83 protein-coding genes and 15 pseudogenes are annotated in these 94,239 nt (G+C 70.7%); 57 read left to right on the top strand and 41 right to left on the bottom strand.

What is annotated here, in order from left to right; all coding sequences use genetic code 11:
• Positions 1-262 precede the first annotated feature (262 nt).
• Both ACZ49J_RS28375 and ACZ49J_RS28370 read right to left on the bottom strand, forming a co-directional pair.
• Positions 263-769: a DinB family protein gene (locus tag ACZ49J_RS28375; protein ID WP_467452529.1), complete on the bottom strand. Its 507-nt coding sequence runs from the start codon at positions 767-769 to the stop codon at positions 263-265.
• A 38-nt stretch (positions 770-807) separates the two neighbouring features.
• Positions 808-1,437: an SAM-dependent methyltransferase gene (locus ACZ49J_RS28370; RefSeq protein WP_467452527.1), complete on the bottom strand. Its 630-nt coding sequence runs from the start codon at positions 1,435-1,437 to the stop codon at positions 808-810.
• Positions 1,438-1,534: 97 nt separating this feature from the next.
• Between ACZ49J_RS28370 and ACZ49J_RS28365 the strand changes: the two are divergent.
• Positions 1,535-2,126, top strand: a pseudogene (locus ACZ49J_RS28365) (helix-turn-helix domain-containing protein).
• A 287-nt stretch (positions 2,127-2,413) separates the two neighbouring features.
• Here ACZ49J_RS28365 and ACZ49J_RS28360 read toward each other — a convergent pair.
• Together ACZ49J_RS28360 and ACZ49J_RS28355 are read right to left on the bottom strand one after the other, a co-directional pair.
• Positions 2,414-3,105: pseudogene (locus tag ACZ49J_RS28360) on the bottom strand (metal-dependent transcriptional regulator).
• 8 nt (positions 3,106-3,113) lie between these two features.
• Positions 3,114-3,653 carry a YbhB/YbcL family Raf kinase inhibitor-like protein gene (locus ACZ49J_RS28355; protein ID WP_467452526.1) on the bottom strand — a complete coding sequence of 180 codons (540 nt, stop codon included), beginning with the start codon at positions 3,651-3,653 and terminating at the stop codon, positions 3,114-3,116.
• Between the two features lie 162 nt (positions 3,654-3,815).
• On the opposite strand from ACZ49J_RS28355, the gene ACZ49J_RS28350 reads away from it, so the two are divergent.
• From ACZ49J_RS28350 to ACZ49J_RS28340, 3 genes and pseudogenes are all read left to right on the top strand, one after another.
• Positions 3,816-4,520, top strand: coding sequence for a GntR family transcriptional regulator (locus tag ACZ49J_RS28350; protein WP_467452525.1), 705 nt, complete (start codon positions 3,816-3,818; stop codon positions 4,518-4,520).
• Positions 4,521-4,868: 348 nt separating this feature from the next.
• Positions 4,869-6,002, top strand: coding sequence for an IS630 family transposase (locus tag ACZ49J_RS28345; RefSeq protein WP_467452524.1), 1,134 nt, complete (start codon positions 4,869-4,871; stop codon positions 6,000-6,002).
• A gap of 57 nt (positions 6,003-6,059) precedes the next feature.
• A pseudogene (locus tag ACZ49J_RS28340) lies at positions 6,060-6,425 on the top strand (IS701 family transposase); the annotation flags it as partial.
• Here the strand turns inward: ACZ49J_RS28340 and ACZ49J_RS28335 are convergent.
• From ACZ49J_RS28335 to ACZ49J_RS28325, 3 genes and pseudogenes are all read right to left on the bottom strand, one after another.
• Positions 6,418-6,714 (bottom strand): GlsB/YeaQ/YmgE family stress response membrane protein, encoded by a 297-nt coding sequence (locus ACZ49J_RS28335; RefSeq protein ID WP_467452523.1) that lies wholly within the window; start codon positions 6,712-6,714, stop codon positions 6,418-6,420. The pseudogene ACZ49J_RS28340 and the gene ACZ49J_RS28335 sit on opposite strands and share 8 nt — an antisense overlap.
• A gap of 338 nt (positions 6,715-7,052) precedes the next feature.
• Positions 7,053-7,772: pseudogene (locus tag ACZ49J_RS28330) on the bottom strand (cation:proton antiporter domain-containing protein); the annotation flags it as partial.
• Positions 7,773-8,053: 281 nt separating this feature from the next.
• A complete protein-coding gene (locus ACZ49J_RS28325) occupies positions 8,054-8,719 on the bottom strand; it encodes a TetR/AcrR family transcriptional regulator (protein ID WP_467452522.1) in 666 nt (221 codons plus the stop codon).
• 172 nt (positions 8,720-8,891) lie between these two features.
• Between ACZ49J_RS28325 and ACZ49J_RS28320 the strand changes: the two genes are divergently transcribed.
• The 5 genes from ACZ49J_RS28320 to ACZ49J_RS28300 all read left to right on the top strand — a co-directional run bounded on the left by ACZ49J_RS28320 (position 8,892) and on the right by ACZ49J_RS28300 (position 12,401).
• Positions 8,892-9,923 (top strand): medium chain dehydrogenase/reductase family protein, encoded by a 1,032-nt coding sequence (locus ACZ49J_RS28320; protein WP_467452521.1) that lies wholly within the window; start codon positions 8,892-8,894, stop codon positions 9,921-9,923.
• A gap of 149 nt (positions 9,924-10,072) precedes the next feature.
• Positions 10,073-11,335, top strand: coding sequence for an alpha/beta fold hydrolase (locus tag ACZ49J_RS28315; RefSeq protein ID WP_467452520.1), 1,263 nt, complete (start codon positions 10,073-10,075; stop codon positions 11,333-11,335).
• A 107-nt stretch (positions 11,336-11,442) separates the two neighbouring features.
• Positions 11,443-11,535 (top strand): alpha/beta hydrolase, encoded by a 93-nt coding sequence (locus tag ACZ49J_RS28310; RefSeq protein WP_467452518.1) that lies wholly within the window; start codon positions 11,443-11,445, stop codon positions 11,533-11,535.
• Between the two features lie 42 nt (positions 11,536-11,577).
• On the top strand, positions 11,578-12,150 hold the full coding sequence (locus ACZ49J_RS28305) for an ester cyclase (protein ID WP_467452517.1): 573 nt from the start codon (positions 11,578-11,580) through the stop codon (positions 12,148-12,150).
• A 62-nt stretch (positions 12,151-12,212) separates the two neighbouring features.
• Positions 12,213-12,401, top strand: coding sequence for a hypothetical protein (locus tag ACZ49J_RS28300; protein WP_467452516.1), 189 nt, complete (start codon positions 12,213-12,215; stop codon positions 12,399-12,401).
• A gap of 169 nt (positions 12,402-12,570) precedes the next feature.
• On the opposite strand, the gene ACZ49J_RS28295 is transcribed toward ACZ49J_RS28300, so the two are convergent.
• Positions 12,571-13,635, bottom strand: coding sequence for a cobalamin-independent methionine synthase II family protein (locus ACZ49J_RS28295; protein WP_467452542.1), 1,065 nt, complete (start codon positions 13,633-13,635; stop codon positions 12,571-12,573).
• A gap of 11 nt (positions 13,636-13,646) precedes the next feature.
• Positions 13,647-14,033 carry a hypothetical protein gene (locus ACZ49J_RS28290; protein WP_467452515.1) on the bottom strand — a complete coding sequence of 129 codons (387 nt, stop codon included), beginning with the start codon at positions 14,031-14,033 and terminating at the stop codon, positions 13,647-13,649.
• 377 nt (positions 14,034-14,410) lie between these two features.
• Between ACZ49J_RS28290 and ACZ49J_RS28285 the strand changes: the two genes are divergently transcribed.
• Positions 14,411-14,932, top strand: coding sequence for an EF-hand domain-containing protein (locus tag ACZ49J_RS28285; protein ID WP_467452514.1), 522 nt, complete (start codon positions 14,411-14,413; stop codon positions 14,930-14,932).
• Positions 14,933-15,321: 389 nt separating this feature from the next.
• On the opposite strand, the gene ACZ49J_RS28280 is transcribed toward ACZ49J_RS28285, so the two are convergent.
• On the bottom strand, positions 15,322-15,672 hold the full coding sequence (locus ACZ49J_RS28280; protein ID WP_467452513.1) for a winged helix-turn-helix transcriptional regulator: 351 nt from the start codon (positions 15,670-15,672) through the stop codon (positions 15,322-15,324).
• Positions 15,673-15,736: 64 nt separating this feature from the next.
• On the opposite strand from ACZ49J_RS28280, the gene ACZ49J_RS28275 reads away from it, so the two are divergent.
• From ACZ49J_RS28275 to ACZ49J_RS28260, 4 genes are all read left to right on the top strand, one after another.
• A complete protein-coding gene (locus ACZ49J_RS28275; RefSeq protein WP_467452512.1) occupies positions 15,737-16,135 on the top strand; it encodes an LLM class flavin-dependent oxidoreductase in 399 nt (132 codons plus the stop codon).
• The gene (locus tag ACZ49J_RS28270; protein WP_467452541.1) at positions 16,132-16,641 is read left to right on the top strand and encodes an LLM class flavin-dependent oxidoreductase; all 510 of its coding nucleotides are present in this window, start codon (positions 16,132-16,134) and stop codon (positions 16,639-16,641) included. The genes ACZ49J_RS28275 and ACZ49J_RS28270 overlap by 4 nt, the downstream gene beginning before the upstream one ends.
• Positions 16,638-17,948 (top strand): FAD-binding oxidoreductase, encoded by a 1,311-nt coding sequence (locus ACZ49J_RS28265; RefSeq protein WP_467452511.1) that lies wholly within the window; start codon positions 16,638-16,640, stop codon positions 17,946-17,948. Before ACZ49J_RS28270 ends, ACZ49J_RS28265 begins: the two co-directional genes overlap by 4 nt.
• A gap of 92 nt (positions 17,949-18,040) precedes the next feature.
• Positions 18,041-18,691: an FMN-dependent NADH-azoreductase gene (locus tag ACZ49J_RS28260; RefSeq protein ID WP_467452510.1), complete on the top strand. Its 651-nt coding sequence runs from the start codon at positions 18,041-18,043 to the stop codon at positions 18,689-18,691.
• A gap of 419 nt (positions 18,692-19,110) precedes the next feature.
• Here the strand turns inward: ACZ49J_RS28260 and ACZ49J_RS28255 are convergent, their stop codons facing one another.
• The 3 genes from ACZ49J_RS28255 to ACZ49J_RS28245 form a co-directional block, all read right to left on the bottom strand.
• A complete protein-coding gene (locus ACZ49J_RS28255; RefSeq protein ID WP_467452509.1) occupies positions 19,111-20,313 on the bottom strand; it encodes an IS110 family RNA-guided transposase in 1,203 nt (400 codons plus the stop codon).
• Positions 20,314-20,732: 419 nt separating this feature from the next.
• Positions 20,733-21,482 carry an SDR family oxidoreductase gene (locus ACZ49J_RS28250; protein ID WP_467452508.1) on the bottom strand — a complete coding sequence of 250 codons (750 nt, stop codon included), beginning with the start codon at positions 21,480-21,482 and terminating at the stop codon, positions 20,733-20,735.
• 157 nt (positions 21,483-21,639) lie between these two features.
• Complete coding sequence (locus ACZ49J_RS28245; protein ID WP_467452507.1) at positions 21,640-22,536, bottom strand: AraC family transcriptional regulator; 897 nt, start codon at positions 22,534-22,536, stop codon at positions 21,640-21,642.
• A 144-nt stretch (positions 22,537-22,680) separates the two neighbouring features.
• Here ACZ49J_RS28245 and ACZ49J_RS28240 point away from each other — a divergent pair, with 144 nt between their 5' ends.
• Complete coding sequence (locus tag ACZ49J_RS28240; RefSeq protein WP_467452506.1) at positions 22,681-22,998, top strand: putative quinol monooxygenase; 318 nt, start codon at positions 22,681-22,683, stop codon at positions 22,996-22,998.
• Positions 22,999-23,095: 97 nt separating this feature from the next.
• Positions 23,096-24,064 carry an alpha/beta hydrolase gene (locus ACZ49J_RS28235; protein WP_467452505.1) on the top strand — a complete coding sequence of 323 codons (969 nt, stop codon included), beginning with the start codon at positions 23,096-23,098 and terminating at the stop codon, positions 24,062-24,064.
• Positions 24,065-24,709: 645 nt separating this feature from the next.
• Here the strand turns inward: ACZ49J_RS28235 and ACZ49J_RS28230 are convergent.
• Entirely contained in the window at positions 24,710-26,329 is a 1,620-nt protein-coding gene (locus tag ACZ49J_RS28230) for a hypothetical protein (protein WP_467452503.1), read from the bottom strand.
• A gap of 603 nt (positions 26,330-26,932) precedes the next feature.
• Between ACZ49J_RS28230 and ACZ49J_RS28225 the strand changes: the two genes are divergently transcribed.
• The 4 genes and pseudogenes from ACZ49J_RS28225 to ACZ49J_RS28210 all read left to right on the top strand — a co-directional run bounded on the left by ACZ49J_RS28225 (position 26,933) and on the right by ACZ49J_RS28210 (position 28,909).
• Complete coding sequence (locus ACZ49J_RS28225) at positions 26,933-27,229, top strand: hypothetical protein (RefSeq protein WP_467452502.1); 297 nt, start codon at positions 26,933-26,935, stop codon at positions 27,227-27,229.
• Complete coding sequence (locus ACZ49J_RS28220) at positions 27,226-27,894, top strand: hypothetical protein (RefSeq protein ID WP_467452501.1); 669 nt, start codon at positions 27,226-27,228, stop codon at positions 27,892-27,894. The genes ACZ49J_RS28225 and ACZ49J_RS28220 overlap by 4 nt, the downstream gene beginning before the upstream one ends.
• A 244-nt stretch (positions 27,895-28,138) precedes the next feature.
• Positions 28,139-28,501: pseudogene (locus tag ACZ49J_RS28215) on the top strand (WhiB family transcriptional regulator); the annotation flags it as partial.
• A gap of 162 nt (positions 28,502-28,663) precedes the next feature.
• Entirely contained in the window at positions 28,664-28,909 is a 246-nt protein-coding gene (locus ACZ49J_RS28210; RefSeq protein ID WP_467452500.1) for a hypothetical protein, read from the top strand.
• Between the two features lie 369 nt (positions 28,910-29,278).
• On the opposite strand, the gene ACZ49J_RS28205 is transcribed toward ACZ49J_RS28210, so the two are convergent.
• Positions 29,279-29,608 carry a hypothetical protein gene (locus ACZ49J_RS28205; RefSeq protein ID WP_467452498.1) on the bottom strand — a complete coding sequence of 110 codons (330 nt, stop codon included), beginning with the start codon at positions 29,606-29,608 and terminating at the stop codon, positions 29,279-29,281.
• A 179-nt stretch (positions 29,609-29,787) separates the two neighbouring features.
• Positions 29,788-30,132, bottom strand: coding sequence for a hypothetical protein (locus tag ACZ49J_RS28200; RefSeq protein ID WP_467452497.1), 345 nt, complete (start codon positions 30,130-30,132; stop codon positions 29,788-29,790).
• 326 nt (positions 30,133-30,458) lie between these two features.
• Here ACZ49J_RS28200 and ACZ49J_RS28195 point away from each other — a divergent pair.
• Positions 30,459-30,728, top strand: a pseudogene (locus tag ACZ49J_RS28195) (transposase); the annotation flags it as partial.
• A 318-nt stretch (positions 30,729-31,046) separates the two neighbouring features.
• Here ACZ49J_RS28195 and ACZ49J_RS28190 read toward each other — a convergent pair.
• On the bottom strand, positions 31,047-32,336 hold the full coding sequence (locus tag ACZ49J_RS28190) for a vanadium-dependent haloperoxidase (RefSeq protein WP_467452496.1): 1,290 nt from the start codon (positions 32,334-32,336) through the stop codon (positions 31,047-31,049).
• Positions 32,337-33,058: 722 nt separating this feature from the next.
• Positions 33,059-33,373: pseudogene (locus ACZ49J_RS28185) on the bottom strand (IS5/IS1182 family transposase); the annotation flags it as partial.
• 3 nt (positions 33,374-33,376) lie between these two features.
• Here ACZ49J_RS28185 and ACZ49J_RS28180 point away from each other — a divergent pair.
• Entirely contained in the window at positions 33,377-33,535 is a 159-nt protein-coding gene (locus tag ACZ49J_RS28180) for a LapA family protein (protein WP_467452495.1), read from the top strand.
• A 6-nt stretch (positions 33,536-33,541) separates the two neighbouring features.
• Here the strand turns inward: ACZ49J_RS28180 and ACZ49J_RS28175 are convergent, their stop codons facing one another.
• A complete protein-coding gene (locus ACZ49J_RS28175; RefSeq protein WP_467452493.1) occupies positions 33,542-34,552 on the bottom strand; it encodes an aldo/keto reductase in 1,011 nt (336 codons plus the stop codon).
• A gap of 356 nt (positions 34,553-34,908) precedes the next feature.
• Between ACZ49J_RS28175 and ACZ49J_RS28170 the strand changes: the two are divergent.
• From ACZ49J_RS28170 to ACZ49J_RS28145, 6 genes and pseudogenes are all read left to right on the top strand, one after another.
• Positions 34,909-35,744, top strand: a pseudogene (locus ACZ49J_RS28170) (IS5 family transposase).
• A gap of 88 nt (positions 35,745-35,832) precedes the next feature.
• A complete protein-coding gene (locus tag ACZ49J_RS28165) occupies positions 35,833-36,849 on the top strand; it encodes a hypothetical protein (RefSeq protein ID WP_467452492.1) in 1,017 nt (338 codons plus the stop codon).
• 427 nt (positions 36,850-37,276) lie between these two features.
• The gene (locus ACZ49J_RS28160; RefSeq protein WP_467452490.1) at positions 37,277-37,585 is read left to right on the top strand and encodes a transposase; all 309 of its coding nucleotides are present in this window, start codon (positions 37,277-37,279) and stop codon (positions 37,583-37,585) included.
• Positions 37,582-38,454 carry an IS3 family transposase gene (locus ACZ49J_RS28155; RefSeq protein WP_467452489.1) on the top strand — a complete coding sequence of 291 codons (873 nt, stop codon included), beginning with the start codon at positions 37,582-37,584 and terminating at the stop codon, positions 38,452-38,454. The genes ACZ49J_RS28160 and ACZ49J_RS28155 overlap by 4 nt, the downstream gene beginning before the upstream one ends.
• Positions 38,455-38,840: 386 nt before the next feature.
• The gene (locus ACZ49J_RS28150; RefSeq protein WP_467452488.1) at positions 38,841-39,182 is read left to right on the top strand and encodes a hypothetical protein; all 342 of its coding nucleotides are present in this window, start codon (positions 38,841-38,843) and stop codon (positions 39,180-39,182) included.
• Between the two features lie 514 nt (positions 39,183-39,696).
• Positions 39,697-40,521, top strand: a complete 825-nt coding sequence (locus tag ACZ49J_RS28145; RefSeq protein ID WP_467452487.1) for an SDR family oxidoreductase — start codon at positions 39,697-39,699, stop codon at positions 40,519-40,521.
• A 48-nt stretch (positions 40,522-40,569) separates the two neighbouring features.
• Here the strand turns inward: ACZ49J_RS28145 and ACZ49J_RS28140 are convergent, their stop codons facing one another.
• Positions 40,570-41,838 carry an MFS transporter gene (locus ACZ49J_RS28140; RefSeq protein ID WP_467452486.1) on the bottom strand — a complete coding sequence of 423 codons (1,269 nt, stop codon included), beginning with the start codon at positions 41,836-41,838 and terminating at the stop codon, positions 40,570-40,572.
• A 226-nt stretch (positions 41,839-42,064) separates the two neighbouring features.
• Between ACZ49J_RS28140 and ACZ49J_RS28135 the strand changes: the two genes are divergently transcribed.
• Entirely contained in the window at positions 42,065-45,253 is a 3,189-nt protein-coding gene (locus ACZ49J_RS28135; RefSeq protein WP_467452485.1) for a non-ribosomal peptide synthetase, read from the top strand.
• Between the two features lie 46 nt (positions 45,254-45,299).
• On the opposite strand, the gene ACZ49J_RS28130 is transcribed toward ACZ49J_RS28135, so the two are convergent.
• Entirely contained in the window at positions 45,300-46,151 is an 852-nt protein-coding gene (locus ACZ49J_RS28130) for an alpha/beta fold hydrolase (protein ID WP_467452484.1), read from the bottom strand.
• Positions 46,152-46,307: 156 nt separating this feature from the next.
• Positions 46,308-49,505, bottom strand: a complete 3,198-nt coding sequence (locus ACZ49J_RS28125) for an amino acid adenylation domain-containing protein (RefSeq protein WP_467452483.1) — start codon at positions 49,503-49,505, stop codon at positions 46,308-46,310.
• Positions 49,506-49,865: 360 nt separating this feature from the next.
• Between ACZ49J_RS28125 and ACZ49J_RS28120 the strand changes: the two genes are divergently transcribed.
• The 13 genes from ACZ49J_RS28120 to ACZ49J_RS28060 all read left to right on the top strand — a co-directional run bounded on the left by ACZ49J_RS28120 (position 49,866) and on the right by ACZ49J_RS28060 (position 67,951).
• Positions 49,866-51,656, top strand: a complete 1,791-nt coding sequence (locus ACZ49J_RS28120; protein WP_467452482.1) for a condensation domain-containing protein — start codon at positions 49,866-49,868, stop codon at positions 51,654-51,656.
• Positions 51,653-52,513, top strand: a complete 861-nt coding sequence (locus ACZ49J_RS28115; protein WP_467452481.1) for a thioesterase II family protein — start codon at positions 51,653-51,655, stop codon at positions 52,511-52,513. The genes ACZ49J_RS28120 and ACZ49J_RS28115 overlap by 4 nt, the downstream gene beginning before the upstream one ends.
• Positions 52,510-53,535 carry a TauD/TfdA family dioxygenase gene (locus ACZ49J_RS28110; protein WP_467452480.1) on the top strand — a complete coding sequence of 342 codons (1,026 nt, stop codon included), beginning with the start codon at positions 52,510-52,512 and terminating at the stop codon, positions 53,533-53,535. The genes ACZ49J_RS28115 and ACZ49J_RS28110 overlap by 4 nt, the downstream gene beginning before the upstream one ends.
• A gap of 50 nt (positions 53,536-53,585) precedes the next feature.
• On the top strand, positions 53,586-55,223 hold the full coding sequence (locus ACZ49J_RS28105) for a PhpK family radical SAM P-methyltransferase (protein WP_467452479.1): 1,638 nt from the start codon (positions 53,586-53,588) through the stop codon (positions 55,221-55,223).
• A complete protein-coding gene (locus tag ACZ49J_RS28100) occupies positions 55,220-57,007 on the top strand; it encodes a non-ribosomal peptide synthetase (protein WP_467452478.1) in 1,788 nt (595 codons plus the stop codon). The genes ACZ49J_RS28105 and ACZ49J_RS28100 overlap by 4 nt, the downstream gene beginning before the upstream one ends.
• Complete coding sequence (locus ACZ49J_RS28095; RefSeq protein ID WP_467452477.1) at positions 57,000-60,191, top strand: amino acid adenylation domain-containing protein; 3,192 nt, start codon at positions 57,000-57,002, stop codon at positions 60,189-60,191. The genes ACZ49J_RS28100 and ACZ49J_RS28095 overlap by 8 nt, the downstream gene beginning before the upstream one ends.
• A gap of 26 nt (positions 60,192-60,217) precedes the next feature.
• Complete coding sequence (locus tag ACZ49J_RS28090; protein ID WP_467452476.1) at positions 60,218-60,934, top strand: thioesterase II family protein; 717 nt, start codon at positions 60,218-60,220, stop codon at positions 60,932-60,934.
• A complete protein-coding gene (locus tag ACZ49J_RS28085; protein WP_467452474.1) occupies positions 60,931-63,633 on the top strand; it encodes an amino acid adenylation domain-containing protein in 2,703 nt (900 codons plus the stop codon). The genes ACZ49J_RS28090 and ACZ49J_RS28085 overlap by 4 nt, the downstream gene beginning before the upstream one ends.
• A gap of 50 nt (positions 63,634-63,683) precedes the next feature.
• On the top strand, positions 63,684-63,893 hold the full coding sequence (locus tag ACZ49J_RS28080) for an MbtH family protein (RefSeq protein ID WP_467452473.1): 210 nt from the start codon (positions 63,684-63,686) through the stop codon (positions 63,891-63,893).
• A gap of 14 nt (positions 63,894-63,907) precedes the next feature.
• A complete protein-coding gene (locus ACZ49J_RS28075; RefSeq protein WP_467452472.1) occupies positions 63,908-64,666 on the top strand; it encodes an FkbM family methyltransferase in 759 nt (252 codons plus the stop codon).
• A 3-nt stretch (positions 64,667-64,669) separates the two neighbouring features.
• Positions 64,670-65,902: a cytochrome P450 gene (locus tag ACZ49J_RS28070; protein WP_467452471.1), complete on the top strand. Its 1,233-nt coding sequence runs from the start codon at positions 64,670-64,672 to the stop codon at positions 65,900-65,902.
• 220 nt (positions 65,903-66,122) lie between these two features.
• Positions 66,123-66,824, top strand: coding sequence for a hypothetical protein (locus ACZ49J_RS28065; RefSeq protein ID WP_467452470.1), 702 nt, complete (start codon positions 66,123-66,125; stop codon positions 66,822-66,824).
• Positions 66,821-67,951 (top strand): tyrosine-type recombinase/integrase, encoded by a 1,131-nt coding sequence (locus ACZ49J_RS28060; protein WP_467452469.1) that lies wholly within the window; start codon positions 66,821-66,823, stop codon positions 67,949-67,951. The genes ACZ49J_RS28065 and ACZ49J_RS28060 overlap by 4 nt, the downstream gene beginning before the upstream one ends.
• A gap of 57 nt (positions 67,952-68,008) precedes the next feature.
• Here ACZ49J_RS28060 and ACZ49J_RS28055 read toward each other — a convergent pair whose 3' ends face one another.
• A complete protein-coding gene (locus tag ACZ49J_RS28055; RefSeq protein ID WP_467452468.1) occupies positions 68,009-68,521 on the bottom strand; it encodes a GNAT family N-acetyltransferase in 513 nt (170 codons plus the stop codon).
• 389 nt (positions 68,522-68,910) lie between these two features.
• On the opposite strand from ACZ49J_RS28055, the gene ACZ49J_RS28050 reads away from it, so the two are divergent.
• The 5 genes and pseudogenes from ACZ49J_RS28050 to ACZ49J_RS28030 all read left to right on the top strand — a co-directional run bounded on the left by ACZ49J_RS28050 (position 68,911) and on the right by ACZ49J_RS28030 (position 73,398).
• Positions 68,911-69,357, top strand: coding sequence for a Mu transposase domain-containing protein (locus tag ACZ49J_RS28050; RefSeq protein ID WP_467452466.1), 447 nt, complete (start codon positions 68,911-68,913; stop codon positions 69,355-69,357).
• A 200-nt stretch (positions 69,358-69,557) separates the two neighbouring features.
• The gene (locus ACZ49J_RS28045) at positions 69,558-70,238 is read left to right on the top strand and encodes a class I SAM-dependent methyltransferase (protein ID WP_467452465.1); all 681 of its coding nucleotides are present in this window, start codon (positions 69,558-69,560) and stop codon (positions 70,236-70,238) included.
• A gap of 173 nt (positions 70,239-70,411) precedes the next feature.
• Positions 70,412-71,189 (top strand): annotated as a pseudogene (locus ACZ49J_RS28040) (transposase).
• A gap of 236 nt (positions 71,190-71,425) precedes the next feature.
• Positions 71,426-72,253 carry a class I SAM-dependent methyltransferase gene (locus ACZ49J_RS28035; RefSeq protein ID WP_467452464.1) on the top strand — a complete coding sequence of 276 codons (828 nt, stop codon included), beginning with the start codon at positions 71,426-71,428 and terminating at the stop codon, positions 72,251-72,253.
• Between the two features lie 452 nt (positions 72,254-72,705).
• On the top strand, positions 72,706-73,398 hold the full coding sequence (locus tag ACZ49J_RS28030; RefSeq protein ID WP_467452462.1) for a hypothetical protein: 693 nt from the start codon (positions 72,706-72,708) through the stop codon (positions 73,396-73,398).
• A gap of 349 nt (positions 73,399-73,747) precedes the next feature.
• On the opposite strand, the gene ACZ49J_RS28025 is transcribed toward ACZ49J_RS28030, so the two are convergent.
• The 3 genes from ACZ49J_RS28025 to ACZ49J_RS28015 all read right to left on the bottom strand — a co-directional run bounded on the left by ACZ49J_RS28025 (position 73,748) and on the right by ACZ49J_RS28015 (position 75,201).
• Complete coding sequence (locus ACZ49J_RS28025; RefSeq protein ID WP_467452540.1) at positions 73,748-74,182, bottom strand: DUF2267 domain-containing protein; 435 nt, start codon at positions 74,180-74,182, stop codon at positions 73,748-73,750.
• A 77-nt stretch (positions 74,183-74,259) separates the two neighbouring features.
• Positions 74,260-74,643 (bottom strand): DUF2267 domain-containing protein, encoded by a 384-nt coding sequence (locus ACZ49J_RS28020; protein ID WP_467452539.1) that lies wholly within the window; start codon positions 74,641-74,643, stop codon positions 74,260-74,262.
• Positions 74,644-74,760: 117 nt separating this feature from the next.
• Positions 74,761-75,201 carry an Hsp20/alpha crystallin family protein gene (locus tag ACZ49J_RS28015; protein ID WP_467452461.1) on the bottom strand — a complete coding sequence of 147 codons (441 nt, stop codon included), beginning with the start codon at positions 75,199-75,201 and terminating at the stop codon, positions 74,761-74,763.
• A 134-nt stretch (positions 75,202-75,335) separates the two neighbouring features.
• Between ACZ49J_RS28015 and ACZ49J_RS28010 the strand changes: the two genes are divergently transcribed.
• Entirely contained in the window at positions 75,336-76,031 is a 696-nt protein-coding gene (locus tag ACZ49J_RS28010) for a type III effector protein (RefSeq protein ID WP_467452460.1), read from the top strand.
• Between the two features lie 239 nt (positions 76,032-76,270).
• Here the strand turns inward: ACZ49J_RS28010 and ACZ49J_RS28005 are convergent.
• The 4 genes and pseudogenes from ACZ49J_RS28005 to ACZ49J_RS27990 all read right to left on the bottom strand — a co-directional run.
• A pseudogene (locus ACZ49J_RS28005) lies at positions 76,271-76,435 on the bottom strand (IS5/IS1182 family transposase); the annotation flags it as partial.
• 88 nt (positions 76,436-76,523) lie between these two features.
• Positions 76,524-78,338, bottom strand: coding sequence for a polyprenyl diphosphate synthase (gene uppS / locus ACZ49J_RS28000; protein WP_467452459.1), 1,815 nt, complete (start codon positions 78,336-78,338; stop codon positions 76,524-76,526).
• Positions 78,339-78,398: 60 nt separating this feature from the next.
• Complete coding sequence (locus ACZ49J_RS27995) at positions 78,399-79,238, bottom strand: ABC transporter permease (RefSeq protein ID WP_467452458.1); 840 nt, start codon at positions 79,236-79,238, stop codon at positions 78,399-78,401.
• Positions 79,235-79,837, bottom strand: a complete 603-nt coding sequence (locus ACZ49J_RS27990) for an ABC transporter ATP-binding protein (RefSeq protein ID WP_467452457.1) — start codon at positions 79,835-79,837, stop codon at positions 79,235-79,237. The genes ACZ49J_RS27995 and ACZ49J_RS27990 overlap by 4 nt, the downstream gene beginning before the upstream one ends.
• Positions 79,838-80,994: 1,157 nt before the next feature.
• Here ACZ49J_RS27990 and ACZ49J_RS27985 point away from each other — a divergent pair.
• Entirely contained in the window at positions 80,995-81,939 is a 945-nt protein-coding gene (locus ACZ49J_RS27985; RefSeq protein ID WP_467452456.1) for a hypothetical protein, read from the top strand.
• Positions 81,940-82,097: 158 nt separating this feature from the next.
• Here ACZ49J_RS27985 and ACZ49J_RS27980 read toward each other — a convergent pair whose 3' ends face one another.
• Entirely contained in the window at positions 82,098-83,033 is a 936-nt protein-coding gene (locus ACZ49J_RS27980) for a LysR family transcriptional regulator (RefSeq protein ID WP_467452454.1), read from the bottom strand.
• 261 nt (positions 83,034-83,294) lie between these two features.
• On the opposite strand from ACZ49J_RS27980, the gene ACZ49J_RS27975 reads away from it, so the two are divergent.
• The gene (locus ACZ49J_RS27975; protein ID WP_468350596.1) at positions 83,295-83,864 is read left to right on the top strand and encodes an AMIN-like domain-containing (lipo)protein; all 570 of its coding nucleotides are present in this window, start codon (positions 83,295-83,297) and stop codon (positions 83,862-83,864) included.
• A 171-nt stretch (positions 83,865-84,035) separates the two neighbouring features.
• Here the strand turns inward: ACZ49J_RS27975 and ACZ49J_RS27970 are convergent, their stop codons facing one another.
• From ACZ49J_RS27970 to ACZ49J_RS27960, 3 genes are all read right to left on the bottom strand, one after another.
• Positions 84,036-84,308 carry a hypothetical protein gene (locus ACZ49J_RS27970; RefSeq protein ID WP_467452452.1) on the bottom strand — a complete coding sequence of 91 codons (273 nt, stop codon included), beginning with the start codon at positions 84,306-84,308 and terminating at the stop codon, positions 84,036-84,038.
• Between the two features lie 110 nt (positions 84,309-84,418).
• Positions 84,419-84,760: a lyase family protein gene (locus ACZ49J_RS27965; protein ID WP_468350593.1), complete on the bottom strand. Its 342-nt coding sequence runs from the start codon at positions 84,758-84,760 to the stop codon at positions 84,419-84,421.
• Positions 84,724-85,029, bottom strand: coding sequence for a hypothetical protein (locus ACZ49J_RS27960; protein ID WP_467452450.1), 306 nt, complete (start codon positions 85,027-85,029; stop codon positions 84,724-84,726). Before ACZ49J_RS27960 ends, ACZ49J_RS27965 begins: the two co-directional genes overlap by 37 nt.
• A 133-nt stretch (positions 85,030-85,162) precedes the next feature.
• Between ACZ49J_RS27960 and ACZ49J_RS27955 the strand changes: the two genes are divergently transcribed.
• Genes ACZ49J_RS27955 through ACZ49J_RS27945 form a run of 3 tightly spaced genes read left to right on the top strand, consistent with a single transcriptional unit; the run spans position 85,163 to position 87,972 of the window.
• The gene (locus ACZ49J_RS27955; RefSeq protein ID WP_467452449.1) at positions 85,163-86,506 is read left to right on the top strand and encodes a dicarboxylate/amino acid:cation symporter; all 1,344 of its coding nucleotides are present in this window, start codon (positions 85,163-85,165) and stop codon (positions 86,504-86,506) included.
• Complete coding sequence (gene cuyB / locus ACZ49J_RS27950; RefSeq protein ID WP_467452447.1) at positions 86,503-87,237, top strand: cysteate racemase; 735 nt, start codon at positions 86,503-86,505, stop codon at positions 87,235-87,237. Before ACZ49J_RS27955 ends, cuyB begins: the two co-directional genes overlap by 4 nt.
• Before the next feature lie 48 nt (positions 87,238-87,285).
• Positions 87,286-87,972 (top strand): GntR family transcriptional regulator, encoded by a 687-nt coding sequence (locus tag ACZ49J_RS27945; protein WP_467452446.1) that lies wholly within the window; start codon positions 87,286-87,288, stop codon positions 87,970-87,972.
• Positions 87,973-87,988: 16 nt separating this feature from the next.
• On the opposite strand, the gene ACZ49J_RS27940 is transcribed toward ACZ49J_RS27945, so the two are convergent.
• From ACZ49J_RS27940 to ACZ49J_RS27910, 7 genes and pseudogenes are all read right to left on the bottom strand, one after another.
• Positions 87,989-88,231 (bottom strand): SMP-30/gluconolactonase/LRE family protein, encoded by a 243-nt coding sequence (locus ACZ49J_RS27940; protein ID WP_467452444.1) that lies wholly within the window; start codon positions 88,229-88,231, stop codon positions 87,989-87,991.
• 4 nt (positions 88,232-88,235) lie between these two features.
• Entirely contained in the window at positions 88,236-88,358 is a 123-nt protein-coding gene (locus tag ACZ49J_RS27935; RefSeq protein ID WP_467452538.1) for a hypothetical protein, read from the bottom strand.
• Between the two features lie 73 nt (positions 88,359-88,431).
• Positions 88,432-88,683 (bottom strand): SMP-30/gluconolactonase/LRE family protein, encoded by a 252-nt coding sequence (locus ACZ49J_RS27930; RefSeq protein ID WP_468350648.1) that lies wholly within the window; start codon positions 88,681-88,683, stop codon positions 88,432-88,434.
• Between the two features lie 205 nt (positions 88,684-88,888).
• On the bottom strand, positions 88,889-89,809 hold the full coding sequence (locus ACZ49J_RS27925) for a sugar kinase (protein WP_467452537.1): 921 nt from the start codon (positions 89,807-89,809) through the stop codon (positions 88,889-88,891).
• A gap of 50 nt (positions 89,810-89,859) precedes the next feature.
• Entirely contained in the window at positions 89,860-90,480 is a 621-nt protein-coding gene (locus ACZ49J_RS27920; RefSeq protein WP_467452442.1) for a bifunctional 4-hydroxy-2-oxoglutarate aldolase/2-dehydro-3-deoxy-phosphogluconate aldolase, read from the bottom strand.
• 49 nt (positions 90,481-90,529) lie between these two features.
• Positions 90,530-91,672 (bottom strand): annotated as a pseudogene (gene dgoD / locus ACZ49J_RS27915) (galactonate dehydratase).
• A pseudogene (locus ACZ49J_RS27910) lies at positions 91,653-92,135 on the bottom strand (FadR/GntR family transcriptional regulator); the annotation flags it as partial. The pseudogenes ACZ49J_RS27910 and dgoD, both read right to left, overlap by 20 nt.
• 111 nt (positions 92,136-92,246) lie before the next feature.
• Between ACZ49J_RS27910 and ACZ49J_RS27905 the strand changes: the two are divergent.
• The 4 genes and pseudogenes from ACZ49J_RS27905 to ACZ49J_RS27890 form a co-directional block, all read left to right on the top strand.
• Positions 92,247-92,516: pseudogene (locus ACZ49J_RS27905) on the top strand (beta-galactosidase); the annotation flags it as partial.
• A 67-nt stretch (positions 92,517-92,583) separates the two neighbouring features.
• Positions 92,584-93,218, top strand: a pseudogene (locus tag ACZ49J_RS27900) (beta-galactosidase); the annotation flags it as partial.
• Between the two features lie 74 nt (positions 93,219-93,292).
• Positions 93,293-93,802: a beta-galactosidase trimerization domain-containing protein gene (locus ACZ49J_RS27895; RefSeq protein WP_467452441.1), complete on the top strand. Its 510-nt coding sequence runs from the start codon at positions 93,293-93,295 to the stop codon at positions 93,800-93,802.
• 125 nt (positions 93,803-93,927) lie between these two features.
• Positions 93,928-94,239: pseudogene (locus ACZ49J_RS27890) on the top strand (hypothetical protein); the annotation flags it as partial.

Here is a 94,239-nt window from a genome sequence, read left to right as displayed (position 1 = left end):
GACTCACCCTCTACCAGATCCTCGACACCCTCCAAGACCTGCTGAACTGCTGGACCGGCACCTGCACCACCTGCCACCAACCCCTACCCAGCAGACCCACACCAAGATCAAGACAGACCTAACGGAGTCCTACTAGTGCCATGTCAGGCAACGTGTGCCCTGTCGACTGCGGCTCCTGATGTGGCGCGAGCACCTGGACCAGCGGTGCTTGCGGGTGGCTTCTGGGTCATCCGTCGAGGAACTCGATTCGATTGTGGCGGAGTCAGCGCCCGGTCGCACCGTCGATCAGTTCGCGGACAATGTCAGCGTGACCGGCGTGGCGGCCGGATTCCTCGATCATGTGGGTGAGTGCCCAGCGGATGCTGGGAGCGGGGCGGTTCGGCCGCGGCTGCGGCCAGGGGACCGGTGCGCCGAGGTCGGTGCACCCGTCGAGAACCTCGTTCGCCCGCTCCACCGCCTTCCGGTAGCGGTCGACGACGTCGGCCACGCAGTCCGTCGGTGCGGCCTGGAACGTCGCCTGCCAGTCGGTGACGTTGTCCCCGAGGAACGTCGCGCGCTCTACGAACGTCAGGTGGTTGAGCAGGCCGAGCAGGTTCGTGCCCGACGGCACTCCGGCGGTTCGGACCTGTGGTTCGGGGGCGCCCTCGACCTTCGCGGCGATCGAGGTCCGTAGGTAGTCGAGGAAACCGCGCAGGGTTTCGATCTCGCTGCTTCCCGTCCGGGGCGGCGGGGTGTCGCGGCGGCGGTTGCGGCGGGAGGCGGTGGGCACAGTTGTCTCCTTCACGGGGGAGCGGCTCTGGTGCCGGGTCAGGCGGCGGTGCGGCGGACGAGCAGGACGTGGTCGGTGACCTCGGCGGTGCGCCCGCCCGGTCCGGTCGCGATCCGGCGGGGTGCGTCAGCCCGTTCGACCGTCCAGGTCGCCGGGTTCAGGTCGATGTCCGCGGCGACCTCATGCGGGGTCGGGTACCGGACGTCGGGATCCTGGTTCCACGACCACGGCGCGGTCGAGCCGTGGTCGACGACCAGCAGCCGCCCGCCCGAGCGCAGCGCGTGCGCGGCCGCGCGCAGGACGGCTGCCCTGTCCAGGTCGAAGGGGGTGTGCAGGTAGTGGGCGCAGACCACGTCGAACGTGCCCCGCGGGAAGGTCCCGCGCAGGTCGTGCCGCTCGGCGACGAGCCGGTCGCCTAGGCCGTGTGAGCGGGCGAGGCCGGCTAGCCGCTCGACCGTCACGGCTGAGATGTCGACGGCGGTGACGTGCCACCCCCGGCGGGCGAGCCACAGTGCGTCGCCGCCGTCGCCGCATCCGAGGTCCAACGCGTCGCCGGGCGGCAGGCCCGCGAGCGTCTCGGTGAGTCGTACGTTCGGCCGCGGGTCGGTGACTGCCGGTCGGGCCGCGTAGACGCCGTCCCAGAACGTGCTCATATCGGTGGTGCTCATCGAGGCTCCTTAACTCGGGTTCACTCGGGACACGCTCAGTCTTGCCAGGCCCGTCACGATCTGGCACGGATTCTTGCGGTTCTGGCAAGATGGGCTCGTGGACGGCGAAACGGAAGACGTGCTCGACGCGGTGGGGCGGCGCCTGCGTGCGCTGCGCCGCGACCGGGGGATCACCCTTGCTGATCTCGCGGCGACGACCGGGGTGTCGCAAAGCACGCTGTCCCGGCTGGAGAGGGCAGCGCCGGGCGACCCTGGAGTTGCTGCTGCCGCTGGCCCGTACCTACGACGTTCCGTTGGACGACCTCGTCGGTGCCCCGCGCACGGGCGACCCCCGGATCCACCTGAAGCCGATCCGGCGGTTCGGGATGATCTTCGTTCCGTTGTCCCGGCGACCGGGCGGCACGCACGCGTTCAAGATGATCATTCCCGCTCGGCCGGAATCTCTCGAACCGACCCCGCAGACCCACGAAGGCTTCGAATCGTTGTACGTACTCAACGGTCGCCTGCGGCTGGTGCTCGGCGAGCGTGACCTGACTTTGTCGGCCGGTGAGGCAGCCGAGTTCGACACGTCCTTGCCGCACTGGCTGGGCAGCGCGGACGGCGGCGTGGTCGAGCTGCTCATCCTGTTCGGCCTACAAGGGGCCCGCGCGCACGTGCGCGCGGGCCCCTCCGGCCGTTCAACCGCTTGAGCGTCGTCACCCGGCAGCCCGCCGGCGACCACCAGCCCGGCCAGTCCGCCTCACGGGGACTAATACCGCATCAGAGAACCTTTGGCCCTTTGCCCCGTGGTGTCGGCGTACAACCGAATGTGCCCAGGCAGGTACGGCTCAACGTGACCAGTGCTCCCGCTGTGGGTGCGGGGGCCACGTGCCGGGCTCTCACCGCACAGACGAGGATGGCCCTCGGCCACGGTCGTGGTCGAGGGCCGTCCTCGTGCCCACACGGGCCACGGCAACGGGTCGGTGGCCGGTTGGGCTCAGCGCTTGGCCACCAGGACGTGCGCGGCGGTCTGGGTGGTGAGTTCGGCGGCCTGGCCGCCGCTGCCGACTATCACGCCGCCGGGTGAGGCCGTCACGCTCACGACCGCGCCGGGTTGCACTCCGGCGTGCCGCAGGGTGTGCATCAGTTCGGGGTCGGTCTGGATCGGCTCGCCGATGCGCCGCACGACCGCGCGTGCGCCGTTGGGCCCCGGCTCCAGGGAGTGAGGCTGACCACGCTCTCGTCGGGGAACGGATCCACGGTGGGCTTCTCCCCGAGCTCCTCCAGGCCCGGGATGGGGTTGCCGTAGGGCGACTGTGTCGGGTGCCGCAGCAGCTTGAGGATGCGGCGTTCGACGGCCTCGCTCATCACGTGCTCCCAGCGGCAGGCCTCGGCGTGGACCTGCTCCCACTCCAGCCCGATCACGTCGATGAGCAGGCATTCGGCGAGCCGGTGCTTGCGCATTACGCGGACGGCGATCTGCCGGCCCTCCTTGGTCAGCTCCAGGTGCCGGTCGTCGGCGACGTGCAGCAGGCCGTCGCGCTCCATGCGGGCGGCGGTCTGGCTGACGGTGGGGCCGCTGTGGTTCAGGCGCTCGGCGATGCGGGCGCGCAGGGGGGCCACGCCTTCCTCCTCGAGCTCCAGGATGGTGCGGAGATACATCTCGGTGGTGTCGATGAGTCGGGACATGCGGTGTGTCAGGCGGGGGTTTCTGCGGTGGCAGTCAGGACCGCGCGGCCGAGGATGTGACCGGCCATGGTGAAGCCCAGGACGGCCGGGGTGGCGTCGGCCGGGACGCCGATGGATTCGACGTCGAGGGCGTGCACCACGACGAAGTAGCGGTGCGGGCCGTGGCCGGGCGGCGGGGCGGCGCCGATGAAGCGGGCCGCGCGGGCGTCGTTGGGCAGCTGGAATGCGCCCTCGGGCAGGCCCGAGCCGGTGTCGTCGCCGGCGCCCTCGGGCAGCTCGGTGACGGTGGCGGGAATGTCGGCGACCGCCCAGTGCCAGAACCCGGACCCGGTGGGGGCGTCGGGGTCGTAGACGGTGACGGCGTAGCTCTTGGTGCTCTCCGGGGCGCCGCTCCAGGACAGCTGCGGGGAGAGGTCCTTCCCGCCGGGGACGCCGGAGATGCCGGAGAACTGCTCGGGCGACCAGGCGGCGCCGTCGGTGACGGTGGTGCTGGCAACGGTGAAGGAGGCCGCCTCGGGGAGGCGGGCGAAGGGGTCGTTGGCGCTCAACGCGTCGTTCCTTTCTGGACGGGCTGTGGCGTGTGGCGGCGATGCGTCCGACGGGGGGCACGCGGCGTCGCGTAGTGGCACCGCCATCGGCTTTCATCGGGCCATCCGGATCGACCATAACACCAATAATCGATTATTCGCTCCATCGTCTATGATGACGGCATGACTCAGACGGCCCACACCTCGACCTCGCCGGGGAAGCAGATGCTCTCCGAGCAGGTCTACGCACACCTGCGGGACGCGATCATGCGCGGCGACTACGCCCCCGGTGACGCCCTCAAGCCGCAGGATCTCGCCAAGGAACAGGGCGTGAGCCTGGCCGTCGTGCGCGAGGCGCTGGTGCGGGTGGTCGGCGAGGGCCTCGCCGACCGGCTGCCCAACCGGGGCTTTGCCGTCCCGGCCCTCTCTGACCGCCGCTGGCAGGAGATCGCCGAAGCCCGCCGGACCATCGAACCGGTCGTGCTGCGCATGTCCATCGAGCGCGGCGACGTCGACTGGGAGGCCCGCCTACGAGCCGCACACCACCGTCTGGCCCGCACCCCGGCGTACGTGCCGGAGGAGGGGGCCTATTACAGCAGCGCATGGTCCGAAGCCCACCGGGTCTTCCACCGCGCCCTGCTGGAGGGTTGTGGCAACCCCGTGCTGCTGGAGACCTTCGACCGGATGTGGACCGCGAGCGAGCTTGCCCGCCGCTGGGCGGCGCTCCGCATCGCCGAACGGGTAGGCATTGACGAGCACCGCCGGCTGGAGGAGGCCGCGCTGGCCCGCGACGCCGACACCGCGGCCGAGGTCCTAGCCCAGCACCTCACCCAGACTCCGGCCGCACTCACCGGCCGTACCCACCACGAACCCCCGACGGACGCCTGACGTGCCCTACCAACCCGGCGGGACGGGCCGCAGTCTCCGATGAGCGCCACCACAACTGCCTCCAGCCGACCGCCGGGTGATGCTCAGGCCGCCGCCTGGGCGGCGGGCGCTCTACCGGCGGATCAAGGCGGTGGAACGCCTGGACCACGCGGACTCTGCGTGTGTGGAGGTCGAAGGGCCGTCGTCCAGGCCGTCGAGTCCTGCGCGGTGACGACACGACACCGCCGCTAATGGTGGGCACGTTCGCGCGTACCCGGCTGGGCACTTTCATGCGAACGCCGACACGTGGTGACGTGACGCGCCGTTCGGATGCTGATCTGGACGGCGCGGTGTCGCCAGGCTGTCCGGGTGGCAGAACGAGTTCGCGTCCGTGAGATCGATGACGACGAGGGGCAGCGCCTCTTGCGGATCGTCCGCCGCGGCACGGGGGCGGTGGTGACCTGGCGGCGGGCCCAGATGGTGCTGCTGTCCGCGCAGGGCATGGCCGCGGCGAAGATCGCCGAGGTGACCTTCACCAGCCCGGACCGGGTCCGGGACGTGATCCACAACTTCAACACCGACGGCTTCGACTCTCTCTACGCCAAGTACAAGGGCGGCCGGCCGAAGACCTTCACCCTGCCCGAGCGCCGCGAGATCAAGAAGCTCGCCAAGTCCAAACCGGCCGAGCACGGCCTGCCGTTCTCGACCTGGAGCCTGACCAAACTGGCGGACTTCCTGGTCGCAGAGGGGGTGGTCGACGACATCAGCCACGAGGGCCTGCGCATCCTGCTCCGCGAGGAAGGCGTCTCCTTTCAGCGCATAAAGACCTGGAAGAGCTCCCGCGACCCGGACTACGCCGCGAAGAAGGCCCGCGTCGAGCACTTGTACGCCATCGCCGACGGCGAGGTCATACCCGAGGACGGTGAGCCCGAGGTGGTGTTCTGCCTGGACGAGTTCGGCCCGCTGAACCTCCAGCCACACCCGGGCCGGCAGTGGGCCGAACGCGGCGGCAAGGTCAAGGATCCCGAGCGCGAGCCCAGACCCAGGCGGCGGGCGACCTACACCCGCTCCCACGGGGTCCGGCACCTGTTCGCCGCCTACGACCTGGCCAAGGACAAGCCGCACGGCCACATCAAGAAGACCAAGAACCGGTCGAAGTTCCTGGAGTTCTGCCGCTACCTGCGCACCCTCTACCCGCCGACCGTCCGCCTGGCGATCGTCTGCGACAACTACTCCCCCCACCTGACCACCAAGCGGTGCCGCCGGGTGGCGGACTGGGCCGAGGCCAACAACGTCGAGATCGCCTACACCCCTACCAACTCCTCGTGGCTGAACCGCATCGAGGCCCAGTTCACCGCCCTGCGCTACTTCACCCTCGACGGCACCGACCATCCCAGCCACAAAGAACAGGGCAGCATGATCCGCCGCTACATCATCTGGCGAAACCGCCACGCCAACGACGAACGCCTACGTGCCGTGGTCAACAGGGCGAACGTTGCCTGACGCGGCACTAAACGGTGCTTGCCGTGACTGCTGGCCAGTTCAGTCGCTGGTGTGGTTATGGGTGGGAACCTTGCTGATGTCAGGTTGTGGGCCGGTGAACTGGACGCGCTGCATGAGCGGTTCGTGCACCGATGCAACCAGCAGGAGCCGCGCCAGCCGGCGCTGGATTGCATGCGCGGCCTGGTTGCGCCGCTGGAGCGGAAGAACGGCTGGACGCTGGCGGAAGAAGCCGGGCACGAGGGTCCCGATCGCATCCACCGGTTGCTGAACCGGATCGAGTGGGACGCCGACGAGGTCCTGGACGACCTACGTGACTACGTCGTGGAACACCTCGGCGACAGAGGCCCCCGCCTGAAGACGGGGGCGCCCGCGCACATCACTTCGTCTGGTTGTGCACGCCGGCTAGGCGGACCTGTCACGCGTGGGCATGCCCGCGCCGGTGTCCGTGCCCGCGCCCTCGGCCGGTGAACAGCCGGTACAGCGCCAGGAGGATGACGGACCCGACGATGGCCGCGACCCAAGTGGACAGGTCAAAGAAGCCGTCGATCGAGTCAACTCCGAAGATCACCTTGCCGAGGAAGCCCCCGAGCAGGCCTCCGGCGATACCGATGAGCATGGTGACGATGATTCCGCCCGGGTCCTTGCCCGGCATGAGCGCCTTGGCGATAGCTCCTGCGAGCAGACCGATGACTATCCACGCGATGATGCCCATGGCAGTGTTTCTCCTTGTGTCCGATTCGCCGGACGTGTTCCCAACGAACACATCACCAAACAGCGGTTGGCACTGGAGACCTCGGACGCACGACCCTGATACGGCGTCGGAGAACATGCACTGTGGTGGTACGGGTTGAAGACCATCCAGCAATCGATGCAAATTCGCTGACGGGCAGTTCCACCAGCAGAGGCAGCAAGTGCGGGATACCTTCCCGTGTTCGCCCCCAATGTCCTGGACTGCCTGCAGAACCTGTTTTCGGTCTACCGCACCCTCAGCACCGCCACCTCGGCGAGGTGAGTTGCTGCGTTGATCGAGAAGGCCCATGGCGTGGGTGCTCATCGCCGACCGCGGGTGCCGCCCGCTCCGTCCGTTTGCTCTTGCCGCGCGGGCTGGGCGGTCCGCAACCGGTCGAGCCGGGCCACCACCGGCCCCGCCGTGACACCGTGCAGCACCACCGAGGCCAGTACGGTGAACGTCATCACCGCCCACAACTCGCGTTCCGGCACCGGGAAGTTCTGCTGCTCCAGTGCGTAGGCGAGGTAGTACAGAGAACCGATACCCCGGATGCCATAGGCCGCGACCACCCAGCGCTCCCGGCCCCGCGGGCGGCCACCGAGCAACCCGGCCCACCCGGACAGCGGTCGGATCACCACCAGCAGTACCAGCGCGGTGGCGGCGCCCTGCCAGGTCAGCGAGGCGAGGCCCTCCAGTGCGACGTAGGCGCCCAGCAGAAACAGCAACGCGGCGGTGAACAGGCGCTCGATCTGCTCCACGAAGTCGTGCAGGACGTTGTGGAAGCCATGGGCGCCCTCGGCCGCCCGGATCGCGCACGCGGTGATGAACACGGCGAGGAAGCCGTAGCCCCCCGCCAGCTCGGTCACCCCGTACGACAGGAAGGTGGCGCCCAGCGCGACGAAGCCCTCCCGGTGTTCGGACAGCCGCAGCACCGGCGAGCGGGTCCGGAAGAACAACCAGCCCAGCAGTCGGCCGACCAGCAACCCGCCCACCACACCGACCGCGCACTTGACCGCGACGTCCTCCACCACCCACGCGCCGGCCAGCGTGGTTGTACACACCAAGGGCGTAACTGTCGAACAACTCGGCGAATGCGGCTGGTTCACCCGCCCGTAGCCGGGCACGCATGTCAGTGCTCACCTCTGGGACCTGTCGGATCCTCTGCCCCACTTCCCATGACGTGCGTCACGTCCAAGACACGGTCCGTGCCGCACGTGATGCCCGGGCCCGGACCACGACCGGCGCATCGCACGCGCGAGACTCGGCAGCAAGGAGGCAGCCGCTCCCGCATCGCCGCAGTCTTTGCGCCTGGAGGGAGCGCCTACTGGGTCAGGTGGCGTAGTTCGTTGTCGTAGAGCTCGGCCGCATCGAGTCCCATGCCGGTGAAGTGGCCTGCCAGTTCCAGGGAGAGGATGCCGTGCAGGCGGGTCCAGAAGAGCAGGGCGCGGCGCAGGGCGGCCGGGGGTGCGGGGTGGTCTGCCGCCCATTGCCGATGCTGGGCGAGGTGGGCTTCCAGGCGGGTGTCGGGGTGACCGTCGTCCACCACGACGACGGCCTGGCCGATCGGCTCGGCGGCGTCCAGTAGGGCTTGCATGATCCCGGATGCGATCGCGGTGATGTCGTCGGGTGCGTGGTAGCCGGGGACCGGCGTGCCGTAGATGAGGAAGTAGCGCTGGGGGTCGTCCAGTGCCCATGCGCGCAGCGCGCGTCCCAGTCCCGCCAGGTCCGCGCCCGAGGCGGCAGCGGTGCGGAGGGTGTCGGCCAGGCTGCGGTAGGCGTCCTTGATCAGTTCGGTGATCAGCACGTCTCGGCTGGCGAAGTACCGGTAGAGCGCGGGGCCGCTCATGCCCATCTGCTTGGCGATGGCGTTCAGGGAGAGCCCCGGTGCCCCGGCGGCGGCGATCTGTTCCCAGGCGCGTTCCTTGATCTCGGCCCGTAGCTGGGCGCGGTAGCGGTCGCGTGGTGTCTCCTTGCCCGCGACGGTCATGTACTCATCCCTTCTCGCGTGTGATCACCGGTCCTGAGGATCCGGGCGGCTCGGCACCCGCCTGAGTTAGACCCTATTACGAACGCTCTTGACTGTCACCCTAGCGAGAAGTTATAACCTATAACGAAAGCGCCAGCCACTAACTGTGCTGGTCGGGTCGATGGAGGTCGTCATGAACGCTGCAGAGATGGTCGAGGTTGTGCTGCCGGGCAAGGTCGAGCCGGAGGGACTGCAGATGCGCCGGGGGGACGTCCCGACCGCCGGTCCGGGCCAGGTCGTCGTCCGAATGGAGGCGACCGGTGTGTCCTTCGCCGAGCAGCAGATGCGCCGCGGCCGCTACTACGACCAGCCGCCCTTCCCATTCGTCCCCGGTTACGACCTCGTCGGCACCGTCATGGCGACGGGCGCCGGCGTCGCTCCCGGCCTTGTGGGCACCCGGGTGGCCGCGCTGCTCAAGGTCGGCGGCTGGGCCAGCCACGTGGTCGTCGACGCCGGCGACGTGGTGCCGGTCCCGGACGGGGTCGGCGCGGCGGAGGCGGAGACCGTGGTGGTCAACGGGATCACGGCGTGGCAGATGCTGCACCGCAAGGCCCGCGTCCGCGCCGGGCAGCACGTCCTGGTGCACGGCGCCAACGGGGGAGTCGGCTCGGTCCTGGTCCAACTCGCCCAGGCCGCGGGAGCGAAGGTGATCGGCACCGCTTCAGCGCGCCACCACGCGGCCCTGCGGCAACGGGGGGTGATCCCGATCGACTACCGCAACGAGAACATCCCGGCCCGCGTCGGCGAGCTGGCGCCGGGCGGAGTGGACGCGGTCTTCGACCACGTCGGTGGCCGCAGCGTCGTCGACTCCTGGAGCCTTCTCGCGCCCGGCGGCACGCTCGTCTCCTACGGCAGCGCCTCCACCCGGGACGATGAGGGCTCCAAGCAGTGGCCCGTGCTCAAGCTGCTCGGCCGCATCTGGGTGTGGAACACGCTGCCCAACCGCCGCCGCGCCTACTTCTTCAATGTCTGGGCCGGCCGGGCCCTCAGCCCCGGCCGCTTTCGGACCCGGCTGCACGCCGACCTCACCGAGGTGTTCGCTGCGCTGAAGCGCGGTGAGATCACTGCCCAGATCGCCGCCGAGCTGCCACTCACCAGGGCCGCCGAGGCAATGCGGCTGGCCGAGTCCGGCACCGTCGCCGGAAAGGTCGTGTTGCACGCCTGACGCCGCACCCAGATCCCGCGCCCACACGTGCCCCGGTGGCCGGCACCGTTCCCTCGCCGCCTCACCGTCCCCGCATCCCCTCCGCGCCGCGTTACGGCGCGAACGCCCTCGGGAGAACCTTGCCATGCCCAGTCCCAGATTCCGCACGTATGTCCGGCGCACCCTCACCGCCGCGCTCGTCACCACGGCCACTCTCGCCACCCCCCGCGGTCGCCGCTCCCGCCCAGCCCGAGCAGAACGCCGCCGCGACCCGCATCAGATGGACCGCCTGCCCCGACGCGGAGTTCGAGGGAATGCAGTGCGGCACGTTGCGGGTCCCGGTCGACTACGCCCACCCGCGCGCCGGCAGCCTCACCCTCGCCCTGGTCCGTCGCCCCGCCGACGACCAGGCGCACCGCCAGGGCACGCTGCTGCTCAACGACGGAGCGGGCGGGTCGTCGGTCGAGCAGCTGCGACTGGCGATGCGCATCGGCTTCCCGTCGTTCGCCGGCGCCATGAGCCGTAACTTCGACCTGGTCGCCGTCGACCCGCGCGGAGTGGGCCACAGCACGCCGGTCCGCTGCACCACGCCCCTCAAGCCAGCCGGCGTCACCCACTTCCCGCAAAATAAGGCGGAGTTCGACACGCTTGTGGCTCACAACCGTGCCTTCGCCGCCGACTGTCTGCGCGAGAACGGCCCTCTGGTCGCCCACACGGACCTGACCAGCACCGCGCGGGACTTCGAAGCCGTGCGCACCGTGCTCGGCGAGAAGCAGCTGAACTGGTACGGCATCCACTACAGCACCCTGCTCGGGCGCACCTACGCCCACCTCTACCCCGGCCGACTGCGCACCATGGTCCTGGACACGGCGCTGGACGACACCACCACACCCACCGAGCGGATCCGCCGGGAAGCAGCCACAGCGGAAGAGGCGTTCCACCGCTTCACCGCCTGGTGCGCCGCGTCCACGGACTGCGCCCTGCACGGCAAGGACACAGCGGCCGAGTACGACGCCCTCGTCGCCCGCGCCGACCGCACCCCGATCCCCACCGCCGACGGCAGCCGGGCACTGACCGGAGAAGACATCCGCGCCGCCACCCAGGACTACCTGACGCTCTCCGGCGTCACCTGGCCCGCCCTCGCCCAGGCCGTGGTCAAGGCCCAGGCCGGCGACGCGAGCGACTTCACCTACGAGCCCGACGACACCCTCGACCCCGTGCAGGTACAGGTCCCCGCCTGCCTGGACACCGAGCGCCCGGTAACCACGTTCGATCAGCTCACCCGGTTGCGCAACGACCTGGCCCGGATCTCCCCGCACCTCGGCGGCGCCGTGCGCTCGTGGACCGCACTCACCGGCTGCCTAGGCTGGCCCATCCCTGCCCACCCCGTCGCGGCCGGGTCTCCCGTGTCCACGGGGCGCCTCCCGCGCTGATCGTGCAGTCCACCCACCAGGCGCTCGCCCCGCACAGCGCAGGCTTCGCCATGGCGGCCCAACTGCCCGGCAGTGTCGTCCTTAGCCGCGAAGGCGACGACTAGAGCATGTTCCTGCTCTCCCAGTGCGTGCGCGACGCCACCAACCGCTACCTGACCACTGGCGCCCTGCCTGCACCCGGCACCACCTGCACCGACTGACACCCGTCCCTTTTCCACCGGACTGATATGCGAGGAACCATCATGACCACCACCGCACGCAACCGGATGCGTCTGCTCATCCCTGCGGCCCTGGCCGCCCTGGCCGAAAGCGCTACGACGGCCGCCGCATACCCCTCCTCCGCCACCACAGCCACAGCCGAACACGCGATCACGTCGCAGAGCCACCAGGCGCCCGCCAAGAGCCCCCAGGCGGTGCTCGACGCCTGGCTCCGCCTCTGGAACGGCGACTTCACCCAGGCATCCGGCATCATCTCGCCGGACTTCACGGTCCACGCCGCCCTCCTCGACGGAGGGGACGGCAGCAGCATCCGCGGCACGGACGGTCTGGTGGCCTGGATCGCCCAGACCCGCGCTGCTTTCCCCGACCTGCGCTTCTCCCTGCAGACCGACCCGCTGGTCGCCGGACACCGTGCCTCCGTGCGCTGGACGGCCACCGGCACCTACGCCGGCGGCTTCCCCGGTGCCAAGGCGCAGCCCGGCACCATCGTCACCTTCACCGGCACCGACACCCTGCGCATACGGAACGACAAGTTCGTGGAGTACTGGCTCAACTCGGACACCCTCCAACTGCTCACCCAGCTCCGGGCACTGTGACGCACGCTCTGCGACCTCCGCCGCCCTCCCCGCCACACCGCCGGGGAGGGCGGCGGACCACTATGAGCCAGGCGGGCGCCGACCGCTCCAGCACTCTCGATCCCGGCGCCCAGCAGATCCAGCGCCAAGACATCCAGACTCCACCCGCATGCGTCCGTCGCCCCCTCCAGAACGACGCGGTCGGCCATGAGGCGGAGATCGTCGGGACGACCGGGGTCACCGCAGGCCTCGACCACCACCCCGCCCGGTGAACTGGCAGACATGGTCGACGTGCCCCCGGTGTCCCCCGCGACGCGGCTTTCTACGTCCAGCGCATTCCGATGGCAGAGAGCTGTTCCACGCCCTCCGGCGACAGCACGGCGGCTCTGCTGCGTTGGTTGCCAATCCAAGCACCCAGCCTGATCTCTCGTTCCTCCTGGGTCAGCCGAGCAGTTCGCGGGCGGCCAGGGCGGTGCCTTCGACGCGGGCGCTGATCTTGGCGAAGGCAGTGTCGCGGGAGGTGGAGGTGTCGTCGGCGAAAGGGGAGAAGCCGCAGTCGTCGCAGGTGCCCAGACGGTCGAGGGGCAGGTGACGGGCGGCGGCCAGGACGCAGTCGCGTACCTCCTCCGGCGTCTCGACGCGCGGGTCGATCGGGTCGGTGACCCCGATGAACACCTGGGCCTGATCAGGGAAATGTTCAGCGAGGACGGCGAGGACCTTGCCCGGTTCCGGCTCGCTGGCGAGCTGGACGTAGAAGGCGCCGGCCTTGAGCCGGACGAGTGTGGGCAGCAGAGCCGTGTAGTCGACGTCCAGGCTGTGGGTGGAGTCCTGATCGCCGCCGGGGCAGGTGTGGATCCCGATCCTGGCCTGTTCGACGGTGGAGAAGCGTTCCAGGACGCGGTTGTTGAGGGCGATGAACTGATCCAGCAGGCCTCCGCTCGGATCGAGCTTCAGCGCGAGACGGGCCTCGGTGAAGTCGAGCTGGACGCGGTGCGCACCAGCGTCCAGACAGCGGCGGATGTCCGCTTCAGCCTCGGCGGTGAGGTCGTCGAGGAAGGCTTCGCGGGGGTATCCATCGATACCGTGGGGCGGGTAGAGCAGGCTGAGCGCCGACGGCGCGATGACCGCCTGCTTCACCGGCAAGGCCGTGTGCTTGCGTGCGGCGCGCAGGTAGCGGTCGGCGTACACGCCGTAGCGCAGTGGTCCGGCCGTCAGGCGGGGCAGCTGCCGTTGGTGTCCGTCGGCGAACGGGATGACGACGCCGTCGGGTGCCAGTGCGGTCAGGCCGGTCAGGGGGTAAGTGGCGAAGCTGGGCTTGGCCTGTTCGCCGTCGGTGACCACCGGGGAGCCGATCTCCTCCAGGCGGCGGACGGTGTCGCCAACCGCGCGTTCCTGGGCGGCGGCGAGTTCCTCGTCGCCGATCCGGCCCGCGGCATGGTCTGCCATGGCGGCGAGCAGCTCGGCGGGCCGCGGGATGCTGCCGATCGGTTCGGTGGGAATGTCCACCGTGGCCCGGCTCACGGCCCGATCTCCAGCTGTGCCTCACCGCTGCTGCCCTGGAGTCCGGACAGCAGGCACGTCGTGGGCAGCTCACCGGGGAGCGCGGCAACGGTCCGATGGGCCGCCAGCCCTTCACCGCGGCCCTCGACGACCCGGCCCGACAGCCTGACGACGAGGACGCCGGCGACACGAATGGTGGTGCTGCCGTTGTATGTGATCGACGACCGTTTCCCATCGGCGTAATGGACGACTTCCCCAAGGCGCGGGCTGTTCACCGTGATACAGGACGCCGCGGGCGACGTCCCTTCCATGTAGCCGGCTGCCGGCACCGTCCGGCCGGGAGCGACCCCGCAGGTGTAACTGGCATGCGTCTGGACGCGGGTCTGGCGGGGCAGCACAGTCAAGGGCGGGTCGTACGTGCTGGTGCTGGAACCCGTACACAGAACGCTCTTTGCGGGCACGGACTCGTGGGCCTGACCAGATGGAGCCCCCACCATCGACGAGACCACCAGGCCCAGGGAACTCAGGGCCACTGCCGCACTGTGTCTGCCGAACATCCACCCTCCACGGAATCCGATCTTCCAACGGGTTGTGACTACCCCAGGCCGCTTCTGCCGTCCCCGGCTCCCTGAGGCACACCCTCCGCGCACTACGCGCAGTCCGCGTGGGGAAACGCCCCCACGCCCCCCAAAAGGGGCGCCTTGATCCCCAACCCGACGGGTAGGACAGCCAATTCGGAATGAGGCACTCACCCTGAAACGCCACGGCGGAAGGAATCGCGATGGACCAGACAGCCGCGCACAGGCTCGTCTTCGCCATGCTGGACGCGGACGGAGACGGAGTCGTCTCCAGAGAGGAATACATGGCGCGCACCAGGAACGTGGCGCTGGCCATGGGGCTCGAGGAAGACGACCAGCGCGTCATCACCGCACGCACCCTCGGCGAGCAAGCGTGGGCGTCGATGGACGCCGACCGCGACGGAAAGATGACCTTCGACGAGTACACGGCATGGGCCGGCGCCGAGGCGTTCGACACCGTCTGCGCGCCCGTCCTCGGCGCGCTCTTCGACCTCGCGGACGCCGACCAGGACGGCGCCCTCGACCTCTGCGAGTTCACCGCCCTGCGCACGGCACTGAACAACCCGGCCACCAACGCTGAAGCCGCGTTCGCGTCCCTGGACACCAACGGCGACGGCCGCATCAGCCGCGACGACTACCTCGCGTCCATCCGAGCTCATGTCGCCGGCGAAGGCTCCCCCATGGGCAGGGCGCTGTACCGCAGGCCGTTCTCCGACATCCCATGATGATCAACGCCATAGCGAAGAACCAGCCCAGCGCTGCGGGCCGACCAACTGCTCGTGCCGGGCACCACGGAAGGTGTTCACCGAGATCTGTGACGCCACGATGTGTCGAAGTCCGCCCGGGCCCAGCCCTCGGCTCGACCTCTGTCGAGCCGGCGCCGACTCGACACTCCGTAACGGAAGCCGCGAGGTGTCACGCAGGTGCAGGCCTGTGCGCGCCGCTGCTTGCTGACTTACTTGGGCGGGCGGTGTCCTCATTCAGGCCGGTGACGCCGGTCGGGCCGGGCAGTTGGCCTGGCACGGAACTGAAGAGCCTCGCTCGCCGGGGGCCTGGGCGCCTGCGAGACGGCAAAGTGAGTGCGAGCAACCTCCTGTACGCGCGTATCCGGAGACTACGTTCGCGACAGAACCCGCCCCGCTCCCCTGGGGCCCGAGCGGTGCATGCTCCACTGCGCGAGCGGCAGCAGGGCGTCCAGCAGGGCCTGGCCGTCGGGGGCCAGCTGATAGCGGATCTGTACGGGCGTCGTGGGGATGACGGTGCGCTCGATGAGGCCTTCGGCCTCGAGTTGCTTCAGGCGCTGGGAGAGCAGCCGGTCGGAGATGCCATCGATCATCGCCCGGTACTCGCCGAAGCGCCGGGCGCCCTGACCGGCGGCCTTCAGTACGGACCCCGTCCAGCGGCGTCCGATCAGTTCGAGGGTGTCCTCGAAGCTCGGGCAGGTGTCGTCATGAATGGGGCTCACTTACCAAAGGTTAGCTCCTTACCCACCGTTTTGCCAGCGGGGAGGCCCGGCCCACTCTGGACTCATGACCGACTACGGACGTCAACTCTCCTTCGGAGTAAGCCTCGACCCCTCCGCCGGGACATGGGCACTGACCCGGCGCCTCGCGCGTACGGCGGAGGACTCGGGCCTGGACCACCTCGTCGTCCAGGACCACCCGTACCAGCCCGGACACCTCGACGCCTTGACCCTGATCACGCACCTGTCGGCGGTCACCGACCGCATCTCCTTCCTCACCGGCGTCGCCGACCTGCAGCTGCGCCCGCCGGTGATGCTCGCCAAGGCCGCCGCGTCGCTGAGCGTGCTCACCGACGGACGGATCCAGCTCGGTGTCGGCGGGGGCGGCATCCCCGACGCCATCGCCTCGATGGGCGGGCCGGCGCGACGCGGCCAGGACATGGTGGCGTTCACCGAGGAGTCCTGAGGCTCCTGCGCACGGCCCTGGCCGGAGGCGTCGTACAACTGCACAGCCCCTACCACGCCGTCGACGGCTACCGCGCCGGGCCGGTGCCCCCGAAGCCCGTCGAGCTCTGGCTCGGCGCACAGAAGCCCAAGATGCTCGCCGTCACCGGCCGGTCGGCCGACGGCTGGATCGCTCCGCTGAACCTCTACCTCCCGCCGCGGGAGGTGGTTTCACGGCAGCGCATCATCGACGAGGCGGCCACCGGCGCGGGCCGCGACCCGAGCACACTGCGGCGCGTCTACAACGTGATCGGCGTGATCGGCGACCACGGCCGCGGGAGCGGTCCCGGGCTCGTCGGCGATGTGCGGCGGTGGGTGGACACCCTCACCGAGTGGACCGTCGAACTCGGCTTCGACACCTTCGTCTTCTGGCCCGCCACCGACCCCGAGCAGCAGCTCGCACTCTTCGCAGGCGAGGTCGTGCCCGCGGTGCGCGAGCGCGTCGACACCCTCCGGAGCGGGCGATGAACGGCACCCTGTCCACCGTGCCGGCCGAGCTCGCGGGCAAGGTGGTCACGCCCGACGACCGCCGCTACCGGCCGCTCCGCTCCACCTACACCACCATCGGCCACCCGGCCGCCGTGGTCCTGCCAGAGTCCGCGGGCGACGTCGCGGCGGCGCTGCGGCTCACGCGGGAGATGGGCCTTCGGGTGGCCGTCCGCAGCGGCGGACACGGCCTGTCCGGCAGCGGCACCAACGACGGCGGGCTCGTCATCGACCTGAGCGCGATGCACCGGGTCGACGTCCTCGACCGCAGCTCCCGACTGGTCCGCGTCGAGGCGGGCGCCCGCTGGGCACAGGTCGCTCAGGCGCTCGCCCCGCACGGGCTCGCCATCAGCTCGGGCGACCACGGCAACGTCGGTGTCGGCGGCATCGCCACCGGGGGCGGCGTCGGATGGCTCGTACGGCACTACGGGCTCACCATCGACCACATCCGTGCCGTCGAGGTCGTCCTGCCCGACGGCACGTACGTACGCGCCGACGCGGAGGCCGAGCCCGACCTGCTGTGGGTGATGCGCGGGGCCGGAGCGGGTGCCGGGATCGCGGTGGCCTTCGAGATCGAGGCCATGGGACTCCGCGACGTCGGCCACGCACAGCTCGTCGCCGCGGTCGACCCTGCCGGGGAGACGCTGCGCCGCTGGGCCGACGTCATGGCACGGGCGCCGCGCGAGCTGTCGACGGCGGTGATGCTGTCCTCCCAAGGCACCGCCACCGCCGCGTTCATCACCGCGGTCGTGGCCTCGGACAATCCGTCCGTCATCCGCGACGCCGTCGAACCACTGCTCGGCATCGGCGATGTGAGGGCCCAGCAGGCCCACGTCGTCCCCTACACCGAGCTGGTCCCACCACACCACCTGCACGCCAACACCGGCCAGATGCCCGCCAGCACGACCAACGGACTGCTCACCGACATGACCCCGGACGCCGCCCGCGCACTGGTACTTGCGTCGGCCGGCCCCGACCCGGTCCTGATCCAGCTGCGGTCACTCGGCGGCGCGACCCACGACCCTGCCCCCTCGGCCACCGCGTTCACCCACCGCCACCAGAACACCCTCGCCATCGCCACCGCGTTCCCGCCGGACGCCGCCGCCGCACTGACCGCCGCCTGGCGCCCCCTGATCCCGCACACCGACGGCGCCTACGTGAACTTCGAGAGCGCCCCCGACGAAACGACGTTTGCCCGCACCTACCCGGGACCGACCGGCACCCGCGTCACCGACCTGTGGAAGCGCTACGACCCCGACGGCGTCCTGCGCCCGGGGCCACCGGCCTGAACGCCGGCCGCCTCGATCTCACCGACCACGAGCCCGCGGCACCCGCCGCGAGCGCTCGACCTTTCATCTCACCCCTTTACTGGAGATACTTCATGGCCACGTTGCTGCACATCGACTCGTCCGTGTTCCCGGGCGGCGCCTCCGCCTCCCGCGCCGTGACGGAGACCTTCCGCACGACCTGGGAGGAGCAGCACCCGAAGGGCACGGTGATCTACCGCGACCTCTCCGTCGACCCCGTCCCGCACATCACCGCCCACGCCCACACGGCCGGGTTCGCCGACCCGGACGCCCACACGCCCGAGCAGGCCGCCGCCTTCGCCGAACGTGTGCAGCTGATAGAGGAGTTGGAGCGTGCGGACGCGGTGCTGATCGGCGCGCCGATGTACAACTACACGATCCCCTCGACCCTCAAGGCCTGGCTGGACAACGTGATCCTCTTCGGCCGCACTTCGGGCGATAACCCCTCCGCCAAGGGCACCCCGGTCACCGTCGTCGCCAGCCGCGGCGGCTCCTACGCGCCCGGCACCCCCAAGGAGCCCTACGAGTACGTGCAGAACTACCTGACGGCGACCCTCGCCGGCATGCTCGCCCTCGACCTCGACTTCATCGTCCCGGAACTCACCATGGCCCCGCACGTCCCGGCCATGGCCGAGCTGGTGCCGCTGTTCGAAACCTCCCGCGACCGCGCCTTCCAGGACGCGGCCACCAAGGCCAAGGCCCTCGCCGAACGCCTCGCCGCGTAAACGCGTAAACACGGGAACGCCGTGCGCGTCCTGCCACCGAACTGGGCGCGTATCCGGACTCCGCCGAGAAGCCGGCGCATTGCCGGAGTAGCCCACGGCCGGAGTGAGCTGGGTGAATCGCTGGTACTGGTGGAAGTCCACGCCCAGCACCATCAGGCGCATGCCCTTTGGTCTGCAGGGTCGCCTCAGCGCCTCCAGTTGCAGTCCCTGCGGTTGCAGTCCCTGCGCCGCAGGGGGCCGTAGGGACCACTGGACTTCCAGGCGTCCCCGGCCGGGCGGCTTTGTACGTCCGGCGTTGCGCGGCCCCGCCGTCGCGCGCGAACAACACCAGCGGCGCCCGATCCCCTCGCCCGCCGCCCGGAGCCTGTCCCACCCATTTCTCTGTTCTTCCTGCTGGGGGGGTGCCCCTATGAGTTTCGTCAACCTGTGGGGGTGGGTTGGGGTTCGTAGAAGGTGCCGTCGCGGAGCATCGCGAAGAGCACGTCGGCTCGTCGTCTCGCGAGGCAGAGGAGGGCTTGGGTGTGGTGCTTGCCCTGAGCGATCTTCTTGTCGTAGTAGGCCCGCGAGACCGGGTCGGCCAGGGCCGCGAACGCGGATAGGAAGAAGGCCCGCTTGAGCTGCTTGTTTCCGCGGCGGGAGGGTTGTTCGCCGCGGATCGACGAGCCCGAGCTGCGGGTCGCCGGAGCGAGTCCGGCGTAAGCGGCGAGGTGGGCGGCGGACGGGAAACTGCTGCAGTCGCCGACGTCGATGAGGATCCTGGCTCCGGTCCTGACGCCGATTCCGGGCATGGACGTCAGGACCTTGGAAAGAGGGTGGGCCTCCAGCAGTTCCTCGATTCTCGTGGCGAGGAGTTTGCGCTGGTCGAGGACGGCTTGGAGCGAGCTGGCGAGGCTGGGGACGATCAGGGCAGCGGCGTCCGTGCCGGGGACGACGACGGTCTGTTCGTCGAGCGCGGTGAAGATGTCCTCGACCAGCTGCTCGGCCATCCTCGGAGCCTTCGGGCGTATCAGGCTGATCAGCCGGCGCCGTCCGGCCTTGCGGATCAGGGCTGGCGAGCCGAACTGGTCCAGCAGTCTGAGTACAGCCGGGTGCTGGATGCGCGGGCCCAGGACACGTTCAAGGTGCGGGTGGATCTGGGTGAGCAGGCCGCGCAGCCGGTTGCTGATGCGGGTGGCCTCGCCGGCCAGGTCGTCGTCGAAGCCGACGATCATCTCCAGCTCGGCGATGGTCTCGTCGTCCAGCTCGATGGAGCGGAGCGTGTGCGGCATCGACCGGGCGGCGTCGGCGATGACGAAGGCGTCACGGGCGTCGGTCTTGGCCTCGCCGGGATAGAGGTCGGCGATCCGCCGCATCGTCAGACCTGGCAGATAGGCGACCTGGCAACCCATGTCGCGGGCCACCGCGATGGGCAGGGCGCCGATGGAGGCCGGCTGGTCGACGATCAGGAGCACGGTGCCGTGCTTGGCCTGCAACTTCGCGAAGACCTCGCGCAGTTTCGGCTCGCTGTTGGGCAGCCGCTTGTCGAAGGCTTTCTTCCCGGCCGGGGTGACAGCGGTGGCGTGGTGTTCGCCCTTGCCGACGTCCAGGCCGAGGAAGACGCCGATGTTGCTGGTGTCGATCACGTGCAGTCTCCGGTCGTGCTCGCCCGGCCGTCCAGCGGCACCGATCGCCACATCCACATTACGAAGAGCCTCCCTGCCTCCGGAGAAGCCGGTGGTCATGCCCCTAATCAGCGGTCTGTCGATGCCTCCGGAGCTGGTGACACCACCCCCCGGGCCATGCGTTCGACAGGGGGGACCAGTCATGCCAGCTCCAGAGGCCGGGAGCCCCATTGCGGGGCCACGAAGAAGGTAATGGGGGGCGTGGTCCGGGCGCGTAGAGGGGATGTCGGCCTGCCGACCACGGCCGAACCAGCCTGGTGACGTGCGGGTTCACGGGCAGGCGCGGCTGCGGGTCCGGACGGTTGTCGGCCGGGTTGTCGGGAGGGGATTACGGCCTGGTCCACGGAGTCAGTGCGGTGTGGACCTTGTCTGCTGGTTGATCACTTCGCCTGGGCGAGCGAGACCGCGTCGGGACCGGCCGGGAATCGCAGCTGGCCGGTCGTGTCGTGCGCGGCTCGCCACACTGTCTCGGCGACGTCGCTCTCCTTGGTGAACAGGTCCTGGCCCGTGAAGTCGCCCATGGCCTTCTTCGCCCATGGTGCGTAGGGCGCCGGGACCAGCTCGTCCAGCGAGGCGCCGTTCGTCGCGTTGGCTGCGAAGTTCGTCGTCAGGCAGGCGCCCGGCTGGACCGTCTTCGCCTGCACACCGAAGGGCGCGAGCTCGAGCGCGAGGGATGCGGTGAACCCCTCGATGGCCATCTTGCTCGCCTTGTAGACGGCAGAGAGCGGCATGTGGCCCAGCACCACGCTGGAGGTCACGTTGACCACCACGCCGGAGCCGCGCTCGCGGAACTGGGGCAGCACCGCCTGCGTCGTCGCCATCACGCCGAACGTGTTGGTTTCGAAAACTTCCCGCACTCGGGCCATGGGGCTGCCCTCGAACACACTGATCGAGGGAACGCCCGCGTTGTTGACCAGGACGTCGATAGGCCCGGCCGCCTCGAACGCGGCGGCGATGGTTTCGTGCTTGGTCACGTCGAGCTCGACGACACGGAGCCGGTCCGACTCGGGCAGGACGCCCGCACGGGGCGTGCGCATCGTGGCGATGACCTTCCACCCCTGGGAGTGGAAGTGGAGGGCGGTCTCCCGCCCGTATCCGGATGAGGCACCAGTGATCAGGACTGTCTTCATGCTGCGATCCTCGCGATGTAATGGGATCCGCGGATGGACAGGCATTTTCCTGCCCGGCGGAAGAACCGGTGATCCCATTGAATCGCTCTGACCTGCGCTGACAGTAGAACTATTCTCGCTTCCTCTTGCACGATCCTCCTCCGTGGCGCAACTCCGCTCAGGGCAGGACGCCCGCAGGGGTGTTCCGCAGGCGGGCCGCGTCCCGGCTCGGGGGTGCGCCGAACTGGCGGCGGTACTCGCGGCTGAACTGCGACGGGTTGTCGTAGCCGACGCGGTGGCCGACTCCGGTGACGTCACCCGGGTGGGTGGCGAGCAGCAGCCGGGCCTCCTGGAGCCGGATCTGTTTCTGGAACTGGATGGGGCTCATCGCGGTCACCGCCTGGAAGTTGCGGTAGAAGGCGGAGACGCTCATGCCGGACAGGCGTGCCACGTCTTCGACCCGGAACGGCTCGGCGTAGTGCTCGCGGATCCAGCGCACGGCCCGGGAGACATGGCTGAGGCCGCTGTCGGCGAGGCCGAGCTGGCGCACCGCCGCGCCCTGCTCGCCGGTGATCAGCCGCCACAGGATCTCGCGTTTGACCAGCGGGGCCAGTACGGCGCGGTCGCGTGGTTCGTCGAGCAGGCGCAGCAGGCGGACCACCGCGTCGAGCAGCGCGGGCGGGGCGTCGCTGACGGCGATCCCCGACGGCGCGCCTGTGCCGGCGCGGGGGGTGTCGCCGGGACCGGCCTGCAGCAGCAGTTCGGCGACGGCGGACGGTTCCAGCGTGAGGCCGAAGCCGAGGGCCGGCCGCTCGGGGGCAGCCTGGGTGAACTGCCCGGTGACGGGCAGGTCGACGGATGCGACCAGGTACTGCCCGGCGCCGTACTCGTAGACCCGGTCGCCCAGCGCGAGGCGTTTGGCGCCCTGGGCGATGACTGCGAGCACCGTGCCGGTCATGGAGGGCGCCGGCGGATCCGGGCGGTCGACCTTCGAGATCAGGACGCCGTCGATGGCCGTGGTCCAGTCGGGCCGGGCATGCCGGGCCAGCAGGGTGTGGAGCTCTTCGAGGTACATGCGTCCATTGCAGCACCATTCGGTATCCCGGCTCGCGTAGCCGCGAGGATTGTGCAAGTAAGAGCGAGCATCGGTCTAACGTTTCCGCAGGTCACGCGGGTTGAATGGAATCACCTCACTCCATCAACGCAGAAGAAGGCCTTCATGATTGCCAAGTACGGCTTCAACGCCACCCTGACCGCCAGGCCCGGAATGGGCGACCGGCTGGTCGACCTGCTGCTGACCAGGCTGGACGAGGGCAGCCCCGGCTCGAGCGAACACTGCGTCGTCTACCTCGTCTCCCGTTCCGCGTCCGCCCCCGACGTCGTCCACGTCACCGAGGGCTGGACCAGCGAGGAGGACCACCACCGGATCTTCGCCGGCGAGGCCGCTCGGGCCGTCGTGGCGCAGATCGACGGACTGCTGGCCACGGAGCCCCAGCACACCGACTACGTCCCGGTCCGCGGCAAGGCCGCCTTCTGAACCCCGGATCCCCCGGCCTGCCGGCCGCATCGGCGCCTGCCGAGGCGACCGCCATCCCCGTCCGACCGTCCGGCACCACCCACGAAAGACATCGACCATGGCCACAGCACGACCCGCCCTGGACCCCGAACTGCGTGAACTGCTCGCCGACATGCCGCTGGTGTCCCAGCTCAGCCCTGAAGTCCTCAGGCAACTGCGCCGACTCCCCTCGACGCCCATCGAGTCCCTGCTCGCACACCGGCGGGTCGACCGACGCGAGATCACCGTGCCCGCCAAGGACGGTGCCCCGATACCCCTGTCGGTCTTCCGCCCCGCGAACACCGATCGCGCTACCGCCGCACCCTGCGTCTACTGGATGCACGGCGGCGGGATGGTCATGGGCGACCGCTTGTCGCAGATCGACATCCCGCTGGAGTGGCTGGACGAGTTCGGCGCGGTCGTGGTCTCCGTGGACTACCGGCTGGCACCCGAGGCCACAGGCACCGCCCTCGTCGACGACTGCTACCAGGGACTGCTCTGGATCGCCGAACACTCCGAAGAACTGGGCATCGACCCCGCCCGGATCGTCGTCGCCGGCGCCAGCGCGGGCGGCGGCCTCGCCGCCGGTGTCACCCTATTGGCGCGCGACCTCGGCACCCCGGCGATCGCCGCGCAGATGCTGATCTGCCCCATGCTCGACCACCGCAACACCAGCGCCTCCAGTCGCCAGTACTCCGGCGGGCCCGGCGTCTGGACCCGCGAGATGAACGAGTTCGCATGGCGCGCCGTCCTCGGCGGCCTCACTGACGACGAGGTGTCTGAGTACGTCTCGCCGGCGTTGGCCGAGGACCTCTCGGGCCTGCCTACCACCTACATCGACACCGGCTCCGCCGAGGTTTTCCGGGACGAGGACACGGACTACGCCACCCGCATCTGGGCGGTCGGCGGCCAGGCCGAACTCCACGTCTGGGCGGGCGGCTTCCACGGGTTCGACGCCCTGTATCCGCAGGCAAACATCTCGTCCACAGCCCGCCGAACCCGCACCGACTGGCTCGCCCGACTCCTGCCCTCGAACGGCGCCGCATAAGTACCTGAACGGAAAATCTCCCCGCGCCAGGGCAGGCTGCGCCCATCGGTGGCCAGGGGTTTGGGCGGGTTTGCTGGCAGCGTGCTGGACATCGGAGCGAGTCAGACGACCGCCACTGGTGAGGCCGACACCGATATTAAGGTGGAGGGGCCGGCCGGGATCGAGACGAGTACCGACTCGAATGCCGGTGTCGACCTCGATGCCGCCACCGACCTCGCCGACGCCCTCGACCAGCTCATGCGCCGCGTCCACAGCGGCCACGCCACCAAAGCCGAACAGGCCCTCCTGGCCCGCACCGCCCAAGTCCCCTCCCCACAGCCCGCCATCCGGAAGACAACACCGGCCAGAGTTCCGACAGGCCTGGCTCAGCAGGACGAGGACGACAGCATCGACGACCTCGCCGACGTGCCCGATGACAACACCCACCCGCCGCGGCCACCAGGTTCGGGCTCTACGACGCATACGAGGAAGCCGGCAATGGTGATCCCCCGCCCTCGCCCGCAGAGCGCGAGCAGCACAACAGCCACCGACGCCGGCGCGGCCACACCGAGCACGGCGCGCGCCAGCCGGGGCCCGCCGAACGCGGCAGGATCACCGACGTGCACCCGGCCCAGGCCGGCCCCGAAGACGACCGGCCGGGAGGCCTCAGGGGTCAACTCGACGTCGCGGGCGAGCAGTTTCACCAGCACCGCCCGGATCGCCGCGACGTTCGGGTGCGCGGCACCGCCGCCGGGCGGGTAGTCGATACACGTCAACTCGCGTACCAGCTCCGCCACGTCGTGATCGGGCAGCCGGGACCGCGCCCTTCTGCGCGATCAGCCCCCGCATCTCCTCCTCGTCCGCCCAGGGCGCGACCCCTTCGCCGACCCAGCCTGTGACCGCTCCCCCATCCCCGGCCGCGCCCGCGGCGACCTCCCCGGCGACGTCGCCGTCGGGACGGCCGGCAGCCTCCGCCTCGGCGGCCGCGCGCTCGACGACGGCCTGCAGCGCCAGGTGGCCGGCGTGCTCGTCCTCGAACGCACCGGCCAACAGCTCCTCCCACCACGAAGATCCACTCCCCCGTCCGCTCCTCTCGCGGAAGGACCGTGCACGCCCAGCGGGCGGCCAGGCGCAGCGTGGCCCCCACCGCCCCGCCGCCGTCGCGTACGCCGGAGTGGGCGAGGACGGCGCGCAGCTGGCCGGCGTCGACGACGTCCCGGCGCACGGCCAGGCGCAGCAGCGCATCCCGGGCGAACCAGCCGGCCGCGGCAAGTATTGCGCCCGCGAGACGCCGGCGGCGCCCTCACCGGCCGGTGCGGCCGGCCACGCCCGGGCGGCGTCCGTGTCGGCGTCGGCGACGTGTTCGACGAACGCGGCGGCCGGCCACCGTCCGCCGGCCGCCGTGTCCGGCATCAGCAGGTGCGGCGCGTGCTCCTGCAAGACCGTGAGCCACACCGTGGCCGGGCCGGAGCGGAAGAAGTGCGCCTCGGCGCGCGGGTCCGCCCAGCCCGCGAGCTCCCTCGCCTCCGCGGCGCCCGGGCGTTCGAGGGCGACGAGCTGAAGGACACGGGCCACACGGTGCGGCAGCGGCACCAGCAGCTCCCGGGCCGCGCCGAGGACATCCGTGTACAGGCGGGCGGCCTCGCCGGGGTCGGCCGTACGGCCGTTCAGGATGCCCGAGGTCACCCCGTAGACGGTGCCCCACACCTTAAGCGCCGCCTCCTGCGCGGCGCCGAGCTCCACCTTCATCAGCCGCTCGACGATGCCCCGGGCGCGGGCCTGATGGTATCGGCCCGGGCGGTTGAGCTCCGTGCGCAGCACATCCGCGGCCGCCGTCACCCGCTCCCACGCCGCACCCGTCTCCCGCACCGGACCGGACCGATCGCCGGCGGTGGTGTCGGCGGCAGGCCCGTCAGCGGTGCCGGCCAGCTCCTCGGGCGGGCCGCCGGACGGCGCGTCCTCGGGCGCCGCCGAAAAGGCCCCGGCGGCCTGGACATCAGCAGCCAGGGCCGTGGCCGACGGCCCGAAGGCATCCACCGCGGCCAACAGCGCGGCCGCCGCGGGCTTCAGCCCCACCGTGACCGGGGCACCGGGCAGGCCCAGCAGGGCGTCCGCGGCGCTGCGCACACACGCCGCGGCCACCTCGGCCGGCCGTACGAAACCGCCGCCCGTGAGCACCCGGTGGGCATCCTGCAGCAGCCCCAACGCCCGTACATTCGGCTCACCCTGAGCCGTCAGGGCGCCGGCGAGGACATCGTCGACCTCGGGCAGCACCTCGTCGTTCACCGGAGCACCGTAGACCGCCAACCACGAGCCTGTGGCCGGATACAGCGGAGCCGACCAGGCGGCGCGACAGCCGCGAGGCGATGCGGGCTGGGGCCCGGCGCACGCGGTGTGCCGAGCCCCCAGCCGGGCAGAACGTGCGCCAACACGGTCTGCGGGATGTCCTGATGCGCCGGAATCGCGACCCGTACAGCTCAGGAGTGCTGCCGGCTGAGAGCCGGTCAGCGGATGCCCCGCATCATGAACCGGGCACTCGTCCAGGGGCAAGCAGGGCTGGAACACGGATGACCATCGTCGTGGCCGACGGTAACCGATCGGCGGCCGGGGCTACTGGTCGTGATGCGGCAGATCCGTATCAGGCCCGCTGAGCCGGAAGCCCGGGGTCACCGCGTGACATCGGATGCTGGAACAGCCTTGACCAACTGGCGGACATTTAGGGCGATCGGAGGAGGCGGTGCAGCTTTGAGGCGTGGCATGCTCTGGCGCACCGACCCCGAGCACGGGCAGCGCCAACTGCCCGCGGAAGCCGGTCCATTGCGACCCGTCCATTCCCGGCGGCCCGCTCCCAGCATGCGAACGGGCCCGGCCCGCTACAGGAGTGCCCGCGTGCCTCATGCCGTCCCCTCCTCCCCACCCGCCCCTGCCCTTGCCCCTGATGGCCGCGCCCGCCCCAGCGCGGCGCAGGTCGCCGGTGTCGTCGCGTTTCCCGTCATCGGCGGCATACTCGCCGTGACCGGCATGCCTGTCGGCGACGTCCTCGCCGTCATCAGCGGCTGCGGCGCGATCGGCACCGTGGCCGTCGCGTTCGCGGGCGGCCGTCTCACCGGCCCGCTCTCGCGCGGCCGCCTCGCCGGCGTGCTCGCGGCGGCCGCCGCCCGCGCGGCGCAGGAGCCTCGGCCGTGACCACCCGGACCGCACAGGCGCCCGCCCGGGACCGGGCTGCCCTCGCCTCCTTCCTCACCACGCTGCACTGGATAAACGGCCCGGCCTGGTGCGAACTCTCCCGCCGCACGGGCTTGTCGGTCTCCACACTCCAGCGCACCGCGCGTCATACCGGGCCCGTGCCGCGAGAAGAGAACGTGATCGCCTACGTCGAAGGGATTACCCGTGACCCGCGGGCTGTCGCCGACGCACTGCGGATGTGGCGCCGAGCCCGCATCGAGGAACGCGGCCGGCTGCGCGCCCTCAACGCCCCCGCACCGGCCTATGTCCGTAACGACGCCGACCTCCTGGCCGCACTCGCCGCCGCCTACGAGAAAGCCGGCGCCCCGCCCCTGCGCACGCTCCAACGCCGCGCCGGAAACGCCGCCGACCACGTGCCCCGCCTCCCCCTCACCAACGCCTCCCGCATCATCAATCGCGAACGCCTGCCCACCGACCAGCGCCAGTACGAGGCCTACCTCATCGGCTGCGGCATCCCCGCACACGCCCTCACCCCCTGGCGCGACGCCTGGAACCGCATCCACACCATCCTGACCACGCCGCCCATACCCGAGGAGCACCCCTTCGCCCCCCTCGCCCAACACCTCATCTCCCAGCGCCGCGCCCGGGACCCCCAGACACCATGAACCCGCATCCGCACCAGCCACGACGCCCCGGCCGACCACGTGCCGACCGGGTGGCGCCCCCTGCGACACCCCGCTCCGCGAAGAGGACGACGCCCCGGGCCGCACCGGGCCCTCCCGTGTCCGCTCATGACCGCCTTCCGCGGCATCCCGTCCACGCGGAGGGATCCTCGGCGGCATACGCAAGCACGCCAGCGGCACCCTCCAGGCCTCGGCCAACGAAGCGACCCCGCCCAGGCGCTCGTCCGGCTGGGTACCCGACTGGAGTGCGCGGGCGGCGTGCCGCACCACCGACCCGGACGAGCTGTTCGTCCAGACCGGCCCGGACGAGCTGTTCGTCCAGGGCGCTGTGGCGAACCGGGCCAAGACCGTATGCCGCGCGTGCCCGGTGCGGACCGAATGCCTGGGGGACGCGCCGGACAACCGGGTCGAGTTCGGCCTCTGGGGAGGCATGACCGAACGCGAGCGCCGCGCACTGCTGCGCCGCCGCCCGACAGTGACCTCCTGGCGCCGGCTGCTGGAGACCCTGCGCAGGGAGTACGAGCGCGGCGCGGGGATCCTGCCGAGTGAGGACGAGGATCTCACCGTCATATTCGAGCAGGCCATGTAGAAGGCGGGCGCGGCGCCTCCCACGCCCGCAACCACATCCACAAGCCCGGCGTTCAAGGCGGTCGGGCTGCTCCGCTGTGCCGCCACACGCCCGCTCAGAAGGCCGCCGGGCAAGACCCGGCGCCCGTGCCCACGCGTTACCGACCCCGTGAGAATGACTCCGATGACCGAGCTCGCCATCACCGCCGGCCTGCTGCTCACCTTCATGGTGTCGGCGGTCGCCGCCAGCGCTGTCTACGTCGACACAAAGCGGCGCAGCAGCGAAATCCGTCCGCGTGGGGACCTGTACATGGCGATCACGGCGGCCGCGGTCGTCCTGGTCGGCCTCGCGTCCGTACCGCCGGGCTCCGCCAAGACACCCGCCGTCGCTCCGGCGCCCGCCTGCTCGTCCCCGCCGGGGAGCTGCTGAACCACCCCGGCGTCCCGCGCGGGGAGGAGCCGGCGGCTGGCGGCACCGTGTATCCGCACCCGAGGTCGGCGGCGCGCTGGGGTACGCCGCCGGCGCGGGATCCGGTGCACCATCCCAGAACCCGCCGAGCAGGCCGGTCACCGTATCCGGCGCGGAAGCAGCGGCGGCCGCCCTCCCGCCTTCGACCGCGAGGACTACAAGGCTCGGCACGCGGTCGAGTTGGGCATCAACCGCCTCAACCGAAACCGGGCGGTGGCCACCCGGTTCGACAAACCCGCTGTCCGTCTTCCCGCACATCACCAGGCCGAACAGCCCACAGGACGGGTGCGGCGCCCCGCTCGTCGGCTTCCTCGGCCCCGCGCTGCGGCGCTACGCCGGGACGGCGGGCCGTGGAGGGAGCGGATAGCGGCCGCTGAGCGTGTGGGCGGCCAGACGCAGGTGCACGGCCGCCGAGGCGTAGCAGGGGCCGATCAGGGCCAGCAACTCCTTCTGGCCGTACGGGAGATCCGGGGCGCGGTCGGCGAGGTTGAAGCCGGTCTCCAGGGTGTGTGCGGCGATCTCGAGGTCGGACTCCGCGCCACGGAAGCGGTCGGTCAGGTTCCTGTCGGCGAACTCGTTCCTCTCCCGCGCGAAGCGCAGCTCGACCGCAACGGTGACGAGGGCGTAGATGTATCGGTCCGCAGTGTGCTCGACGGGCATGTGGTGGCGCCGCAGAGAGCGGCCCGCCCGCTGCAGGTCGGCGGGCGTCCAGCGGCGACGGCCAGGGACACCCCGATGTAGGCGAACACCCCCCGAGCCACCGCAGGAGCCCGCTCGCCCACGCCGACGACCCCTCTGCCCCTCCCCGCCCTCTCTGTCCTCCCCGTCCTCCGTCGCCATCAGGCCCCTTTCCGGCGGGCGCGCAGGGTGCGCGTCACACGCGTGATGCCGTAACCGAGCAGCCAGGGCAGCACCGTGATGCCCAGCACGTAGACCGACAAGTAGCCCCAGAGGTCGTCCATCCGGGTCGGATCGTCCCAGCTGTCCAGGGGCATGACCACGGCGATCCCCGAGGCCACCACCGGCTCCAGCGGCAGCAGCACCGACCACAGCCGCGGCCGCCAGCCAGGCCTGAGGGCGTACCACACCCCCATGGCGCCCATGACGAAGGGCCCCAACGGCACCCACAGCACCACCGGGAAGAGCAGTACCACCCACCACTCGTCCGAAAACCCGAACATCATCGAAGCCCCCACCGTTTACGGGCGAACATCCCACGCGCTGTTCCTGGATGCTTCAGTAGAACCACGTAATCGAATACCTGGTTCCAACGGCTCCCATCCACGCAGCGGGACTCGTCATCTCGCGCTGCGCTGCTGAGCGCGGCCCTCAGGGGCGGAACGGCACAGAGCCTTCCTCGCACGGCCAGAGACGGATCCGGTCGGTGATCGTCCACTCCGGCGCGGAATCGAGAGGGTCGGCGTTCCAGGACCTCCTGGCAGTCGAGGGCCGGGCCCCGCATCCGGGGCCCGGCGGGCGGATCACTGCGCGTTTTCGGCATCAGGGATACGGATCGGAGATCCACCTGATCACGGACCGGAACGGTCTGCCCATGTCGCTGGGCATCTCCGGTGCCAACATGCACGACAGCCTCTGCCTGAAGCCGCTGGTGCGGGGGATCCCGCCGATCCGCTCCCGGCGCGGCCCGCGTCGTCGGCGCCCGGCCAAGCTCCATGCCGACAAGGGCTACGACTACGACCAGTTGCACCGATGGCTTCGCAAGCGAGGCATCCGCCACCGCATCGACCGCAAAGGCATCGAGTCCTCGCACCGGCTGGGCCTTTGCGGCCGAGCACCCCTTTTGGCCAGGGGACAACCTCCTGCCCCCCGCTGGGCCACCGTGCCTGAGCCCGGCTGCTGTCGACGGGAACGGAGTTCCCCATAGACAGGAGATCGACCAAGATCCTTCTGTCGCACGAGGAACTCCGTTGGATGCTCGGTGTCGCACCCTGCCCGCAACAACCAGGCAGCATGACCGGATACGGCGACGGACCGGCCGTAAGCGGTATCTGTCGGCTTCGAGGCGACGGGCCAGGGCGCTGGTGGGTCGGTGCTGTCCCGAGCTGTCCTCCCGGCGGTGGAGGAAGGGACGGTCGCGTCAGCGCCGCTGGAAGGCGCGGTTCAGGACATCGCGGGTGACCGCCAGCCCGAGCCGGTGCCCGTGCTCGGAGGCGAAGCGGTAATGCACGCCGGCCCAGATGCGCGCCTCCAGGAGTTCGGCTGCCGCCGCCTGAAGGCTGGCGTAGTGGCGGGTCGTGCCGGAGGCGGGGCTGTACGCGGCGAACGTGAGGTCGTCACGGCCGAAGAACGCCCCCAGGGCTGTCATGACCGCCGTGGTGAAGCAGGCGTGGCCCGACGGGTACTCCGGCGACGGGGCGGTGACCCGCAGCGGCGTCCAGTCCGGGTCGGGATCGGTGGCCGCGTTGCCGTCGGTGCCGGCGAGCGGAATGGCCGTCACTGGGCGCCAGAAGTTCCAGTGTGCCTTGGCCTTGTAACAGGCGATCAGGGTGTCGGCGGAGGCCACGTACACCATGGCGAGCAGCCGGGCCGTCCGGAGGCTGCTGAGGCGGTGCGCGCCGGCGAGTTGCCGGGTGATCGACCATTCGACCATCCGGGGGTCGTCCCACCAGATCGCCGCCTCGGTCTGGTCCTCGGTGCGGACGGTACTGGTGGCCGCGCCGAGGCTCTGGACCTCGTTCAGGTTGCGGGCCCAGGCGGCGCCGGTCAGGGCCGGCGGGGGCTTGACCCGGTAGGCGCCGGCGTCGGGGACGATGAACGGCTTCAGGTTCGGCACCCAGGCGCCGACGTTGACGTAGCCGGGCGGGGTGAGCCGGTATTCGCCCGGCCCGGTGCCGACGGTCCACGGCGCGGTGGGGTCGAAGCCGTCGTCACGGCGGCTCTCGGTCATTGCCGCGGCGGCGGCCCTGCCGACGGCCACCCCGCCATCCTCGGCACGGCCGTCGGGGATCGCGGCCAGGGCCTCGTCGTACCGGGCGTTCAGCCACTCGGCCTGCCCGGGGAAGAGCCACAGCAGCGTGTCGTGGGCGGCCGCGGCCACCGCCGCGGCGGTGGAGTCCCCGGGGCGGCTGCGGGGCGCGCTGACCAGGGGCTCGTACGGACGGCCGGCGACGGCGTTGACCGCGTCGTACACGGCGCCCTGCACGATGGCGAAACTGCGGGTGCTGGTGGTGGGCGACTGCTTGGCGGTGTCGTGGATGGCGGTCTGGGCATGGATGTTCCAGGCGATGACGGGATTGCCCGGGGTGGCCTCCACGCCGCTGTGTGCCTCGGCGGCGGTGGCCGTCAATGGGACGGTCAGGGCGAGTACGGTGAGGACCGCGATACGACGTAACCCTCTGAATGATCCGGCGAGCGGGCGTTGTGTCACGAGACCCCCATGGGCTTGTCGGTGACAGACTGTCCGAGCCTATAGGCAGGGGTTAGTTTTGTCGTTACATCGACAATCTGACGGGGTTCACACCCGGATGTCCGCCACCTCGGCGACGAATGCGCGGGCTCCGGCCGGGAGCACTCGGCCAGAGCGCCCTCCGGGCGGGCCGGTCGGCCGTGGTGGCGAAGGCGGCCGCCGGGACGGAGGACACGGGCAGGAAGTCCGGGCGCCTCTGGGCGCGGTCGGCGCGAAGCGAAGGCGGAGAGCAGGGGGGGTCCACGTGCAGGCGGTGTACGACAAGGGGCGCGCGTAGTACCGGCCCAGGAGCTCCTCCCGAGCGGAGTCGGCAGTCCGCCGGGCCTGGCCGTCGTGGCGGCGGGCCGATGACTCTGCCCGCCTGAGCCGTGCGGTGGCGCGTCGGAGCATACGGGAGCGAGGCGTCGGCCTCCCGGGCGGCGAGCGCGGGTCAGGAGGAGGCTCCGTCAACTTCGACTGCCGGGCGGCACTCACCGACAACGGGGCCTGCTCCAGTCCGGTCTCGGCGTGTACATCCGGCCAGGGAGCAGGTCAAGGGCGGGCGAGCAGGTGAGCTTTCGCCTCGCGCCACCGGCGCGCCTCGGGCTCCGCGCCGCGACCCGTGTGGAGGCGGGTGGGAACACGAAGACTGGTCGCTGTTCGACCTGGTCGGCGTAAGAGATTCCGCGGGTAGAGACAAGGCGTCATGGTCGGCGGGCTGGCCGTGTGTCCCAGCGTTGGTTGGTCCAGGCTTCGCGGATGAGGCGTCGGATCACGATGATCGCGGTCATCAACGCGAGAAGTACGTTGATGACGACCGCTCGACGTTCCGTGCAGGACAGGGTGACGTTGAAGCCGCGGCTGTACCAGGAGTTGGTGCGCTCGACGACCCAGCGGCGAATGTGGTTGATCGGGATCAGGACGCGCTTGGGCTGGATCCGCCACTCGCAGCCGAGACCGGTCAGCAGTTTGCGGGTGACCGTGGAGTCGTAGCCCGCGTCAAGGTGCACCGTGATCTGCCCGTGGCCCTGCTGCCGGCCGCGGTGACGGGCATCCTGCTCACCGCGCTGGCGGGCAGCGCGCGGATCATGCAGTTGCGCGCGACCGCCCGCAAGCACCGCCGGGCCGACCACAGGGCTGTGAAGGCCGAGGCCAAGGACTCGTCGAAGGCCCGGCGGTAGCCCGGACTACCGGGAGCCCGCCACAGGCCGCTGCTTGTAGAAGGAATCCTCCAGGTAGGCGGCATCGTGCGGCTGGTAGGGCTCCTCCAAGTAGGCGGCCTCGTCTTCGTCGAGTTCGACGTCCACCGCGGCGACCGCGTCGGCCAACTGGGCCGGCTTGGTGACCCCGACGATGGGCGAGGTCACCGCCGGGTTTCGCATGACCCAGGCCAGGGCGACCTGGGCCGGGGACAGACCCCGCTTGCCCGCGATCTCGTGGACACGCTCGGCCACTGCCTGGTCCTCGTCGCGGTAGAGGATCTTGCCGCCCTCGTCGGTCTCGGCACGCGCCGTGGCGGTGTCCCGGGCCCGCGTCAGCCTGCCCCGCGCCAGCGGGCTCCACGGGATCACGCCGATGCCCTGGTCGGCGCAGAGCGGGAGCATCTCCCGCTCTGCTTCTCGGTGGATGAGGTTGTAGTGGTCCTGCATCGACACGAACCGGGTCCAGCGGTTCAGGTCAGCCAGGTACAGGGCCTTGGCGAACTGCCAGGCGTACATGGAAGAGGCTCCGATGTAGCGGACCTTCCCGGACTTGACCGCGTCGTGCAGCGCCTCGAGGGTTTCCTCGATCGGGGTGTCGTAGTCCCAGCGGTGGATCTGGTACAGGTCGATGTAGTCGGTCCCCAGTCGCTTCAGGGAGGCGTCGAGCTCGGCGAAGATCGCCTTGCGGGACAGCCCGGCGCCGTTCGGGCCGGGGCGCATCCGCATCCAGACCTTGGTGGAGAGAACGACCTCCTCGCGCCGGGTGAAGTCCTTGACCGCCTGGCCGACGATCTCCTCGCTGCTTCCGGCGCTGTATCCATTGGCCGTGTCGAGGAAGTTGACGCCGCCCTCGAGGGCCTGCTTGATGATGTCCCGGCTGGCGTCCGCGCCCAGCGACCAGGGCTCGCCGCCCCGGTCCGGCTCGCCGAAGCTCATGCAGCCGAGGGTGATGGCGGAGACTTCCAGTCCGGTCGTTCCGAGTTTGATGTATCGCATGCTTCCGAACCTAGGAATTGAAGTGCGCTCCAACGCAAACACGTCTCGGTCCGGAATTCGGAGGTGTGAAGCATGTGCGCCCTGTCAGGTTTTGACCGTTTCGGCCAGACGTACCAGAGAACCCGGTGGTAGCGGATACCAAACTGTCGATTCTCGGCCGAGCGCGTGGGGCACTACTCAGCCCCCCGACGGCAAACCGCCCTCGCGGGTCCGTCGCCACGACCGATCATCGCTCGATCACTGAGAGATTCCGCTGGTCCGGGCGGCGGTATCGCGGCGCTCGCGACGGCGCCCCTACCCGCGGGATCTCTAAGAGGTCCTAACAGAAGCCGTTGATCATGTGACTGTCTGCTTGAGTGCTCGTTGGTCTTGTCGTGGGGAAGAGGGAGTCGCGGCCGTGGATCGTCTCGGACGAACTGTGGTCGCTGATCGAGCCGTTGCTGCCCGAGCCGGCGCCGAAGCTTGTGGAGGGCCGGCCTCGGGTGCCGGACCGGCAGTCGTTGTGCGGGATCCTGTTCGTGCTCCATACCGGCATCCAGTGGGAGTATCTGCCCCAGGAGCTGGGCTTCGGCTCGGGGATGACGTGCTGGCGGCGCCTGGCCGCGTGGAACGAGGCCGGTGTGTGGGACGCACTGCACCTGGTGCTGCTGAAGAAGCTGCGGGCGGCGAAGAAGCTGGACTGGTCGCGGGCGGTGATCGACTCCTCCCACGTGCGGGCCGCTCGGCGTGGCCCAAAAGCGGGCCCAGCCCGGTCGACCGCGCACGGCCGGGCAGCAAGCACCACGTCCTCACCGACGGACAGGGCATCCCGCTCGCGGTGTCGCTGACCGACGGAAACCGCAACGACGTCACGCAGCTGCTGCCCCTGCTCGAAAAGGTTCCGGCCGTGGCCGGTCTCGTCGGCCGGCCCAGACGCAGGCCCGACGCGCTCCTGGCCGACCGCGGCTACGACCACGACAAGTACCGGCGTCTGCTCTGGGCCCGCGGCATCCGCCCAGTCATCGCCGAACGAGGCCAGCCACACGGCTCCGGTCTCGGCGTCCTTCGGTACGTGGTCGAGCGCACGATCGCCTGGCTGCACGGTTTCCGCCGTCTGCGCATCCGCTGGGAGCGGCGCGACGACATCCACGAAGCCTTCCTCGGCCTCGCCACCTGCATCATCACCCACCGACACGTCCAACGCCTTTGTTAGGACCTCTTATGCCGGCCCTCGCACGCTGTACGGGTTCGCTCTGCACCACCTGGTGCACAACGTCGGCTGCCACTGCGCCTGGACGTGGGTGACCCAGGGAGAGCAGCGTGCGGTGGAACTTTTGGGACGGCTACTGGAGGAAACCGGCATCACCGAGAATCCGGCGCTCGAGACGGCCACCGATGAGGCCCGGTTCACCCTGCTGCAGGTGGTGCACGACAGCTGGCGGGCCATGAACGGAAACTCCCGGTATGGGGGGTTCCTGGAGCAGATGAGCCAGCTCAACGACAAGACGTTCACCGAGCCCTACGACCCGGACAGCGTGTGGGAACGGATCTATACCGGCTTGATGCCGCGGCTGTCGGCCGTGATGGGTGAGACGGTGCAGCGTCACTACCAGGAGGAGGCAGACGCCATCCTGGCAACCGGCCTGCCCTCGCTTGATCGGGACCCAGCGGTCAAAGACGCCTACGAGGCAGCCCGGTGCCACGCGGTGCTGTCGCTGTCCACAGATCCGGCCTACGGCAGCCTCGCCGGACGCTCCACCATCGACCTCCTCCTGCCAGAAGCCCGAAAGTTCCTGCCCGGCCCGAAGGCTCTGATCATCCTGCAACCCCAGAAAATGGTCGGTGCCACCTCCCCCGACACCGGCAAGTCCATCGAGCTCCAGGTCCACCGAGCCTGCGACAAGGGCCTGCGCCGACTGGCCGGACCGCAGCCCACCCTCATCTCACCCCAGCACCTCACCCTCGTACTGACCGGCCACCAGCTGACCCTCGAACACGACGACGGCACGGTCATCGCCCGCGCAACCGTGCGAGCCTCCAGCCAATGGCGACAGGCAGCCCGCTCCCGCCACAGCGCGGTGGTCTACTTCGGCTACGGCTTCGCCCTCAACGACTCCCCCACGCACCGGCGGCTCATGGCCTCACCCGCCGAACTGGGCCGCCACATCAAAAGCGCCATCGACAGCGGCCTCCTCGCCGCAGGACTCGTATCCGTCCGCATCCAGCCCACACCCTCCGTTCAGCACCGGCCGCCGGCTACAGCCCGCCAGCAACCCCGCCGGTCAACCCGCGCCCAACGAAAGAAACCCCACAGGTAAGCGCAACTACCGCGCTACCGGTGACCCCAAATCCACCTACCGGTCGGGCGGTTCAGGCCGAACTACCACGGACAGACTGCGCCAAGCAGCGACTCTGATCAGCACGACCAGGTCATGTAAAGTGAGCAAAAACGCCCTACCGGTCTCCAAAGCCGCAGGTAGGAAAGGGGCCTCCCACACGCGTGGGGGTCTGTCGTACGAGGCCCACCCATGGACCTGAGGTGCGCCGGCCTCCCCACACGCGTGGGGGTCTGTCGTTCTCCAGCGCCAATACGGCCCTAATCGAGTAGTCCTCCCCACACGCGTGGGGGTTCTGTCCTCTCGCGAGGTCACCGGAGTCATGTCTTCCCCGTCCTCCCCTGGGATTGATCGGCTTTGACGGACATCAGAGATCAGGGGCTTCGGCCCCGGAAGGATGATGTCCATCATGGAGAGTATGGGGAGGAAGAGGTTTCGCCCTCGCCGCTCGTTCACGCCGGAGTTCAAGGACGAGATCGTCGAGCTGTGCCGACGGGGTGACCGCTCGGTCGGTCAGGTCGCCAAGGACTTCAACCTGACCGAGACCGCGGTGCGGGACTGGGTCAAGCAGGCCGAGGTCGACGCCGGCGAGCGGGACGGCCTGACCAGCAGCGAACGTGAGGAACTGGCCGCACTGCGGCGGGAGAACCGCAGCCTGCGGGAGGACGTGGAGATCCTCAAGCGGGCCACGGCTTTCTTCGCGAAGGAGACCCGGTGACGGTGCACCCGTTCATCGAGGCGGAGAAAACCGCAGGTCACAACGTCAAGCGTGCGTGTGAACTGCTCACGGTCTCCCGAGCCGCCTTCTATGCCCGCCGCACCGGCACCCCGGGACCCCGTGCAGTGCGGGACGCCGAGCTGACGCAGCAGATCACGGCCGTGCAAGAGCAGTCCCGCGGAACCTACGGGGCCCCGCGCGTCCACGCCGTTCTCCAGCGCGAGGGCGCCGGCTGCGGACGCCGCAGGGTGGCCCGGCTCATGCGCCTGGCCGGACTGGCCGGCCGGCACCGAAGACGCCGCCACCGCACCACCATCCCCGACCCGCACGCGGCCACCCGCCCTGATCTGGTCCTGCGCGACTTCCAGCCCGACCCGACCGCGGTCGACACCCGCTGGTGCGGCGACATCACCTACATCGCCACCGAGGAGGGCCGGCTCTACCTGGCCACCATCATCGACATCGCCTCCCGCCGGGTCGTCGGCTGGGCCGCTGCCGACCATCTGCGAACCGAACTGGTCGCCGACGCCCTGCGCGCCGCCTGCCGCACCCGCCGCCCGGCCGGTCCGGTGATCTTCCACTCGGATCGCGACTGCCAGTACACCAGCCGTGAATTCGCCCTCCTCGCAACGGAGTTCGGCGTCCGGCTCTCGGTCGGCCGCACCGGGCAGTGCTGGGACAACGCGCTGGCCGAGTCGTTCTTCGCCACCCTGAAGAACGAGCTGATCGACACCCGTTTCTGGCCCAGCCGGGCCGCCGCCCGCACCGCGATATTCGAGTGGATCGAGAGCTGGTACAACTTGCAGCGGCTGCACAGCAGTCTCGGCTACCGCACACCCGCCGCCTACGAGGCCACCCTCGCGGCCTGACCACCACACCGATGGTGTCCGTCAAAGCGGAACAAGCTCACCCCGCACGCGTGGGGGTCTGTCCCGGGGCAGGAACGACATAGCCGAGAACCGCGCCGTCCTCCTTACACAAGTGGGGGTCCGTCTCGCGCGTGCATGCCGAGTCGCCGATGTCGCTTCCCACGTAGGTGGGGGCTGTAAGCCTGCAGAACCACTTGTTGCGCCTTCCCCAAGCGCGTGACATCTCCTCCAGCCAGGCAAGCAAAACAGCAGATCAGAGGACTGGCCCTATGGGCTTCTCATATCGGTGCGCTGGGGATTCTTATCTCATGTCACTGAATCATCTCTCTTGATGTCAAAGAATTGCTTCCTGGCCAGCCATAATTGATGACAATTAGGTGAGAAGTATGCGTGACATCGCAATGAGAAGTCGCAGTATCGCGAAGCCGCTCGATCTCCATCCGCTGGGCGGCGATCTGCGAGAGAGCCCGCTCCCTGAAGTCGGTGAGAGCGCCGATCTGCTCGTCACGCGCGGCGAGGCGCTCCTTCAGCCCGGAGACCTGTTCTTTGAGGCGCTCAATCTGTGCAGTCCGCGGGTCCGGAATCACTCCCGCTTGCCGAAGCTCGGCCAGCCGGAGCTCGAACTCCTCCGCCAGGTGTTGGTAGGGACCTGGCCGCAGTGGTTCCAGCTCCTCGACGAGTTCGCCGCCGAACGCGAGGCAAGTCCTGGCCCTCAGAACTCAGATTGAGCGAGACGCCGACAGCGCCTCCGTCTCGCTCAACCTGAACCACCGCTGGTCACAGCCCCGACGTGGTTCACCTTCAGCGAGACGGGTCAACACCCCGCTCGGCTGCGGCCACGCAGGGATTGTGTCCTGTCTCTGTCGATCTGGCCTCTGTCTCAGGTGATCTGGTCCGATTCGCCCGTGGTCTCAGGTGCGTGGTTCGCCTGCGCAACCGCGCGGTGCAGGCCGGTGTCGCAGCGCGGCTTCTCAGCCGGTGGTGGTCGCCGGTTCTGGAGTGGTGTAACTGGGTAGTTGGGGTTCCTGACGGGCCGCTGAGAGGCGTCCGTGGAAGGTGATGTCGAAGGCGTTCAGCGCGGTCTTCCAAAAGAAGCCCGGAGCGCGTCGCCCGCCAGGCCGGGCAGCGAGCACAACATCCTCACCGACGGCGCAACCCGTGCCCGCACGGCCGGTGCGGAGGTGATCACGCGCCGTAGGATTCGGCCATACGTTCGCGACCTACGTCCAGAGGGGTTCACCCATGCGGCTGGCAGGCAAGACGGCACTGATCACGGGGGCTGCGCGCGGCATAGGCCGTGCCACGGCCACCGCATTCGCGAAGGAGGGCGCGGACCTGGTGCTGCTCGACATCTGCGCCGACGACCCGGGCTGTCCGTATCCGCTCGGTACCGCCAGCCAGTTGAAGGCGACCGCGGAGGAGTGCCGGGCGGCCGGTGCCTCGGTCGTCGAGCAGGCCGGTGACGTACGGGTCGCCGAGGATCTGCGGGCCGCCGCGGACAGCGCCCTCGACCGTTTCGGCGCTATCGACGTGCTGGTGAACAACGCCGGGATCGCGGCGCCTTCGGGCCAACCGGTGCACGAGATCGAGGAGGACGAGTGGGCTCTGATGCTGGACATCGACCTCAACGGCTCCTGGCGGGCCATGCGGGCGGTGCTGCCGACGATGGTCGCGCAGCGGTCGGGCAGTGTCATCAACGTCTCCTCGACCGCGGGCATGGTCGGCTACCGCTACTTCGCGGCGTACGTGGCCGCCAAGCACGGGCTGGTCGGCCTCACCCGGGCGGCGGCGCTCGACTACGCGCCGCACGGCATCCGCGTCAACGCGCTCTGCCCTGGTTCGGTGCGCGACGAACCGGTCCTGGAGGGGCGGATGCTGGTCGAGATCGCCCGCTGCCTCGATGTGCCCACCGCCGACCACGAGCGGACCTTCGCCGAGTCCCAGCCGATGAACCGCCTCGTGGAGGCCACCGACATCGCGTCCACGGCGGTGTGGCTGGCCAGTGACGAGTCCCGTCAGGTGACCGGCGCGGTGGTACCGGTGGACGGCGGTTTCACGGTGCGCTGAGGGGCCGGCGCAGCCCCTCAGAGTGGCCCGAGGGGTCATGCCAGGATCTCACGCCGGGTCGGTCGCGCCCGCCACGATCGGTTCCTGCTCCGGCTCGGGGGTTGGTGTCGTAATGGTAGCCGTGCGCAGGGGGCGGGAGCCCAGGGCGACGCAGCCGGTCAGGGCGATGGCGGCGCCGCAGGCCAGGAGGGCCGTGTCGGGGCTGGTGAGCCGGGAGAGGTTGCCGAGGACGTTGTTCATGGCCAGCAGGGCCACGCTCTGCACAAGGGTGAGCAGGGCCTGCATGCGGGCGAGGTGCGAGTGTGGGGCGCTCATCAGCACCAGCGGGCCGATGTGGGAGGCGAAGAGCCCCGACCCGACACCTACCAGGACGGCCGCGGGGACCGCGGCGCCGGGGGCCAGGGCGAGCAGGCCCAGGCCCCCGGCCGCGACGAGCACGCCCACACCGGCGGCCAGTCCGGGCCGGCTAAGGGAACCGCGGACTATCACCAGCAGGATCACGCCGAGCAGCCCCAGGCTTTGCGCGCCGAAGATCACACCGGTCCACTCAGCGCTCCAATGCTCCTGGCGGGCCAGCAGCGGCAGCAGCAGCGGGATCACCGGCAGCAGGAAGCCCGCGACGCCGCCGGTGACCAGGAGCGCGGCCCGCAGGACGGGGTCCTTCATGCCGGTGCCGACGCCGTCCATCGCGTCGCGCAGGAAGCTGCCGCTGCTCGGGGCGGGCGGGATGTCAAAGGCGGGGCGTACGGCGATCACGACGATCAGGATGACGGTGAAGGTCGCCGCGCTCAGCAGGGCCGTCCCCGTCAGGCCAGCGGCGGCGACCAGCGCGCCGCCCAGGGGTCCGGCGACGAAGGTCACCAGCTGGGTCCCGCCCTGCCGCATGGCCAGTGCGCGCGGCAGCGGTTCCTTACCAACCAGCCGCAGTGGCATGGAGCCGGAGGCGGGCAAGTAGAAGGCGTCCTTTACACCGACCAGTATGCCGGTGGCCACGAGCAGCCAGATGACGGGGCCGGTCTGATGGGAGACCGCGGCGAGCACGAGCATACCGACCAGCATGACCGCGTCGCCGACGATCATCACCCGCCGGGCACCGAACCGGTCGCCGACAGTGCCGCCGACGATCAGCAGCAGCACCCGAGGCAGGTTGATCGCGGTGAGTACCAAACCCGCCACGGTGCCGCCGTGCGCGGCCGCCGCCCAGCCAAGCGCGAAGTACAGGACCGCGTCGCCCAGGATGGAGGCGAGTGCTCCTGACAGCCAGAGGTAATAGGTGCGCGGCATCGGGCTTTTGGCCCGGTCTCGTCGTCTGATCACGCGGGGACCCTACAGTCGCCGGACGCCGCAGGTGCTACGGCATCCTCCCGATCCGGCCACAGATGCTCCGCCGCCACCAACTGTGCAGTGGCATAGGTCACTTGCCGGGTGGCTTGCTGCCGCCCGCTGGCGTTGATCAACTGTGAAGCGCCGTCGACGGCAGCGCAGACGGCGACGGCGTGGCTACCCCAAGGCTCCTGTTGCAACAGCCCCTTCGGAGGGCACTGTGTCGCTTGACTCTCCCGACGACGACATCACCGCTTGGCTCCGCTCCCGCCCGCGCCGCGCGACCATGCCGCGGGCCGACCGGTCTCGTCCGCTGATCGCGTCGACCGCCCAGCGTCGGCTGTGGTTCGACCACCAGTTGCGCTCCCAGGCCGACCTGGACGGCGGCACCGTCTACCACTCGACGCTGGCGCTGCGCCTGCGCGAGGAGGTAGACATGACGGCCCTGCGGTCGGCCGTGGAGTCCCTGGTCGCCCGGCACGAGTCGCTGCGCACTCGCTTTGCCCTGGCCTCCGACGGCGCGCTCCATCAACTGGTTGACACCGTTGAGCCGTTGAAGCTGCACGTCGAGGACTGCGGCGGGTACGACGAGGTGCGCCGGGCGCGGATGGCCGAGTTCTTCGCCGCTGGCTTCGACCTGGAGCGCGGCCCGCTGCTGCGTGCGGGGCTGTTCTCTCTGACGGACCGGGACCATATCCTCTTCCTGGTGATCCATCACATCGCCACCGACGGCTGGTCGATGGATTTGCTGCACCAGGAACTCGGCGAGTTTTATCGCGCCGGCATCGAGGGCCGTACGGCGGATCTGCCGGAACTCGCCCACCAGTATGCCGACTTCGCCGCCTGGGAGCAGTCCGAGTTCGAGCGCAGGGTGTTCGCCGACGACCTCGCGTTCTGGCGGGAGCACCTCGCCGGGGCGCCTCAGGTGCTGGCGTTCCCCACCGATCTGCCCCGGCCCGCTGAGCGTACGTTCGCCGCCGGATGCCACCGTTTCGAGATACCGGCCGCCACCGTGGCCGCCCTCGAACGGACCGCGAGGGACTGCGGGGCCTCGGTGTTCCAGACGCTGCTGGCGGCCTTCCAGGTCCTGCTGGCGCGCTGGACCGGGCAGCCGGACCCGGTCGTGGGCTCGGTCGCGGCCAACCGCCGCTCCGCGGAGACCGAGGCGATCGTGGGCCTCTTCGTCAACCTTCTGCCGCTGCGCGGCCGGGTGGACGAGTCCGAGTCGTTCGCGCGGCTGGTCGCCCGCACCCGGGACACCGTCCTCGACGCATACGACCACCAGGGGGTGTCCTTCGACCGGCTGGTCGAGGCCGTGGCACCGACCCGTGATCCCGGGCACAACCCGCTCGTGCAGGCGGTGTTCACCCTGGCCGAGTCCGTCCCCGGGGCCGGTTCCGGCTGGGGTGAGCGGCTGGAGTACCGGGAGACCACCAGGACCCAGTTCGACCTGACCTTCGCCGCGGGCCCGGGCGACGGGGGCGCGCTGGCCGTCGACGCGCACTTCGCGGCCGATCTGTTCACTCCTCGTACGATCGAACGGCTCGCGGACCGATTCGTGGCGCTTCTGGGGGAGTTGACGCGCGCCCCCCAGCAGAGGCTGTCGCTGACGGCGGCGGTCACCGCCCAGGAGGCCACGGAGCTCGACGCGTTCGCCACCGGGGCCCCCGCCGGTGAGCCGCCGACGGTCCTGGACCTCTTCGACCGCCAGGTGCGGGAGCGCCCCGACGCGCCGGCGGTGGTCGACGGCGACGCCCGGCTGACCTACGCCCAGCTGGGCGCGGAGGTGGACCGGGTCGCCGGGCTGATCGGCTCCCGTCTCACGTCCCCGGGCACCGCGGTCGGGGTGTGCCTGCCGCGCTCGGCCTCGCAGGTCGCGGCGCTGCTCGGCGTACTGCGCGCGGGGGCGGTCTATCTGCCGCTCGACCCGTCCTACCCCGCCGAGCGCCTCGACCATCTGCTGCAGGACTCGGGCTGTCCGCTGGTGCTCACCGACGACACCACCCGGTCGCGGCCCGAGTGGCCCGCGCACGTCGAACTCCTCAACGTGTCGGCCCCGCACCCCGCTCAGCAACCTGCCCCGACGATACGGCCGTTGCAGCCCGCGTACCTGATCTACACCTCAGGTTCCACCGGCCTGCCCAAGGGCGTTCTGGTGACGCACGAGGGCATCGGCAACTTTGTCTCCTGGTACGTCGACCACTACGCGCTCACGCCGGACGACCATCTGTCGCAGCTGGCCAGCCCCAGCTTCGACGCGGGTCTGCTGGACACCCTCCCGGCGCTGGCGGCGGGGGCGAGCCTGACCGTGCTGCCGGAAGAGGACCGGCTCGATCCGGGCGGACTCTGGTCGCGGCTGGCGGAGGAGGGTGTCACGGTGGCCTTCCTCACCACCCCCCTCTTCGCCGCCGCGGCGGCCTCGGGCCTGCCGTCCGAAGGTCTCGCTCTGCGCGCGGTGCAGATCGGCGGGGACAGCCTGGGCGGCGTCCCGTCGGAGCCGCCCTTCGTCCTCGACAACCTCTACGGGCCCACCGAGGCCACCATCGCGGCCAGTTGCGGCCGGCTGGAGCCGGGCGGGGCCGTCCACATCGGCGGGCCGCTACGCGGGATGCGGGTGCGGGTCCTGGACGTCTGGCTGCGTCCCGTCCCGGTGGGCAGTCCGGGCGAGGTGTTCCTGGCCGGGCCCGGTGTCGCCCTCGGTTATCTGGGGCGCCCCGGTCTGACGGCGGGCCGGTTCCTGCCCGACCCGTGGGCCGGGGACGGCAGCCGTATGTACCGCACGGGCGACCGGGCGCGGTGGCGCGCCGACGGGTGCCTGCAGTACCTGGGCCGCACCGACGCGCAGGTGAAAGTGCGCGGGCACCGGATCGAGCCCGGTGAGATCGAGGCCGTGCTCGCGGCATGCCCCGGCGTGGCCGAGGCCGCGGTCGCGCTGCGCACCCCGCCCGGCGGCGAGCCGCAGCTGTGCGCGTACCTCTGCCTGCGGGGCGGGGCGGACGTGGACACCGTACGAGAGGACACCGAGCGGGCGCTGCCCGGGTGGATGCACCCCGCGGCCTACACCGTGCTGCCGGAGCTGCCGCTCACCGCGAACGGCAAGGTCGACCGGGCCGCCCTGCCCGCTCCGGAGTTCCGTGCCGCCGCCGCGTACCGGGCTCCGTCCGGCCCGGTCGAGGAGCTGGTCGCCGAGGTGTGGCAGGAGGTGCTCGGCCTGGAACGGGTCGGGGCGGACGACGACTTCTTCCGGATCGGCGGTCACTCGTTGCTGGCGACCCGGGTGCTGTCCCGGTTGACCGAGCTCAGCGGCTGCCGGCTGCCGCTGCGGACCGTGTTCGACCATCCGGTGCTCGCCGATCTCGCGCGCGAGCTGGAGGAGGCGGTCGTCGCAGCCGCCACCGGGCAGCTGTGAGGCCGGGTGCGAGCTGTCATCGCGCACGGCCCGCACCGCCCTCGCCTCAGACCGGGCGGGCCAGGAACCCGTCCAGTGCCGCGCCCAGCGCCTCCGGGTCGTCCAGCCACATGTAGTGACCCGCGCCGGGCTGGACGTACGACTGCCCGTGCGGGAAGAGCGCGGCGAGCCGCTGCCCGGTGGCCGGGGTGGGGAACGGGTCAAGCTCGCCCGTCACCACGAGCACCGGTGTCGCCGACGCGGCGGCGTCCGCCCGGACCTCGGCCGGGTCGAGGGTGACGTCGGCGTAGAAGCCGGCCGCGGCCGGCGCCGACAGCTCCGCCGTCTCCGCGCGGGCGTGGTCACGGGCGGCCTCGTCCCAGCGGCCGTAGAAGAAGGGGGCCGCCTGCTCCCGGTGGAGCAGGCTGTCGGCGACGGTGGGCGCGCCCAGCCAGCCCTTGATCCCGGCCCGCGCGCTCTCGTACCAGTCCTCGTCGGCCCGCCGGGCCAGCGCCTCCTCGAAGTCGTCGACCCCGATCCCCGCTGCCCGCGTGCTCGGCGCGAGCAGCACCAGCCGCGCGACGCGCTCCGGCCTGCGCAGTGCGTACAGCAGCGCGGTGTTCCCGGCCGAGGAGTGGGCCAGCAGGTCCATCCGTTCCAGCCCCAGATGCGCACGCAGCGCCTCGATGTCGTCGACAAGCCGCTCCATCCGGTACGACTCCGGGTCGGCCGGCTCCTGGGAGGCGCCGGTGCCCCGGTTGTCGAGCACGACCAGGGACCTCCCGCGCACAGCACCGGCCAGCCCTGCCACATAGGCGCCGGCGCGGCCCGGGCCACCGGGCACACAGACGAGGGGAGGCCCGTCGCCGAGCACCTGATAGGCGAGCCCGGTCCCGTCGGACGCTGCGAAAGTGGGCATGTTTCCTGCCTTCGGTCTGAGGACAACCTGTCCGGGGGTGGTACGTGTCAGGGTGTACGACAACTTGTGCCGGGATACGCCGGTGGTGAACGGCGCGGGCACGCCGACGGGCCCCGGCCGGCGGCATGTTGCCGCCCGGGGCCCGTCGGCGTGCGGTCATGTGCCGGGTGCGGCCTCCCGTTCGGCCGCCAGCCGGTCCAGCTCGGTGGCCAGTGCGCCCACGGTGGGGTGAGCGAACAGCAGCCGCATCGGCAGCCGCAGCCCGGTCTCCTTCCGTAGCATCGACACCACCTGGGTGGCGACCAGGGAGTGGCCACCGAGTTCGAAGAAGTTGTCCTCGACGCTGTCCACCGGCTTCTTCAACACGGTGCTCCACGCCTTGGCGACGAGTTGCCCGGAGGGCGTCGAGGGTGCCTCGCCCGCACCGTCCCGGTCAGCGTTCTCCGTGCAGAGGACGACGAGGGCTGCCTCGTCGAGCTTGCCGGTCGCGGTGAGCGGAAGCCGGTCCACGCGGACGACGTAGGAGGGCACCATGAAGTCCGGCAGTGCCGCTTTCAGCGCGGTGCGCACCTCGGTCTCCAGCTTTTCCCCCGTTGTGCCCTCGGGGACGACGGCCAGGCCGAGCGCGGGCGCGACCGGGCCCGGCACGGTGAAGACCGCCGCGCTGCGGACCCCTGCGACCGCGCTCGCTGCGCGCTCGACGCCGGCGGGCTCCACCCGGAAGCCACGGACCTTGATTTGCTGGTCGCCCCGGCCGACGAACTCCAGCATCCCGTCGGACCGCAGCCGCACCAGGTCGCCGGTGCGGTACATGCGGCCCCCTTCGCCGAGCGGGTCGGGCAGGAAGCGGGAGGCGGTCTGGCCGGGCAGGTTGCGGTAGCCGCGGGCGACACCCTCGCCGGCGATGAACAGCTCGCCCGGCGTGCCGGCCGGGACAGGCCGCAGGTAGCGGTCGAGCACGCGGACGCGGTAGTTGGGCAAGGGCCGGCCGATGGTCACCGGGTCGTGCCCAGCCGTGGAGTCGGCCCAGGTGGCGCAGATGGTCGTCTCGGTGGGGCCGTACGCGTTGACGAACCGCCGTCCCCGCGACCAGCGTTCGACGAGCGCGGGCGCGGACGCCTCGCCCGCGACGACCACGGTCCGCGGTCCCGCTTCCGGTGCGGGCGTCGGGTGCGCGGCGAGCAGTGAGGGCGTCGCCGTCACCAGGTCCACGGAGCCGTCGAGGACGGCGTCCATGCCGTCGAGCGGGTCGGCGAGCACGACCCCGCGGCCGTGGGCCAGCGGCAGGACGGTGGACCAGATCCAGCCGTCGAAGGCCGGTGCGAGCACATTGCCGCCGAATCCGTCCTGCGACGGGGCGAGCGGGGCGACCGCGCCGACCAGGTTGGCGAGGTTGCGGTAGCTGACGCCGACGCCCTTGGGCTCGCCGGTGGTGCCCGAGGTGTAGACGAGGTAGGCGAGCGCGTCGGGCAGGCTGCGCTCCGGGCGCACCTCGGGGACCTCGGTCGCCGTCAGGGCGGCCGGGTCCACCATCGGCACACCGCCGACGGCCTGTGCGAGCGACGCGGCGGCGTCCGCGACGAGGACCGTCACCCCGGCGTCCCGCACGGTTCCGGCCAGCCGGTCGACGGGGTGGGCCAGGTCGAGCGGCACGAAGGCCGCCCCGGTCTTCCACACCGCCAGCAGCGCTGCGACCAGGTCCTGCGAGCGGCCCAGGTGGACGCCCACGGCGCGCTCGGGTCCGGCGCCGTGCTCGCGCAGGGCTGCGGCCAGGGCGTTGGCGCGCGCGTCCAGCCCGGCGAAGTCGACCTCGCCGTCGGGTGCGCGTACGGCGACCCGGTGCGGGTCCTGCCGGGCGACCTCGGCGACCAGATCGGCGACGTTCAGGCCGGTGTCGAAGCCGACGGCGGGGCCGTCGAGCGCCGCGTCGACCGGGTCTCCGGAGGACAGGCGCAGCAGGGGGAGGTCCGGCTCGGCGACCAGGGCGCGCACGGTCGCGAGGTACTCGGCGGCGAGCCGATCGGCCGTCGATGCGTCGAACAGGTCTGCGTCGTAGACCACTTCACCGTGCAGTCCCTCGCCCTCCGGAGCCAGGGCGAGCACGAGGTCGTAGCGGCTTGAGCGGCCGGCCACCGGGTGGTCGGCCAGTTCGAGGCCGGGCAGCGGGCGGGCCCCGCCCGCTGCGGCGGTGTTCAGCGAGAACGCCACCTGGACCAGCGGGTTGGCGGCCGTCGACCGCTCGGGAGCGATCAGCTGCACCAGGTGGTCGAACGGCACGTCCTGGTGCTCCATGGCGGAGAGCACGGTCTCCCGTACCTGCCGCAGCAGGGTGGCGAACGGAGCTTGCGGGTCGACCTGGATGCGCAGCGGGACCGTGTTGACGAAGAAGCCGATGAGCGGTTCCAGCTCGGACAGGCTGCGGCCGGCGACAGGGCTTCCGATGACCAGGTCGCGGCTGCCGGAGCGGCGGGCGAGCAGGACGGCATAGGCGGCCAGCAGGGCCATGAAGGAGGTGGCCTTCTCCCGGGCGCACAGTTCCTCGACGGCCCGAGCCGTCGAGGCGTCCACGTCGAGCGGGGTCCAGCCCGCCCGGTGGCTGCTGTGGGCGGGGCGCGGCCGGTCGGTGGGCAGGTCCAGGACGGTGGGCGCGCCGTCCAGGGCGCGCAGCCAGAAGGCGATGCCCGGCCGGAGCCCTCCGTCGTCCAGGCGGGTGCGCTGCCACTCGGCGAAGTCGGGGTACTGCACGGCCAGTTCGGGCAGGTCCGGGCGCTCACCAGCCGTCAGGGCCGCGTATCCAGCGGTGAGCTCATCGAGGATGACGGCTGCCGACCAGTCGTCGACGACCAGGTGGGGTGCCACCAGCAGCAGCACGTGCTCGTCGGCCGCGACCCGGAACAGCCGGGCCCGCAGCAGTCTGCCCTCGGTCCAGTCGAACGGCTCGTAGGTGGCGTTCTCGACCGGCCCGGCGAGCGTCTGCGCGGAGACCTCGACGACCGTTCGGTCGAACGTGTACGGGTCGCGCACCTCCTGGAGAAGCTCGGAGCCTTCCTCCCGGAAGGCCGTGCGCAGGGCCTCGTGCCGGCGCACGGTCAGATCCAGTGCTTCGAACAGCGCGTCGGTGTCGAGTGCGCCGGTCAGCCGCCAGGCGAAGGGGATGTTGCGGTCCCCGGAGACGTCTTCGGCGTGGTCCTGGAGCCAGAGCCGGCGCTGCCCGGAGGACGCGCGCAGCGGTGAAGAGCGGTCGGCGCGCGAGACGGCGGGCGCGTCCGGAGATTCGCGCCGGCCGGCCAGCCAGCGCTGCAGCAGTTGGGCCCGGTCGTCAGGGTCGGCAGCCGGTTGCTGGGACGAGCTCATGGGGATCCCACTTCTCCTCGGTGTGGCTGAAGCCGGTCAGCGACCCTGGCCCTTGCGCCCGCTCGGGGCCGCGACCCGGCTTCCAGGAATGTCAGGGAAGGGTTCGCGGCGCGGCACCAGGACGACGGTCGGTGCTCACTGGTGCGACGGAATGGGTGCCTGACGTCCGAAAAATATGCGGTGCGGGTCGATGCTCACGGCAACATATGCTTCAAAAAACGCGAGAGTCAAGACTGGATCTTGTCCGGGGTCGTCCTTATGGTTGGCACCAACCAGCAATGAGCACCGTTGTATTGACTGATCGTCACTTCAACTTCAGGCGTTTTCGTACCGCTATCCCGGGGGAAAGGGCGCTTCTGCATGGCTGATCAACAGCCTGATCCGGCCGTCGACATACTCCAGGCGTGGCTCGATCGTGCCGGAGAGGCTCCGGCCTGTACGGTGCCCCGCGCCAACCGCGAGCGGCCGCTGCCGGCCTCGCACGCTCAGCAGGGCATGTGGCTCGCCCAGCAGGTCGCCGGGGACGACGACCGTTCGCTGACCGCCCCGCACGCCTACCGGCTGACCGGCCCGGTGAACGTGGACGCGCTGGCCGCAGCGCTGGGCGCCGTCCTCGCCCGGCATGAGGCGCTGCGGACCGGCTTCGTCGTCCGTCAGGGCGAGTTGTTCCAGGTCGTCGCCGATCCGGAGCCCTTCCGGCTGGTTCTCGAGGATGTCGCCGGGCCGGCACAACTGAACGCGGCGCTGCAGGAGTTCAGCCGGCTGCCGTTCGACCTCGGACGTGATCCACTGCTGCGGGCCCGGCTGTTCCGGCTTGGCGCCGAGGAGCATGTGCTGGTCGCGGTGTTCCATCACATCGCCAATGACGGCTGGTCGATGGACGTCTTCCACCGGGAACTGGCCGCGCTCTACGACGCCGCGAGCGAGCTGCCTTCGGTGACCGACGCCAAAGGTCTGGCGGACGTCGCAGAATTGACTGAAATGGCATTGCAGTATCCGGATTTCGCCGTATGGCAGCGTTCTCTCGCGGACGATGAAGCCGCGCACGAGAAAGCCCTGACGTATTGGCGTGAGGTGCTGGCCGGGGCGCCGGACTTTCTCGCGCTGCCGACCGACCGGCCGCGTACAGCCTTACGCTCCAGCTCCGGCGACCGCATAGGTTTCACCGTCCCGCCGACCGTTTCGGCTGCCGTGGCGGACCTGGCGACGGCCCGGGGGACGACGCCCTTCGCGGTGCAGTTCGCGGCGTTCCAGACGCTGCTCGCCGCCTGGTCGGGGCAGTGGGACCTGGTCACCGGCATCACCACGGCCAACCGTGCCCTGCCGGAGACCGAGGAGCTGATCGGGTTCTTCGTCAACGTGCTGCCCATCAGGGGCGTCCTCTCTCCCGAGGAGAGCTTCGCCGACCTCCTGGTCCGCACCGGGCGGAGCCTCGTCGACGCCTACAAGCGGGACGAGGTGCCCTTCGAACTGCTGCTGGAGCGACTGGAACTGCCGCGCGCCGCGGGCCACAACCCACTGGTCCAGGTCACGGTCGCCTCCCACCAGGAACTCACCGCGCCGCTCTCCCTGTCCGGCCTCACCGTCGAGCACCTGCCGCCGCGCGGGCTCGACGTGCAGGAGGACCTGACCTTCTATCTGACTTCCGGTGCCCAGGGCGTACGCGGCGACCTCGCGTTCCGCACCGACCTGTTCGACCGGTCGACGATGGAGGAGCTGGGCCGGGCCTATCTGCGACTGCTCCAAAAGTCGGCCGCGCAACCGGAGACGGCGCTCCGCCGGCTTGCCGAGGAGGCTGCCGTCCCGGCCGGGCGCGCGGCGGCCGAGGCTTCCACCGACGGCCCCGAAGCCGCAGGAACCGCGCCCCGGGGGGTGCTGGAGGAACTGATCGCCACCGTGTGGAGTGATCTGCTCGGCTGCGACTCCCCGCCCCGTGAGGCCAACTTCTTCCAGGTGGGCGGCACTTCGCTCGCCGCGTCCCGGGTCGCCAACCGGCTCTCGGACGAGCTCGGCGTACGGGTCCCGGTGAGGGATGTGTTCCGCCACAGCGAGCTCGCCGCGCTGGCGGCACATCTGACGGAGCTGATCCGGAAGGCGGCCGGATCACAGGCCGCCGCGACCGGATCCGGCCAGGGCGGGGAAGGCGCGTGACCGAGTTCCCGAGCCTGATAACCGACAGGCACCCCGAGACGCCGGGGAGCGCGGGGAACCGCGCGACCAACCACACTCGACCCGCGCCCACCCCCACACCCCGGCCCCGCGACTGGCTCTGGGACGTCACCCCCCGAGCCAAGGCCGCCGAAGCCACCCTCGTACTCCTTCCGCACTCCGGCGGCTCCGCCCAGGCGTACGGTGACTGGGCCCAGTGGTTCCCCAGCAGCGTCCGCGTGGTCGCCGCGCAGTACCCCGGCCGGGGCGCCCGCTACGGGCAGGAACCGGCCACCGGGATCGCGATGCTGGCCGATCCACTGGCCGAGGTGCTGGCCGGCCTGGACACGCCCGTGCATGTCTTCGGGCACAGCCTCGGCGCCCTGCTCGGCTTCGAGGTGTGCTGGAGGCTGCAGCAGGCCGGATGCCCCGCGGCCACGTTCTATCCCTCGGCCGCTGCGGCGGCGCACGCCCACCGCTCGGCAGCGGTGTCCTTGGCCCGGCCCACGGACGACGAGCTGCTGGCTCTGCTGAAGGAGCGCGGCGGCATGCCGGAGGACATCCTGGCGGAGCCCGATCTGATCGACCTCGTCCTCGACGCCTGCCGTTCGGACATGGCCGTCACCGACAGCTACTCCTACGGCGACGAGGACCGCCGCCTGGACTGCCCCGTCGTCGCGTTCGGCGGCGACAGTGACTCGGCCGTCCCCATCGACCGGCTTCTGCGATGGCGCGAACTCGGCACCGGGCACAGCGAGATCCACGTCCTGTCCGGAGGCCACTTCTATCTCCACGACCACATGGCCACCCTCACAGCGGTGGTGCGCCGCCACCTGCAGGAGCGGAGTCCCCTCATATGAACCCCGTCACGCTTCGTCCCACCGAGCTGCCCCTGATCCTGGAGCCCGGCAAGCCGCCGATCCTTCTCACGCCCGAGCTGCCGGACCTCGTCGGGGCCCGCGCCTGGCTGTCGGAGCAGCGGGCGGCGATCCGTACCGAACTGCTGCGCCACGGGCACCTGTTGATCCGCGGGCTGCCCATCGCCCGGCCGGAGGAGTTCGCCGAGCTGCGCGACATCCTCGTGGAGCGGCGGGCCGCCTACAAGGAGAAGGCCACCCCGCGCAGCGCGTACGGCGACGACGTGTACTCCTCCACGGACCTGCCGCCCGCGCAGCCCATCCACCTGCACAACGAGAACAGCTACACCCTGGACTTCCCGGGTCTGCTGATCTTCTGCTGCCTGGAGGCTCCGGAGAAGGGCGGCGCCACCACGGTCGCCGATGTCCGTGAGGTGCTGGCGGCGCTGCCCGCCGACCTCGTGGAGCGGTTCCGCGAGGCGGGCTGGCTGCTCACCCGCAATTATCACAGCCATGTGGGGCTGCCCTGGCCGACCGCGTTCGCCACCGACCGCCGCGAGGCGGTGGAGGAGTACTGCGCACGCAACCTCATCGGCTTCGAGTGGACCGGCGAGTCCGGGCTGCGCACCGTCCAGCGCCGCTCCGCGCTGGTCCGCCACCCGGTGACGGGCGAGGAGGTGTGGTTCAACCACGCCGCGTTCTGGAGCCGCTGGTCGCTGGACGAGGAGGTCCTCGACGTGCTGGCCATGACCTACGGCGAGGACGACCTGCCCTTCGACACCGCCTTCGGCGACGGCACCGAGCTGACCGCCGAGGACGTGGCCACGCTCAACGCGGCCTACGACACGGCCACCCGGCGCGAGAGCTGGCAGCCCGGTGACCTGATGCTCGTCGACAACGTCCTGTCCGCGCACGGACGCGACGCCTACCAGGGCGGCCGGAAGATCCTGGTCGCCATGGGCGAGCCGGTGACCCTCCAGGAGTGCGCACCGACCGTGCGGCCGACTCCTGGGCCCCTCGCCTGACGTTCCGTCACACGCCCGGACGTTCTCCCCAGACTTGGAGCATCCACCAGATGCCGGAACTCGACTGCGTCGTCATCGGTTACAACGAAGGCGACTTCCAGGACTACCGCCTGATGTGCGAGCGAAGCGGCCCGACTTCGCCCGAGTGGCAGATCTACCGCAAGGAACACCTCGAGATCGACGGCCGCCCGATGCCGTGGATGGACGTTCTGAGCACCCTGCGCAACAGGGCGACCGGACGTAACGATCGCTATCACGTCGGTGAGGTCTTCAACCTGGCCGGCCTGTATCTGACCAACTTCCTGCGCCGGCACGGCATACGCACCGACGCGGTGTCACTGTTCGGGGCCGAGCAGGAGCGGCTGGCGCGGCTGCTTGCCGAGCGCCCGGCGGTCGTGGCGATCACCACGACGTTCTACGTCAACATCCTCTCGGTCACCCCGATCGTGGACTTCGTCCGGCGTCACTCCCCCACCTCGCACATCGTGGTGGGCGGCCCGCTGATCGACAACCTGTGCCTGGATGGCATCACCGACGAGGTGCAGGACCTGTTCCACGGTATGGGGGCCGACTCCTACGTCCGTGAGTCGCAGGGCGAGCACGCGCTGGCGGAGCTGTGCCAGGCGCTGCTGCGTGGACGGCCGCTGGAGGAGGTCGCCAATCTGATCACCTGCCCGGAGGACGACTGGGTCGCCAACCGGCGCAAGCCCGAGGCCAACGACCTGGACACCAGCGCGATCGACTGGCAGAGCTTCACGCCCGAGCAGATCGGCGTGACCGCACAGACCCGCACGGCCCGCTCCTGCGCCTTCAAGTGCAGCTTCTGCGACTACCCCACCCGGGCGGGCGCGCTGACCACCGCGTCGGTGGACACGGTCCGCCGAGAGCTGCGGGCGATGGCCGAACTCGGCGTGAAAAACCTGGTGTTCGTGGACGACACGTTCAACGTCCCGCCGAAGCGGTTCAAGGAGCTGTGCCGGATGATGATCGAGGAGGACCTCGGTCTCGATTGGTACTCGTACTTCCGCTGTTCCAACGCCCGCGACGAGGAGACCTTCGACCTTGCCGCGCAGAGCGGCTGCCGGGGTGTGTTCCTGGGCATCGAGTCGGGTGACGCCGACATCCTCGCCAACATGAACAAGCTGGCGCAGGACTCGCAGTACCGGGCCGGCATCGCCCGGCTGAAGGAGCGCGGCATCACCACGTTCGCGTCGATCATCGTCGGCTTCCCCGGCGAGAACGAGCGCACCATGCAGAACACCATCGACTTCGTCAACGATACCGGCCCGACCTTCTGGCGCGCCCAGCCCTGGTGGGGCAACCCGCGCTCTCCCGTCTACCGCAACAAGGAGGTGTACGGGATCGAGGGCGCCGCCTACGACTGGTCGCACGCGACGATGAACTCGGCGGAGGCCGCCGCCTGGTGCGACAAGATGTTCGACCGGGTGACGGAGTCGGTGTGGCTGCCGCTGTACGACTTCGACTTCTGGTCGCTGCCGTACCTGGACGGCAAGGGCCTCGGTGTCGACGAGCTGGTGCCGCTGCTGCGCACCACGCAGGAGCTGATGCGTGAGCGCGACGGGCAGCGCCCGGACCCGACGCGGCTGGCCGTGCTGAACGAGCAGCTCGCCAAGGACGTGGCCGCCCTCGATATGGCCCCCGCGCGTTTCTCGTACGCCGCCTCATGACCGCAGGTGTCCACACGGCGGTCTCGGCCGCGGCGCGGGCCCATCCGCGCCGTGCGGCGGTCGTCACGAACGCCGGCGAGCTGACCTACGCGGAGCTGGACGAGCTGTCCGACCGGCTCTGCGCGCACCTGGTGCGCACGGGCACGGCACCGCGGTCGGTGGTGGGTCTGCACTTCGCCCGGGGCGCCGAGCAGGTCGTCGCGCTGCTGGCCGTGCTGAAGGCGGGCTGCGCCTATCTGCCGCTCGACCCCCGCTACCCGGCCGGCCGGCTGCGCCACATGGCCGCGGACTCCGGCGCCGCGCGCGTCCTCACCGGGCCGGGCCTGAAGCCGCCGCAGCACTGGCCGGTGGAGTGCCCGGTGACGGAGGTGGCGCTGCCGCTGCCGCCCGCGGGCGAAGCCGCCGTACGCGGCGTCCGTCCCGACGACCTGGCGTACGTGCTCTACACCTCGGGCACCACGGGCCGTCCCAAGGCGGTCGAGGTCACCCACGCCAACGTCCTGAGCCTGCTGCGCGGCCTGGAGGCGACGGTCCTCGGCGGTGTCGGTCCGGCACGGGTCGCCTGGAACGCGAGCGCCTGCTTCGACGCCTCGGTCCAGCAGTGGGTGCGCCTGTGCCGCGGCGACACGCTGGTCCTTCTGGACGAGGACGTCCGCGCCGATCCGACCGCTCTGGTCGACGACCTCGTACGGCACGGCGTGACCGACATGGACGTGGTGCCCTCGCACCTCGCCCTGCTGACCGGGCCGCTGGCCGCCGCGGGCCTGCCGCTGCGGCTACTGGTCGGCGGCGAGCCCGTACCGCCCGCCCTGTGGGCCGAGCTGCGCCGGCTGGGGCGTGTGCAGCGCCTGCGCGCCTGGAACATGTACGGCCCGACCGAGTGCACGGTCGACGCCACCACGGCCCCCGTCAACGCGGAGACACCGCACCTCGGCGTGCCGCTGCCGGACGTTCGCTGCCATGTGCTGGACGCCGCCCTGCGACCCGTGCCCGCCGGCGAGACCGGGGAGCTGTTCATCGCCGGGCCCGGTGTCGCACGCGGCTACCGCGGGCTGCCCGGGCGGACCGCGGCCGCTTTCCTGCCCGACCCGTTCGCCGGAGACGGCAGCCGGATGTACCGCACCGGAGATCTTGTACGGTACGACGCCCAGCGTCGGCTGGAGTTCGTCAGGCGCCGCGACCGCCAGGTGAAGGTGCGCGGTCACCGGGTCGAACTCGGCGAGGTGGAAGCGGCGTTGACCTCGCTGCCGGAGGTCGCGGGCGCCGCGGTCGTGCTGCGTGACGACCTCCCGGCGGGCCCGGGCCTCGCCGCGTACGCCGTACGCGCCGCGGGCGTGGCCCGTGCCGTGGAGGGGTCAGCGCTGCGCGAGCGGCTGCGCGCCGTGCTGCCCGGGCACGCGGTCCCCGCGGTCGTCGTCCTGCTGGACGCGCTGCCCGTCGGCCCGCACGGCAAGGTCGACCACGGCGCCCTGCCACGGCCCGAGTTCACCGCGGCGGCCCCCGACGCACCCGAGTGCCTGCTGGAACGGGACGTCGCGCTGATCTGGACGCGAGTCCTGGGCGAGCGGCGCATCGGCGCCGCCGACAACTTCTTCGACCTCGGCGGCGACTCGCTGGCGGTCGGAAGGGTCCTCAACCGGTGCCGGGAGCGTTTCGGGGTGCGGCTGAGGGCCAGGGCACTCTTCGAGAACCCCACGCTCCGCGGTTTTGCCGCGGCCGTACGCCACGAGACCGAACGGCTTTCCCCTCTACCGAACAACGAAGGAATCCCGCCCCGTGACTGATCAGCCTGCGCAGCGTTCCCTCCTGACCCGCCTCGGCCAGGACGGTCCGTCCCCCGCTTCCTTCTCCCAGGCGCGCCTGTGGTTCGCCGACCAGATGGGCCGGCGCGGGCTGGAGTTCGTCTATCCGTACGCGCTGCGGCTGACGGGCCCGCTGGACGTGCGGGCGCTCGCCGGAGCGGTCGACGCGGTCGTCGACCGGCACGAGACGCTGCGTACCACGTTCGTCTCCCACGACGGCGCGCCGCTGCAGGTCGTGGGCGAGCCGTTCTCGCTGGGCCTCGAGGTCACCGCGGTCGAGCCGGAGGCGCTGGAGAGCGAGATCCGTGAGGTCGTGGCCCAGCCGTTCGACCTGGCGACGGGACCGGTGCTGCGCGCGCGGCTGTTCCAGGTCGGGCCGGACGAGCACGTCTTCCTCCTGGTGATCCATCACATCGCCACCGACGGCTGGTCGATGGAGATCGTCTTCCGGGAGATCGGCGAGGCGTACGAGGCGCTGAGCGCCGGGCATGAGGCCGAATTCCCGGAGCTGTCCGTGCAGTTCGTGGACGTGGCTTCCTGGGAGCGGCAGCGGTTCGCGGCCGGGGAGTTCGCGGAGGACCTGACGTTCTGGCGCGAACACCTGGACGGCTGCCCGCATGTGCTGGCCCTCCCGCTGGACCATCCGCGGCAGGCCGCGCAGTCCTTCGACGGGAAGTTCTTCACCTTCGAGGTGCCAGCGGCCGACGCGGAGGCGGTGGCCGTGCTGGCGAAGGAGTGCGGCGCGTCCACGCACATGGTGCTGCTCGCCGCGTTTCAGCTGCTGATCGCGCGCTGGTCGGGGCAGCACGACTTCGTCGTCGGCATGCCGGCCGCGAACCGGGAGGCCTCCGAGACGGAGGAGCTGGTCGGCTTCTTCATGAACCTGCTGCCGCTGCGCGCCACCGTGGATCCCGCGGGCTCCTTCCGAGAACTGGTGGCACGCGTTCGCGAGGCGTCGCTGGACGCCTACGACCACCAGGGGCTGTCCTTCGACCGCCTGGTGGAGGAGATCGCCCCGGAGCGGACGCTGGCCCACAACCCTCTGGTGCAGGTGGCGTTCAACATGGAGAAGCAGCCGCGGCTGAGCATCGACGGCGTGGCGGTCGAGGCGCTGGACGTGCAGCCCGATATCACTCGCTACGACCTCGCGGTCGACTACATCGTGCAGCCTTGGGGCGCGCTGCGCTGCGACTTCTACTACGCCAGCGACCTGTTCGAGCAGGAGAGCATCGAGGCGCTGGCCCGCCGGTTCGCGTCCCTCCTGCGCACCGTCACCGAACGGCCGGGGGCCCCGCTGGCGGTGCTGCCGGTGCTCGACGCCCAGGAGGAGGCCCGCGTCCTGGGGATGGGCGCCGGAGCGCAGGCCGTCGCCGACGCGCTCATGCTCCCGGAGCGGTTCCGCGACGCGGTCAGGGCACGCCCGGACGCCCCGGCGGTCGTGGACGGCGACACCGTCCTGACCTTCGCCGAACTGGACGCGCGCGCCGACGACATCGCCCGGATCGTGACGGCCCACGGCGCCGGCCGCGACACAGTGGTCGGTCTGTGCCTGCCGCGCTCCGCCGAACTTCTGGCCGCCGTCCTCGGACTCCTGCGCGCCGGTGCCGCCTCCTTGCCGCTGGACCCGCAGTACCCGGCCGAGCGCCTGGACTTCCTGATCCGCGACAGCGGGGCGCGGCTGGTCCTGACCACGTCGACGACCTCGTACGACGGCCAGTTCGGTGACCTCGCCACCGTCGTGCCGCTGGACTCCGAGCAGCCCCCCGCGGGGACGCCCGGCCCGGTCGCCGAGATCCACCCGGACCAGTGCGCGTACGTCATCTACACCTCCGGCTCCACCGGGCGCCCCAAGGCGGTCCAGGTCAGCCACCGTGCCGTGGCTGGCCTGCTGGCGGGTTTGGAGCAGGCGGGGGTCGTCCGCCCGTCCGCCGGCCGGGTCGGCTGGAACGCCAGCCCGTCCTTCGACGCCTCCGTGCAGCAGTGGACGCGGGTCTGCCGCGGGGACACGGTCGTGATCGTCGACGAGGCCGTGCGCCGCGCCCCCGAGCAGTTCGCCCGCTCCGTCGCCGGGCAGCGCCTCACCGACCTCGACCTCACCCCCTCGCACGCGGAGCACCTGGTCGGCCCGCTGGCCAAGGAACTGGAGCCGGGCAGCGGACTGCGGCTGTGGATCGGCGGCGAGCCCCTGCCCGCCACGCTGTGGCAGCGGCTGGGCGAGCTGACCGGCCGGGGCGTCCTCGACGCCGTCAACGTCTACGGCACCACCGAGACGGCCGTTGACACCACCTGGGCGGTCGTCGGCGGCGGCACCGCGCCGCACCTCGGCGCCACCCTGCCCGGCCAGACCGTGCGCGTGCTCGACGCGGGCCTGCAGCCGGTGCCGGTGGGCACACCCGGTGAGCTGTACATCAGCGGCCCGTCGGTGGCGCGCGGCTACCTCGGCCGACCCGGCCTGACCGCGTCCCGGTTCGTCCCGGATCCGTGGGCGGCCGATGGCTCGCGCATGTACCGCACCGGTGACCGGGCGCGCTGGACCTGGGACGGGCGTCTGGAGTACCTGGGGCGCACCGACCACCAGGTGAAGGTGCGCGGCTACCGCATCGAGCTGGGCGAGATCGAGGCCGTGCTCGCCGAGTTCCCCGGCACGCTGGACTGCGGGGTGGTTCGCAAGGAGCACGAGGGCGAGGCCGTCCTCGCGGCGTACCTGCGTACGGTCCCGGGCACGTCCGTGCGCGAGCTGCGTGAGCACGCCGAGCGGCGGCTGCCCGAATGGACGCGGCCCGCCACGTACACCCTGCTGGCGGAGATGCCGCTGACCCCGGCGGGCAAGCTCGACCGGGTGGCGCTCGCCGAACTCAGGACGGCCGCGCCCGGCGAGGCGGAGGAGCCCTCGGAGCAGGCAGCCGTGCAGGACGGCCCGCGCACCGCGACCGAGGAGCTGCTGATCCGTATCTGCCAGGAGGTGCTCGGCGTGGAGGGGCTGCGCCCCACCGACCACTTCTTCGAGGTCGGCGGCCACTCGCTGCTCGCCATCCGGGTGGTCGCCCGGCTCAAGCGCCAGGCCCAGCTCGTCATCCCGATGACCGCCGTCTTCGAGAACCCCGTCCTGCGGGATCTGGCGGTCTACGTCGAGGAGGCCATCCGTGAGCGCATGGCCTCCTCCTGAGCCGACTTCGAAGACTGGAGCACCCCATGAGCCCCATCCCGATCCTCTGCCTGCCCTACGCCGGTGCGGGCGCCACCTTCTACCGCGGCTGGCCCGCGCCACCCGCGGGCATCGAGCTCGTCCCGCTGCAGCCCGCGGGCCGCGAGGAGCGCTACCACGAGGATCCGTACACCGACCTGGAGTCGGCGGTGGCGGACCTGTCGAAGCCGGCCGCCCCGTATGCCGAGGCCGGGCCGTACGCCCTGTTCGGCCACAGCTTCGGCGCGATCCTCGCCTACGAACTGGCCCGGGCCCTGCCCGCCGCCGGGCTGCCCGCGCCCGGCCTGCTCGTCGTCAGCGGCTCCGCCGCCCCCGGGGTGCCGCTCGGCCGGCATTCGGCCGGCCTGGACGACGAGGAGTTCGTGGCCCGGGTGGAGCAGCTCGCCGGATACGTCCACCCCGCGCTGGCCGACCCCGACCTACGCGAAGTGGTGCTGCCGGTGCTGCGCGCGGACGTCAACCTGCACGAGACCTACCGGCCCGCTGACAGCGAGCCGCTGCCGGTGCCGGTCACCGTGTTCCGCGGCGCTTTTGACCACCTGGTCACCGAGGAGGACTGCCGGGGCTGGGCCGACGTGTCCGCGAAGGGCTGCTCGCAGGTGGAGTTCGAGGGCGGCCACATGTACCTCGCCGAGGACCCGCTGCCCGTGCTGCGCGCGATGGCCGAGCTGGTCGCCGCCCGGCCGCTGCCGGAGCGCCTGTGAGGTCCCTCGTACTCCGCGCGCTGCGGAGGGTGGACGCGGCCGCGGTCCAGCGGCGCCTGGACGGGCTCTTCGGCCCGTGCGCGCGAGGGCCGGTCGTGTGGACCGAGGCCCTGCCGTATCCGAGCACGGACCCCCGCGCCGACCGGCTGCGCCGGCGCACGGCCACACGCCCGCTCGCCCCGGGCGACAGGCCCACCATCCGGGTGTGCCTGCTGACATACACCGATCGTGTCCAGGACCTGATGGTGGGCGCGCGTCCCGAGGTGCTCGACGAGGGCGGACTGGCGGGCCTGGCCTGTCTGCTGGTGGAAGAGTCCTCGGAGTCCGGGCCGCTGTCACTGCCCGAGCCGGTCGAGGACGGCGGCGGGGAGCGGCTCCCCCTGGAGTGGGCGTCGGGCGCGTGCGCCGGACCTGGGGCACGGGAGGAACTGACCGTCGCGCTGGGCTCCGATGCCGGTGAGGCCGCCGTCCTGGCGGCGCTGACCACGGCTCTTACCCGCAGGACGGGCGCCGCCCCGGCCCTGACGGTACGGCGGCCGGGCCCGGCCGCCCCCGGCGCGGCGAGGACGGACAGCGCTGCGACGGTCCGGCTGACCGGCCCCGGGGGACTGCGTGCGGCCGAGGAGGCGCTGTCCGGTACGAACTGGACGTTCGGGCCGGTCCCGGCGCACTCCGTGGAGCTGCGGCTGCCCGCTGCCCCGGCGGCCGTCGACCGCCTGACGGCGGCGGGCCTGCGTCCGCTGCTGCGCACCGCGCCCGCGCCCACGTCGGCCGTGCTCGCCCTCGGCCTCGACGCCGCGGCCGACGCCTACGTGCTCAGCTGCGACTTCGCCGCCGATGTCGTGGCGCGTGAGGCGGTGGAGGCGCTGCTGGCGGAAGTGGCCGGGTATGTCTCCGGGCAGCCGGAGGCGACCGTCGCCCCGAGCGGCAGCCCGGTGGAGGCCGATGCCACGATCCACGGCCTGGTGTCCGCCCGGGCCGAGGAGCGGCCGGACGCCGTCGCGGTGTCGGCGCCCGACGGCGACCTGACGTACCGCCAAGTGGACCGCAAGGCCGATACGATCGGGCACGCGCTGCGCTCGCGCGGCATCGGCCCCGGCGACCGGGTCGGCGTATGCCTGCGGCGGGGCGCGGAGCTCGTCGCCGCGCTGCTCGGCGTACTCAAGTCCGGTGCCGCATATGTGCCGTTGGACCCGTCGTACCCCGAGGACCGACTGCGCTACCTCGTGCGGGACGCGGGCCTCTCGCTGGTCCTGGCCCGCGAGCCGCACGCGGCCTTCGACGGGTGCCCGCGTCTGGAGCCGCCGCCCGAGGCCGAGGACGTGCCCGCCGTGGGCGAGGACGTCGCACCCGAGGACCCGGCCTACGTCATCTACACCTCGGGCTCGACCGGCCGGCCCAAGGGCGTGGTCGTCGAGCACCGCAACTTCGCGGCACTGCTGGCCGGCACGCGCGAGGAGTTCGGGTTCGGCGGCGACGACGTGTGGACGCTCTTCCACTCGTTCGCGTTCGACTTCTCGGTGTGGGAGATCTGGGGCTGCCTGGCCACCGGCGGCCGGCTGATCGTCGTACCGGAGGACGTCGCGCGGGTGCCGGAGGAGTTCCGGGAGTTGCTGCGCACCGAGCGGGTCACGGTCCTCAACCAAACCCCGTCCGCGTTCGTGCAGTTGCTGTCCACCGAGACCCCCGGGGCGTCCACGCTCGACGTGCGGCTGCTTGTGTTCGGCGGCGAGCCACTGGACTCGCGCATCCTGTTGCCGTGGTTCGACGCGCACCCGGAGGACCGGTGCCGCGTGGTGAACATGTACGGCATCACCGAGACGACTGTGCACTGCACCTGGACCGATCTGACCCGGCGCGACGCGCTCGTGGGCAGCCGCTCCATCGGCACCCCGCTGTCCGGCTGGACGCTGCACGTTCTCGATCCGTACGGCCGTCCGCTGCCGCCCGGCGTGCCCGGTGAGATCCACGTAGGCGGCGCGGGAGTGGCCCGCTGCTACCACGGGCGGCCCGGGATGACCGCGCAGCGGTTCCGTCCGGACCACCTGTCCGGGATCCCGGGGGCCCGGCTGTACCGCAGTGGTGACCGCGGGCGGCTGCGCCACGACGGGCAGCTGGAGCATCTGGGACGGCTCGACGGGCAGGTGAAGGTGCGCGGGTACCGGATCGAGCTCGACGAGATCAGGAACCGCCTGCTGGAAGCCGCCGAGGTGCGGGCGGCGGCCGTCGTCCTGCGGCACCGCGGCGAGGCCGGGGACGCGCACCTGGACGCGTACGTGGTGGGCCCGGGCGCCGATCTGGCCACCGTGCGCGAGCATCTGGAGCGGACCCTGCCCTCGTACATGGTGCCCAGCACTCTCACCGTCCTGGACCGGCTCCCCGTGACCGGGAACGGCAAGCTGGACACCGCGCGTCTGCCGGAGCCGGGAAAGGCCGCGCAATCCGCCCCCGCGGCACCGGCACCCGCGGCCGCATCCGACGCCCCCGATCTCGCCTCGCGGATCGCCGGGATCTGGCACGAGGTGCTGGGCACCCCGGTCGGCCCGGACGACAACTTCTTCCTGACAGGCGGCAATTCGCTGCTGGCCATCCGAGTGATGGTCCGGCTGCGGGAGCAGGGCATCACGGACGCGCCCGTGCGGATGCTCTACCGCCACCCGACCGTCCGGCGACTGACCGAGGCCCTGCCCGCGTCCTGACCCGGCGCCTTTCGTAACCCCCTTCACCCCGTACACCGGAGGAACTCCAGATGAGCGACAACGGCCCCGAGCGCTGGACCGTCCTGATCAACGCCGAGGAGCAGTACGGCCTGTTCCCGGCCGAGCTGCCCACCCCGGCGGGCTGGCGGCCGACCGACTTCACCGGCACGGAGGAGGAGTGCGTCGCCTATGTCGACGAGCACTGGACCGATATGCGGCCGCTGAGCCTGCGCCAGGCCCTCGACGGCTCGACGGCATGACGACCATGGAGACGATGAAACTGCCCAACGGCCTGACCGTGTCCCATGTGAACATGGGCGAGACAGCGTTGCTGTACCGGGACATCTTCGCCGAGCGCTGCTACATGCAGCACGGCATCACGTTGAGCCCGGGCGGCACCGTGTTCGACGTCGGCGCGAACATCGGGATGTCGACGCTGTTCTTCCACACCGAGTGCGCGGGGCTCGCCTTCCACGCGTTCGAGCCGGCGCCGGACCCGTACGCGGCGCTGAGCGCCAACATCGCGGCGTACGGCATCGATGCGACGGCCACCCGGTGCGCGCTGTCCGACCATGCGGGCACCGGCCGGATGACGTACTACCCCGACTCCACCGTGATGTCCGGCTTCCACGCCGACGCCGCGTCGGAGGCGGCGCTGACCCGGACCTTCCTGGTCCGCAGCGGCTTCGAGGAGGAGGACGTCGAGGACATGCTGGCGGGCCGCCACGAGACCGTGGCGATCGAGGTGCCGGTGCGGACGCTGTCCGACGTCATCGCGGAACGCGGCGTCACCACGATCGACCTACTCAAGATCGACGTGGAAAAGAGCGAACTGGAGGTGTTGCGGGGCCTGTCGGAGGCGGACTGGCCCAAGGTGCGCCAGGTCGTCGCCGAGGTCCACGACCTCGACGGCACGCTGAAGGCGTTCGTGTCGCTGCTGGACGAGCACGGGTTCGATGTGGCGGTGGAGCAGGACGCGTTGCTCGCGGACACGGAGATCTACGAGGTCTTCTCCGTACGGAAGGCGGGCTGAGACGTGGCCGACACGGCGGGCCTCGCGGCCCTCGACCCCGCCACGATCGATGTGGCGGACCCGGCGCTCTACGAGTCCGGAGACCCGGTGGCGCTCTGGGCGCATCTGCGGGCCACCTCGCCCGTCCACTGGAACAACCACCCGCCGGGGCCCGGCTTCTGGGCCGTGATGGCGTACCAGCCGGCGCTGCAGGTGTACCGGAACACCGACGCGTTCACCTCCGAGCTGGGCATGCGCGTCGACTCCGATCCGGCCGCGGTGGAGGCGGCCGCGGGCAAGATGCTCATCGTCACCGACCCGCCGACGCATCCCCGGCTGCGCCAGCTGATGAACTCGGCCTTCCTGCCGAGGGTCGTCGCTACGCTGGAGGCGTCGATGCGCCGGGTGATCGAGCCGCTGGTGGAGGAGGCGCTGCGCAAGGACGTGGTGGACTTCGTCAGCGAGATCGCGGCGGTGCTGCCCGCGGCGATCATCTGCGACATCATGGAGATCCCGCAGTCGGAGCGGGCCATGATGATCGACCTGACCAGCAAGGCGTTCGGCGCCTCGGTCGGCGGCGAGGCCAAGTGCCCGATGAGCACCATGGAGAAGACCGAGGCGCACGCGGAGATCTTCCTCTACTACACCGAATTGGTGGAGGAGCGGCGGCGCAACCCCGGTGCCGATGTGGTCAGCGCGCTCATCCAGGGTGACCTGGACGGGCGCCGGCTCACCGACGAGGAGGTCCTGCTCAACTGCGACGGGCTGCTCACCGGCGCCAACGAGACAACCCGCCACGCCTCCGCCGCCGGTCTGCTGGCACTGATGGAGCATCCGGGCGAGTGGGAGCGGCTGCGCAGCGGGGCGGTGGACATCGAGTCCGCAGTCGACGAGGTGCTGCGCTACACCAGCCCGGCCCTGCATGTCACCCGTGTCGCCAAGAAGGACGTCCAGGTCGGCGACCAGCTGGTCCGCGCCGGAGAGACGGTCGCCCTCTGGAACTCCTCCATCAACCGCGACGAGAATGTGTTCCCCGACCCGGACCGCTTCGACCTCGGCCGCACCCCCAACCGCCATCTCACCTTCGGCATCGGCCCCCACTTCTGCCTGGGCGCCCCCCTGGCCAAGGTCGAGCTGAAGCTCCTCCTGGAAGTGCTCGCCGAGAAGGTGACCCACATGGAACTCGCCGGCCCGGTCGAGCGCCTGCGCTCCAACTTCATGTGGGGCATCGAGCGCCTCCCGGTCACCCTCCGCTGACCACCCCACTACCCGCACCGGGCCTCGGGAAGCAGCCCCCGAGGCCCCGGCCGTCGCCAATCCTGAACACTGCTCGCTGACAGGAAACGAACGCGCACCAGGCAAACGGCAGCCGACCGTCTGCCGCACCAGGGGCGTCCGCCAGCGCATCTTGCCGGGCGAAAATGGCCCTCGAACGGAGCCGGTGCGGAAACGTAGCCGGAAGGGAGTGGCGTAACTGATGGGCCGGGTCCGCGCCGCCGCCCTGCCGGTCGTGCGTCCGGACCTGGTCGAGTCCTATCTCGCCCACCGGGCCGCGCAGGGCATGAACACCGATCACAAGGTCCGCTGGGGCGCCCGAGCCCTGCTCGCCCAAGTCTCCGACCTGAACGACTTCTGCCGCCTGCCGCTGGAACGCCAGCTCGCCTTCAACCACGAGACCCACCGATTCATCAACTGGCTCTCGGTCAGCGGACGTCTGCAACCCGGGGCGGACTACCTGGTCGCCCGGCGCCCTCGCCTGGGCATTGTGCTTGCCCGCACGGAGCCGGAACTGCATATGAGGTTCATGGAGACCGCCCGCACGCTCGGTTTTCGCTACATGGTGGCGATGACCCAGTTCAACCTGCTGGCCCACTTCGTCGCGCAATTCGGCAGGCAACCGCACGAGCTGCAGCAGAGCGACTGGGACGAGGGACGCCGCGTGCTGTTGGAGGCTGCCCGCCGCATTCCCAATCGCGGGGTAAAGGCCCTCTCGACTGCCCTGTTCAACTTGGAAGCGACCCTGTTCCACTGCGAGTCGAGTGATCAACTCCCACGACGACGCTCCCCGGACCACGCCGACATGCGGGCCCGGGAATGGGCCCGTGTCCCGGCCGGGATAGCGGACACCATGCGGCATTACCTGGGCAGATCGCCGGAACGATGCGGCCGGGCACCGTGAAGAACGCCGAGCTGATGCTGCGGGAGTTCGCCCTCCTGGTCGCCGCCGAAGACACGGACATCACCTGCGTCGCCGAGCTCAAGCGACGGCACGTCGAACGCTATCGGCAGTGGCTGCTGGAGCGGCCGGCCGCCCGCGGAGGACCGCTGCACCGGCACACTGTCCGCGACCGCCTCAGCAAACTCCGCGGCTTCTTCCGCAGCTTGGACGAGTGGGACGCCGCCGACCGGCCGCCACGCCAGCTGGTGTTCGACAGCGACTTCCCGATCGCCGACGAGCCGCTGCCGCGCTTCCTCGACGACGCCGCGGCCGCCAAGCTGCTGGCGGCCGCCCGCCAAGACCCCGATCCGTTCGCCCGGCTGGCCATCGAGATCCTTGCCCGGACCGGGATGCGCCGCGGCGAGATGCTCGGTCTCACCATCGATGCGGTCGTGCAGATCGGCTCCGCTTACTGGCTCCGTGTCCCGGTCGGCAAGATGCACACCGACCGCTACGTCCCCCAGCTCCCGCAGTTGAAGACGCTGCTGGACGACTGGTTGCTGCACCGGCCCGAGGGCCTGCGATCGAACCTGCTGTTCACCGACCACGACCGCCCGGTCAATGCCTCCCTCATCGAGGCCGCGGTCTGCAAGGCCGCCCAGCGGGCCGGACTGGGCAGGGTCACCCCGCACCAGCTCCGCCATACTCTGGCCACCCAGGCGATCAACCGGGGCATGTCCCTGGAGGCCATCGCCGCACTGCTCGGCCACAAGTCGCTGTCCATGACGCGTGTTTACGCTCGCATCGCCGACCGCACGGCCGCCGACGAGTACTTCGCCGTCTCGGAGAAGGTCGAAGCACTCTACGACGCCCCGCGTCAGCTGCCAGCCGATGCCGAGGAACGGAGATGGCCAAGCTCCGCCGGGAGATGCACCGCCGGATGCTCGGCAACGGCTACTGTGTTCGCCCCGTCGAGACGGACTGCCACTTCGAGTCGATCTGTGAATCGTGCACGTTCTTCGTCACCACGACCGAGTTCCGGCCCACCCCCGAACGCCAGCGAGACGACTCGGCAGCCAAGGGACAGGTCGCACGCGAGCAGATCTTCCACGGACTCCTTATCCGCCTGGACTGGAGAAGCTTCTTGACCGCTGCCTGCCATCAGCAGAGGGCCGTTCGAGCGACGAAGTTCACGCTTTCCTACCTCACACGCCTTCCAGGTCAATCCGCCAGTCATTGGAGGTGAGCCAGGAGCCTTTCGGATACTCGAACTTGACCGCACCCAGCAGTTCGAAGCCCGCCCTACGACAGACCGAGTTCGACGCGGAATGGTCCGCGCTCGGAAACGCATGCAGATACTGATGCTGTCCTGCCGCCCGTGCTGCTGTTACGACCGCACGAGCCGCTTCGGCGGCGATGCCTCGCCCCTGGAACTCGGGCAACACTCCCCACCCGGTCTCCCACACCGTCCCGTCGCGCCAGGCGCGCTCCCAGAAACCGATTGAGCCGACGGTGTCGCCGGAGTCCACCAACGTGACCCGGTACATCTGCCCCCGCTCCAGGGCGAGATAGCGACGGTGCCGCGCGACCAGTTGCTCCTCTGTCTCGGGCCCACCCAAATGCTCTGTCATTTCAGGGGCGTTGTTTCTCTGCAGGAGCCAGAAGTCGCCCCCGCTCCAAGGCTCCAGCCTCACCCGATGGGGATCTGTGATGTCCATGGCGGCAACCCTAGGACGGAGGTCTGACAGCATGCCCTGGCTCGTCATACGAGGCAACGAAGATGAGCACGGAGAAGCCCTGGACACCGGCAAGGGATTGACAAGCGAGACCCGCATATCAGAGGAGTGCCGACCGGGAAGGTCCGCTACGACAACCTTGGAGCCGCCGTCGCCCAGGTGCTGGGCCTCTCCCGTCGCCGGGTGGAAGCCGAACGCTGGACCGCCTTCCGCTCGCACTACGGCATCGACGCCCTCTACTGCCAGCCCGGCATCCGGGGCAGCCACGAGAAGGGCGGTGTCGAGGGTCGGATCGGCTGGTTCCGCCGCAACCGCCTCGTCCCCGTCCCTGAAGTGGACACACTCGCCGAGCTCAACGCGATGATCGACCGGTGGACCAGGAGAACGACGCCCGCCGCATCCGCTCTCGTAGCCGCACGACCGGCGAGTACTTCGCGGCCGAGCAGCCGCTGCTCGCGCCACTGCCGGATGAGCCGTTCGAGACAGGCCGCTTGTCCACACCGCGGGTGGACCGCTACAGCCAGATCTGCGTGAGGATGAACCGCTACTCGGTGCCAGTGCAGCTGATCGGCCGCACCGTCCGCGTCATGCTCCACGCCTCCGAGCTCGTGGTCTACGACGGCCGCGAGGAAGTAGCCCGGCACGAGCGGCTCATCGCCCGCAATGGATCCCGCCTCGAACTCGACCACTACCTGGAGACGCTGATCCGCAAGCCCGGTGCGCTGTCCGGCGCCACCGCCCTCGACCAGGCCCGGGCCGCCGGCCGGTTTCACGGAGTGGGGTGGTCGGGTCGGCGGAGCCGCAGGAGCTGGTCGTAGTGGGCGACGGAGGGCAGGGGCCGCTGGTCGGGTGGCAGGTTGGCCCTGACGGCTGCGGGCAGCGGGGCGCTGCCGGTCTGGCTGGTGGAGGGCTGCTGCGGGGTTCTTGTCGGCGTACACGCGAACGTGCATAGGGCGCCGTTTTGCCGCAACAGCAACAGCACTGGCGCGGCCGGGATGCGATGGGCGACGGTTGGTCCGTGACCGACAACATCTATGCGCCATCGCACGCGTCCGGCACTCCCTCGCCCGCCGACGACTACGCCGGAGACCCGGCGGTGCGGGCGGAGTGGGACAACCGGTACTCCGACCGTCGACAGCTGTGGAGCGGCCAACCCAACGGTGCGCTTGTGGCCGAGGTCGCCGGGCTGCCACCCGGGCGGGTGCTCGACGTCGGCTGCGGCGAGGGCGCGGACGCAGTCTGGCTCGCGCGCGGCGGCTGGGACGTGACCGCGCTCGACGTCTCGGGCGTGGCGCTCGAGCGGGCGGCAGGGCACGCACGGGACGCAGGCCTCACCATTCGCTGGGTACACGCCGGCCTGACGGAGGCCGCGCTCCCTCCAGCCTCCTTCGACCTGGTCTCCGCGCAGTATCCGGCCCTGCTGCGCACCCCCGACGCCGCAGCCGAACGAGCGCTGCTCGCGGCCGTCGCGCCCGGCGGCGTGCTGCTGCTCGTACACCACGCGGGAATGGACGCCCAGCAGGCACACGACAGCGGCTTCGACCCGGCCGACTACGTCTGGCCCTCGATGGTCGCCGCTTTGCTCAGCGACGAGTGGGAGGTGGAGGTGGACGAGCAGCGGCCACGCGTGGCACCCGGCGGCGGCGCCGGCGCACACCATACGGACGATCTCGTACTGCGCGCGCGCCGCCTGCGTTGAACCCCTGCTGCCCGCAGCAAGCCCGCCAGCCCGGCCGGCTCGACCAAGTGCACCACGGACAACGCACCGGTGCCCTGAAAACATCAACGGCCGGGCCCGGTCGATCACCATGAATGAACCGCCCCCGGCAGACAAGACGTTCGGTGTAACTCCCGATCATGGAAGATGCATCGATGACCAGTGAGAACGTGTCCGCGTCCGAGACCGTGGAGCCCACGAAGGCTGCGTCGGCGAAGGCCGTGGACGATCAGTTGATCAACGAGCTGGTGGGGCGGGCCCAGGCCGAGGGCCTGCAGCTGACCGGCGAGGGCGGGCTGCTGCAGCAACTGACCCAGCGGCTGCTGGAGTCAGCCCTGGAAGGCGAGATCACCGACCACCTCGGATATGACAAGCACGATGCAGCCGGGAAGAACGGCGGCAACTCCCGCAACGGCAAACGCTCCAAGACCGTCCTGACCGACGTCGGCCCGGTGGAGATAACCGTGCCCCGCGACCGCGACGGCTCCTTCGAACCGAAGATCGTCAAGAAGCGGCAGAAGCGCCTGATCGGCGTCGACGAGATGGTCATCTCGCTGGGCGCGAAGGGCCTGACAACCGGCGAGGTCCAGGCCCACCTGGCCGAGGTCTACGACGCCGACGTCTCCCGCCAGACCATCTCCACCATCACCGACAAAGTCCTCGAGGGCATGGCCGGCCTGCGGTTCGACACCGAGATACGCCGCATCGTCTGCACGACGAATGCGATCGAGTCGGTTAACGCACGGATCCGTCGGGCGGTGAAAGCACGCGGGCACTTCCCCAACGAGCAAGCCGCGTAGGTGCGTCTACATGGCGATCATGTCCCTCGACCCCACCGGCAAGGGCCAGGCCCGCTGGACCATGCGCTGGAAGACCGCGCTGAACGCCTTCGACATCACCTTCCACGGACGCCTCTCAGCGGCCCGTCAGTAACCCGACTACCCAGTTACACCACTCGTTTGACAGTCCCCCCCACCTCGTCGGCCGCTTCCGGTAGCCGGCGACCCGGAATGCGTCCGCCGCAGCAGGGGTTGGCCGAGGCGGGAAAGCCTCGCAGGTGGAGGATTGGCCGTCGGATACATGTTCTCTGAACTACCGGCGGCAGCGCGTCAGCCGCTGCCGGTTAGCCGCTGGCCAATCCGTGGTCGAGCCCCCTAGCTTGTACGTTCGTGACCGACGACCCGAAGATGCCCCCGCATCCGCACGACCTCGGCCGCGTGTTCAACGAGGTGCCGGAGCTCTACGACCGGGTTCGCCCGGGATACCCCGACGAGTTGTTCGCGGACCTCGGTGCCATCACTGGCATGGACGAAAGGTCGTCGGTGTTGGAAGTGGGCTGCGGCACCGGTCAGGCAACCCGCTCGCTGGCAGCACTTGGCTGCTCAGTGACCGCCGTCGAGCCGGGCGCCGACATGGCCGCACTCGCTCGCCAGCGGACCGCGTCCTTTCGCAACGTCGAGGTCGAGACCTCGACGTTTGAGGAGTGGGACGATCGCGGCCGGCGCTTCGATGTACTCGTGGCTGCGTCGTCATGGCACTGGGTCGACCCGTTGATCGGCTGGCAGCGAGCGCACGACGTGCTCGTTCCCGGGGGTTGGATGGCGCTGCTCGGCCACGTCGTTGTCCGCCTGCCGGGAGAGCCGGAGGTGTATGCCGAGACCGCCGACCTCCACGAGCAGTTCTGCCCCGGGAACCCCGGCTGGGGTCATCCGCCGCTGGAGGAGGACGTGCGAACCACCGACGAGGGCTGGGGCCTGGTCGACGGTCCCGGGGGATTGTTCGGTCCGACGATCGTGCGCTGGTACCCGACCGTTCAGTGGTTCAACGGGGACGGTTTTGCCGATCTCCTTCGTTCACAGTCGCTGTATCGGCGGCTCGACCGGGATGTTCGTGAGCCTTTGCTCGACGCCGTCGCCGAGCGCATCCGCTCGCGGATGGGCGACCGGGCCTCACGTCGCTATCTGAGCGTCCTCCGTGTCGGACAGCGCGCCGTGTGAGGCCGGGGAGCGGCCTCACGCATCTCTGGCGCAGGTTCCGGCACCTACGTGCGATGCATGCCACTGCCCTGGGAACGTCAGGGTGTCCTTTCTGGAAGCGACAGGGCACCGTGGGTGTGGGAAGTGAGCTCGCGGGATCCCGGGAAGCTCAGCATCTCTCTGACCGTGACCACCTACCTCGGTGCCGGGGACACCGTGCTCGTCGAGTAGCCGCAGATCCAGCACGCCCCGTCACCCGGCCGCTTCGGGCCCGGCCCGGGCGGGAGATCCGCCCACGCGTTGGCCGCCTCCGCACGCGGACGACGAGGTAGGCGGCCAGGATGGCCGGGCCGAGCTTCCCGGGCGGGCGATCGCGCTGCGGGGGGGCGTGTGCGTCCCCCTGTCCCCGGCCTGGGGGCAGACCCTACACTCCGAAGTGAGACCTCCAACTGCCCTTCTGTGTAGGGGGATTCGTGCCCGACAGCACCTCCGCCGGAGCCGCGCGGCGTGCCGTCGCCGACGCACGGCTGCTCGCGCTGCGCACCGAAGTCGAGAAGATCATCACCGAGGCCCAGGTCGGTGCGCGGCGGGCGCAACGCCGCGCCAAGCTCTGGCACGCTGCCTATCTCAGTCTGGGCTTCCCCGCGGCGGTCCTCGCCGGCATCTCGGGCGCGGCGGGTCTGGCCTCCGCCGGGGCACGGGTGCCCGCGGCCATCCTGGCCCTCCTGTCCGCCGGGTTCTCGGCCGGGTCGACCTTCCTGCGGGCCGACGCCCGCCACATGACGAACCTCCGCAGGCGTTACGCCTGGCAGAATTTAGAGACGCGCTCCCGGCTCGTCCTGGCCTACGACGCCTACGAGGGCCCCGAGCATCTGCACACCGCCCTCCTGGCGCTGCACGAACTGCGCGCCGCCGTCCCGTCCAGCGCCCTGATCCTCGCCGAGCAGCAGGCGCCGACGTATCAGGCGCCGGTGAGTGTCCCGGCGCCGACAGTCCCGGCGCCCGCGCTTCCGCTGTCCGCGGTCCAGCCGCCGACGGTAACGGCACCGACGGTCACGGCACCGACGCTTCAGCAGTTGACGATCCCGGCTCCGATGGCACAGCCACCCGCGCTCCCCCAACCCTCACCCGGTCAGTCGCCGGAGCCGACCGACCCGATCGGCTGACACGCTCCCACCTCTGCCTCGCAACCGGTGCCCCGTCGTGCTCGCCGCGTGTGGCGAAGAGGTCGGAGCTGCCGCTGGACAGGGCGGCGTTACGGCCGGTGGGGTGTAGAGGCGGGGTGCCGCCTCACTGTCGTAGTTCGCCATCGGCCACGACATGCGCCGCTACCGCGACCACTACCGCTACCGCTACCGCTACCGGCGGCAGGACAAAGCCCACCTCCAGCACGTCCTGCCCGCCGTCGTCGTCACCATCGAGCGCCCCAGCGGACTGCCGCCGACCGGGGAAGCGCTCGGGGCGCCGGCACCTCGGGGGGTGGCCGGGGCCGGCGCCACAAAGCCCCGGGCGGGTTCAGGCGGCCGGGGTCAGTTCGGCCTTGCCGAAGAGGAGGGCGAAACCCGGAGGGAGTTGGGCTAGGGCGCGGGTGAGGAGGTCGGGGCCGGCGAGCTGGGCGACGACGGCGAGGACGGTGCCGGCGTCCCAGCGGGCGGTGGCCGGGGTGCCGCCGGTGTGGGTAGCGAGGTCCTTCACGAAGCCCCAGCCGGTGAGTCGTTCGGTGGCGGGGATCTGAGCCGTGAGGATCCGGGCTGCTTCGCGAGGAAGCCGGGCGGCGAGTTCGACGCGTTCGTCGCCGGTGAGCTGCCGCCCCAGTGCGGCGAGCACGTGGCGCACGACTTCCTCGGCACGGTGACGGGTGGGGTACGCGCCTTCGTATCGCACCCTTTCCAGCATCTGGTCGTACGACATGGCCGGTGCGGGCCGGGCCGGTGCGGACTCGGGGAACATCGGGGACAAAGTCGCCTTTCCGGTATGGGTGTTGTTGGCCGGTGGGGTCATGGGCGCCTCGTGCCTGCGTCTCATGCCTACTGAGGCGCGCCGAACAACAGGTCGTATCCCGGGGGGAGTTGAAACAGGGTGCGGCGCACGAGGTCCTCACCCGCGGCTTCGGCGACCACGCTGAGGACGGCGCCGACGTCCCATCTCGCGGTCTCTTCAGTGGCTCCTTCGATCCAGGCGGCGGTGGCTCTGACGAACCGCTCCGGGTCCAGCGGTTCGGCGGCCTGCAGCGGGTTGAGCAGGATGACGGCGTAGGTCTCGGGCAGCCGGGCGGCGAGTTCGGCGCGCTCCTCGCCTACCAGGTGAGCGCCCAGCAGGGCGAGGACGACGCGGGCCGCCCTGTCCGCCTCTTGCCGTGAGGGGTACTCGCCGCGTTCCTCTACGGCTTCCAGGAACGCGTCCCATCTCATCTGCACCACCGTGCTCCCCTTTCAACGGTCAGACGCGCGGAGGGCGACCGAAGGGGACGGCCGAAGGAGGGAGGGAATCCCGCCCTCCGCGCGCGGTCCGGGATCCGCAGGCGCCGGTCAGCCGCTGATCTCCTTGCGCCCGGTACTCCCTGCAGCGCTGATCGAGATCTTGCGCGGCTTGGCGCGCTCGGCGATCGGGAACCGCAGGGTCAGGACGCCTGCGTCGTAATCGGCCTTGATGTGGTCGACGTCCAGCGTGTCGGCCAGCACCACCTGGCGGGAGAAGACGCCAAGCGGACGCTCTGACAGCTCCATCTGCACGTTGTCGGCCTGGGCGACCGGGCGGCGTTCCGCCTTCACGGTCAGCATGTTCCGCTCGACGTCGATGTCGATCGCGTCCGGCAGGACACCCGGCAGGTCCAGGGCGATCACGTACTCGTCACCCTCCCGGTATGCGTCCATCGGCATCGGGGCCGGCCGCGACCAGGTACCGGACGGGCCGAAGAGCTGCTGGGCGAGACGGTCGAACTCACGGAACGGGTCGGTGCGCATCAACATCGGTGAACACCTCCAGTGCTTTTGGCAGTACCTGCCAATGCGCTTCACCTCACTTCCGTTGTAGCATGTCATCGGAACGATGACAAACTTGATGTCGTCGAAACAATGACGCGACGGATCCCGGAGGAGACCTCATGTCAGCAGCCGAGGCAGCCGACCGGACCACTCGGGGCCGGCCGCCCGAGGGCAGAAGGACCGGACCCACCTCGTTCCTCGCGGCAGCCGCCGCGCTGAGCGCCATCGACGAAGCACTGCACGCCGCCCACGCCGCACAGGACGACGAGCCGTCCGGGACGGATGCCGGTCCCGAGCAGGTCCTGGCCTCGCTCCTGTTGCTGCGCGAGGTCCGCGAGCGGCTCGCGGGATGGGAGACGGGCCTGATCGAATCAGCCCGGGAAGCCGGAGCCAGCTGGGCCGACCTCGCCGGCCCCCTCGGCGTCGCCAGCCGACAGGCAGCAGAGCGCCGCTATCTGCGGCTGCGCCCCGGAGCCACCGGCACCACCGGCGAGCAGCGCGTGAAGGCCACCCGCGATCGCCGCGCCGCCGACCGCTCCGTCACCGCCTGGGCCCGAAACAACGCCGCCGACCTGCGCCGGCTCGCCGGCCAGATCACAGCGCTGACGGACCTTCCCACCGCGGCACGCCCCTTCATCCGCCGCATCGACAAGGCCCTCGCCGCCGACGACGCCGCCCGTCTCATCACTCCTCTGACCGAGGCCCGGCCCCACCTGCAAACCGCCCACCCGGATCTCGCCGCCCGTATCGACGCCATCACCGGCCACACCGAGCAACTGCGCCAGAACAGTGACGCTCGGCGCCGCAACACCTGACAGTCGGTCATGGCGTGGCTGCTGCCCAGGGGATGAGCGCATCGCGCATCCGCGGGAGGCGGATCATCTGGGCGACTGGGCCTCGTGTATGCGGTCACGGCAGTCGCGGACAGGCCACGACGGTCGTACCGCGCCGGCCGGCATGACCCGCGTCCAGTCGGACGGCGGCCGTTCGGCGTGTGCGAGGCCGGCGAGAGCACGTGCCGCCCTGGTTCTCATCGACTGGCGCCCCATCCGGCCTCCCGGTCCGGCAACGGCCTGCGGCCCGGATACCGGAAGCGCCGTCGACGCCGAGGTAGCAGCGGTAGCAGCGGCTCAAGCCGGTCCCCAGCTCGTCCGACATGTTCCACGGTGATGTCCCCCGCGCCGGATCGAAGGCTCAACTCCTGTCCTGGACGCGACAGCCAGGCCAATCCACCTCATGGTGTCAGCGGCTGTCAGGCCTGGCACGGCCACTCGCTGCGCCTGCTTCGCCCAGGACACCTGGACCGCTTACCTGGCCACCTGCCGCCTGGCGCCCGCCCCTCGCCCAGTGGCCGAAGCTGAATGTGGCGCTGCGGTTCCGTACCGGCGCTGACGGTTGCCGTATTCGGTGATGGCTCGCCACAGGTCGCGCCGGTCGACGTCCGGCCAGTAGTCGGACGTGAAGTGGAGTTCGGCGTATGTTGCGTGCCAGGGAAGGAAGTTGGAGGTGCGCTGCTCGCCTCCAGTGCGCCACAGCAGGTCGACGCTCGGCATGTCGGGGAAGGACAGGTGACGTGCGACATCGTCCTCGCTGATGAGGTCGGGGTCCACGTCGCCGGTCTTCGCCGCTCGGGCGAGGGCTGCGGCAGCGCGGGTGATGTCGTCTCGGCCACCGTAGTTGAAGCAGAGGGTGCAGGTCAGGCCGGTACGAGCGCGGGTGGTGGCCTCCTTGTGCCGCAGGGACTCGACGAGGTCCACCGGCAGTCCCTCCGGACGGCCGGACCAGCGCATGCGCACGTCGAGGTCACGGAACGGGTCGTTGGCCAGTTCCTTCTGCAGGGTGTTCATGAGGCCCGCTACTTCCTCCATGTCGCGGCTCCAGTTCTCGGTGGAGAACGCGTACACGGTCAGGTGGGACAGGCCGATCTCCAAAGCGCCGTAGACCATCTCGTGCAGGGCGGCGACGCCGGCACGATGGCCTTCGGAGCGGGGCAGGCCGCGGTATTCGGCCCAGCGGCCGTTGCCGTCCATGATGACGGCGACGTGGTCCGGCATGGCTTCGGGGCTGATCCGCGGGGGCCGGCAGCCGCTGGGGTGGCCGGGCGGCTGCCGGAACGTCGTCGCGTCAGGCACCAGGGGCGCCGTTGCACGGGGTCCGGTTGCCATGGGTCGTCGTGGAGTGGAGGGAACGGTGACCGGGGTCAGGCTCCAGGCCAGGGCCGACCGGATGCGCGCGGGGACGAAGATGCGTGCACGCGCCGCCAGCGAGGGACGCGCCTCGGAGCGCAGCAGGGCCGGGCCTGCCGCCTCGACGGCGTCGAGCTGGGCGAGCAGCAGATCGGCCAGCGCCCTGACCACGGTGGCGAGTCCCGGGTGCATGCCGTGGGTCAGGCTGGGCTGGGTCACCCAGCGGCGGGCGATGCTGGTCAATTCGACGACCAGCGCCGCCGCTTCCTCGGTCCACCGGCGGTGCCGCAGGTCGTCCTCGGCCCCGGGGAACTGTTCCATGAACTCGCGAGGAAGCAGGAGCCCGGCCTCGTCCAGGTCGGCTGCCAGGTCGGTGAGGGTTTCGACGAGGCGGGCGCCGTCGAGGAACCGCTCGTAGCTCACCTGCCGGTCCAGTCGGAAGACCACCGGCACGCCTGCCCGGCTGAGCAGGCTCCGCACCAAGTCGAAGGTGGGTACGACATGACCGCGGCTCCAGTCGCGCCACTGGGTCCAGTCGTCGAAGTGCCGGTGGTGGGCGTCGTCGAGAGACACGAGCATCCCGTCCCGGAGAGGGGACACGTCCACATGCCACCGGGTGGCGGTGTCCACCAGGGCGAGACGGATCGGGTCAGTGCTCGTGCCGGAGACCAGATCGGCCTCCAGCGCGGCAATCCAGGCCTTGGCCCGGGCGGCCCGCTCGGCTGCCGCGGCCTCCCGGTCGTCGATCAGATCGTCGATCGCCGACACCGCCGCCCAAAGAGCCCAGCCTGCCGGGTGCAGCGCGGAGGGCAGCAGGCGGATGAGAGCGTACGTCTCGGGATCCTGCCGGCGTGCCATGCGGCGGCACAGGCGATACGCGGCCCGCAGCTCGGTGTCAGCGCGTTCTTGGGACACGGCGTCAGGGATTCGGGGCATGTGTGTGCGACTCCCACTGAAGGCACGGTACCGGCCGGCAGGGATGGGTGCTGTAGTGCGTCAACTCGCCGCTGAGGTACTGGCATCGGCTGCCTGATCCCGGGATCGGCGAGGTCCCGGCAGGTTGGGCCCGATTGCCCGTGGCAGGGCGTTGCGGGTGCGGCCGTGGAAGGCAAGCAGAGCAACGAGCCCGGCTCCGGCGAACCAGCTGAGCTGGATGGCGACATGGCCGGGCACGTCCGCGGTGGAGAAGCCGGCGGCGGTGCTGGCCTGCATGGCCCCGTAGGAGGGCAGGAAACGGGTGACGGGGCTCTCGCTTCCGGAGCTGGTGATCGGGTTCTGCAGGCCGAGGTCGATGATGCTCGTCATCAGGATGGCGAACATGCCCTCGACCTCCCGACGCATCACGGCGCCGAAGCCGACGCCGAGGACGCCGTAGGTCAGGGCGGCGCCGAAGAGGGCGACGGCGAGCAGGACGGGCTGGCGCGGTGTCCAGATCAGGCAGGTGACGGCGGTGGCGTAGGCGGACACGGCCGCGGAAGCCACGGCAAGAGCGGCGACCTTCGCCAGGACGAGATGGGCGCGAGGGTAGCCGGCCATGGCCAGGCGGCGGTCGAAGTCGTGACCTGAGAACGTGGCCGCGAACATCATGAACCCGGTGATCAGGGTGACGGCGTTGAGCGCACCGCTGATCTCGGTGATCTCGTTCCCTCGCGGAGCGAGCATCTCTCCGGTGGCCCGCAGTCGCATCCTTGCCGGGGAGTCGGGCATGACCAGGTACGCCAGCATGGTCCACAGCGGGATGAACACGGCGACCAGCACCATCGCGAACTGGTTGCGCACATGTTCGGTTACCGCGTACCGCGTCGCGGTGGTGAACAGCGCCAGGTGTCTGCTCATGCCGCGACCCCGGTGGGCTGGAGCTTCCCGTCCCTCAGCCGCCACAGTTCGTCCAGCCGCTCGGCGTCGTAGGCGAGGTGCGAGATGACCAGGACCGAGCGACCGGCGTCGCGCAGCCGGGCTGTGAGTTCCCAGAAGCGCTGGTAGGTGTCCCAGTCGAAACCCTGGTAGGGCTCGTCCAGCAGCAGCACCTGCGGATGGTGCATGAGGGCCAGGGTGAGGTTCAGCTTCTGCCGCGTCCCGCCGCTGAGCACTCCGGCTCGTACGTCGGCGTATTCGGCGAATCCCAGGACGTCCATCGCCTCCTCGGCATGGCCCAGGTCGGCCAGGCCGAAGGCGGTCTTGAAGAACTCCAGGTGCTGCCGGACGGTGAAGGCGTCGTTGAGGACGGCGTGCTGCGGGCAGTACCCGAAGCGGCCGCTGTGCCGGACAGTGCCGCGACGGGGGCGCAGCTGCCCGGAGAGGATCCTGAGCAGAGTCGACTTGCCCGCACCGTTCTCACCGACGATTCCGACCAACGCGCCGGGCGGCAGATCGAAGTCGACGCCGCGCAGCACCACGCGCCGACGGTAGGAGTGATGCAGGTCGCTGACCTTCACGCGGTCGCCCCACCGACGATGCCCACGGCCACCAGCGCGACGCCCACGTCACACACACTCCGGTGCCCAGGAATCCTCAAAGCCCCTCCAGGCAGGTCGTCTGTGAGTAACCGCGCTCCACCGAGAGCAGCAACAGGGCCGCGATGTAGGCGAGTTGCTGACGCCCCACTTGAGCGACACGCAGACCATACAGCCGCAGAAAGGATGATTTGGGTGCCAGTAAGCCAATCCCCTCGATCGGGTGACAGCGGAGTGCGGCCCCTCCCCTCCCTGGTCCGACCGGAGCTGCCCGATACGCCGCCGCTCCGCCCCGTCCGCCCTGCCCGATCGCCGGACCGGGCACCATGCGGGACGCGCCGCGAGGGTGAGCACACCGGGCCCGACAGTTCCGTCTTCCGGGGACTGGGTGGCGGTATCCCCGATGATGGGACCGCTCTGGCAACGGCTCGAGGAACAGGGAAGGTGCGCACATGGCGGGGAAGGCCGGCACACGGCAGGAGGATCACGTCGAGGGTCGGGTATGGACGGTGCGCCTGGACCCCTACGGCCGTCCTTCCGATGGCGTGGTGAGGCTGTCCTGCTCCCGTCCGGCCTGCGCCGATCAGCGCTTCACCGACGGCGCCGCCGCGGCACGCAAGGCCGCGATCGGGCATGTCAACACGCACCTGGCCCACATCCGCGCGGGCGGGGGACCGCGCAGCGAGGCCGGGTGCGCCTGCCGCGCCGCCGGCTGCACGTGGCACGCCTTGGATTCTGTCGCCGAACGACGGAGCGGGACGCGGCCGGCAGCGGATGGGGTGCGGTGTGGGGGCCCGGTGGTGCTGACGGTGTATGGAGACAGGGCCGGAAGATTGTGGCGGATCGTGGAGATGTGCGCGCGCTGCGCTGCCGCCACCCCCGACTGCCGCGTCCTGGACACCGCCACGCCACCAGCTCGGCCGGGCCGGGCGGCGGGCGAGCCCACTGCGGAGCGGGAGTCCGCGAGCGGCACGGCCAGGGCTGATGTGACGGCGATGTTCTCCGAAGGTCCCTGCCCCCCTGCCCACGCCGCGTCTTCCCTGGCCCTCGCTCCGAGGCCGGTACCTCGTGCCCGCGCCACCTCGCCGGCCACAGCGCCCCGGCGGACCAAGCGGTGGGGCAAGATCGCGCAACGGATCGTGCCGCAGGACCTCGAGCCCGACGTTCTGCGGGAGGAACTCATCGAGCTGGGCGATGCGTTCCGCGCCTATCAGCAGCGCGCGGAGCCCGACCTCGTCCTCCTCGCCGAGCTCCACGAGCGCAAGGCCCGCGCGTTCGGTCTCTGGGCCGACGTGAGTGGTGACAGTTCCCTGCGCCACGAGGCGCACCGGGCCGAGAAGGCCGCGCAGACCACCCGCGAGATGCACGAGAACCGTGTCGGCGGGCCCGCCGGTGACACCGCGGGCGGGGACGGGCCGGTGGTGGAACGGCTGCTGACCCGGAACCAGGCCGTGCACGCCCGCGCGGTGCTCGACTACGCCGCCGCCCAGGCCCCGCGCCCGGAGGCCGAGGTGCGCCTCGCGGTCCTCATGCTCACCCTGCGGGCCGCACGCGCCGGCACCGGGAACATCACCGGTCAGGAGCTGGTCGGCTGGCTCCCCGAAGATGCCGAGCGGGTGCTTCAGCAGCTGGTCTCGGCCGACTGGCTGCGTCTGCCCGGCACCGTTGCCGAGGTGATGGCCTCCCGGTCCGAAGACCCCACCGCCATCACCGTCCCCACGCTGCTGCCCGAGCAGCCCCGCCCGTTCGACTTCGGCAAGGCGACCCGCGCGAGGATCTCCGGCTGGGCCCAGAAAGTCGTGGGTGACCGGAAGATCCGCAAGAAGAAACTCGGTGCCGCCACACGGCTCCTGGCTCTGTACACCGCCGCCCACATCCGCCCCGACGGACGCCTGGGAAGCCCTGAGGACGGTGGGTTGCACCTGGACCGCGTCGCCGCGTTCTGCGCCCTGTCACCCGATCAGGTCGCCGAGCACGCCAACCGTCTGCTCACCGCGGACTGGCTCACCGAAGCCGACACGACCGGCGAACAGCTGCGCGGGCAGCTCACCGAGCGCACTCTGCCCCTCGGCGGGCTGCTGTAAAGCGCCGGTCCGCTGCACGACGTCGTCCGTCCGGCTTCCGTAGGTCGCGGAGTGGCGGGTCGGCCGGGTCCGCTGGTGGACCTCGTACGACCGCCCGAAGTGACGCGCACCGTTGACCGCCTGCGTCCCGGCAGGGCCGGCAGCGCGGGCGGGGCGGTTCAGCGCGGAATCACCCAGCCCGGTGCCCAGGTCCCGGCGGTGTCGTGGCCAGCCGTGGCGGCAGCGAGGTGGGTGCGGAGGGTGGCCAGCGCTGGGTGCGGGTTGTCACGGTGCCAAAGGAGCGAGTGCGGGTAGACGGGCGTCGGGTCGGTCACCGGGATGCGGCGCAGGCCGTGACCGGCGGGCCAGATGAGGCGGGTGTGCTCACCCATGAAGGTGGCCAGGGCCGGGTCGTCGGCGACGGTGTCGAGGAGCGCGTCTGAGCCGAAGTTGGGGCCGGTCGCCTCGATGGTGAGACCGAACTCGGAGACGAGGTCGTCATAGTAGGCCCCCCACTCGGTACCGGGGACGACGCCGGGCATCCAGATCCGGTGCCCGACGAGCTGAGCGACGGTCACCGACCGGGCGCCCGCCAGCGCATGGGCGGGGCCGGTGAGCAGTTGGAGCGGCTCGTCGAGCACCCGGACGGACGCGATGTCCTCGGGAAGGGGCAGACCGGGCGCGGCGACGGCGCGGAAGGAGGCGTCGATCGCACCGGAGCGGATGGCGGCGACGGCCGTCTCGATCTCGAGCAGCATCACCACGTCGAGGTCGGTCTCGGGGTACGCGTGGTGGAAGCCGCGCATCAGGCCCGACTGTGCGCCGCGCGAGGCGATCACGTCGACGCGCAGCGGACGGCGGCCGGGGCGCACGGAGGCGACCGCGCGCTCGGCGACGCGCAGCAGTTCGCGCCCGTGGGGCAGGAACGCCTGGCCGTCGATGCTGAGTTGAGCGCCGTGAGGGGTGCGGGTGAACAACCGCGCACCGAGGCTGTGCTCCAGCGCGGCGATGCGCTTGGAGACAGCCTGCTGGGTGATCGACAGGTCGGCAGCGGCTTTTTGGAACTGGCCGGCCTCCGCGACGGCGAGGAAGGTGCGAACTGCTTCGAGATCCACGCCGGTCCACCTTAGTGAACAGCAGAGCCGTCGGCCGCTCACATCCCCGTCAATGGGGCAGCCGCCCGTGACCGGGCTGGAAGCTCGCGCGGCCTACGACTTCCGCACCCTGCGAATACGAACCGATCCGCTCACGCCGACGCAGCCACCCGGTCCCTCCGCGAGGTTCCCAGGTCTTCGAGGATCTCGACTTGGTGCAACCGTCAGACCTAGCCGACCGTCTCCCCTGATATCGGATATTCGCACACTTGGGGGAACAGGATGACAAGAAGCAGGGCAGTCTGGGTGACCGCGGTCCTTGTGACCGCCGCGCTGGGTGCGGCCGCGGTACCGACCGCGGCCGCACCGGCGGCCGCCGCGCGCGCGGCGGCCGCCTGCCCGACCGGCTGGGGCAGCCTGGACAAGACGAACTGGTCGAGCACGTCGGGCGAGTACATCACCAACGCCAGGACCGGTCGCCACGACTGCTACGACCGGTTCGTCGTCGACGTTCCGGGCGCGTCCGCCGACCAGCTCGGGTACACCGTGCGCTACGTCGACCAGCTGATCCAGGACCCGACCGGCGACCCCATCCCGGTCGGCGGCGGCGCCATCCTGGAGGTGATCGTGAGGGCTCCCGCCTATGACTCCGGCGCTCCCACCTACCCTGGCCAGGCGGGGCAGCCTCTGCCGGGAGTGAACCTCACCGGGTACCGCACCTTCCGGGACGCCAAGTTCGCCGGCACCTTCGAGGGCCAGTCGCAGTTCGGCCTCGGAGTGCGCGCCCGGCTGCCCTTCCGGGTGCTGCAGCTGGACGGACACCTTGTGGTCGACGTGGCCCACACCTGGTGAGCCACCACCGCTGACCAGCGCCGCCGCGTCTTGCCCCGATGGCCGCACCGCCCTGGCCGTCGCCTTCTCGGGGTCACCGGCCGCCTGCCCACGCCGGGGGCAGGCGGCCCGCTCGGATGCCGGCAGGAAGGGTGCTGTCAGTGGTCGCGCAGGACGCGCCGCTGATGTCCCTCATCTGCGGTCCGCACGGCGGCCGGTCCGGCACGTCGGCGGCGGCGTCTTCAAACAGCAGTCAGAAGCCCGACGACCACATGGAACGCCCGGATCCTGTGGTGCCGGCCGCCAGGGGCGCCTCGCGACCGCGCGCCGGATCGTGTCCATTTCCCCGGCGGTGAGCAGGCCGGCTTCGGCGGCGAGGTCGTTGATGGTGCGGCCTGTGGCGAGCGCTCGGCGGGCCAGGGCGGCGCCGGCGGCGTAACCGATGTGCGGGGCGAGCGCGGTCACCAGTCCGATGGAGCGGTGGACGCTGTCCTGGAGGTGCTCGCGGTTGGCGGTGATACGGGACGCAACGGGCGGCCAGGGTGTCACAGGCGGCGCGCAGGTGCCGGAGGCGGTCAGACGCAGGCGTTGCAGGTCTTGGAGAGTTTCACGGCGACGCGTTTGAGGACGCCGGACAGCTGGGCGAAGGCGCCGCGGTCCTGGGTGGCCTCGATGAAGTCGGCGGCGGGCCGGACGGGTTCGCCGCTGATGCCGGCGAGGTAGGCCCAGGCGAGTCCGGCGTAGCGGGGGTGGCCGTTGATACCGGTGCCGATCGCCGTGCCGCCGAGGTTGGACTCCAGCAGCAGGGCGGCGGTCTCGGTCAGCCTCCGGTGAGCCTCCTCGATCATGACGGCGTAGGTGGTTGACTCCCGGCCCAGCGTCATGGGGACGGCGTCCTGGAACTGGGTGCGGCCCATCTTGAGGACGCCGGTGAATTCCACTCGTATGCGCTGATGACCACCTGGGCGATATCCGCCGGCAGGAGCCCGAGATCACGGTTGGCCTGCGCGGCCGCCTGCTTGACCGAGGCAAGTGCGGTGATCAGATCGGGGAACTGGGCGATGGTCGATCCGGTGATCGTGAAGTTCTCCCCGGCCCGCGCGGTATGCACGCCGTAGTACGTCCCGGCGGGTACCTCCCTGCCCCGACCAGGCACGTCGTGCTCCATGCGTGTGCCCTGTGCCATCTGCTGCTCCTCGTCGTTGCCGCCGGACGTCACCCCGGATACCGGCGCGGCCCCCTTGACAGGCCACCGCCTCCGGCATCAGTGTTACCGGCCAACACGCAGAACGCAATATATTGCATTCAGGAGGAGCCTCATGGGCGTCGCGCACACCCATCCCACCAGCGAAGACACCCCACGGACCAAGACATCAGGGTTCTGGCGGCGATGCCTGAAGATGCCGATCGGGATCCAGTCGATCATCGCCGTGGGTCTTGGCGCCCTCATCGGGTCCCTCGCCCCGTCCGCGGGCGAGCAGATGAAGATCCTCGGGGAGGCGTTTCTGAACCTGGTGCAGGTCGTGGTCCTGCCCCTGGTCTTCCCGCTCATCGTGCTGGGCGTCGCCCGCATGGAGTCGGTCAAGAAGGTCGGCCGGATCGCCGGCAAGGCCATCCTCTACTTCGAGATCGTCACCACCGTCATCCTGCTGATCGCGGCGGGCCTGGCCAAGCTCACCGACATCGGCAGGGGCGCCCCGGTCCAGGGGGCCGACGCCAGGGACCTGGACGGGCTGAACCAGGGCATCGACTTCCACGAGCTGATCCTGCACGCCGTACCGAAGAACATCTTCGCCGCCTTCGGCGAGGGCAACCTGCTCGGCGCCATCACCTTCGCCCTCCTCGTCGGCGTCGCCATGGCCGCGATCGGGGAGAAGTCGGAACCCTTCGCCTCCGTCCTGGAATCCGTCGCCTCGGTGATGTTCAAGGTCGTCGGCTACGTCATCCGGATCGCGCCGCTGGGCGTACTCGGCTTCATCTCCTACGACGTCGCCCACTACGGCTTCGGCAACCTGCGCAGCCTGGTCGGATTCATCGCCGTCGTCTACGCGGGCCTGGCCATCGTCGTCGGCGTGCTGTTCCCGCTCATCGCCGCGCTCTACCGCATCCGCTACGCCGCCCTGCTGAGGTCCATCGCCGGGCTGGCCGGGATCGCCTTCGTCACCCGCAGCTCCGAGTCGGTACTGGCCCCACTCATGGGCAAGTTGGAGGCGTTCGGCCTCAGCCGGTCGACGACCTCGTTCGTCGTCCCCCTCGGCTACTCCTTCAACACCGACGGCTCGGTCCTCTATCAGGCCGCCGCCCTGGTCTTCCTCGCCAACGCCTACGGTGCGGACACCTCCCTGCCCGCCCTCCTCCTCATGGTCGGCGTGCTGGTGATCCTCTCCAAGGGCATGGCCGGCGTGGCCTCCGCCTCCATCGTCGTCCTCATCGCCGCCGGCAACTCCATCGGGCTGCCAGCCGAGGGCATCGCGCTGCTCCTCGGCGTCGACTTCGTCGTCGACATGGCCCGCACCGGCGTGAACGTCATCGGCAACTCCCTCGCAGCCGCCGTCATCGACAGCTCCGAGAACCGACGCCACGCCGAACGGGGCAGCCGCGAAACCCCCTCGACCCCCGCCGCGACCGAGGCCGGGTCCCTGCAGAAGGAACCCGCCCGGTGACCACCCGCCCCCTCACCCGCACGGCCACCGGCGAGATCATCGGCATTCTGGGCGGCATGGGCCCGGCGGCGACCGCCGACTTCTACGCCAAACTGGTGTCGATGACGCCGGGCAGCAGCGACCAGGACCACTTCCGTACGGTCATCTGGTCCGACCCCACCATCCCGGACCGCACCCAGGCCCTGCTCGGTGACGGCCCCGATCCGACCCCCTGGCTCCTCAACGGCGGGCGTGTGCTGCGCCAGGCCGGCGCCACCCTCATCGCCATCCCGTGCAACACGGCCCACGCCTTCGTCCCACGCATCGCCGACCACGTCGGCCTGCCGATCGTCCACATGATCGGCGAGGTCGCGGACCACCTCGCCGCCCTGCGGCCGCGGGTGCACACCGTCGGGCTGCTCGCCACCTCCGGAACCGTCCGCGCGGGCCTGTATCAGCAGCAGTTGAGCCACTCCGGAATCAGCCTCGTCCTGCCCGGCCCGGACAGCCAGCACCATGAGGTCATGGCCGCCATCCGGGCGGTGAAGGCCGGCGCGCGGGGCGCCACGGCCACCGTGCCGCTGGCGCGTGCCGCCGGCAGGCTCACGGCGCAGGGCGCGCAGGCGATCGTCGCGGGCTGCACGGAGATCCCGCTCGGGCTGCCGGCCGAAACGGTCGGTGTTCCTCTCATCGATCCGGCGGTCGTCCTGGCTCAGGCCCTGGTCCGCCGGACACTCACCGCAGGAGGATGAGGACGCGCGTACCCCGGACGGGTGGGCGGGCGATGTACTGTACGCAATATGTCACTGGACAGTCCTGTCTCCCGCCGCCTCCTCAGCGACGAGGTCTTCCACCGCCTGCGCGACTCGATCGTGCGGGGCGAACTCGTCCCCGGAGAGAAGGTCAAGGACGGTGAGCTCGCCGAGCGCCTCGGTCTCAGCCGCACTCCGGTGCGCGAGGCGCTCGCCCGGCTCGCCGACATCGGTCTGGTCGAGGCCAAGCCCGGCGTCTACACCCGCATCACCACCCTCAACCGCCGTGACGTCGAGAAGACCCTGGCCGTCCTGCGTTCCCTCGACCAGCTCGCCATCGGGACGGCCGTGCCGGTCATGACCGAGCAGGACCTGGAGCACATGCGCGAGGCCAACCGGGACTTCGAACGGGCCGTCGCCGCCAATGACACCGACGCCGCGCTCGCCGCGGACGACCGTTTCCACGCGGTCCCGATCACCGCCGCCGACAACCCTGTGCTCAGCCGGATCGTCGAACAGCTCCACCCGCAGATCCACCGCATCCTCTACCGCAAGTTCTCCACCCTGCTCGGCGGGCGCAACACCATCGAACATCACGACGAGCTCATCGAGGTCTGCGCGGGTGGCGACGCCCGCGCCGCCGCCGAACTCTCCGGACAGCACTGGTCCGAACTCGGCGGCCACATCAACCAGCTCTTCGACACCAACCAGTTCGCGGAATCCGCGATCGCCTGACAGTCCCCGATCCCACTCACGTTCCAGCGCCGGCGCCCCGCCAGAAGCAGGCAGCCGTTCCCCTGACTGGTGCGGGGAGGCTGAGCACCGCCCCGGAGACCGCGGTCGGGTTCCTCACCCCGTACCGGGCGGTGGTGACGAAGGGACGGTTGTCGCCCGGGTGCAGGCACACGGACGTGGGATGCGGGGCGGGCACGGTCAGGGGGTGGAGCAGGTGGCCGTCGGGGTGGTAGCGGCGAACCGCGCCGGCGCCCCACATCGATTCACAGGCAGCCCTCCTCGTCGACGGTCATCCCATCGGGGCTGCCTTCGCCGTCGCGCAGGCGGACGAAGGTCTCCGGATCGCCGGTGAGGTCACCCGAGACGGGGTCGACCCGGGAGCGCAGGATCGTGCCGGCGGCGGTGTCGGCGACGTACAGCGTGGTGCCCTCGGTGGTGAAGGCCGCCCATTGGCGATGGTCAGGCCGTTGAGGACGCGTACCACCGTGCCGTCGGGGTCCGTACGGTAGATCGAGCCCGCGCCGGGGGTGCCGCGTAGGCCATGCTGCCGGCCCAGAAGCGGCCGCTGGGGTCCGCGACGCCGTCGTTCATCCGGCTGGGGACCGGGGTGCGATCCTCAGGGCGGTCCGGCCATTCCGGCGTGCCGTCGGGGGTGAGCAGTGCGATGCCCGTGCCCGCTGCGGCGATCCACGCGTTCGGCCGGCCTCCCACCGGCGCGACGGCGCCCAAGGGCGCGTCGACCCGGGCCAGTTGGGCCGGTCCGGTGGTGTCGCAGCTCGAGGAGCCGGCCACTGAGGATGTCGACGTACACGTACCGGCCGTCCGTCCAGCGGCCGCCCTCGACGAGCTCGTAGCCGCCGTCCACGACGACTTCCGCCGCCGGGACCGGAGTTGGTGTCATGTTCAGTCTCCTGGCTCAGCGGATGGTCGTGCCGTCCGGCTGGTCGAACAGGCCGAGTTCGTCCTGTGTGGGAAGGCCCTCCCAGTCGCCCCGGGTGGCGACGGCGAAGGCCGCGGTGGTGACGGCCCGGTGCAGACGCGCAGGGGCGGCGGCGCCGGCGAGGAGCCCGGACAGGTATCCCGCCACGAAGGCGTCACCGGCACCGACCAGATCGACCGCGTCGACCTGTCGAGCGGGGCTGTCGATGGCCCCTTCGGCGGTGAAGCTCGTCGCGCCGCGCGCTCCTCGTTTGATGACGACCTCCATGACGCCTGCGGCCAGCAGCTCCTGCACCCCCTCGGACTCGGGCGTGTCGGGCTGTGCCTGCACCAGGGGAAGTTCGTCCTCGGAGGCTATGAGCAGGTCGACGTGGGCCAGCATCGGCCTCAGGACCGTGCGCGCCCGGCCGGCGGACCAGAGCCGGGAGCGGTAGTTGACGTCACAGCACACCGTGATACCGGACTCGCGCGCGGTCGTGGCGGCGGCCAGGACCGCCTCGGCCGCCGACGCGCTGAGCGCCGGGGTGATGCCGGTCAGATGCAGGACGCGGGCCCCGGAGGCCAGCGCGGGCAGAACGTCTGCGGGCGAGACGGCCGAACCGGCCGAACCGGCACGGTAGTAGCTGACGCGGGTCAGCGTGCCCAGGCGCGGTTCGGTCAGGAGCAGGCCCGTGGGCCGGCCGGTGTCGTCGGTGATCGCGTGGTCGGTGTCGACTCCTTCGGCGCGGAGCGTGCGCAGCACCAGCGCACCGAGCTCGTCCGCACCGACCCGGCCCGCCCAGCGCACCCGGTGGCCGAGCCGGGCGAGCCCGATCGCGACGGTGGACTCCGCTCCCGCCACGGACAGTCCGAGACTGCCGCCCAGCCGCAGCGGTCCCTGTGCCCGGAGTGCCGCCATGGTCTCGCCGAAGGTCACGACGTCGGGCGGGGCCTGGCGGTCCGGTGCCGTCACGGCGCCTCCCCTGCGGCCACCCCGCGGAACTCGGACGCGCGGACGCGGAGTTGGTCCAGGTCGCCGCCGTCGGCCGCGTCCCCGACGAGAGGTGAGCCGACGCCGACGGCGAGGGCGCCCCGGTCGAGGTAGTCCCGGGCGGCCCGCGCGTCAACTCCGCCGACCGGCACGAAGGGCACGTCGGGGAACGGGTCGCGCAGGGCTCGCAGATACCCGGGGCCGCCGAGGGAGGCGGGGAAGAGTTTGATCGCGTCGGCGCCCCGTGAGAGGGCGAGTTCGATCTCGGTCGGCGTGAGGGCGCCCATCAGCACCGGGACACCGTACGGCTCCAGTCCCTCGACCAGTGCCGGCGTGACGAGGTACGAGGCACCGGCGTCCACGGCGCGGGCGGCGTCGGCGGCCGAACGCACGGTTCCCGCGCCGAGGAGGGCGTCGGCGCCCAGCGCGCCGCGCGCCTGCCTGATCACGGTCAGGGCGTCGGCGGTGGTCAGCGAGACCTCGACGGCCGCGACGCCCTCGTCGGCGAGGGTGCGTACGGTGCGCAGTGCCGCGGCGGGGTCCTTGCCGCGCACGATCGCCAGCAGGCGGTGGGTACGGAGCGATTCCACCAGGTTCATGGGAGCGGGGTCTCCTTGGACGGGCGTGGGGTGCGGGGTCCGGCGGCGGTCACCATTCGGTGAAGGCCCCGTCGGCGCCCCGCCATACGGTATTGCGCCAGCGATGTCCGGTCTCGGCGGCGCGGCGTACCGCCTTCTCGTCGATCTCCACGCCGAGGCCCGGGCGGGACCGGCGGACGGCGTAGCCGCTCTCGCAGCGGAAGGGCTCGGGGTCCATCACGTACTCCAGCACGTCGCACTGATGGTTGTAGGGGATGCCCATGCTCTGTTCCTGATGAGGAAAGTTCGGTACGGAGAAGGCGATCTGGAGGCTCGCGGCCAGGGCGACCGGGCCGAGGGGGCAGTGGAGGGCCATGGCGACGTCGTACGTCTCGGCCATGGCCGCGATGCGGCGGACCTCGCAGATGCCGCCGGCGTGCGAGAGGTCGGGCTGTGCGACGGCGATGCCGCTGGTCAGTACGGAGCGGAAGTCCCAACGGGAGTAGAGGCGTTCGCCGGTGGCGAGGGGGATGCTCGTGGACTCCACCAGGCTGCGCAGATGGCCCGAGTGCTCGGGGAGCACGGGCTCCTCGACGAACAACGGGTGCAGGGACTCCAGCCGAGGCAGCAGGCGGCGTGCCATGGCGGTGGAGACGCGGCCGTGGAAGTCGACGGCGATGTCCCGTTCGTCGCCGAGCACCTCGCGGACGGCCGCGACCCGTTCGACGACCTCGGCGGTGCGTGCCGGGGTGTCGATCGGCGCGAGTTCGGCCGAGGCGTTCATCTTCACCGCGGTGAAGCCCGCCTTCACCTGTTCCCCGGCCAGCTCCGCCACATCGCTCGGCCGGTCGCCGCCAACCGAGGCGTACACGCGGACGCGCGCGTACGGGGCCGCCGAGGAGGCCGTGCACCGGGACGCCGTAGGTCTTGCCCGCGATGTCCCACAGCGCCTGGTCGATGCCGGCGACGGCACTGGAGAGGATGGGGCCGCCCCGGTAGAAGCCGCCCTTGGTGAGCACCTGCCAGTGGTCCTCGATGCACGGGGGGCCCGGCCGACGAGGTAGTCGGCCAGTTCGTGGACCGCGGCGCGCACCGTCTCGGCGCGGCCCCCGATCACGGGCTCGCCCCAGCCGGTGATGCCCTCGTAGGTGCCGATGCGCAGGAACAGCCAGCGCGGAGCGATGAGGAACGCCTCAAGTCCGGTTATCTTCAAGTAGCTCCCTCGGCAGCGTGTCGTTCGCGACATCGTCGTTCTCTTCCCGCGCCTGTACGGCGGCCAGGTCGTCGGACGCCTGCGCCAGGAGTGACTCGACGGCGGCCACGGCGGCGTCCGGGTCGCCCGCTTCGACCGCGTCCAGCAGTTCCTGGTGCCCGGGGATGGAGTCGGAGTGGTGCTGGGCGTCGTGCACGATCCGGTCGCGCACGCGCAGACCGGCCTCGATGACGACCTCCATGCGGCTGAGCAGTTCGTTGTGGGCGGCGTCCAGCAGGGCGCGGTGGAAGGCGAGGTCTGCCTCGACCATCGCGTCCGCGTCCGTGCCCGCCGCAGCCATCGCGTCGAGCGCCTGCCGCATGGCGTTCAGGTCGGACGGGGTGCGCCGGGCCGCGGCGAGCCGGGCTCCGGCGGGCTCGACTATCGCGCGGACCTCGGCGAGGTCCTCCAGGAAGGCGTCGGTCGAGTAGCGGCCGACGCCCGGCGGCGCCTGCGCCCGCCCGGGATCGCCTTCGGCGGCGACTACAACCCCGAGCAGTGGCCCGAGGAGGTGTGGGCCGAGGATGTCGCGCTGATGAAGGAGGCGGGCGTCTCCCTGGTAACGGCCGGCATCTTCTCCTGGGCGAGGGTGGAACCGAGGCCCGGCGCGTACGACTTCGACTGGTTCGACCGGGTGATGGACAACCTCGCCGGAGCCGGCGTGGCCGTGTGCCTGGCCACCATGACGGCGTCCCCGCCGCCGTGGCTGTCCCGGCTGCACCCCGAGATCCTTCCCGAGACCGCGGACGGCCGGCGCATGTGGCCCGGCGGCCGGCAGCACTACTGCCCCTCCAGCCGCGTCTACCGCGAATACGCCACGCGCCTGGTCGAGCGGCTGGCCACCCGGTACGCCGACCAACCCCGCGCTGGAGATGTGGCACATCGGCAACGAGTACGGCTGCCACACCCCGATGTGCTGGTGCGAGGAGTCGGCCGCCGACTTCCGGCGCTGGCTGTCCGAGCGGCACGGCGACGTCGAGGCACTCAACGACGCCTGGTCGACGGCGTTCTGGTCGCAGCGCTACGACAGCTTCGACGAGGTGCTGCCGCCACGGCTCGCGCCGGCCTTCCCCAACCCCGCCCAGCAGCTGGACTTCGCCCGGTTCTCCGACGACGCGCTGCTGGGGTGCTACCTGGCGGAGAAGGAGGTCCTGCGGCGGATCAACCCGGACGTGCCGGTCACGACGAACTTCATCGGCGTGCACAAGCCCGTCGACGCATTCCGCTGGGCCGCCGCGGAAGGCGTCGTCTCGATCGACGTCCACCAGGACCCGCACGACGAGGACACCCACATCTTGGCGGGGTTCATCTTCGACGTCGCCCGGTCCGCCCGCGCCGGTCAGCCGTGGATGCTGATGGAGCAGGCACCCCGCGCGGTGAACTGGCGCGACCGCAACGGCCCCAAGGCTCCGGGACGGGTGCGCCAGTGGAGCTGGCAGGCGGTCGCCCAGGCGCGGACGCGGTGCTGTACTTCCAGTGGCGCCAGTCCCGGGGCGGCGCCGAGAAGTACCACTCGGCGATGGTCCCGCACAGCGGCACCGGCACCCGCACCTTCCGTGAGCGGGCCGGGAGTTCGCCTCCGTGCCCGGGATCGCCGGCACGCGCTCCACCGCCGACACCGCTCTCCTGCTGGACTGGAACAGCTGGTGGGCCCTGGAACTGGACTCGCACCCCTCCACCGCGCTCCACCAGATGGACATCGCGCTCGCCCACTACCGGCCCCTGTTCGCAGCGGGCATCCGCTGCGACGTCGTACCCCCCGCCGACCTCGACCTGTCCCGCTACCGCCTGGTCGTCGTGCCCAACCCGTACCTGCTCACGGAGCGGGACGCGGGACGCCTCACCGAGTTCGTGCGCGGCGGCGGGCATCTGCTGGTGTCGTTCTTCTCCGGCATCGTCGACGGCTGCGACCGGGTGCATCCGGGCGGGTACCCCACGACGCTGCGTGGCGGACCAGGCGGCGGGAAGCCCAGGCGGCGCGGAGCTCCTCGGTGTTCGCCCTACCTCATCGCCCTGCCCCAACGGCGGAAGCGGGGTGCCGCCAGTCGGGTCACACTTGGTGCCCAATCACCCGATGAGCTCACAAAGTAACCCGAATGCCGACTTCTCGGGTGGTGAGGGGCCGGAATCCCGCTGAGGGTAATCACGTCGCTACTGCGATCCAGTCTGAGTCGACGCCGTGTCGGCTGCGCAGTCGCGACGAAAGGGGTACTCCCATGCGCATTGCCCGGACAGTGTTCGTCTCCGCCGCTATAGCCGCGGCCGTCGCGATCTCCGCTCCCTCCGCGAACGCCATGACGGCGGCCGAGCCCTGGGCGTCGACCGACGGCACTTCCTACGGCAGCGACGAGCACGACAAGTTCATGAACGACGACCACGGCAAGGAAGGCCACGGCAAGGAAGAGCACGGCAAGGACGGGTTCAAGGACGACCACGACAAGAAGGACGACTTCGGCAAGGACAAGCCCAAGGGCGGCGTCCACGCCGGTGGCGGCGGCCTGACCACGAACGTCGCGAACGACGGCGAC

It is taken from the genome of Streptomyces sp. NPDC030840 (assembly GCF_055572015.1).
The sequence above is the reverse complement of the archived record's forward strand: the minus strand, read 5'-3'. Positions and strand labels throughout refer to the sequence as shown.

Coding starts and splice junctions, on each gene's coding strand:
- ACZ49J_RS28205 (WP_467452498.1), bottom strand. CDS start 29,608: ATGCCCGTCGAGCACACTGCGGACCGATACATCTACGCCCTCGTCACC.
- ACZ49J_RS28175 (WP_467452493.1), bottom strand. CDS start 34,552: ATGCGATACATCAAACTCGGAACGACCGGACTGGAAGTCTCCGCCATC.
- ACZ49J_RS28320 (WP_467452521.1), top strand. CDS start 8,892: ATGAACGCTGCAGAGATGGTCGAGGTTGTGCTGCCGGGCAAGGTCGAG.
- ACZ49J_RS28240 (WP_467452506.1), top strand. CDS start 22,681: ATGATTGCCAAGTACGGCTTCAACGCCACCCTGACCGCCAGGCCCGGA.
- ACZ49J_RS28335 (WP_467452523.1), bottom strand. CDS start 6,714: ATGGGCATCATCGCGTGGATAGTCATCGGTCTGCTCGCAGGAGCTATC.
- ACZ49J_RS28105 (WP_467452479.1), top strand. CDS start 53,586: ATGCCGGAACTCGACTGCGTCGTCATCGGTTACAACGAAGGCGACTTC.
- ACZ49J_RS28250 (WP_467452508.1), bottom strand. CDS start 21,482: ATGAAGACAGTCCTGATCACTGGTGCCTCATCCGGATACGGGCGGGAG.
- ACZ49J_RS28310 (WP_467452518.1), top strand. CDS start 11,443: ATGTTCCTGCTCTCCCAGTGCGTGCGCGACGCCACCAACCGCTACCTG.
- ACZ49J_RS28075 (WP_467452472.1), top strand. CDS start 63,908: ATGAAACTGCCCAACGGCCTGACCGTGTCCCATGTGAACATGGGCGAG.
- ACZ49J_RS28015 (WP_467452461.1), bottom strand. CDS start 75,201: ATGTTGATGCGCACCGACCCGTTCCGTGAGTTCGACCGTCTCGCCCAG.
- ACZ49J_RS27955 (WP_467452449.1), top strand. CDS start 85,163: ATGGGCGTCGCGCACACCCATCCCACCAGCGAAGACACCCCACGGACC.
- uppS (WP_467452459.1), bottom strand. CDS start 78,338: ATGCCCCGAATCCCTGACGCCGTGTCCCAAGAACGCGCTGACACCGAG.
- ACZ49J_RS28130 (WP_467452484.1), bottom strand. CDS start 46,151: ATGCCCACTTTCGCAGCGTCCGACGGGACCGGGCTCGCCTATCAGGTG.
- ACZ49J_RS28010 (WP_467452460.1), top strand. CDS start 75,336: ATGTCAGCAGCCGAGGCAGCCGACCGGACCACTCGGGGCCGGCCGCCC.
- ACZ49J_RS28145 (WP_467452487.1), top strand. CDS start 39,697: ATGCGGCTGGCAGGCAAGACGGCACTGATCACGGGGGCTGCGCGCGGC.
- ACZ49J_RS28245 (WP_467452507.1), bottom strand. CDS start 22,536: ATGTACCTCGAAGAGCTCCACACCCTGCTGGCCCGGCATGCCCGGCCC.
- ACZ49J_RS28325 (WP_467452522.1), bottom strand. CDS start 8,719: ATGACCGTCGCGGGCAAGGAGACACCACGCGACCGCTACCGCGCCCAG.
- ACZ49J_RS28100 (WP_467452478.1), top strand. CDS start 55,220: ATGACCGCAGGTGTCCACACGGCGGTCTCGGCCGCGGCGCGGGCCCAT.
- ACZ49J_RS28275 (WP_467452512.1), top strand. CDS start 15,737: ATGACCGACTACGGACGTCAACTCTCCTTCGGAGTAAGCCTCGACCCC.
- ACZ49J_RS28025 (WP_467452540.1), bottom strand. CDS start 74,182: ATGTTCCCCGAGTCCGCACCGGCCCGGCCCGCACCGGCCATGTCGTAC.
- ACZ49J_RS27920 (WP_467452442.1), bottom strand. CDS start 90,480: ATGAACCTGGTGGAATCGCTCCGTACCCACCGCCTGCTGGCGATCGTG.
- ACZ49J_RS28110 (WP_467452480.1), top strand. CDS start 52,510: ATGAACCCCGTCACGCTTCGTCCCACCGAGCTGCCCCTGATCCTGGAG.
- ACZ49J_RS28260 (WP_467452510.1), top strand. CDS start 18,041: ATGGCCACGTTGCTGCACATCGACTCGTCCGTGTTCCCGGGCGGCGCC.
- ACZ49J_RS27925 (WP_467452537.1), bottom strand. CDS start 89,809: ATGGCGGCACTCCGGGCACAGGGACCGCTGCGGCTGGGCGGCAGTCTC.
- ACZ49J_RS28160 (WP_467452490.1), top strand. CDS start 37,277: ATGGAGAGTATGGGGAGGAAGAGGTTTCGCCCTCGCCGCTCGTTCACG.
- ACZ49J_RS27940 (WP_467452444.1), bottom strand. CDS start 88,231: ATGTGGGGCGCCGGCGCGGTTCGCCGCTACCACCCCGACGGCCACCTG.
- ACZ49J_RS27995 (WP_467452458.1), bottom strand. CDS start 79,238: ATGAGCAGACACCTGGCGCTGTTCACCACCGCGACGCGGTACGCGGTA.
- ACZ49J_RS28210 (WP_467452500.1), top strand. CDS start 28,664: ATGACCGAGCTCGCCATCACCGCCGGCCTGCTGCTCACCTTCATGGTG.
- ACZ49J_RS28090 (WP_467452476.1), top strand. CDS start 60,218: ATGAGCCCCATCCCGATCCTCTGCCTGCCCTACGCCGGTGCGGGCGCC.
- ACZ49J_RS28055 (WP_467452468.1), bottom strand. CDS start 68,521: ATGGACATCACAGATCCCCATCGGGTGAGGCTGGAGCCTTGGAGCGGG.
- ACZ49J_RS27975 (WP_468350596.1), top strand. CDS start 83,295: ATGACAAGAAGCAGGGCAGTCTGGGTGACCGCGGTCCTTGTGACCGCC.
- ACZ49J_RS28020 (WP_467452539.1), bottom strand. CDS start 74,643: ATGAGATGGGACGCGTTCCTGGAAGCCGTAGAGGAACGCGGCGAGTAC.
- ACZ49J_RS28370 (WP_467452527.1), bottom strand. CDS start 1,437: ATGAGCACCACCGATATGAGCACGTTCTGGGACGGCGTCTACGCGGCC.
- ACZ49J_RS28065 (WP_467452470.1), top strand. CDS start 66,123: ATGGGCCGGGTCCGCGCCGCCGCCCTGCCGGTCGTGCGTCCGGACCTG.
- ACZ49J_RS28200 (WP_467452497.1), bottom strand. CDS start 30,132: ATGATGTTCGGGTTTTCGGACGAGTGGTGGGTGGTACTGCTCTTCCCG.
- ACZ49J_RS28125 (WP_467452483.1), bottom strand. CDS start 49,505: ATGAGCTCGTCCCAGCAACCGGCTGCCGACCCTGACGACCGGGCCCAA.
- ACZ49J_RS28265 (WP_467452511.1), top strand. CDS start 16,638: ATGAACGGCACCCTGTCCACCGTGCCGGCCGAGCTCGCGGGCAAGGTG.
- ACZ49J_RS28120 (WP_467452482.1), top strand. CDS start 49,866: ATGGCTGATCAACAGCCTGATCCGGCCGTCGACATACTCCAGGCGTGG.
- ACZ49J_RS27960 (WP_467452450.1), bottom strand. CDS start 85,029: ATGGCACAGGGCACACGCATGGAGCACGACGTGCCTGGTCGGGGCAGG.
- ACZ49J_RS28315 (WP_467452520.1), top strand. CDS start 10,073: ATGTCCGGCGCACCCTCACCGCCGCGCTCGTCACCACGGCCACTCTCG.
- ACZ49J_RS28150 (WP_467452488.1), top strand. CDS start 38,841: ATGCGTGACATCGCAATGAGAAGTCGCAGTATCGCGAAGCCGCTCGAT.
- ACZ49J_RS28350 (WP_467452525.1), top strand. CDS start 3,816: ATGACTCAGACGGCCCACACCTCGACCTCGCCGGGGAAGCAGATGCTC.
- ACZ49J_RS28285 (WP_467452514.1), top strand. CDS start 14,411: ATGGACCAGACAGCCGCGCACAGGCTCGTCTTCGCCATGCTGGACGCG.
- ACZ49J_RS27965 (WP_468350593.1), bottom strand. CDS start 84,760: ATGGGCCGCACCCAGTTCCAGGACGCCGTCCCCATGACGCTGGGCCGG.
- ACZ49J_RS28300 (WP_467452516.1), top strand. CDS start 12,213: ATGAGCCAGGCGGGCGCCGACCGCTCCAGCACTCTCGATCCCGGCGCC.
- ACZ49J_RS28305 (WP_467452517.1), top strand. CDS start 11,578: ATGACCACCACCGCACGCAACCGGATGCGTCTGCTCATCCCTGCGGCC.
- ACZ49J_RS27945 (WP_467452446.1), top strand. CDS start 87,286: ATGTCACTGGACAGTCCTGTCTCCCGCCGCCTCCTCAGCGACGAGGTC.
- ACZ49J_RS28080 (WP_467452473.1), top strand. CDS start 63,684: ATGAGCGACAACGGCCCCGAGCGCTGGACCGTCCTGATCAACGCCGAG.
- ACZ49J_RS28235 (WP_467452505.1), top strand. CDS start 23,096: ATGGCCACAGCACGACCCGCCCTGGACCCCGAACTGCGTGAACTGCTC.